This window comes from Propioniciclava soli, assembly GCF_014858005.1.
Taxonomy (GTDB): Bacteria; Actinomycetota; Actinomycetes; order Propionibacteriales; family Propionibacteriaceae; genus Propioniciclava; species Propioniciclava soli.
The window spans coordinates 57,255-172,597 of the sequence record NZ_JACYOT010000007.1 but is presented as its reverse complement, the minus strand read 5'-3'; the positions used below and the strand labels follow the sequence as shown (position 1 = coordinate 172,597).

Sequence of the window (115,343 nt, the reverse complement as noted above, 5' to 3'; positions counted from 1 at the left end):
CGCGAAGTACGGCAGCAGCTGGCGCACCACGGGCTCCACCGCGATGTCGCCAACGCGGGCCCCGACGAACAGCACCGTGCCCACCGGTGGGGTGATGGTGCCGAGGCACAGGTTGAACACCATCATCATGCCGAAGTGGACGGGGTGGATCCCGAGCTCGGAGACGATCGGCAGGAAGATGGGTCCGAAGATCAGGATCGCCGGGGTCGGATCCATGAACGTGCCGAGGATCAGCAGGATCACCATGATCAGGATCAGGATGACCGTCGGGTTGTCGGTCAGGCCCAGGATGCCGTTTGCGACCCCCTCGGGAATCTTCGAGTAGCTCATCACCCAGCTCATGATCGAGCTGACGCCGATGAGCAGCATGACGATGGTCGTGGTGCGGGTGGCGTCCAGGATGATGGCCGGCAGGTCAGCCAGCGTGATCTCGCGGTAGAGGAAGCCCAGCACCAGCGAGTACAGCACCGCGATCACGGCGGACTCCGTCGGGGTGAACACGCCCGTCAAAATGCCGCCGATCACGATCACGATCATCAGCAGCGACGGGACGGCCCGCCACAGCGCCCGCAGCGCGACCGCGAGGGTCAGCTTCTCGTGGCTCTTCGCGGCGCGCAGCTCCGGCTTGCGGAACACGTACCACCCCACCACCGCCAAGCAGGCGAACATCCAGACGATGCCCGGCCCGTAGCCGCCCATGAACAACGCGGCGATGGAGGTGGACGACACCAGCGAGTACACGATCAGCGTGTTCGACGGCGGGATCAGCATGCCCGACGGGGCGGACGCCACGGTGGTCGCGGTCGCGAACGGACGCGAGTAGCCGTCGGCCTCCATGCGGGGGATCATCACCTTGCCGACCGCCGCGCACGACGCGACCGCCGCCCCCGACACCGACCCGAACAACGCGTTCGACACGACGGTCGTGGCCGCGAGGCCGCCGGGCATCTTGCCCACCAGCACCTTCGCCGCGTCGATCAGGCGCCCGGCGATGCCGCCGGAGTTCATCAGCGATCCGGCCAGGATGAAGAAGGGGATCGCCAGCAACGTGAACGAGTTGATGCCGGTGAACATCTGCAGGCTGCCGACGAACACGGCGCTCTCGGCGCCCAGCACGGCGGCCAGCGCAAGGAAGCTCGACAGCCCGACCGACACCGAGATCGGGACGCCGAGGGCCAGGGTGACGACGATGCAGACGACGAGGATGATCCCCGCGAGCAGGGCGGCGGACATGTCAGTTCTCCTTCGGCGCTGCGGTGGCTCCGGACGCGTCGCGGGGCGTCCCACGTCCGCCTCGGCCGGGGCCGGTCACCGGCCCCGGATGGTGAGGGTCCTCCCGGGGTGGGGCGGGGGCGATCGACGGCTCGTCCAGATCCTCGATGCCGCGGACGCTGCCCTCCGGATCGACCGGCTCCGGCTCCAACTCGCGCCCGGAGAACAGCTCCACCAGGTAGTAGACCGCGTAGAACACGACCAGGACGCCGGCGGCCGGCAGCGCGATCAACATCTGGCCGACCGTGAAGGGCAGGCCCGAGACGTTCTGGTCCCACGTGATGCCGACGGCCCGCAGCCCACCCCAGACGAACACGAAGATCCCCAGGGCCAGCGTGCAGAGCTGGACGAAGATGTCGACGCCGCGGCGTCCGGAGCGGCCGAACCGGTTGATGATGAACGTGATCGCGATGTGGCCGCGCTCCCCGAACACGTAGGCGGAGCCGAACAGCGCCAGCCACACGAAGATGTACTGCGCGGCGACCGCCGACCAGGTCGAGGGCGAGGCGAGCACCTGGCGGGTGAACACCTGCCAGCTCACCACCGCCACGAGCGCGGTGAACAGGGCGATGCAGAACCACCCCAACACCGTGTCGAGCGCGCGCTTCACTGCTTCCATCTCAGGCCTCCTGCCGGATGCGTTCGTACAGACTGCGGGCGACGTCGCTGGTCAGGTAGCGCTCGGCCACGGGCTGCAGACGCTCGACGAACGGCGTGCGGTCGATCTCGTGGATCGTGACGCCCTCGGCGAGCATCTGCTCCGTCGCCGCCGCGGTCTCGTCCTTCCACAGCTGGGTGTGATTCGCGGACGCGCGCAGCCACGACGCCCGGAATGCCTCGGCGTCCGCCGGCCGCATGCCGGCCAGCAGACCGCTGTGCACGACGATGAAATCGAGGCCCACCTGGTGGGCGGTCAGCGTGTAGTGCCGCGCCACCTCCAGGTGACGTTGGGTGACGTAGGAGACCTCGTTGTTCTCGGCGCCGTCGAGGATGCCGGACTGCAGCGCCGTGTACACCTCGCCGTACGGCATGGGCGTCGCCGCGCCACCCATCGCGTTGATCATGTCGATCGCCACGTCGGACTCCTGCACGCGAATCCGCATGCCGGAAAGCTGCTCGGGCGTCTCGACGGGGGCAGTCGTGTACAGGTTGCGCGCGCCCTGGGTGAACATGCCGACCACCGTGATGCCGTGCGACTCCTCCAGGGAGGAGTACAGCTCGCCCATGATCGCGAGGTTGTTGGTGACGGCGACCTGGTGATCGATGCCGTCGAAGACGCCCGGCAGGTTCATCGTGCGGTAGTCGGGGTTCAGATTCTCCAGGGCGGTGCCGGAGATCACGGCCATGTCGACCGCGCCGTCGCCCACCAGCATCACCACCTCCTGCTGGCCGCCCAGGGTGGCGTTGGCGTACACGTCGATCCCCCACCGCTCACCCGTGACCGCCGCCAGGTCGTCGTTCCACGCGTTGAGCGCGGCGTATGACGGGTGGTCCGTGGTCTGGTTGAGGGAGAAGATCATCACCTTCCCCTCCTCCGGGGAGCCGATGAGGGGCGTGCACCCCGCCAGCCCCGCGGCGGCTCCGGCCCCGCCGGCGAGGGCCAGGAACGTGCGTCTGTCCACGTGAGACTCCTTCGTCTGGTCCCTCGGCCCCACCCGGGCGGACGCCCTCGGCGTCGCCCCTCGCGGTGCGGGGCGGGGGAGACGCGGAACGTCGATGTGCGGGCGGGTTCGCCGCGGGAACGGCCTTGTTGCCCCCCGATCCTAGGCGCATCGGCGCCACCGCGCGGGCGTTCGGTGTGGTTGGAGGCCCCTTCAGTCGGACGCCAGCCCCGACGGCCGGATCGACAGGGTGTCCACCGACGCGGACGCCTCGGACGCCAGCACGCCGGCGACAGCGTCGGCGACGGCCTGGGGGGTGAGATAGTCCTCGGCGCGGTACGTCTCGCCCTCGGCCTCGCGCAGCGCCACCTGCATGTCGGTCGCGACCCGGCCGGGGTGCACCGACGTCACCCGGATCCGGCCCCGCTCGTCGGCGCGCAGGGCGTCCGCGAACGCCCGCACCGCGAACTTGGACGCCGCATAGACCCCCGAGCCCGCCCCGGCGTTGAACCCCGAACCGGAGTTGATCACGACGACGTGGCCGCGCGCCGCCCGCAGCGCCCCGAGCAGTTCCCCGGTCAGGTGGGCGACGGCCACGACGTTGACCTCCAGGACGCGGCGCCACTCCTCCCGGGACGCCTCAGCCACCGGCCCGTACGCGAGCACCCCGGCGCTGTGGACGACGGCGTCCAGCCGGTCGATGCCCGCCGCGGCGGCGGCCGTGGCGTCGGCGTCCGCCAGATCGGCGACGAAACCGGCGGCGTCCGGGCACTCCGCGGCCACCTCGGCGACCACCCGGGCGACGGCGTCGGCGTCCGTGCCGCCGACCAGCACCCGCCAGCCCGGCGCCAGGGCGGCGACGATGGCGCGGCCGATGCCGCGCGTCCCACCGGTGACCAGGACGGTGCGCCGCCCCGCTGCCGGCGCCGTCACCGCCGTCGACCCGTGCCGAAGATCGACCGGGTGATCTCGCGCGCGGCCGTCCGGGCCATCTGGCGCACCATCGTGTTGGACGTGATCTGCTCGAACAGCGACTTCTCCTGCCGCCGCGAGCGCGGGGCGGCACGTTCGGCCGTCCGATCGGCTGCCCGCTCCGCGGCGTCCGCCCTTTCCTGCTCCTGCCGGCGGGTCCGCTCCTCCTCCTCGCGCCGCGCGGCCTGGGCGCCGGCGTCGAGCCGGGCCTTCAGCACCTCGTAGGCCGATTCGCGGTCGACCGCGGTGCCGTAGGTGGCCTGGAGCGGTGACGCGGCGACGGCGGCCGCCATGGTCGCGGCCTCCCACGGCTGCATGGACGCCTGGGGTGCGCGCATGCGCGTCCAGGCCACGGGCGTGGGCGCGCCGTCGGGGTTGAGCACGGTGATGATGGCCTCGCCGATGCCGAGAGCCTGAAGGCGCTCGGCGAGGTCGTACTCCGTCTTCGGGTAGGTGTTCACCGTGGCCCGCAGCGCCTTCGCGTCGTTGGGCGTGTGGGCCCGCAGCTGGTGCTGGACGCGACTGCCCAGCTGCGCGAGCACCGTCTCGGGCACGTCGCGCGGCGTCTGGGTGACGAAGAACACCCCGACGCCCTTGGAGCGGATGAGGCGCACCGTCTGCTCGACCGAGGCGCGGAACGCCTTGGACGCGTCGGCGAACAGCAGGTGCGCCTCGTCGAAGAAGAACACCAGCTTGGGCCGGTCGAGGTCGCCGGCCTCGGGCAGCTCCTGGTAGAGCTCCGCGAGCAGGTACATGAGAAACGTCGAGAACAGCGCGGGCCGGCTCGCCAGGTCGGGCAGCTCGAGCAGGGAGATGAGCCCGCGGCCGTCCGCGTCGACGCGCAGCAGGTCGGCGGTGTCGAACTCCGGCTCGCCGAAGAACGTGTCGCCGCCCTGGGCCGCGAGCGCGCTGAGCTGGCGCTGGATCACCCCGACCGTCGCCTTGCTCACCCCGCCCAGGCCCGAGAGCTCCTGCTTGCCCTCCGGGGAAGTGAGGAACGCCAGCAGCTCGCCGAGGTCCTTGAGGTCGAGCAGGAGGAGCCGCTGGGTGTCGGCGTAGTGGAACACCAGGCTGAGCGTGCTCTCCTGGGTGTCGTTGAGCCCCAGCACCTTGCTCAGCAACAAGGGGCCGAACGAGCTGACCGTGGCGCGCAGCGGGATGCCGACGCCCTCGCCACCGAGGGCGTAGAACTCGACCGGGCATGCCTGGGGGGTGAAGTCCTGCCCGATCGCCTGCGTCCGGGCGAGCAGCTTCTCCGAGGTCTCCCCCGGCGCCGCGAGGCCGGACAGGTCGCCCTTGATGTCGGCGGCGAACACCGGGACGCCGGCCGCGCTGATCTGCTCGGCCATCAGCTGCAGGGTCTTGGTCTTGCCCGTGCCGGTGGCGCCCGCCACCAGGCCGTGGCGGTTCAACATCGACAGTGACAACCGGATGGGCACGTCGGGCACCGGGGCGCCGTCGTCGACGAGCACCCCGAGCTCGACGGACGGGGTGTCGAACGTGTAACCGGCCCGGATGGCCTCGAGGGCGTCACTCATGGCCCAAGGGTAACGCCGCGCATGGGCCTAGACTGTCAGGCGTGATCTTCAAGCGCGTGGGTGAGGAGCGCCCCTACCCCGACCACGGGTACACCCACCGGCAGTGGGCCCAGATCGCGCCCCAACAGGTGCGGCTCGACCAGCTCGTCACCACCAAGCGGTGGCTCGACCTGGAGGCCCTCCTGGAGGAGGACTCGACCTTCTACGGCGACTTGTTCGCCCACGTGGTGGCCTGGCAGGGCGACCTCTATCTCGAGGATGGCCTCCACCGCACCCTGCGCGCCGCGCTGCAGCAGCGCCAGTCGGTGCACGCCCGCGTCCTCGAACTCGCCTAAGCTGGCCCGACGCGACGCCGAGGGGAGACCGAATGGACGCGCAGACCGTGGTGCGGGCACTGAAGACGCCCGTCACGCTGCTGCTGCTCGTCGCGTTCGTCGCGTGGGCGGCCAGCTGGGCGTGGGACGCCGTGCGCGAGCCCATCGAAGAACGTGCGCTGCCCGCCTGCGTGGCGACCAACGTCGGCCCCGAGCTGACGCCCGATCGCGTCTACGTGCAGGTGTTGAACGGGACGCCGACCAGCGGCCTGGCCCGCCGCCTCGCCGCCCTGCTGCGCGCCGACGGCTTCAACGTCTACCGCACCACGAACGCCCCCACCACCGACCATGAGGTCTCCGAGGTGGTCGGCAGCTCCGAGCAGGCCCCCGAGGTGGTGCTCGTGCGGCAGGCGTTCACCGACATCCCGTTCCGCGCCGATGGTCGCGACAACGCCACCGTGGACGTCATCATCGGCGCCCAACAGCCCGTGGCCGCGACGGGCGTCACGTTCAGCGCGCCGCTGCCCGACGAGCAGGCATGCCTCGCCCAGATCACGGTGGTGAACAGCGAGGGCTGACGTGGTGGGGTCAGTCCCCGTCGTCCCCCTCCTCCGCCCACCGGGCCAGCCGGCCGCCGCGTCCGATGGCGCCGAACAGGTGCTCGACGGCGTCCCGCTGCCGCGCCGGCACCACCACCATGAGTTCGTCCCCCTCGCAGATCCGGTCGAGCGGCACCGGGGAGATGGGGCGTCCGTCGCGCATGATCACGGCGACGACGGTGAACTTCGGCAGCCCCAGTTCCTTGATGGTGACGCCGTGCAGCCGCGAGGCCTCCGGCACACGGATCGTCATGAAATCGGCCTGCGCGCGGTCGAGCGGGGCGACCTCGACCTCGATGTCGGCGCCGGAGTCGTCCCCGGTGATGCCGAGCACGCGGGCGACCCACGGCAGGCTGGGCGCCTGGAGCAACGTGAAGACGACGACGAAGACCAGCACCTCCTCGAAGATCGTCTCGGCGCCGGGTGCGCCGGCGGCCAGCGGGACGGTGGCCATGATGATCGGCACCGCACCGCGCAGCCCGGCCCAGGCGATGAACGCCTGCTCGCGCCACGGCACCTTGAACCACGTCGCGCAGACGGCCACCGAGATCGGCCGCACCACGAAGGTGAGCACCGTGCCGATCAGCAGCCCCTCGCCCACCATCCGCCAGGTCAGCCGTTCGGGGCTGGCGAGCATGCCCAGCATGACGAACAGGCCGATCTGCGCGATCCAGCCCACACCCTCGGCGAACGACCGGGTGGCGTTGCGGTGTGGCAGGTGGCCGTTGCCGAGCAGCACGGCGGCGACGTAGACCGCCGCGAATCCCGACACGTGCGCCACCACGCCCAAGCCGTACGCGAGCACGACGACGGCCATGATCGTCAGGGGGTACAGCCCGGACGCCGGCAGCGCCACCGAGCGCAGCAGCCGGACGCCGAGGTAGCCGATCACCGCCCCGAACGCGATGCCCCCGGCCAGCTCCAGGATGATGGTGCCGGCGAGGGCCGCCGGGCCGGCCTCGGGCAATTCGCCGAGCGACCACGCGGTCGCCGCCGCCACGAGCAGGACGATGGGGGCGTCGTTGAGGCCCGACTCCCCCTCCAGCACCGCGCGCACCCGCGCCGGGAGGGGCAGCCCGCGCAGCACGGAGAACACCGCCGCCGAGTCGGTGGGCGCCGTGATGGCGCCGATCAGCACGGCGTTTGGCCAGTCGATCCCCAGGGCGCGGTGACAGAACAGGGCCACCAGCCCGATGGAGGTGCCGACCCCAACCGTGGCGAGCAGGCCTGCCACGGTCAGCGAGCCGCGGATGTCGACCCAGCGGGTCGTCAACCCGCCCTCGGCCAGGATGAACACCAGGGCGGCGAAGCCGAGGGCGTGGGCGAGGCCGGCGTCGGTCATGCGGACGCCGACCACCTCCAGGGCGATGCCGAGCCCGAGGAACAACAGCAGCGACGGCAACCCGAGGCGCGAGCCCAGCCGGGCGGCGAGCGCCGCGGCGACGACCACGGCGGCTCCGAAGAGCAACATGTCGTCCAGGCTCATCGCGACCCTCCTTGGGCGGAGGATATCGGTGCCGTGTGACAGTCCGGCGACGACGGGCGCCGGCGTCGGCCCGTCGAGGTCGAGGGGCAACGGGTCGGACGGTGAGAGGCGAAAGGCCCTGAAACCCGGTCTGACCTGCGGCTTCAGGGCCTTCACCCGTGGCGGTGGCGGTGGGATTTGAACCCACGGTGGGCAGAACCCACACGCGCTTTCGAGGCGCGCTCCTTCGGCCGCTCGGACACGCCACCGCGGAAAAGGCTAGCGCGCGATCCCCGGTGGGGGCCAATCGGGCAGGCGTGGGGGCCGGCGAGACCGACGCCGCCCACGTCTCCCGTCGCAGTCAGCGATGGCCGGCGAAGAAGTCCTGCAGGACCGCGGCGCAGGCGTCCGCCTCGACCCCGGCGACCACCTCGACGCGGTGGTTGAGCCGGGGGTCGCGGACGAGGTCGAACAGGGACGCCACGGCCCCCGCCTTGGGATCGAACGCGCCGAACACCAGCCGCCCCACCCGGGCGTTGACCAGCGCACCGGCGCACATGGCGCAGGGCTCGAGCGTGACCACGAGCGTGCAGTCGGCCAGGCGCCACCCGTCGCGCAGTGCCGGCGCGGCCCGGCGCAGCACGAGCATCTCGGCATGGGCGGTGGGGTCGCCGGTCTGTTCGCGCTCGTTGCCGGCCACGGCCAGCTCGACGCCGTCGGGGCCGACCAACACGGCGCCGATCGGCACGTCACCGGCCGCCCCGGCCGCGCGGGCGGCGTCCAACGCCCGCGCCATCGCCGGCTGCCAGCGGCGGCCGCCCGTCACAGGTCGAACTCGGCCGCCACCCGGTCGTAGGGCTGGGCGTAGCCGAGCTTCTCGGCGATCGCCTCCACGACCTCCAACGGCTCGGAGTCGAGATCCTCACACAAGGCCTCGACCTCCAGCTCGGAGACGCCCACGTCGGCGAACAGATCGAGGTCGCCGATGGGCTCGGAGTCGTCCTCGTCCTCGGGCAGGTCGAGGGCCAGGAAGTCCACCACGTCCCGCGCGATCGGCCAGTCGTGGGCCGCGAAGGAGTCGCTCAACAGCACCTGCACGACCTTGCCGCGCACGCGGACGAACACGAAGAACTCGTTCTCGATCGCCACGACGCCGACCGCGCCGGCATCACCGGGCACGCGGCGCAGCTCCTCGATCAGCCCGTCGAGATCGTTGGCCAGCTCCACCGGCAGCGCGAGCGCGCTCGGCACGCCCTCCTCGCGGTAGAGCGCTACGACCAGGTCGATCTCGTCCTCGGTGGCGTCGTCGGGGTAGTCGTCGTCTTCGTCCTCGTCGTCCACGTCGTCGTCGTCATCGTCCTCGTCGAGGTCGTCGGCGGCGTCGGTCAACGGATCGAGATCGACGTCGTCGAGCCCGGCGCGATCGTCACCGCGTTCGGCGAGCTCGGCGTCGTACTCGTCGTCACGATCTGGCATGGCGCCCCCTTCCGGCACAGCCCATCGTGTCAGACTCGGCCCCGCTTCGCACGGTGGTCATCTGCAAGAATGCACCTGTGGAACTCATCGTCGCCGATCACCCACTGGTCGCCCACAAGGTCCGACTCCTCCGGGACGTCGACACCGACTCGCCGACCTTCCGCGCCCTCGCGGAGGAGCTCGTCACGCTGCTCGCGTACGAGGCCACCCGCGAGGTGCGGGTCGACACCGTCGAGGTGACGACGCCCGTCACCACCACGCGGGGCATCCAGCTGTCGCACCCGGTGCCCCTGGTCGTGCCGATCCTGCGCGCGGGCCTCGGGATGCTCGAGGGCATGATGAAGCTCATGCCGACCGCCGAGGTCGGGTTCGTCGGCATGGTGCGCGACGAGGAGACGTTGGAGCCGTTCACGTACGCCGAGCGGCTGCCGAAGGATCTCTCGGGCCGCCAGTGCTACGTGCTCGACCCGATGCTCGCCACGGGCGGCTCGCTCGGCGGCACCGTGCAGTTCCTCGTCGATCGCGGCGCCGACCACATCACTTGCATCTGCCTGCTGGCCGCCCCGGAGGGCATCGACAACATGCGCCGCCTGGTTGACCCCGTCGGCGTCCCCTGCACCCTCGTGGTGGCGGCCGTCGACGAGCGCCTCAACGAGCACGGCTACATCGTGCCCGGCCTCGGCGACGCCGGCGACCGGCTCTACGGCCTGGCCGACTGATCCTGCCCGCCTGAGCGCCTCGGGACGGCCCACAGCGCCGCCGCGACCACCCCCAGGGCCAGCGCCGCCGCCAACCCGACCGGCGGCGCGACCAGCCGGTGGGCGTCCACCAGCACCAACATGAAGATGCCGGCCACCCCGTTGAACGCGCCGTGCACGATCGCGGCCGCCCAGACGAACCCCGACCGCTCCCGCACCCAGGTGAGGAGGAAGGCCAACGGCACCGTGATCGCGCAGAACAGCGGGACGCCCCACCCCCAGTCGGCACCGTAGTTGTGGCCGAGGGCGATCAGCGGCGCATGCCACAGCCCCCACAGGATGCCGGTGAGCAGCGTCGCCCGGACGCGGCCCAAGGGCGCGAGCTCCTCGGCCAGGACGCCGCGCCAGCCGTACTCCTCGCCGAACGCGAACACGGCGTTGACGGTGAGTCCGGCGAGGAGGCCCTGGCCGATCGCGAGGGCCACCAGGACGCCGACGGGCAGAGCAAGCTCGGGCGGGGTGGTGGAACCCACCGGGGCGAGGGCGGCGATGGCATCCCCCACCTCGGCCGGGGTGGCCCACCGGCCCATGCCGGGCACGGCGAGCGATGATCCCAGCGCCGCGACGCCGAACAGCGCGGCCACGACGGCGGCGTAGACCAGCGCGGCCCACCCGACGATGCGGGCGATCGCGATTCCGGGCCGCGTCTTGAACGCTGCCCACCCCCGGGTGAGGAGGTGGGGGCGTCCGGCCACACGCTCGGTGACCCAGCCCGCGAGGAGCGGGACCAGCATCGTGACCGCCCCGAGCAGCATCGTGACCGGCCCGGCGCCCCACTGCTGACCGGTCGCGAGCACCAGGAGCGCGATGGCAACGGGGCCCGCCAGGGCGATGCCGTAGAACAGGGCGACGCGGCGCCACACGACCCGCGTCACGCCGCGCCGCCCCGCCGGCCGAGGCCGCCTCGGCCGAGGTCGCGACGTTGCTCACCGGCGCGTCCGGCGCGGGCGAGGCCGACCAGGACGGCCGCCGGGGCTCCGAGGACCAGCGCGGCCAGGCCCGGCCCGATCCACCACCCACCGCGCAGGCTGCGTGCCACGGTGAGGCCGGCGGCCAGCGCAGCGGCCCCGGAGGTGGCGGCGAGCGTCCCGGCGCGCATCGGGCGGGGCCGGCGGCCCGCGACCCCTGCCACCGCCGCCCCGGCAGCGGTCACCGCGAGAGCCAGATCGGTGGTCGCGGCGCGGCGCTTCGGCGTCCAGCGGTCGGGCGTGCCGCAGAGGTTCCAGTGGGCGGGCAGCTCGGCCGGGAGCGACCGGCCGCGGACGGCGTAGTGCGCCACCACCGATGCCGCCAGGGCCAGCGGCACGGCGGCACCGGCGGTGAGCGCGGCGTCGGGGGTGTGGGTGAAGGGCTCATCCTCGGCATCGGGCTCGATCAGGCCCAGGCGGACGGCCAGTGCACCGGCGTTGAGATCCCACCCGGCGCCGAAGACCCGCGGGCTCCAGAGGCGGTCGCTGGCCGGGTTCCACCAGGCACGCTTGAGCCGATCGACCGTCGGGGGCCGGACGTCGTAGGGGATGCCGGCGAAGGTTCCGACCCCGGGGTGTGTGCCGGGCCGATCGTCACCCTCCTCGCCGCCGACCGGGCCGACGGCTGCGGCGAACGCGGCGACGTCCGCGGGGGTGGCCTCGGGGTTCAGTTCGGCGCACAGGGCCGCGGCCAACTCGTCACGGACGGCGTCCGCCAGCTCGGGGTCGAGGGGAGCGGTGGCGGCGTCGAGCCAGGCGAGCGCAGCGCCACGGGTGGCCGGGGTGAGATCGGTGAACGAGGTGATCATCGGGACTCCTTCAGGATGTGATCGACCGCATCGCGCACTTGGCGCCACGCGGCCGTCTGGGAGGCCAGGGAGGCCCGCCCGGACGCGGTGAGGCGGTAGTACTTGCGGGGCGGCCCGACCGGGGACTCCTGCCAGGTCGACGCGATCTCCCCCGCCTTGAGCAGGCGGGAGACCAGGGGGTACACCGTGCCGGCCGTGAGGGCCAGGCCCGGCAGGCCGGCGAGCTCGTCGACGATCTGCTGGCCGTACCGCGGCCCGTCGGCGAGCAGCCCCAGCACGGCGAGCTCGACGACACCGCGGCGGAGCTGGGTGGCGCGTGGATCGGGTCGGCTCATGGAACCACGGTACAACCGGGTACCTTGCACCACAAGTATCTTGGTCACACCCGGGACTGTGCCGGCATCGATCCGCTGACTAGGGTGGGCTGCGCCCGGATTCACCGATGCAGGAAGGACCTCCCATGAGCGATCAGGACGAGAAGAAGAAGGACGGCGGCGACATCTCCTCCGGCTTCGGCGAGACCCAGGTCGACGGACCGGTCTCCGACGAGAAGGCGCAGAAGATGCTGCACTCCGATGAGAGCGGCTCGGATGGCGGCTCCGACGATGAGGATTCGGACGATGACGACGACGAATCCGATGCCCCCAGCGACGAGTTGACCGACGGCGGGGCGACCGACCCGGACGGTGACGTCCCCTCTCCCGCCGAGAAGCGCATGATCGCCGAGGGCGGCCCCGTGGGCGAGCCCGAACAGCTGGACGCCGACGAGGTCCGCGCCGGGCGCGGCAACGGCGGCGGTGGCGGCGGGGGCTGGTGAGCCCCGCGCCGAGCGCGTCAGCCCGCGTCGCGGGCGAGATTCTCGACGCGCTCGGCGCCCGGCAGCGCGAGGAGATCCGTCGCGGTCAGGAAGAGTTTCGAGCCGCGGATCCCCGAGCCGATGCACAACCAGTTGGCCTCCGCGACGGCGGCATCGACCCAGACGGGCCAGTCCTGCGGGACCCCCACCGGGGTGATGCCGCCGTACTCCATTCCGGTGGCCTCGACCGCGACGTCCATGGGGGCAAAGCTCGCCTTGCGGGCGTCCAGCCGGCGGCGGACCACGCCGTTCACGTCCACACGGCGGTGGGCCAACGTCATGCAGACCGCGAACCGCTCGACCCCCGCCCGCGTGCCGCGCACGACGACGGCGTTGGCGCTGGCCTCGAGCGGGATGCCGTACTCGGCGCACAGCGCCTCGGTGTCGGCGAACTGCGGGTCGATCGGGGCGACCACGGCGCTGGGCGCCTGCCCGGCCAGCGCGCGGGCCACGGGCTCGGCGAGGAGTTCTGGATGCTCGCGGGCGGGCAGCGGGTCGAGGCGTCCGAAGATGTCGTTCATGCGGGTCCTCCTGGCGAGATCGAGCAGGCAGCCCGCAGCAGCGGGCTGAGCGGCACGACCATCCTGCCACGCAGCGCGGCCTTGCGACGTGGCGCGGGTTGTGGGACGTTCAGGCCATGAGCGACCCTCGCTTGGCCGAGATCTTCCCCCCGCTGGGGCTGCGCATCACGTGCGGCCCGCTGGAGCTGTGCGGGATCGGCGACGCCGAGGTGCTCGCCCTGCTCGGCGTGGTGCGGGGCGGCGTCCACCCCCGCCACTTCATGCCCTTCGCCTTCCCCTGGACGGATGCCCCGGAGGACGAGCTGCCGCTGAACTATCTCCAGTGGTGGTGGCGCGGCATGGCGACGTGGTCGCAGGACGCCTGGGCGTTGGACCTCTGCGTGCGGTGGGAGGGCGAGGTGGTCGGCGTCCAGGGCGTGGCGACGCAGGACTTCCTCACCCTGCGTTACGGGGAGACGGGCTCGTGGCTGGGCTCGCGCTTCCAGGGCCGGGGGATCGGCACGGCGATGCGGCAGGCCATGTGCGCATTCCTCTTCGACCACCTGGACTTCGAGTTCATCACGTCCGCGGCCTTCGCCGACAACGCGGCCTCGCTGCGGGTCAGCGAGAAACTGGGCTACAAGGACAACGGGGTGACGTGGCAGTCGCGGCGCGGTGACGCCGCGTCCAACCGACGCCTGTTGCTCCTGCGGGAGGACTTCGTCCGCGGCGAACCGATCTCCGTGGCCGGCGTGGAGCCCATGCGCCGGTTCATCGGGCTGGACCGCTGATCAGGCCGGGGCGCTCGCGGCACCATCACCCGATGATCGACCGTGCCAGATTGGGGTAGTTGGTGATCACGGCGTCAGCGCCCACCTTGGCCATCTTCTTGATGTCGTCGGGCTCGTTGACCGTCCAGACGTGAACCGGCATGCCGAGGTCGTGGCACGCGTCGATGAGCTTGCGTCGCGTCGCGCGCAGCGGCGGATGCAGGGCGGTGGCACCCAACCGGCGTGCGTACTTCCAGGGCTGGAAGAGAGGGTCGGAGTACAGCGCGCCCAACGGGAGTGGGGTGCCCAGGTGGAGCAGGTGACGCAGCGAGTAGTGATTGAACGACGAGACCACCACCCGGTCAGCGGCCCCCAGCTCCGCGACGATGGCGAGAACGCGCTCCTCCAGGCCGTGGTAGCGCATGCGGGTGTTCTTGAGCTCGACGTTGACGATCGCATCGCCGGCGAGGTCAAGCACCTCCTGCAGGGTGGGAACGCGGGTACCCCGGTACCGCTCGTCGCCGGCGGAGGCGTCGAGCGCACGCAGGGCCTCAAGGCTGTGGTCGGCCACCCAGCCGTTGCCCGAAGTGGTGCGCTCGAGCGTCTCGTCGTGGATCACAACCACCTCGTCGTCGCGGGTGAGCTGGACGTCGATCTCGATGGCGTCGGCGCCCTGTTCGAGGGCCATCTCGATCGCGGGCAGGGTGTTCTCGGGGGCGTAGCCACTCGCGCCGCGGTGGGCCCAGACCATGGTCATGGGGCCATCGTGGCAGGTGGCCACGGCAGGGGCCGCCGGGGGCGCGCGCCGTTCGGCGAGCGTTAACCTGCCGGGCGCGCGGTCTGAGACCCCCCGCGGAAGCGGCGCTTGATCCCGCGGCACCTGACGGTCTGGCGACGCTGGCCCACGACAGACCGTGCGGACCGATCCGGACAGTCGCCCGGCCGCGCCGGTGGGGGCCATCGAGGGGAGGCGCCGTGCCGATGACCCCGGTTGTCCACAGGAATCCAGCGCACGATGCTTCCCGCTACCCCTTGAAACGATCAACTGCGCCGGTTGTGCTGGCTTCCTGTGGACGGTGACAGATGGCGGGCCAGCGGGCCGAATGTGCCAGGTGTGAAGGAAGCTCTTGCGCAAGCCTTGGCCGACGGATCCGGCGTGGTGGTCGGGCGGAACCATCCCCAGCTGGCCTGGCACATCCGTGCCGCCAGACAGCGGGGCGAGCTGGTCGCCGTGCTGCGGGGCATCTACACCACACCCAGCCACGCCGCCGGCTTCGGCGTGAAGGTGCTCGCGCTCCTCATCGCCGACCCCGATGCGATCCTGCTGGAGCGGTCGGCCGCCGTGGCGCTGGGGTGGCGCGAGCCCGAGCCCGGTGAGGAGTTGGTGGCCGCCAGCCGCCGCATCCAGAGCAAGCCGCGCGGCTACCGCCTCACGCGCCGCCGCATCCACCCCGAGGACGTCCACACCGCCCTCGACCCCTTCGGCCCGGCTGCCACCGGAGCCGCCGGCCCCGCCGTGCGGTGCACCTCACCGGCGCTGACCGCTGTCGACCTGGCCCGCGGCGGCGACGGCGCCTCCCTCGACGACGCCCTGCGGCGCCGCGTTCCCCTGCGCGCCCTCTGGGCTGCCCTGCTCCGCCACCCCACCCGCGGCAACCACACGGTGCGCGCCTTGCTGCACGACTCGCGCGACGAGCCGTGGTCGCCGGCCGAGCGTGCCGGGCACGTCGCCCTGCGTGCGTGCGGCGTGACCGGCTGGTCGGCCAACCTTCCCGTTGAGCGCAGCCCGGGCGTGTTCGCCCAGCTGGACGTCGCCTTCGGCTCCCTCTCCCTCGGGATCGAGATCGACGGCTACGCCCACCACGGTTCGCGCAGCGCCTTCGAGGCCGATCGCGCCCGCGACGTGGACCTGGGCCGCCACGGCTGGCAGGTGGTGCGCGTCGCTGCGGCCTGGGTCCTCCACCATCCGGCAGAGTTCGCCGCCTTCGTGAGCACCATGGTGCGCCAACGCGCCCTGCTGCTCGGGGTGCCGGTGCCCACGGCTCGTCACCCGCGGGCCCCCCAGCCAGTGCGCAACCACCCCGAGCGTGCGAGGTGACCGGCCATCGCACTCCTGACAGGGGGCGTAGCGGTGAAGGGGCACAGCGGGGAAAGGGCACAGCGGGGGAAGGACGCGACCATGAACAGGGGTGGGTCACCCCGCCCCGGACGAGGTGTCAGGATGGACCATGATCACCGAAGCCCGGCTCGGCGCCTATGCCTGGATCGAACGCGACGGCATGGTGCTGCTCACCCTCTGGCAGGGTGCACCCGAACGCGGCATCGAACCCCACTGGGGTCTGCCCGGCGGCGGGGTCGAGTGGAACGAGCAGATCCACGAGGCCACCATCCGCGAGGTGCGCGAGGAGACCGGTTTCGACGTCGAGCCGGCTGAACTTCTCGGGGTGACGGTCATTCACCTCACTGCCGACGACCGCATCGCCCCCGGTGACGGCCCGCTGCGCCTGGTGCGCTTCCTCTCCCGCGCCACCATCACGGGCGGGCAGCTCACCGACGAGGTCGGTGGCTCCACGCTGCGCGCCGCGTGGTTCTCCCGAGGCGAGCTGGCGGCGTTGCCCACGGAGCAGGTGCTCGACTGGGCGCTTGGGCTCGTCGACACCGGCCCGACACCGGGTCTCCCCTCCCCGACGCGGTAGCGTGCATGGAGTGAGAGAACGCACCGCCATCGACCATCTGGCCGACGACCACACCGCGCGGCTGGTGGAGCTCAGCCCCATCCTCGCGACGCACCTGGGCGTGCCCGGCCACGACCATCTCCTCGACGACTGCTCCCCCGACGCCCATGACGCCCTGGCCAGACTCAACCGCGAGACCCTCGCCACGCTCGACCGGCTCACCCCCGCCGACGCCGTGGACGAGGTCACCGTCGCCGCCATGAGGGACCGCCTCGGCCTTGAGCTCGAGCGTCACGAGGCCGGTGACCACCTCGCCGACCTCAACAACATCGCCTCCCCGCTGCAGGACCTGCGCGACATCTTCGACCTCATGCCCACCGACACCTCCGACCAGTGGGCCGCCATCGCCGCGCGCCTGGCCGCCCTGCCCGACGCGCTCTCCGGTTACGCCGCCTGCCTGGCCGACGGCGTGCGGCGCGGGACGGTGCCCGCGATCCGTCAGGTCGAGCTCGGCATCGCCGAAGCCACCGGGCTCGCCGACCCCGACTCCTCTTTCTTCACGTCGTTCATCGCCAGCGCCCGGCCGGACGCCGCCGAGCCCGCCGACGCCCTCGTCGCAGATCTGACCCACGGCGCGGCCGCGGCGCGCGACGCCTACGGCACCCTGGCCACCTTCCTGCGCGAAGAGCTCGCCCCCCACGCGCGAGCCGACGACGCCGCCGGACGCGAGCGGTATTCCCGCGCCTCGCGCGACTTCGTCGGCGCCACGGTCGACCTCGACGAGACCTACGACTGGGGGGTCGAGGAGCTCGCCCGGATCACCGCCGAGCAGGAGTCCCTGGCCCGCGAGATCGCCGGCCCGGACGCTTCCGTCGCCGACGCCGTGGCGGCCCTGGACGCCGACCCCACCCGCACCCTGCACGGCACCGACGCCCTCCAGCGCTGGATGCAGACCACCGCCGACGAGGCCGTCGAGGCCCTCAACGGCGTCCACTTCGACATCCCCGAGCGCATGCGCACCATCGAGGCCCGCATCGCGCCCACCCAGAGCGGCGGCATCTACTACACCGGCCCCACGGACGACTGGTTGCGCCCGGGCCGCATGTGGTGGAGCGTCCCGGCCGGTGTCACCGCCTTCAACACTTGGCGCGAGAAGACGACCGTCTACCACGAGGGCGTTCCCGGCCATCACCTGCAGGTCGGCCAGGCCGTCCACAACGCCGACGAACTCAATCGCTGGCGCCGCCAGGTGTGCTGGCTCTCCGGCCACGGCGAGGGCTGGGCGCTCTACGCCGAGCGCCTCATGGAAGAATTCGGCTTCCTGGACGACCCGGGCGACCGGTTCGGCATGCTCGACGCCCAACGCCTCCGCGCGACGCGGGTGGTGATCGACCTCGGCGTGCACCTCGGCAAGCCCGCCTTCGCTCGCTACGGCGGCGGCACCTGGGACTACGACAAGGCCTGGCAGCTCCTCACCGACAACGTGAACATGGACGAGGCCTCCCTGCGCTTCGAGTTGAACCGCTACGTCGGCTGGCCCGGCCAGGCGCCGAGCTACAAGGTGGGTCAACGCCTCTGGGAACAGATCCGGGCGGACGCCACGGCCGCCGCCCAGGCCCGCGGTGAGGAGTTCTCCCTCAAGGAGTTCCACACCCGCGCGCTGAATCTCGGCTCGCTGCCCCTCGACGTGCTGCGCGACGCCCTGGTCTGAGCCCGTGGCGAGGCGGCCAACCGTCGGTGGACGGCCCCGCCCAGGCCCGGCCCACCGGCTCAGGAGCCGGGCACCCGCAGGGTGAACGCCAGCTGGATCGGCTGGCGCTGCCCGCCGACATGGATCACGTCGGCACCCTGCACCGTCACCTGGCTGGCGTGGTGGGCTAGCGCCTGCTGCACCCGCCCGAGCTGATCGGGCGTCCTCACGGTCCAGCCCGCCGCGCCCACCTCCGAGGCGACCTCCAGGAACGGCACTCCAACCTCGGCCGCAGCGGCCCGGCTGGGTGCCGCGAGGGCGACGTGGTCGGGGTGTCCGTACCCACCGCCGTCGTCGTAGGACACGACGAGATCGGCCAAGAAGTCGCGGGCGTAGGCCGCGATGTCGGCGGCGACCTCAGCAGGATCGGCGAGGCTGAGCGCGTCCGGCCCTGCGGAGGCACCCGGGCCGGCCACCGTCTCCGCCTGGCCCAGCCACACCATGCCCGAATCGGTGTAGCGACGCGGTTCGCGTCCGGCGGCCCGCGCCCCCGGGTCGCCGAGGAAGGCGTGACGCCGGACGCCGAGGGCGCGGCACGCCGCCGCCACCTCCGCTTCCCGGTGGGTCACGAGGTCCACCCCGGCGGGCACCGACCCCGGCACCAGCTCGCCCTGCTCGCCCCGGGAGGCGGTCAGCACGGCGATGGTGACGCCGCGCTCGGCCAGCGCCGCGATCAGCCCGCCCGTGGCGAGGGTCTCGTCGTCGGGGTGGGCGTGGACGAACAGGACCCGCCGGGCGGCGTCCAGCAGCGTGCGGGCGTCACTCATGGCACCGGAGCCTAGACCTCGTACTCCGGCGGGTACCGGTCGTAGTCGTGGTCGTCGAGCGGGTGCGGCTCGGCCGAGAGCGGTCGGACGATCAGGAAGACGGTGGAGAACACCAGGCCTCCCCAGATGATGACGATCGCGACGATCATCATGACGAGCGCGACGGGGGTCATGCGGACACCCCCCTTCCGACAGGGCGGGCCGGGTCATCGAGAGGCACCGGGGTGAACCGGTCCACCGGCGTGCGCCACGTCATCGCCGTGGCCACCGCGGCGACGGCGAGGATGAACACCACGGTGCCCCACCCAAACAGGGCGTTGAACGACGCGGGGTAGGACGCCGGGTCGTAGCCCACCGTCGCGTACCGGAAGACCGTGACGACCAGGACGTACAGCAGCACGATCGGGTTCAGGATGCCCACGGCCCAGCGCCACCAGTCCCCCAGCCGCAGGGTGGAGACCTGGTTCAGGTGCAGCTGCAGTTCGCGCAGCTTGCGGGCCAGGAACACGACGACGATGCATTCCAGCACCGCGCCGGTGAGAATGCCGATGTTGTTGGCAAAGGCGTCGACGATGTCGAGGGCGTTGAGACCGTTCGTGGTGGAGAACAGCACCACCGAACCGATGGCCCCCGCCCCGATCACGAGGCCCACGGCCGCCGGCCGACTGAGCGCGAACTTCTCGCGCACGGCCGCCACGATCACCTCGAGAATGCTCACCAGGGACGTGAATCCGGCGAGCAACAGCGATCCGAAGAACATGATGCCGAACAGCGGCCCACCGGGCATCGTGCCGATGACCTGCGGGAACGTGATGAACGACAAGGTGACGCCGGCGATGCTGTCGAGATCCGCCACGGCGACACCCTGGGTGTGCGCCATGTACCCGAGGGTCGCGAACACCCCGAACCCGGCCAGCAGCTCGAAAGAACTGTTGGCGAAGGCGGCCACCAGGCCGGTGGGCACCATGTTCGAGCGGGCCTTCAGGTAGCTCGAATAGGTGAGCATGATGCCGAACGCCACGGAGAGCGAGAAGAAGATCTGCGTGTACGCGGCCACCCACACGGCCGGGTTCGCCAGCGCCGCCCAGTCGGGGGTGAAGAAGGCGTTCAGCCCCTCCAGCGCACCGGGCAGGAACAGGGCGCGCACCACGAGAGTGAGGAACATCAGCAGCAGCGCCGGGATGGCGAACTTGTTGACGAGCTCCAGGCCGCGGCTGACGCGTCCGGCCATGACGGCGAAGACGAGCACCCACAACACCACCACGGGCCAGAACACGGCCCAGTCGAGTTGCAGGGTGAAGGCCGGATCGCTGACGTTCAGGTATTCGCCGGTGAAGAAGCCGGCCGGGTCGTCTCCCCACGCGACGGTGGTCGAGAATCCGACGTAGGACGCCGCCCAGGCCAGCACGACCACGTAGTAGCTCATGATGACGACGCACACGGCCACCTGCAGCCAGCCGACGAACTCGAACTTCTTGCCCAGCCGACGGAACACCGCCGGGGCCGAACCGCGATAGCGGTGGCCGAGCGCGTAGTCCAACATCAGGATCGGGATGCCGGCGGTGAGCAGGGCCACCAGGTACGGAATCAGGAAGGCGCCGCCCCCGTTGGTGTAGGCGACGCCGGGGAAGCGCCAGATGTTGCCCAGGCCGACGGCGGAGCCGATCGCGGACATCAGGAAGCCGTACTGCCCGGAGAACTGCTCCCGGGCCGGGGCGGCCGATTGGGTGGACATGGGGGTCCTTTCGGGACGACGTGCGGCGCACAAGCTACTCTCCCGTCCGGCCCCGCCACCGGGCGTCTCACGCACGCCGGACGCCGCCCCAGCCGGTTCGGGCCCGGCCGATCGGGTCAGTCGCTCCCGGACAGGTCGCGGGTGTAGACGCGCTCGGCGACGTCGGCGAGCTCGTCCGTCATCCGGTTCGCCACGATGAGGTCGGCCCGCCGCTTGAACTCCCCGAGATCGCGGACCACCTCGGAGCGGAAGAACTCCGCCTCCTCGATCAGCGGCTCGTACACGATGACCGGGATCCCCTTCGCCTTCAGCCGCTTCATGATGCCCTGCACCGAGGACTCGCGGATGTTGTCCGACCCCGCCTTCATCGCCAGCCGATGGATGCCCACCACGCCCGGATCGCGGGTCACGATGTCGTGGGCGATGACGTCCTTGCGGGTCGTGTTGGAATCCACGATGGCCCGGATGAGGTTCTGCGGCACGAACTGGTAGTTCGCCAACAACTGCTGGGTGTCTTTCGGCAGGCAATAGCCGCCGTACCCGAACGACGGGTTGCTGTAATGGACGCCGATGCGCGGGTCGAGCCCCACCCCGTCGATGATCGCCCGCGTGTCCAGCCCCCGCTGCAACGCATAGGTGTCGAGTTCGTTGAAGAACGCCACCCGCATGGCCAGGTAGGCGTTCGCGAACAGCTTGATCGCCTCGGCCTCGGACGCCCGCGTCACCAGCTCCGGCGGGTCGTTCAACGCCGCCTCGGCGAGCAGTCCTGCGAACCGTTCGGCCGCCGGCCCCGGGTCGGCCACGATGATCCGGCTCGGGTGGAGATTGTCCTCCAGCGCACGCCCTTCGCGGAGGAACTCCGGGCTGAACAAGATCTCCCGCCCCGGGTGGCGCCGGCGCATCCGCTCGGTGAACCCCACCGGCACCGTCGACTTCACCACCACCGCCGCCCCCGGGTTCACCCCGGACGCCTCCAGCACCGCCTCCACCGAGGTCGTGTCGAACGCGCCGATCTCGTCGTCGTAGTTGGTGGGGGTCGCGATGACCACGAACTCCGCATCCGCGTAGGCGGCCGCGGCGTCCGTGGTGGCGGTGAGCGCGAGGCCGCCCCCGGCCAGCGCGGCGCTGAGGTCGGCGTCGTCCAACGGGCTGACTCCGGCATTCACCTCAGCCACGCGGCCAGGATCGATGTCGAGGGCCGTCACGGCGTGACGCCGTGAGAGCAGCACGGCCACCGCCAGCCCGACGTACCCCAACCCGACGACCGTGATCCGCGTGCCCACGGGGCGAACCTGCCAGCCGCGGGCGTCCACCAGGTGACGCCGCGGCGCCCCCCAGATGGCCCGCCGGCAACGCCTCGGGGCCGTCCGGCGGCCACGTCACAGCACGACGATGAGCTGCACCAGCAGGATCTTCACGATGGTTCCGAGCGCAAAGAGCGCGCCGTAGGCCGAGTCGATGCGCTCGTCGTTGACCCGGCTGTTGGCGTAGGCGAGGATCGCCGGCTGCCCGATGAAACCGGTCAGGGCGCCGGCGGTGCGTTGGGCGGAGAGGCCGAGGAGGCGTCCGGCGCCGACGAGCACGGCCGCGCCGAGGACGAGCACCAGGCCCGCCAGCCCCACGACCTTCAGCCCGGTCAGGGTGAACGCGTCCTGCACGAACGAGGTGCCGGACGCCAACCCGACGCTGGCCAGGAACACCATGAACCCCACCTGCCGCGTGGTGGCGTTGACGGCGTGGGGCAGGTCCCAGCGGACGGGGCCGGTGCGGTGCAGGGCGCCCAGCACCATGCCGACGACGAGCGGCCCGGCCGCGGCCCCGAGCCCGAACTGCAGGCCGCCCGGCAGCGGCACGGTCACGTAGCCGACCAGCAGCCCCAGGCAGATGCCCACGCCGAGGGAGAGGGCGTCCAGCTGCGACACCCGCCGCTCGGAGTCGCCGAAGAACGTCGCCGCACCCTCGAGCTGGGCGCGCGGCACCACGGCGAGCACGCGGTCCCCGGGCTGGAGGATGAGGTCGTCGCGGGCGAGCATGTCGATGTCGCCGCGCCGCACGCGCGTGACGATGCCCTCGAGCGCGCCGGTGACGTTGAGGTCGGCCACGGTGCGCCCGAAGAGCGCCGGGTTGGAGACGACGAAGCGGCGGAAGTCGACGTCGCGGCGGTCGTGGGTCAGCTTCCGAGTGCTGGTGTGCCCGAGGACGGCGGCGGCACGCGCCACGTCGTCCGGCGCGCCGACGCACAGCACCCGATCACCCGGCCGCAGCGCCTGCCCTGGCGCGAGCACGCGGATGTCGCCGTCGCGCTCGTGGTAGCTGAGCTTGATCGCCTGCGCGGCGTAGCCGGGAATCTCGGTGAGTTCCGTCGCGCGCTCGACGCGGACGCTGCGCGCCACCAGGCCCGCCTCGGCGAGCGAGGGGGCGTCGCGGCGTCCGGGCCAACGGCGTCCCACCAACAGGGCCACCAGCACCATCCCGACCACCACGCCCGTCGGGTAGGCGAGCGCGTACCCGACGAGGGTGTCGGGGCTGGCGTCCGTCACCGCGATGGCGGTGTCGATGGCGGGCGAGGTGAGGACGCCGGCGTACAACCCGGCGACGTGGGCCGGCGTCAGCCCGAGAGCCGCCGCGAGCAGGGCGCCGCCGACGGCCATGACCACCAGCCCCGCCGTTCCCGCCACCATGAGGTGCCACTGGCGGCGCAGGTCGGAGCGGAACGTCGTGCCGGCGGCCAGGCCGACGGTGTAGCAGAACAACACGACGCCCAACGATTTCACCAGCTCGAGCCCTTGGCCGAAGCGCGGATCCAGCGCACCCACCACCAGCCCCATGAACAGCGCCCCGGCGGCGCCGAACCGCACCGGGCCGAACGGGATCTGACCGAACAGGCCACCGAGCGCGATCGTGATCATCAACACGAGCAGCGGGTGTGCCGCGAGGGCGTCCAACACGCCAACCTCCCAGAAGTGGAACCACCCCCAGTGTGCACAGGCAGCGTGCTGTCGTGCGCGTCCGAGCGCCCTCCTAGGCTGCTGGCCGTGCCACTTCACTCCCTCGCGTTGCTGCTCGACCACGTTCCCAGCGGTGGCTGCGGGAGGAGTGGCAGGCACTGGCGAACTCAGGACTCCCGTCGCAGGCGCGGCATCGCGGTGCCACCAACACCGCACGTGACCATTGCGTCGGCCCCCGGCAGCGATGACACCGGGAGGGTCAGCCTCCTCGCCGGAACCGACGCCTGAGCGACTCGGTCGGCGTCAGCCCGCTTCGCGCTCGGCCCAGCGTCGGCCGGCGTCGCCGCCCCACGCATCCCAGGCCACCCGCCCGGGCGAGGGGAAGCCCTCCTCGCCGCCACGGAAGCCCTCGGCGTCACGGTCGACGGCATGGCGGGCGAAGTACGCCTTCATCTTCGTCAGGTCCTCATCGCTCACGTCCTCGCCGTGGGCGAGTTGGTGCGCCCGGTCACGGCCGACGTCGGTGAAATTGCGGCCGGCTCGGCCCTCGTCAATCCAACGGACGGCCCGCGCCGCGGCCTCCTGCACGCCCTTGGGTGGTGTCGCCACGGCTCACTCCTTCTTCGACAGCGCGGATTCCTTGTGCGCCGCCTGCTTGCCGGAGGAGTCGGATTCAACGACGTAGGCCGGGTCGTCGTCGCTCGCGGTGAACTTCTGGCCCTCGAACTGGAAATCCGAGGTGCGCTTCTCGACCACCGTGCCGGAGGTCTTCCCCTGCGGGGTGTTCCAGGAGACATGGTCGCCCGTGCGAAAGGTCATGGCACGCGAATGGCGACCGACAACGGCTGGGTGTGGGGCCCTGCCGGCGTCATGCGCCGGCCTTCTCCAGGGCGACCGCGACGGCCTTCCGCGGGCTGACGAGCACCGGGAGGTCGTCGGGCAGGTACTGGGTGGCGCCCATGAGGCTGGCCTGGGCGAGCACGACGATGTCGGTGCGCTCCGCGAGTTCGATGGTGGCCTTGGCGACGTCGCGGGCGTACTCGTCCTCCTCGCCCTGCTCGAAGGAGATCCACGCGCCGGCGACGATGACCGGCACGATCTCGATCTCGACGCCGGCGGCCTTCGCCTCCTGCTGCAGCAGCTCGGTCGTGGGCACGAGGGCGGAGGCCAACGCTGCCACGACGCCGATCCGGCGACCGGCGCGGACGGCGTCGAAGGCCACCGGACGGTCGACACGCAGCACGGGGATGCCGACGTCCACCCGCTCGGCGACGCCAGCGATGGCGGGGCTCGTGACGACGATCACGTTGGCGCCCTGGGCCGCGAGCTCTTCGAGTTCGGCGGCGACCTCGTCGGCGACGGATTCGGCACCGGCCTGACGCACCAGGGTGAGCAGGTTGGCGGCGACGTGGTGGATCGTCTGGACGTCGGGGTTCGCCTCGTTGACCAAGGCGTCGAAGGTCTCGACGTGCTGTTGTGACGTGTGCAGGAAGCCAATGGTGGTCATGATGTGCCGAGCCTAGGCCCAAACGCGTCCTCGACGAAGCGGATCGCGTCCGAGGCGGTCAGCCCCAGCGCACGCAGGCGCGCCGCGTACGCTTCGGCGGCTGCCCGGGCCTCCTTCTCGGCGGATGCCCCGGTACCGAGCACGAACGACCCGTGGCGGCCGCGGGTCTCGATGACCCCGGCGGCCTCGAGCTCGCGGTAGGCGCGGGCCACGGTGTTGGGGGCGACCCCCAGTTGCGATGCGAGGTGGCGCACCGGGGGCAACCGCTGGCCCGCGGTCAACTCCCCGGAGGCGCGCTGCGCGGTGACCTGCGCCCTGATCTGCTCGAAGGGAGGCGTCGCCGACCCGGGGTCGATGCTGAGCACGGCTCAGCGCTCCCGGATCACCGTCGGCAGGCCGCCCTCCGGCGACAGCACGCCCGCCATCAGCCAGCGCGGCGGGTCCCCCACCACGACCGGCGCGAACCGGCGCGCGAGCACGGCGAGCAGCAGGTGGGACTCGAGCAGCGAGAAGTGGTTGCCGATGCACACCCGCTCGCCCGTGGCGAACGGGAAGTAGGCCTGGGGATGCCGCGTCGCCTCCGCCTCGGGGGTGAACCGGTCGGGGTCGAAACGCTCGGGATCGCCCCAGAAATCGGGGTGGCGGTGGGTCCAGTAGGGGGTGAGCATCACGGCGGTGCCGGGGGTCAGATCCCACCCACCGATCTCCACCGGCTCCACGGCGTCGCGCATGTAGAACGGTGCCGCGGGGTAGAGGCGCAGCACCTCCTTGGTGACCTGCAAGGTGTAGGGCAGCCGCTTGAGCGCCTCGAGGGTCACCGGGCCCTCCCCCAACTCGGCATCCAGCTCGGCGTGGAGCCGGTCGGCCACGTCGGGGTGGGCCGCCAGCGCCGCCCAGGCGGCGGCGAGGGTGCGGGCGGTGGTCTCGTGGCCGGCGAAGAACATCGTGATCGCCTCGTCGCGCAGCAGCGACTCCCCCATCGCGCCGCCGTCGGAATCACGGGCCGCCATGAGGTGGCCCAGGAGGTCGTCGGGCACCGGCTCTCCGGCGGCCTCGCGGGCTCGCCGCTGCGCGATCAGGTCGTCGATGTAGGCGTGCACCTCGTCGCGCGCCTCCCGGTAGCGTCGGTTGGCCGGGGTCGGCGCCCAGTCCGGAACGGGGAGGACGGCGCGCCGCGTCGTGTACCTGATCATGGTCTCGACGCGGCTCTTGAGCCGGACGATGTCCTCCTCAGCGGCCGTGCTGAACACGGCACGGAGGATGATGGAGGCCGTCAGTTCCATCATCTCCTCGCCCATGTCCACCGTCACCCCCGAGGCGGCCAACCCCCGCCAGCGGGACACGACCCGGTCGGCATCGGCGAGCATCAGGTCGGCGTACGTCTGCACCGCACGGGGTGTGAAGAACGGCGCCATCAGCTTCCGCTGCCGCTTCCACAACTCTCCGGTGCTCGCGATCAGACCGTCACCCGTCAGGTAGCGGCGCACCCCGTCGTAGGACTTGCGCTTGTCGAAGCTGCGGCGCCGGGTGAGGTGCACGTCACGCACGGCATCGGGGTGGACCACCAGCACCATCGACTGCGGCCCCAGGCGCACCGCGAACGTGTCGCCGTGGGTGCGCCACTGGTGACCCATCTCATCGAGAAAGCCGCGGCGCGACAGGCCGCGCAGCACCGAGAGCGGGGCCGGACCCGGAATCCGCGGCGTCGTCGTCATGCGCCGAGCCTACCCAGAGCCTCGTGGCCCGGCCGGGCCGAATCCACACGATTCCAGCACACGTTGGCGTTCACGCCACCTGCGCGCGCCTCCCGGGTGATCCCGTGCTGGAATCGTGTGGAATCGGTGCCGCCCACCCCCATCGCGGCGGCCTAGACTCCGCGGCGTGACCGACTTGAACGTGCTGCACGATGACGGCGACCCCGAGCAACGACGCCGCGAGTACGGCGACTCCGACGCCCCCGTCGAGGACGCCCTGGTCGCCGAGGCCCGCGACACCGCCCTGACCGGCGCCGAACGACTCAACCGCACGTGGCGGGCCCTGGTGGTCACCGGGCTGTTCGGCGGCATCGACATCGGGCTCGGAATCATGGCGATGGTGCTGGTCAAGGACGCCACCGGCTCCCAGCTGCTGGCGGGCATGGCCTTCGGGGTCGGCCTGATCGCGCTGAAGATGGCCCACAGCGAGCTCTTCACCGAGGAGTTCCTCATGCCGATCAACGCGATCGTCGCCGGCCAGGGCACGTTGCTCCAGCTCGCGCGCCTGTGGCTGGTGACCCTGCTCGCCAACCTCGCCGGCGGCTGGTTCTTCACCTGGCTGCTGGTGATCGCCTTTCCCCACTACCACGACGTCTTCATCTCCACGGCAGAGGCCTACGTCGTCGACCGGCCCTGGCCGGCGGCGGTGGCGCTCGCGGTGCTCGCCGGGTCGACCATCACTCTGATCACGCGGATGCAGCAGGGCACGGACAATGACGTGGCGGGCATGGTCATGGCCCTGATCAGCGGCATGCTCGTGGTGGGCATGGGGATGCTGCACGGCGCGCTCAACTCGATCATCATGTTCGCGGCGATGCACGCCGGTTGGGACTACAGCTACGCGGACTGGCTCGCCTGGTTCGCGTGGGTGATCCCGGCCAACATGGTCGGCGGCCTGCTGATCATCACCATTCCCCGCCTGGTGCGTGTGGGGGAACTGCTCCTCGCCATTCGCCGCGGCGAGCTGGCCCTGCAGCCCGACGACTCCAACGCCCAGGCACGCTGAAACCCAGCACGACGAGCACCAGCACGTCGGGCGGCACCGGGGTCAGCGCCGGCGACGCTCCCGAAGTTTCTCCAGCTCGGCCCGTTCGGACTTCGACAGCGCGTGGATGCCCTGGGCGCTGATCTTGCCCAGCAGCTCGTCCATCCGCTCGTCGTCCGACACCCGTCGTCGCGTCTGACGCTGCTGCGCGCGCGACGGCTTCGGCGCCGGCGCCGGCCGGGACGCGCGCGGACGCCCGCGCCCGGGGATCCAAGCGAGCTCCCCCAGCAGCCCCACCCGCCGGGCCACCACGGCGATGAGCACGAGGCTGAGCAGGAAGCTGAGCAGCGAGCCGAACTGGCCGGCCGCGAGCTGGGGCAAGACCTGCAGCGCCACCAGCACCGCCCCGAAGATCCACGCCGGAATGTTGAACAGGAAGCGACGCTGGGGGTACTCGGCGATCCACACCAGCAGCACGCTGAACTGGATCATCCGCAGCCCCGCCAGCATGCTGTCGGTGGCCAGGAGACCCAGCAGCGTCGTGGTCAGGGTCAGGGACCCCCAGATTCCGACCAGCAGCCACAGCATCGAGCGCCGCCCGACCATGCGTTCGAGGTCGTTGCCGAAGTACCAGAGCATGAAGAGGGAGAGCACGCCCCACAGGTCGAAGCCGTTCGCCAGCGGCCACGTGAACGGGCTCCACACCTGGCCCAGCAGCACCTGGGACGGCACGTACGCCAGCGCCGCGCCCAGCCCGGGCACGAACAAGGTGACCAGCATGCTGACGGCCCCCACGAGCACGGCCACGTTCGTCGTGGTCATCTCGATGCGGCCCAGGCGGAACCAGGCGTCCCCCGCGTGGTCACGGGTCGGGAAGAAGGAACTCACCCCCCAAGCCTGCCAGACCCGATGGCTGCCCAGGCGCCCCGCACCCGGAGCGCGGGCAGCGGTGATCGAGAAGGACGCCTTGTCAGCGGGGCGTCCGCGAACATATTGGGCCCACTGGTATCATCTGGGCCAGAATGCACGACTCCTACGACAGACCGGGACGACACATGGCTGAGCCCCGCACCGGCCCAACCTCGGGTCGGACGCCACCTGACACCGGGTGGACCGACGATGTCATCCTGGTCGAGGACGACGGCACCCCGCACGGCCGGGCGGACCGGACGATGGTTCACACCGCCGACACCCCCCTGCACCTGGCCTTCTCCACCTACCTGTTCAACACGCGCGGCGAGGTGCTGGTCACCCGCCGCGCCCTGGGCAAGAAGACGTGGCCCGGCGTGTGGACGAACTCCTGCTGCGGCCACCCCCGTCCCGGTGAGGGCCTCGAGGACGCCGCCCGCCGCCGCATCCGGGAGGAGCTGGGGCTCGCCGTCGGCCCGCTCACCCCGCTGTTGCCCGAGTTCCGCTACCGAGCCACCGACGCGTCCGGGATCGTCGAGAACGAGATCTGCCCCGTCTACGCCGGCTTCGTCATCGACGACATCCCCGCGCCGGACCCCGCCGAGGTGGCCGAGTGGGCGTGGATCGACTGGGACAAGTTCGCCGCCGCCGTCCTCGCCACCCCGCAGGTGTACAGCCCCTGGGCTGCGCTGCAGGTACCCGCCCTCGTGCCGCTGGTGCGCAACCGCGCCTGCCCGACGGCGGACGGGGCCGACGACCTGGCGGCCACCATCGCCGAGGTCGACCGGCTGCTGCGCACCGAGCTCGCCGACCTGTCCGCCGCCTGGGAGCACCACTTGGCGGGCATCGGGGTGGACGTCGTTCCCGGCGACCTGACCGCCTGGCTCGGGTCCCTCCTCGTCGGTCAGGGCAAGCGCATCCGCGTCGCGATGACGCACTGGGGGTTCGTGGCGGCGGGCGGGCGGCCGGAGAGCGCCGCGCACGCCACGATGGTGCGGGTGGCGGCCGCCCTGGAGACCCTGCACCTCTTCGCGCTCGTGCACGACGACGTGATGGACGACTCCGACGCCCGCCGCGGGCATGCGTCCGCGCACGTCCAGGCGGCGGCGTGGCACCGGGCTGCGGACGCCCGCGGTGACGCCGAGGCATTCGGGCGCAACCTGGCGATCCTGCTCGGCGACCTCGCCCATGCGCTCGCCGACCGGCTGGCCGACGGCCTGCCCGGGCCGGTGCGCGGCCTGTGGTACGACCTGTGCGTCGAGCTGATCGCCGGGCAGCGCGCCGACCTGACCGGCGCGGCCGCCGGGCGGCGCGACCGCGCCCACGCCGAGCAGGTGGCGCGCCTCAAGTCGGGCCGGTACACGATCGAGCGACCGCTCGCGTTCGGTGCGTTGGCTGCCGAGGCCGGCCCGGACGCCAGCGCGGCCCTGCAGCGCTACGGCCAACACATCGGCCGGGCGTTCGCGTTGCGCGACGACGCCCTCGGCGTGTGGGGGGATCCCGAACGCACGGGCAAGCCAGCCGGGGACGACCTCCGGGAGGGCAAGGCGACGGTGCTGGTGAGTCTCGCCGAGAGCCGGCTGACCGGCCCGGACGCCGCCCGCCTGGCGCGGCTGGGCACGCCGGAGTTCAGCGAGGCGGACGCCGCCGCGCTCGCCACCGCGCTGCGGACGTTCGGCGTGGCCGACGAGGTGGAGCGTCTGATCTCCGAGGCCCACGATGCGGCCCTGGCCGCCCTCGCCGAGGGCGCGCTGACCCGGGCCGGCGTGGCCGGGCTCACCGAGGCCGCCCGCACGATCGCCTGGCGGGACGCATGAGCGGCCCGGCGCATGTCGTGGTGGTCGGGGCCGGGCTGTCCGGGCTCGCCGCGGCCCTGCACCTGCTCGGCGACGGGCATCGGGTGACGGTGCTGGAGCGGGCCTCCGTGCCCGGCGGCCGCAACGGCACGTGGAGCCAGGACGGGTTCCGGTTCGACACCGGGCCGGTCGTGTTCACCATGGTGAATCTGTTGGAGGAGGCGTTCGCCGCGGTGGGGCGGACGGCGTCCGATCACGTCGAGCTGAAGCTGCTCGACCCCGGTTACCACACGTTCTACGCCGACGGGTCGCGGTTGCTGATCCGGCACGGTCACGCGGCCATGCGGGCGGAGATCGAGAGGGAGTGCGGCGCCAAGGACGCGGCCGCCTTCGACCGCTTCGTGGTGTGGCTGAAGGCGCTCCACGACGTCGAGCTGCCCCATTTCATCGATGCCAACTTCGACACGCCGCTCGACCTGCTGCGCCACCCCGTCGCCGCCCTCCAGCTGCTGGGCCTGCGCGGTTTCGGACGCCTCGGCCCGCAGATCGCCAGCTGGTTCGACGACGAGCGGTTGCACAAGGCCTTCAGCTTCCAGGCCATGTACGCCGGGCTCGCGCCGGCCCAGGCGCTGGCCCTGTACGCCGTGATCGCCCACATGGACTCCATCGAGGGCACCTATTTCCCCGTCGGCGGTATGCACTCCGTGCCCCGCGGCATGGCGGATGCCGTCGCCCAATCCGGTGGCACCGTGCGTTACGACGCGACCGTCGAACGGGTGGTCCGCAACGCCGACGGCTCCGCCGCCGGGGTGTCGCTGGCGTCCGGTGAGGTCGTGGCGGCGGACGCCGTGGTCGTCACCGCCGACCTGCCGACGGCCTACGCCGAGCTGCTGCCCGAGCTCAAGGCCCCCCGCGCCGCTCGGAAGGGGTCGTTCTCGCCATCGGCGATGGTGTGGCACCTCGGCGTCCGCGGCGCATTGCCCGAGCACGTGGGCCACCACAACATCCACTTCGGGGCCGCGTGGGACGAGGCGTTCGACGACCTGCTGGTGCGAGGGCGTCCGATGGCCGATCCGTCGCGGTTCGTCGCCGTCCCGTCGATCGACGATCCGGCAGCCGCGCCCGAGGGCTGCCACACGCTGTACGTGCTCGAGCCGGTGCCCAACCTGGCGGTCGGCCGGATCGACTGGGCAAAGGAGACCCCCGGTCTGCGCGAGCGGATGCTGCAGTTCCTCCGCGAGGCGGGCTACCCCACCGACATCGTCACCGAGAAGCTGGTGACGCCGCCGGATTGGGAGGCCCAGGGCATGGCGGCGGGCACGCCGTTCGCGCTGGCGCACACGTTCGGCCAGACGGGGCCGTTCCGGCCCAAGAACGTGGACGGCCGCGTGCCGGGGCTGGTGTTCGCCGGCTCGGGGACGACGCCGGGCGTCGGGATTCCGATGGTGCTGATCTCGGGCAAGCTCGCCGCCGAACGAGTGAGGGAGCTGCTGCGGTGAGCGCAGATCTCAACGCCGGTTACGCCGCCTGCGCCCGGCTGACCCGTGCCCACGGCACCACCTACTGGTGGGGGGCACGCCTGCTGCCGCCCGGCCAGCGGCGCGACGTGCACACCGTGTACGCCCTGTGCCGGCTGGCCGACGACATCGTGGACGAGCCGGAGAAGGTGGCGCTGCCGCTCGACCTGCCCGGCGATCCGGCAGAGCGGTTGTCGGCGTTCGCGTCCTACTTCTTCGCCTCGCTGACCGCGGGGGATGCCGACGAGCCGGTGATGGCGGCGATCGTCGACTCGATCCGGCGCCGCGGCACCGACCCGGAGTGCTTCGAGCGGTTTTTCGCCGCGATGGCGCTCGACCTGTCCCGCACGACCTGGGCCACGTGGCCGGAGCTGCGCGACGGCTACATGGAGGGCTCGGCCGCGGTCATCGGAGAGATGATGCTGCCGGTGCTCGAGCCGTACACCCCGGACGCCAAGGCCCCGGCCCGGGCGCTCGGCCTGGCCTTCCAGCTCACGAACTTCCTGCGCGATGTTGCCGAGGATCTCGACCGCGGCCGCGTCTACGTCCCCCAGGACGACCTCGCCCGGCACGGCGCCGACCCGTGGCGGCGGCGTCCGGATGCGGCCTGGCAGGCCATGATGGCCGAACAGGTGGCGCGCAACCGGGCCCTGTACACCGAGGCGGAACCCGGCCTGGGCATGCTGCCACCGGCGTCGCGGCGTTGCGTGGGCACGGCGCTGGTGCTCTACCGGCGCATCCTGGATCGGATCGAGGCGTCGGGCTACGACGTGTTCTCCGGACGCCACCGCGTGCCGACGGCGGAGAGACTGGGCGTGACCCTCCGCAGCCTCACCCTGGGGCCACCCACCGCAGGCGCCCGCGCCTGAGCACGCCGCCCGGCACAGCCCGCGACGGACCGATCAGCGGGCCAGCACGCCGGTGAGGGGGACGGTCCAGACGTCCTCACCCGCCACGCCCCAGCCGTCCAGCAGCGCGTTCGCGGCCTGGAAGCCCGTGGTCGCGGCGCGCTCCATGAGCGCCACCGGGAGGTCGCAGCGCACCCAGTCGCCCGCGAGCACCAGCCGCGGCGCGGGCGTCCGGACGCCGGGCCGCTCGGCCCACGGCTGGTCGGGGCCGATGACCACGCAGTCGTCGCGCACCAGCAGCTCGCGCTCCACCACGCTCATCGCTGCAGTCTCGGGGAACGCCCGGTGCAACTCGGCGAGCAGGGCGTCGGCGACTCGTTCGGCGGCCGCCGGCTCCAGGGCCACCTCGGCGTCGCACGCGTAGGCGTGCAGCTCCACCACCGAGCCGCCGTGTTCGGCCGACCACGTGGCGGCCCCCGCTTCGAACCGTTCCAGCACCGAAATGTTGTCGAGCGGCCCGAACCCGCTCGTGCCCAGGAAGGCGGGGCGCTCGGCGTCCACGCGCTGGCCCAGCCACAGCCGCAGCACGACGAACGGCGGGGCGTTGCGGGTGGCGGCCACCGCGTCCTGCCAGGCGCCGAGGTGCCCGTCGTCGGGCAGGCCGGCCACGAGGGCGCGGGCGGCGCGCGGATCGGTGGCCAGCACGACGGCGTCGGTGTCGACCTGCTCCTCGCCGACGCGGACGCCGGCGCGTCCCTCCTCCACGACCAGCGCGCTGACGGGCGCGGACGTCCGCACCGTCACCCCCAGCGCGGCCAGGTGCGTCCCGAGCGGACCCCACAGGGCGGTGTCGTAGTCGTCGTCGGGGACGTCGAACAGCAGCCCCTCCGCCGACCCCATGAAGTAGGTGTGGAACATGGCCACGAGCTCGCCGGCGGAGAAATCCTGCGGGTCGGCGAAGAACGAGCGGGCGAACACCTCCAGGGCCAGGTCACGCGCCGCGGGCGGGAACCGCAGGCGATCCAGGAACGCCCCGGCGGACTCCCCGTCGTAGCGCTCGTGGGTGCCCGGGAAGCGCACCTGGAGCAGCTCCAGCGCCGCCGGCACGTCGACCTTCGTCAGCGAGCGCAGCGTGAACGTGGGGCTGCGGAGCGCGAACGCCGCGACCGACAGCGGCGGCGTCAACGGCAGGCCGGCGAACGTGTCGGTGACGCCGTCCGGACGCCGCAGCGGGTAGTCCTCAACCGGCAGGAGGCGGCTCAACCCGGGATCGGCGCGTCGCAGCAGGGCGCGCAGGTTGTAGTACTGCCGGAAGAACGCGTGGAAGCCGCGGCTCATCGTGCGCCCGTCCCCGAGCTCCCACGCGGCCACGCGGCCACCGAGCCTCTCGGACGCCTCGAGCAACGTGACGCGCACCCCACGCTCGGCCAGCACCGTCGCGGCCGCGATGCCGGCGATGCCACCGCCGACCACGGCGACGTGCCGTTCCCCGGAGACGATCTGCGTGCCCCGGGGGCCGGGGATGCGCACCGCGCGCCGGTCGCGTCCGGGAACGTTCTGCTGCTGGCTCACGGGGTCCAACCTAGCGGCCGGGGGCACGCCCGGGCACACCGGAGAGGTCGTCATCGACGTCGCCGGGCGCGGAGGCGACCAACCCCGCCGCGACCATCACCACGGCGCTGCCGATGAGCAACCACAGGGGCAGGGTCCAGCTGCCCGTCCGACCGTGGATGACGCCGACCGCGAACGGGCCGAGGGCCGCGAGGGCGTACCCGATGCTCTGGCCGAAGGCGGACAACCGGGCGGTGACGTGCGGGTCGCGCGATCGGGCGGTGACGAGCGCCAGCGCCATGGGGAACGCCGCCCCGGACAGCCCGAGCGACACCGCCCACAGCCACGGCACCGTCGTGGGCGCGTAGAGGATGCCGAGGTACCCCACCACCAGCAGGACGCCGAGCGCGACCACCACGCCGCGCAGGTCACGCACCCGCTCCACCACCGTGGCCATGACCAGCCCGGTCACGATGCCGAACGACGCGATGAGCGACACCAGCAACCCGGCGTCCGCGGCGTCGACGCCCCCGTCGCGGTACATCTGCGCGGCCCACCCGAACTGGGTGTAGGCCTGCATGGACTGGACGCCGAAGAAGATGCCCAGGGCCACCGCGCGCCGCGACCGCACGAGCGAGGGGCCACGCTCGGGGCGCGGGCCACGGACGCGCGCCGAGCCCTCGGTGAGCGCCACCGCCAGCATGGGCACGACGGCGAGCGCGGCCACCCCACCCCACACGGCGAGCGACCCGCGCCACTGCCCCGGCAGCACGGACGCGAGGGGCACCGCCGCCGCGCTGGCCAGCGTCGCCCCCACGGCGAGCAGGCAGCTGTAGAGCGTCATCATCCCCGCAACGTGCCCCGGGAATCGGCGCTTGATGAACCCGGGCAGCAACACGTTGCCCACGGCGATCCCCGCGTAACCGAGCGCGGTGAACGCCAGAAAGGCGGCGGCGTCCGGCACGAACGCCCGCGCCAGCAGCCCGACGGCCGTCACCGCGGCGCCCAGCCACAGGGCGCGGTTGAGCCCGACGCGGACGGCCAGGCCGACGGCGAGCGCCCCGAACGCGGCGAAGCACAACCCCGGCATCGCGGTGAGCAGGCCACCCCACGTCGACCCCTGGCCCAGATCGGCCAGGATCTCGGCCATGAGCGGCCCCACCACCGTGGCACCGGGGCGCAGGTTGAGCGACACCGCCACCACCGCGACGACCGCCAGCCAGGCCCCGCGTGTCGTCTGCCGTGGTGTCACGCTCGCCCCCTTCGGGCACGTGGCCCTCTTCTGGCCACGTGGCCCCCGCAGACCCTAGCGCGCCAGCAGCAGCCCCAGGCGCCGGGCCAGCCGGACGGCCCGAGGGTCGGCACCACCGGGCCACGGCCCGCGGGCGATGGTGTAGCCGAACGCGACGCCGGTGTCGGGGTCGACGCAGCCGAGGCAGCCGAAGGCCCCGTCGTGGCCGAACGAGCGCGGGCCGCCCCACGCGAAGGTGGCCGACTGCTTCTGGAACACGATCGAGTGGGCCCGGTCCGGCAGCCCCAACACCTCGTCGTAGCCGCGGCACTGCAACTGGGCCATCTGCTCCACGGTGTCGGCCGACCACAGGGCGGGCCGCTCCCCCACGCCCGTCACCGCGGACGCCAGCAGCCCGGCGATGCCGCGCGCCGACACGGTCGCGGACACCGCGGCGTGCCCGAAGCGCCAGGAGCGCTCGTCCCGGACGATGTCGATGGGGTCCCCGACCGGGTCGACCCAGTACAACCGCCCGCGGTCCGGGCCGGGGCCGTCGGCGCCCCCGGCCGCCACCGGCGGAATCATGGGCAGGGGCGCCACCAGGCGCTCCTCGGCTCCCGCCGGCAGCCCGAGGAAGAACTCGGTGCCGAATGGCGTCCGCACCTCGGCCTCGTGGAACTCCTGCAACGTCTGGCCGGTCACGCGGTACACCAGCTCCCCGGCCAGGTCACCGATGGTGACCCCGTGGTAGCCGAACGCCTTGCCCGGCGCCCACTGTGGCCGCTGCGCCGCCAACACCCGGGCGGCGCGGTGGGGGTCCAGCAGGTCGTCCCAGGTCAGCGGCGGATCCGTCGCGAACGGCAGCCCGGCCTGGTGGGAGAGCAGCTGCCGCACGGTCACGGCCCCCTTGCCGCGGGCGGCGAACTCGGGCCAGTGGTCGGCCACCAGGTCGTCGAGCCCGAGCGCACCACGCTCCACCAACAGTCCGACGGCCACACCGATGGCGTTCTTCGACACCGAGGCCGGCACGATCAGGGAATCCTCACCCAGGTGCGGCCCGCCCCAGACGTCGAGCACCTTCTGCCCGTCGTGGAAGGCCGCGACCTGCACCGAGAGGTCTGGATCCGTGCCCAGGTGGGTGGCCACGGTGTCCGCGATCTCCACCACCCGCTCGTCCACCTCCCCCCGCAGGGCACCGTGCCGTGTCGTGTCGAGCTGCTGCAGAGCCATGACCACTCCTTCGTGTCGTTCTCGGCGTCCGTGCCGTCGCACACGACGCTATCGGGCGGGGCCGACGAAATCCGTTGCCATACGACGGATTGCCCGCATCCGCGCCCCATTCTTCCTAGACTCGTGCGGGAGGGACTCGGTCCGGGGGTCGCTCGGCCAGCACACCGCAACTCGAGGAGGTCGCGATGTCGGCGCCGAACCTGACCGCGCGCCCGCACCACCCGCTCCGCACCGCGTCCGAGGACCGGTTGCGCAACCTGCGCCTGCTCGGGATGGTCGCCCCCGTCGTCTTCATCGCCCTCGTGATCGCGGGCTACCCCTTCGTCGCTCAGACCGTGGGGCACGAGCACGGCTTCAACGTCGTCGGGCTGGTCATGGTGGTCGCCGCCGCCGGTTTCGGTTGGTTCATGTACCGGTTGATCGGACGCGCCCACGCGGAGGTGTTGCTCCGTGAGGAGGAGCTGGCCCAGGCCCAGGCCCAGCGCCGCGTGGACGCCGAACGCCACACGGCCGCCCTCACCGAGCGCGACCGCATCGCCCGCGAGCTCCACGACTCGCTGGCCCAGGTGCTGGGCGTCGCCCACCTCAAGCTGCAGGCGCTGGCCGCTCGCGCGGAGGTGCGCGGCTCCGACCGCCTCTCGCGTGACATCGGCGAGCTCGCCGAACTGTGCTCCGACGGCTACCACGACGTCCGCGAGGCCATCCTCGACCTCAAGGACTCCCACCAGCCCCGCCCGGCCCTGCTCGACCACCTCGAGAGCTACCTGCAGCGCTACACCCGCCTCTCCGGCGTCCCCACCGCACTGGACGCCGACGCCCCCGGCCTCGCCCTCACCCCCGACGCCGAGGTGCAGGTCATCCGGATCGTCCAGGAGGCACTCAGCAACGTCCGCAAACACGCGGACGCCACCCGCGCCACCCTCACCGTGCGCAGCACCGCCCCGCAGACGACGTTCACCGTGACCGATGACGGCTGCGGCTTCACCCCGCTGGCCGCGTGCCCGCAGGACGGCCACGGCTACGGGCTGGCGGCCATGCGCGAGCGGGCCGAGAGCTTCGGCGGACGCCTCACCGTCACCTCCGCGCCGGGCCGCGGCACCACCGTCGTCGTCACGGTGCCCGCCGCGCAGGTGCTGCCCGAGGTGCTGAGCGCATGACGGCCCCCGACCCCATTCGCGTGCTGTTGGCCGACGACCTCATCCTCTTCCGCCGCGCCATCGCCCAGCTCATCGAGGAGGAGGCCGACCTGGAGGTCGTCGGGCAGGCGAGCAACGGCCTGCTCGCGGTCGAGGCGGCGCTGGCGCTGAAGCCCGATGTGGCGGTGCTCGACGTGGAGATGCCGGTGATGGACGGCATCGAGGCGGCGCGCCGCATCCTGGCGGCGCTGCCGGAGACGCGCGTCGTCATACTGACCGTCAGCGAGGACGACGACCACCTGCTGGAGGCGGTCCGCCTCGGCGTCCACGGCTACCTGCTGAAGGATCTGGCCCCCGCCGAGCTGTTCGACCTGATCCGCGCCGCGATGCGCAACGAGAACCCGGTGTCCTCGGCCCTGGTCGGACGCCTGCTCGCCGCGGTGCGCGCGGGGACGCCGCCGCCGCGTCCGGAGCGGGCGGACGCCGAGGGTCCCGCCCTCTCCCAGCGCGAGCTGGACGTGCTGCGGTTGGTGGCCGACGGGTTGTCGAACAAGGAGATCGGCGTGCGCCTGTCGATCACGGAGGGCACCGTGAAGAACCACGTGCACAACGCGCTCGCCAAGCTCGACATGGACAACCGCATCCAGGCCGCCACCTACGTCGTCCGGCACGGGATCGGTCTGCCCCGCCGCCGCTGGCACCGCTGACACCGCTCGAACCGCTGGCGCCGCTGGCGCCGCTGGCACCGACCGCTGTATCTCCGTTGTGCCCCTTTTGTACCCCAGGCGGGATGGTTGACGCCCCGGGGGCGGGCAAGGATGGCCGGGAGGGGACATCTGTCGACGGGAGGAGGAGCCATGCGCAGGGCCGTCACAGCGACGCTGGGCTGGATCCGGGACGCCATCGGTGCGTCCTGGCGCTGGTTCCTGCCGCTGGTGGCCGGGCTCACGGGCATCCTCGTCGGCATCCTCATCTTCACGTTCGGCTACGCCGGAGGCCTGAACTACTTCGGCCACGAGGCCGAGACCTGCAACCAGTGCCACGCCATGAACGGCCAGTACGACCGCTGGAGCCGCGGCGTCCACGCCAATGCCGCGACGTGTCAGGACTGCCACTCCCCCCACGACAACGTCGTCTACTACTACGTGAACAAGGCCGACAACGGTTTTTGGCACGCCCTGAAGTTCACGACGGGCGACTACCCGATGAACATGCACATCCGCGACCACAACCGGCAGATCACCCAGGAAGCCTGCCTGACGTGCCACGACACGATGACGCACGACATCCGCGCCCTGCGCACCGATGACCAACAGATCGACTGCCTGTCCTGCCACGCGGGCGTCGGTCACGGAAGGGACTGATGACGATGGCCACCGCCGCCACTGATGAGAAGTCGACTCCGCGCAGCGGACGCCCGAAGTGGGGTCTGCTCGCCCTGGTCATCGTGCTGGGCGGCGTCATCGCCGTCGGCGTCCTGGCGCTGCTGGTGAACATCTTCACGCGCCAGACGGAGGCGCAGCAGCCCTATTTCCAGGTCGTCGAGCTGACCGACGAGACGTACGACCCGCAGGTCTGGGGCCAGAACTACCCGCTGCAGTACGAGGGCTGGCTGCGGACGCAGGAGATGGATCCGGCCAACACCGTCACCCGGGAGCCCACCGCCGAGGATCCGCGCACGGTCAAGACCCAGAGCAAGCTCGAGAACGACCCCCGCATGGTGACGATGTGGCAGGGCTACGCGTTCTCCGTCGAGTACAACCGGCCCCGCGGCCACGCGTACATGTTGGAGGACCAGCGTCTCGTGCAGCGCGTCACGCAGTTCAACCAGCCCGGCGCCTGCCTGAACTGCCACGCCTCCCTGCCCGAGATCGTGAACACCATGGGCGACGGTGACCCCGACGAGGGGTGGGCCATCATGAACCGGACGCCCTACAACGAGGCCACCCAGTTCGCCCAGCACCCCGTGGCCTGCATCGACTGCCACGACCCGAAGACGATGGAACTCCGCGTCACCCGCCCCGCGTTCGTGGCGGGCATCAAGGAGTACAAGGCGGGCCAGGGCATCCGCGACTACGACGTCAACACGCAGGCCACCGCCCAGGAGATGCGGGCGTACGTGTGCGCCCAGTGCCACGTGGAGTACTACTTCGCCGGCGAGGGGAAGACCCTCACCTTCCCGTGGGACCACGGCCTGACGGCCGACGACGCCCTGCAGTACTACGACGAGAACGAGTTCTCCGACTTCACCCACCGCCTCACCGGCGCCCCGGTCGTGAAGGCGCAGCACCCCGACTTCGAGACGTGGAGCCAGGGCGTCCACGCCCAGTCCGGCGTCACGTGTGTCGACTGCCACATGCCGTACCAGCGCGAGGGCGCGATGAAGATCACCGACCACCAGGTCGCCAGCCCGATGCGCTCGGACGCGTCCATCAACTCCAGCTGCCTGACCTGCCACGCGGTGACCGAGCAGGAGATGCGCGAGCGCGTCGGCGGCATCCAGGAGCGCTACGAACACGTCAAGGACACCGCCTTCGACGCCCTCGTCCAGCTGATCGGGGACATCGAGACGGCCCGCACCAACGGCACCGACCAGGCACGCATCGAGGAGGCCTGGGCCTACCAGCGCAAGGCGCAGTTCTTCGTCGACTACGTGGTCAGCGAGAACAGCCACGGCTTCCACGCCCCGGCGTACACCAACCGGTTGCTCGCCGACGCCACGGACGCCGCCCGCCGCGGCCAGCTGGCCCTGCTGGGCCAGACCTACCCGGCCGCCGGCGCTCCGACACCGGCCCCGGTGCCGCCCTACACCCCGCCGCCCGCCTCGCCGACGCCGACCCATCCGGCCGCCCCCGAGACGGCCTCGGCGACCCCCTAGAGCCGGAAGCCCGCCTCGGACCCGGGCTCCCGTCCGGACCCCATCCCTACCGTTGGGTAGGGGTGGGGTCCTCCTCGTTGTACCCCGCTGTGCCGGAATCATGCCGCCGGCGGGATGGTTCGCCCACACCCGCTCGCCGAGACTGGAGGGACATCCGGTACGGAGGGGAATGATGGTCCGAGAATCCTCGAACGAATCGGTCGCCGAAGGCCAGGCCATCCCTGTCGATGACCCCGCCGATTCCGCCGCAGACGGCGCGACGACGACCGATCCACCCACGCGCTCGAGCGTGCGGCGACGCCCGCGCAAGGCGCTGTTGATGCTGACCGGCCTCGCGTTCGCGGTGGGGCTGGGCTTCGCCGTCTGGACGATGGGTGACCCGGCACCGGCCGCGGCCGAGTTGCCCGACGGTCACCCCGACATCGCCCAGACGACGGCGATGCCGGCGGCAGCCCCGACCACCCCGGCGCTGGACGAGGCCCAGGTGGCGGCTCTCACCGCCAAGGTCGAGGCCGATCCGTCCGACGTGGTGAGCATGCGGACCCTGGCCGACGTCTACTTCCGCGGCGAGCAGTTCGCCGAGTCGGCCACCTGGCTGGAGCGCTTCGTGGAGCAGCAGCCGAACGACCTCGACTCCCGCCTGGTGCTCGGCGTGGCGTACTTCAACGTGAACCGCGTCGCGGACGCCGAGGCGCAGTGGCAGCGGGCCGCGGAGATCTCACCCATCAGCCCGCACCCGTGGTTCAACCTCGGTTTCGCGCGCATGGCGCAGGATCCGCCGGACGTCACGGGGGCTGTGGCGGCCTGGGAGAGGGTGAGTGAGCTGGCACCCGGATCGGACATCGCGGCGTCCGCCCAGGAGCACCGCGAGCGCCTGCTGGCGAGCGAGGCCGTCGGGTCGCCGACGCCCACGCCGCCGGCGTCCGAACCGACCCCGGCCACCACGCCGTGAGGGGGACGCGATGAGCATCGACACCTCCCCCCGACGCCAGCCGGTCGACCCGGACGACCCGGTCGACCGCGCGGTGGACGACACCGCCGACGATCTCGTCGTGCGCCGCCCCCACGGCAGGGAACCGGACATCTCGGTCGGCGAGGTCGCTCGCCGCATCTACCGGTTGTTCCACAACAAGCGGTTCGGCCTGTTCCTGATCCTCGCGATGATGGTGCTGACGCTGCTGGGCGTGCTGTTCCCGCAAGCGCCCGACGGTGTGCGCAGCGACCCGGAGCTCATGGCGTCCTGGCTGGAGACCGTGCGCCCCACGTTCCGCGGCTGGACGACTCCGCTGGCCGTGCTGGGCATCTTCTCGATGTTCAGCTCGCCGGCGTTCGTGACGGTCGTCTCGCTGCTCGTGCTTTCGATCATCGCCTGCACCACGCACCGCATGCCGCTGCTGTGGCAGCAGTCGATGAACCCGCGCGTCCACGTGCGCGACACGTTCTTCGACCGGGCGCGCCTCAGCGTGGCAGCCGTCCTGCCCGTCGGGCGCGACGAGGCGATCGAGCAGGTGCGTTCCCGGTTGCGCGGCAGGCGGTTCCGGGTGCTGGCCGACGAGACCACCCCGGGGCGGCTCTACGCCGACCAGAACCGTTTCGCCCCGGTCGGCACGATCATCGCGCACACCGCGTTCGTCGTGATCCTCGCCGGCGTCCTCATCACGGGCCAGTTCGGGCTGCAGTTGAACAACTTTCCGGTCACGATCGGCACCACGCGCGCCGTGGGCTACGACACGGGGCTGGCGGTCGAGGCGCGGGCGTTCTCCGACACCTACCACCCCGACGGCCGCCCGGCCGACTACGTCTCCGAGCTGGTGCTGTGGCACGACGGGGTGGAGGTGGCCCACCAGGACGTCCGGGTCAACACCCCCCTCCGGTGGGGCGGCTACTCGGTCAACCAGGCCTCGTTCGGCATCGCTGCCATGTTCGCGGTGACGGACGCCGCCGGCGCGGTCGTCCACGAGGGGGGCATCCCGCTCCAGTACGCCACGCCGGACGAGCTGTACAGCTACGGACGCGTCGAGCTGGCCGACCGCAACCTCGTGTTCTACGTCATCACCCCGGCATCGGGGCAGGTGACGCCGGACATCCGCCCCGGTGAGGCGCAGCTCGAGGTGTACGCCCTGGACGCCGACAACACCCCGATCGACACGCAGCTCCTCACCCCCGGTGCCACCGCGACGATCGCCGACCTGACCTTCACGTTCGAGCGCGAGGCGCAGTACACCGGCCTGATGGTGTCGCGCGATCCGGGGGCGCTGTGGGTGTGGATCGGCGCGGCCCTGATCATGATCGGCACCTGCTGGACGATGTTCCTGCGTCACCACCGCGTGTGGACCCGTGTCACCCCCAACGACGACGGCACCACCACCGTCACCTTCGCGTCCCCCGACCGGCACGACTCGGTCTTCCAGGATTCCATCCGCACCCTCGCCGCCCAGTTGGCCGACCCGGCCGACGCTCCCAGGAGGTAACCGCCATGCTCGAACTGTCCCGCATCTGCCTCGCCGCGGCCACGGTGCTGCTCACCCTGGCGCTGGTCAGCAACGTCGTCATCGTCCTCACCCGCAACACCGCGGCCCGAAAGGCAGCGGCCAAGGAGGCGGCGCTCGTGGGGGCGTCCGGGGCCGGTGGCGCGGCACCGGAGCGACTCGCGGCGTCCCCCGCCGTGGTGGAGTCGCCCAGCCGTGGGCTCGGGTGGTACACCGACCGGACCATCGAGATCTCGCTGGTGCTGCTCACCGTCGGGCTGGCGTCGCGGACCTTCGCGACGGGGCACGCGCCGTTCGCGAACCAGTACGAGTTCGCCTGCTCGTTCGCCTGGGGCATGACGCTGGCGTACGTGTTCTTCAACCACCGCTACCGGCTGCGCACGCTCTCGCTGGCGATCTTGCCGCTGCCGGTGCTGATGCTGCTGTACGCCGCCACGGTCGGCTCCGAGGCCGTGCCGCTCATGCCGGCGCTCGACAACCACCTGCTCCTCACGCTGCATGTCGCCACGGCCATCCTGGGGTACGGCGCGGCGGCGGTCGCGTTCGGCGCGGCGGTGTTCTACCTCATCCGCCCGTACCTGAAGCTGCGCGGGCTGCCCAGTGAGGAATTGTTGGATGAGATCGGCTACCGCGCCGTCGTCATCACGTTCCCGATGCTCACCATCATGATCATCCTGGGGGCCGTGTGGGCCGACATCGCGTGGGGCCGCTACTGGAGCTGGGACCCGAAGGAGACCGCCTCCCTGGTCACCTGGCTCATCTACGGTGCCTACCTGCACGCGCGGGTGTCCCGTGGCTGGCGCGGCAACCGCTCCGCCGGGCTGCTGATCCTCGGCTTCGTGGCCATCTTGTTCACCTACTACGGCAACCTGTTCTTCGGCGGGCTGCACGCCTACGCCTGATGCCGACTCGCAAGGGTGCGAACGCCGGATCGCGGGCCGGTGTGCCCCGGCCGCCGGGTGGTCGCGGTGTGACCGATGCGGGCCCGGCCGATGGAGGGGTGAGAAATGCCGGTGTGACCGATGCCGATGTGGCCGGTGCAAGCGTGACCGGTGCCGGGCGAGGTGCCGCAGGGGGGAGCGGCACCGCGCGCGGCGGCGTCCCTGGGCTGCTCTACCTGGCCGCGTTCGTGGCGGTGGTGGTGCTCGGGGTGTGGCTGCTGCTGCCACCCGCCCCGTCCTCGGCCAGCGTCGACCCCGGTGCCAACGCCCGGCCCGCCCCGACGGTGGGCCAAGAGGCGCCGGACTTCACGGCGACCACGCTGGACGGCCGCACCGTGTCGTTGGCCTCCCTGCGCGGCACCCCGGTGTGGCTGACCTTCGGCGCCACGTGGTGCGCGCCCTGCCGCGTCGAGGCGCCCGACATCGAGGCCGCCCACGACGGGCGTGCGGAGATCCTCGCCGTGTACATGGGCGAACCGGGCGCCACCGTCGCCCCCTACGCCCAGCGCATGGGCCTGACGTTCGGCCAGATCCCGGACGCCGACGGCCAGCTCTCCGCGCTGTACGGCGTCCGCGGCATCCCCGTGCACTACTTCGTGGACGCCGAGGGCGTGGTGCGCTCGACCCGCGTCGGCATCCTCGGCCCGGAGACCATCGACGCCGAGCTGGCGGCGATCCAGCCGGGAGCCTGACCCGCGCCGATCCCGCTCGGGGGCCAGGCGGCTCCGATCACGCTGGCCCGATCTCAGCTCTGTGGCCCCGCCGCGGCCCCGCATCCGGGACCACTTCGCTAACCTGCCGTAGCGGGGCTCCCCGTGCCGGAAGAGCACCGCTACGGCGGACGGGGGAAGTGCCCCACGCCGGAGAGCCACGCTTCGCCAGGGCGCCACGCCCCTGTCGTTCAGCTCGCCTCCCTGCCGTTGTCGACGGCACCCTGCTCGAAGCCCTCCTCCCCAGCGCTGCAACGGCAGGGCCGTGCGTTTCGCACAGGGAGGCGGTCCGAAGGACAGGGAGGCGGTCCGAAGGGCAGGGAGGCGCCCCCACCGCAGGGTGGACACACGGTCACGGCCGTGGGACGCCGCGGGCCTCAGGCGCCGACGTACTGCGCCAAGTGCTGGCCCGTCAGCGTCGAGGCGGACGCCACGAGCTCGGCCGGGGTGCCGGTGAACACCACGTGCCCGCCGTCGTGGCCGGCGCCGGGGCCGAGGTCGATGATCCAGTCGGCGTGGGCCATGACGGCCTGGTGGTGCTCGATGACGATCACCGACGTGCCGGCGTCGACGAGTTGGTCCAGCAACCCGAGCAGCTGCGCCACGTCCGCGAGGTGCAGGCCGGTGGTCGGCTCGTCCAGCACGTACACGTCGGCCGATTCCCCCATCCGCGCCGCCAGCTTGAGCCGCTGGCGCTCGCCGCCGGACAGCGTCGTGAGCGGCTGCCCCAGCGTCAGGTAACCCAGCCCCACGTCGCACAGCCGCTGCAGCACCTTGGTGGCGGCCGGCGTCCGGGCCTCACCGTCGGCGAAGAACGTCAGCGCCTCGGCCACCGGCATGGTCAGCACGTCGTGGATCGAGCGGCCGGCCACGGTGTACTCCAGCACCGACGCCTGGAACCCCGTCCCCTCGCATGCCTCGCAGGTGGAGGTGACGGTCTCCATGAACCCCAGCTCGGTGAAGATCAGCCCCGCCCCGTTGCACACACCGCAGCCGCCCTCGGAGTTGGCGCTGAACAGCGCGGGCTTCACCCCGTTGGCCTTGGCGAACGCCTTGCGGATCGGCTCGAGCACGCCCGTCCACGTGGCCGGGTTCGAGCGCCGCGAGCCCTTGATCGGCGCCTGGTCGATCACCACCACGCCCTCCCGCTTCGCCACCGAACCGGCGATCAGCGACGACTTGCCCGACCCGGCCACCCCCGTCAGCACCACGAGCACCCCCAGCGGGATGTCCACGTCCACGTCGGCCAGGTTGTGGGTGCTGGCACCCCGGATCTCGAGGGCGCCCGTCGGCGTCCGCACCTGCTCCCGCAGCGACACGCGGTCGTCCAGGTGGCGACCGGTCAGCGTGTCGGACGCCCGCAGCCCGGCCACCGTGCCCTCGAACACCACCTCGCCGCCGCCGCTGCCCGCACCGGGCCCCAGATCGACCACATGGTCGGCGATCGCGATCGCCTCGGGCTTGTGCTCCACCACCAGCACCGTGTTGCCCTTGTCACGCAACCGCAGCAGCAGGTCGTTCATGCGGGCGATGTCGTGGGGGTGCAGGCCGATCGTCGGCTCGTCGAAGACGTAGGTGACGTCGGTGAGCGCGCTGCCCAGGTGGCGGATCATCTTGATCCGCTGCGCCTCGCCCCCCGACAGGCTGCCCGAGGCCCGGTCGAGGCTGAGGTAACCCAACCCGATCTCGACGAACGAATCCAGCAGGTCCCGTAGCCCCGAGAGCAGCGGGGCCACCGCCGGTGCGGACAGCGACGCGACCCACGCAGCCAGGTCGGAGACCTGCATCGCGCAGGCGTCCGCGATCGACAGCCCCTCGATGCGGGACGACCGGGCCCCCTCGGTCAGGCGCGTGCCGTCGCACTCGGGGCAGGTCTTGAACACCGCAGCCCGCTGCACGAACGCCCGGATGTGCGGCTGGAGCTCGTCGGGGTCGCGGTTGAACATGGACTTGCCGATCTTCACCAGGACGCCCTCGTAGGTGACGTTGATGCCCTCGGCCTTGATCTTGGTGGCCTCCTTGTACAGCAGGTCGTGCATCTCGCGCTTGCCGAATTGGCCGACCGGCTTGTCCATGTCGAAGAAGCCCGAGCCGGCGAAGATGCGGCCGTACCACCCGTCCATCGAGTAGCCCGGCACCAGCAGGGCCCCGTCGGCCAGCGACTTCTCGGGGTCGAAGATCGCAGCCAGGTCGACGTCGGAGATGTGCCCGATGCCCTCGCACTTCGGGCACATGCCCCCGACCACCGTGTAGGACGCCTTCTGCGCGATCGTCTTCTCACCGCGCTGGACGGTGATCGCTCCCCCGCCGGTGGCCGACGGCACGTTGAAGGCGTACGCCTGGGGCGGGCCGATGTGCGGCTCACCGAGGCGGCTGAACAGGACGCGGAGCAGCGCGTTGGCGTCCGTCGCCGTGCCGACGGTCGATCGCACGTTGGCGCCGAGCCGATCCTGGCTGACGATGATCGCGGTGGTGAGGCCGTCGAGGGAGTCCACGTCGGGCCGATCCAACGTCGGCATGAAGCCCTGCACGAACGCCGGGTAGGTCTCGTTGATCATCCGCTGGCTCTCGGCGGCGATGGTGTCGAACACCAGCGAGCTCTTGCCGGAGCCCGACACCCCGGTGAACACCGTCAGCCGCCGCTTCGGCAGCTCCAGGCTCACGTCCTTGAGGTTGTTCGCCCGCGCCCCGCTGATGCGGATCAGGTCATGGGAATCAGCAGCGTGCGCGGGCGTCGGCATGGCGGCAGCGTAGCGGCCGGACGCCCCCGCCCGCGGCCAGCCCCCCAGGCCGGCTCAGCCCCGGTGCCCCTCGATGGTCGCGATGATCGCGGGCCGCAACTCGGCCGGGGTGATCACGCGATCCACCGACCCCACCTCCACGGCGCGGTGAATGTTGTGCACCCGGTCGAACTCGGCGGCGATCTCGCTGATCTTCTCCGCCCGGACGACCTTGCGCGCGTCGGCCAGCTCGACCTGCAGCGCCGCCTTGTCCTCCGCGCGCGCCGTCCGTAGCCGCGCCTCCAGATCGGCAACGCGCGGATCCGCGGCGGTGCGCGTCCGGACGTCGCCGGCGAACACCACCGCCGCCGCGGGCGCCCCGCCGATCACCGAGGCGTAGGACCCCTCGATCGCCAGCACCGTCATCGACGGGTTCAGCTGCTTGCTGAACACCACGAAGGCGCCGCCGTGGTAGCGCGAGATCACGCAGAACACGATGGGCCCGTCGAAGTTCACGATCGCCCGGCCGATCTCGGCGCCGTACTCCAACTGCAGGTTGCGCATCGACTCCGGGGAGCCGTCGAAGCCCGAGAGGTTGGCCAGCACGACCAGTGGTCGGTTGCCCGAGGCCGCGTTGATCGCCCGCGCCACCTTCTTGCTGGAGCGCGGGAACAGCGTGCCCGCGGTGTAGGTGTCGGGGCCGTCGGTGGGAGGGAATCCCGCGCGCGGCACGGGCTTGGACTCGATGCCCAGCACGCACACCGCGTGGCCGCCGACGCGGGCGTCCATCACCACCGCGGTGTCGGCGTCCGCCATACCCGCCCAGCGCTCCAGGCGGGGGTGGTCGGCGTCGCACACCGCGGCGATCACGGTGCGGATGTCGAAGGCCTTCTTGCGCTCCGGGTTGTGCTCAGCGGAGAAAATCTGGCCCACGGTGGTAAAATCCGAGCCCGCCAGGTGGTGCGGGTGGTCGGACACGTCGCGGTCGGCCGGGTCGGACGTCGGCGCCCGCCGGGGCCCCGACTCACCGGGCGCCACCCACGTGTGCTCGTAGTGCTGGATCAAGATGGCGAACGCCGCCCCGAGATCCGGCGCCCAGTACTGCGCCTGCCCGTTCGGCCCCATCACCCGGTCGTACCCGCCGATGCCGAAGTTGTCCTCCGCCGAGACGCCGCCGGAGAAGTCGAGTGACTGCTTGCCCGTCAGCACCATCGCCGAGTCCGGCGTCATCACCAGGATGCCCTTGGTGTGCATGAGCATCGTCGCCTCGGCGTTCCAGTACGGCTGGGCGCCGACGTTGATGCCGGCCACCACGACGTTGATCTCCCCGCCCCCTTGGGTGAATTCCACGATGCGGCGCAGCGCCGCGCCCACCCAGTCCATGTTCTCCGTGCCGGAGTCCATCGAGATGCGGGCGCCCGAGCTCAGCGTGAACCACTCCAGCGGGACGCCCTCGGCCTCGGCCAGGTCGAGCGCGGCGATGATCCGGCGGCACTCCGGCTCGGCGACCGCGCCCAGCCCGCGCGTCGGGTCGCCCGACAGCACGATCCGCGTGATGCCCTCGGGGTGCAGCGGGGTGACGGTCCTGACGCGGGCGACGATGATGCCGGCCCTGTTGCGACCCGGGCTCCGCTCGGCCGGCACCAGCCGGTCGGGCTCGCCGGGCGCGACGGACGCGTCGAGGTCCAGCTCCTCCAACGACCCGCCCGGCCCCGCCAGGGTCTGGGAGAGCTCGTAGGGGTACACCAGCCCCCGCCGGCGCGCCCGGAGCACCTTGGCCGCGTAGTCGTCGAGCGGACGCAACGGCTCGCTGGGCGGCGGCTCGACGGACGCCGTGACGCCGCCGCCGGCCCGGGCGTGGAACCGCACCGCGACCGGCACGGCCGCCTCCCCCGGGCGGGCGAGCGTGCCCTGCGCGACGACCTCCTCGATGCCCGCGCCGTCCGACAGCGGGGTGATCTTGTGCTGCAGAGCCGCGATGTCGCTCAGTTCGAGGTCGATCTCGGGCCACACGGTGACCCAGACGTGGTTCATGTCGAGGGTGCTGCCGGCGGGGCCGCGGGCGGCCCGCGTCCGGCGGATGGCCTCCAGGCAGTTCTCCACCGCCCGCTCGGCGTGCGGCAGGCCGATCAGGCGCCCGTCGGCGTCCCGCACCGCGGCCAGCTGGCTCACCTCAGCCATCGCGACGAGCCGCCGGTCGGACGGGTTCGCCTGCGCGACGCAGTCGAACAGCAGGACGCCGCGCGGCGCCGGCAGCCGGGTCACGTCGAACTCCCGCAGCCGCCACAGGTTGAGCCGGCGGAAGATCATGGGGTGGACGCCGCGGATCCGGACGTCCTCGGCCAGGCCGCCTCCCTGGGCGGGGCGGAACGTGAAGTAGTCCACGTCACCGTTGGAGGCGCAGGTGGCGATCACGCAGCGCCGCAGCCCGCCGGGCCACGCCCAGGCCGACAACACCGGCTGCAGCTGGGCCGAGAGCTCCGCATGGTCGGGTCGCTGCGGCCACGCGACGTAGATCTCCACGACGGCGTCCTCCCCGCCAGCGCGGGCGGCGAGCTGCTCGGCCACCAAGCGCGCGACGGGCCCGTCGGGGCCCAGTTCGTCGGCGCCACAGGCGGTCGTGACCACTTGGCAGGCCTGACCCTCCAGCAGGTACGCCCCGGTGACGAGCGGCCGACCCGCGCCGTGACCGGGGCCGGTGACGACGGTGGCGTTGACGTCGGTCAACTCGTGTTCGCCGTAGTGCTTGCGCAGGAGCACCTCGAGCAGCGGCTCGTGCGGGTGGAGGCCCGCGGTCAGCCGCTCCGCGAGGTGCGGCACCAGCCGCTCGGGGATCGCGGCGAGCGCGGTGAGGCGCTCCACGCGGTCGGCGGCGACCGGGTGGGCGGCCAGGTCGGCCACCTCGGCGTCCACCCCGGCAAGGACGGCCTCGCGCTCGGCGTCCACCTGCGGCTGGTCGAACCACCGGAACCGCACCGAGCGGGCCAGGTCACCCACCGCCGGGAAGCGCCGCTGCGTCGCCCGCACCAGCCGCTCCAGTTGGGCGCGGGCCGACGTGGCGACCGCGGCCTCGGGGGCGGGCTCGGCGATCCACCGGTCGAGGATGGCCAGCACCACCTGGACGTCCTCGGCCACGCGCTGCTGGGCGAGGAAGACGCGGAACACGGCGTCCGCCAGCGCCGGCGTCCGGTCCAGCTCGCTCACGCCGTAGTGGGCCAGCGCCCGCTGCAGACGGTCCACGAACTGCTGCGGCAGGTCGGCGCGCGCGGCGTCCAGACTCTGCAGGTAGCCGTGGAAGTGCTCGCGGTCGGAGTGGATGCGGAGCTCGGTGTTGGCCTGCTCCGAGGCGGGCCGGTTGCGGCTCAGCTCGGCGAGATCGGCGAAGAGGGCGAACAGCTCGATCTCCCCGGCGACCACGTCGGCGGCCACGCCGGCACCCTCGGCGAGCGCCCGCTCACGGGCGGCGAGGTAGGCCGCGAGGGTGCCCACGGTGGGGTCGGCGTCGTAACCCATGAGGTGCGCGGCGAGTTCCTCCCGCAGCTGCGTGGGGCGGGCGGCCACGCTCGGGTCGGACGCCGCGGCCGGCAGCTCCACCCGGGCGGCGGGCGTGGCGGCCTCCTCCTCGCCCTCCCCGACCGGCTCCAGCCGCACCAGCGGCGCCATGGACTCGACCTGGCTGCCCGTCATCACGAGCAACTCCCGGACGCGGGCGGCGAACGGAGCCGCGATGACGGTCTCCATCTTCATGGACTCCAGCACCACCACGGGTGCACCGGCAGCCACCTCGGCACCGACGGGGGCGGGCGTGGCGACGACGAGCGCCGGGGCGGGTGAGCGCAGGACGCCCCCCTCGTCGCGGGAGACGCGGTGGGTCACCCCGTTCACCTCGATGAGGTGCACCGGGCCGTGCGTCTGCGTGACGATCCGGAACCGCTGCGCGCCCACGGTGAGGCGGCCGTGGACGTCGTCGAGGCGCTCCACCTCGGCGTCGGTCGTCACGTCGCCGACGCGCACCCGGTACCGGTGCGGCCCCGTCCGGTAGACGGTCAGGGTGTGGGACTCCCCCCGGAGCTTCAGGTCCACCGACAGCCCGGACGCGTGCGCGGCCTGGGGGCGTCCGCCGTGGGCCGTCTCGAGCAGGCGGGCCACCTCGAGCTGCTCGGCCTCGTCGTAGGCCTCGATCGCCGCGGCCACCAGCGCGACGCCGGAATGGGCGTCCGCGACGAGCTCACCGGCCGCGCGGGCCCGGTCGATCCACCCGGTGTCGGCCCAGCCGACCGCGCCGTCCTGCTCGCCGTCGCGCGGGCCGACGACCTCGGGGCGTCCCAGCAACTCGAGGATGAAGCTCTTGTTCGTGGCGCCGCCCTCGATGAGGACGGTCGTCTCCGCGAGGGCGCGGCGCAGGCGTCCGAGCGCCTCGGTGCGGGTGCGGCCCACGGCGATCACCTTGGCGATCATGGAGTCGAAGTCGGCGGGAATCGTGTCGCCCTCGGCGACACCCGTGTCGACGCGGATGCCGGGGCCGACGGGCAGGTCGAGGCGGGTGATGAGGCCGGGGGCCGGCGCGAAGTCGCGGTCGGGGTCCTCGGCGTTGAGGCGGGCCTCGATGGCATGGCCGGTCTCGTCGGGCCGCTCGGTGAGGCGCTCACCGGCGGCGACGCGGATCTGGGCCTTCACGAGGTCGAAGTCGTTGGTGATCTCGGTGATGGGGTGCTCCACCTGCAGGCGGGTGTTGACCTCCAGGAAGGCGAACAGCTGCTCGCCGGGGTGGTACAGGAACTCGACGGTGCCGGCGCCGGCGTAGTCCACGGCCAGGGCGAGCCGCTCGGCGGACGCCTTGAGCTCGTCGGTCTGGGCGGGGGTGAGCAGCGGCGAGGCCGACTCCTCGATCACCTTCTGGTTGCGGCGCTGCACGGTGCAGTCGCGGACGCCCAACGCCCAGGCGGTGCCCTGGCCGTCGGCGATGAGCTGCACCTCGACGTGGCGGGCGCCGGTCACGAGCTTCTCCAGGAACACCACGCCGGAGCCGAACGCGCGCTCGGCCTCGTCGCGGGTGCGCTGGTAGGCGTCGGAGAGGTCGTCGGCCGAGTCGACCCGGCGGATGCCGCGGCCGCCGCCGCCCGCGGTGGCCTTGAGCATGAGCGGGTAGCCGATCCGGTCGGCCGCGGCGAGGGCGTCCTCGAGGGAGTCGACGCCGCCGCGGCTCCAGGGCGCCACCGGGACGCCGACCTCCTCGGCGATGAGCTTGCTGCCGATCTTGTCGCCCAGCTTGCGCATGGCGTCGCCGGAGGGGCCGATGAACGTGATGCCGAGTTCGGCGACGCGATCGGCGAACGCGGCGTCCTCGGCGACGAAGCCCCAGCCGACCCACACGGCGTCCGCCCCCGCCCGGGTGAGGACGTCGGCGAGGAGGTCGTGGTTCAGGTAGGGCCGCTCGGAGGCCGGCCCCAGGGCGTACGCCTCGTCGGCCTCGCGCGCGAACATCGCGGTGCGCTCGGCGTCGGTGTACAGCGCGATCGTGGTGATCGGCGGGGCGTCCGGACGCTCGGCGTTGAGGTCGCGGACGGCGTGGATGAGCCGCATGGCGGCCTCCCCGCGGTTGACGATCGCGATGCGCTGGAACACGGAACCTCCCTGAGGGCACGGTCGGCGGACCCCGCCGTTCCGGGGCCGTATCGCAATCTCCCACGCGCGGGGGCGCCGTGCGACACGAACGGCCGCGTTTCGAGGAAGTCACCAAAGTCCACCGGGCGAAACCCAACGATGGGCCGCGTCCACTTGTGGGAACCGCACAAGGCGGGAGCGGTGGCGTCCGGGCCCCGTCTCGACCGTTTGGACCCGAGGAAAGGGTGCCATGGCGCCATTTTCTCGGGTCCAATTCACAATCCGCCGGGGCGGGGAGCGGGTTGTCCACAGGCCAGCAAGAAATTTCGGGGCAGGTCGGCTCGACGGCACTAGCGTCCTGCCTGACGGTCCGCCCGGGCCGGTGGAGGGGGGAGTACATGACCGTCATGGTCGGCGCCGACGTGGAGTCGCTGCGCCACCTCGCCGGTGACGCCCGGGCGGCCGCGCGGTCGCTCGAGGGCGTGGCCCGCACCCTCGGCCCGGTGATCGCCCGCGGGGCCTGGCAGGGGCCGGACGCCGACCGCTTCCGCCACCAGTGGGCGGGCCAGCACGCGCCGAGCCTGGCGGAGACGTCACGCGTGCTGGCCGAGGCGGCCGACGCGCTGGGCCACCACGCCGACGAGCAGGCGCAGGCCTCCGACCACGGCGGCATCGCCAGCGGTGCCCTCGCGCTGGCCACCTTGGCCTCGGCGGCGGAGTGGGTCTCGGCGGTGAAGAAGCCGGTCCTGGGTGCCCTGACCCTGAAGAAGGTCACCGACCTCATGCGGATCCACACTGCCGCGGATGCCCTCGCCGAGGTCAACACCGCGGCGGCATCGGCGCGGGTGTTCGTGATGGGGGACATGGTCGACACGGCACTCGGCCGCAACGGCTTCCTCGCCAACCAGCTCGCCCGGCTGGGTGGGCCACTGGGAGCGGTCGGCCGCTGGCTGGGGCCGATCGGCGGCCTGTTCGCCATCGCCGGCGGCACGAAGGAACTGATCGACCCCACGCACGACGGCTGGCGCGGCACCGGAGACCGGATCGCCGGGGCGCTCTCCATCGCCGGCGGGGCCGCGACCATCGCGCTGGCGTTCGGAGCCGGCGCGGCATTGGCCCCCGTCGCGGCGACGGCCCTCGTCGCGGTGGCCGTGGGCGCGGGGGTGGTGGCGGGGGCGTGGTCGCTCGGCAACCTGGTGTACGACCACCGCCAGGACATCGGCGCCTTCCTGCACGACGCGGGGCGCCGGGCTGGGGACGCCGCCGCCGCGGTGGGGTCGGGGGTGTCGGACGCCGCCACCCGGGTGGCTGCCTGGGCCAAGGGACTCTTCTCGTGACCCGCCTGCTCACCGCCACCACCGCGCCGGACGCGCTGCCGCCGCCCGGCTTCACCTGGAGCCGGGCCGACGCGGACGCCGCCCTGGCCGTCCTGGCCGATCCGCCCGACGTGCCGCGCGACGTCGTGGTGTTGACCGATGAGGAGATCGTCGCGCTCGACGGACTCCAGAACGAGCAACCGTCCCCCACCCCGTGGCTGGACGCGCAGGACCTCACCGCGGCCCAGCTCGGCGGCATCGCGCTGCGCGGGCTCATCGCCCGTTCGATGGTCGCGCTCGGACCCGCCGAGGCCGCGGACGGCTCCCCCACCGGGGAGCTGCGCCTCACCGCGTGCCGGGAGATCACCGGGGTGCTCATGCTGCGGCGCACCGCCCAGACGGTGCTGCACCTGTCTCGTGAGGGCGACGCCGGGGCGCGGTGGGTGTTCGCCTACGCCCACCACGGCCGGGGTGTCCTGATCGAGGACGTCGACCCGAACGGGCTGCACGCCTTCGGCGCCACCACCGCCGCGGGCGCCGCCGAGTACCTGCGAGCACTGGCCAATCCCGAGGACGCCCCGGGGGCGGAGCACGCGCCCGTCGTGTGGGGCGCGGACGCGTTTGCCTCGCTGACGGCGTGGCCGGCCCCGTTCGACGAGGACGGCGGCGTCGCCTCCCTCGCGCTGCGCCATCACGGCCGCACCGGGGTGGCGACGGCGGTGGTCCACGCCGGCCGCGCCCACGTGGGGCTCCTCCGCTCCCTGCCCGACGGTCGGCTGGAGGGCTCCGGCCTCACCGACGCCGGCCTGCGCGACCTGCTGCACGCCGCGCTGCGCGGCGAGGATCCCTTCTAGTGGCGGCCCCGCGGCGGCGGGCCGACTTACACCGGTGTCATTCATCCCCAGCTGAGGACAACCCTGTGGACAACGGCGCGGCCACCTCCGGCCCGCGGTGCGGACACCGGGGGCGCCTCGGGCCTAGGCTGGCGCCATGTCCGACCTGACCATCCCGCCCGGGCCCGGGGTGCCGGAGGGTCTCGTCGTCCCCGCCGCAGATCTCAGCGAGCGTTTCGCGCGCTCCTCGGGGCCGGGTGGCCAAGGCGTGAACACGACGGATTCCCGGGTGCAGCTCTCGATCGACCTGGCCACCGCGCGCCCGTTCACCGACGCGCAACGCGTCCGGCTGCTCCGGCGCCTCACCTCGCGGCTGACGGGCACGGTGCTCACGGTGGACGCCTCCGAGCATCGGTCGCAGCGGCTCAACCGGACTGCCGCCCGCGGCCGTCTCGCCACCCTGCTGCGGGACGCCCTCGCGCCACCCCCGCCGGCCCGCCGGGCGACGCGTCCCGGCCGCGGGGCGGTGGAACGTCGGCTCACCGCCAAACGCCACCGGGCACAGACCAAGGCGAACCGGTCGCGTCCCTCGCCGTCCGACGGGGGCGGCTGAGCGCCTACTCGGCGACGGCCACCATGCCCGCGGCGCTGCGCCGACCGGCCCAGCCGACCGCCAGCGTGCCGCCCGTCACCACGACCGCGGCGAGGATGGCGCCCCCCGCGACGAACGGCGACTCCAGTGGCCCGGCGAGGCGGCCCCAGGCGATGGCGACGAACCCCCACACGAACCCGAACAGGATCGTCAGGGAGGCCTTGGTGTGGAGTGCGAGCCGGACGCCGACGCCCGCCCCGATGAGGAGCACGATGACGGCCACGAGCGGATCGAGGTTGCCGTAGGTGATGTAGACGCTCTTGAGGGTCGCCGTCACCATCGCGATGGTGGCGATGCTGGCCCACCCGAGGTAGACGCCGAACGTGGCGTCCACGGCGAGCCAACTGCCGGCCCGGCGCCGTTCGACCGCCCCGGAGGCGAGCGTCAGGTTGACCAGGGCGAGCACGAACACGATGGCGAAGAGGAAGAGCACACCGATCCAGAGCCAGCCGCGCTGGGTCACCAACACCCACGCCCCGGCGAGGATCATCGACCAGCCCGCCTGCCAGCCGATCTCGCGGTGGAGGGGGCGCGTCCGCTGGCCGGGCAGCCATTGCAGGACGGCGTAGGCGAGCATGCCGAGGTAGATGGGACGCCACAGCAGGAACGCCCACTGGGCGGGCGCGACGAGCGTCGCGTCCGAGGCCAGCGCCCCGCTCGCGACGACGTCGACGGGGCTGCCGAGCAGGCCGAGGCCGACCATGGCCGAGACGAGAGCGAAGACGGTCGAGAGGGTCACGAAGATCTGCCGCTCGCGGTCGGAGTCCGGCGGCACCTGCTCGTCCTGCATCTGGATCAACAGCCCTCCTCCGAGAAGGATATCGGCGCGCGAGGACGCCCCAGAACCGTTCCCCCCGGCGGCTCCCACCCATCTCCCCCTGAAGTTTGCGGCGGGGCACCCCCCGGGACCGTCCGCGGTGGGGTAGAAACGGCACCATGAAGTCGCTGGCCGGGGAGACGATCCTCGCCAGCTTCGTGAACGCGACGGACGCCGAGCGCGAACGCCTGCACCTGCCGTGGTGGTACGACGCGACGCTGTGGGACTCGCTGGACTACCTGGGCTGGACCGACCCGCAGACGCCCGAACGCGGCTACTTCGTCGCCGAGACCTCGTTCGGATTGGTGGGCGCCGTGCTCCGCCTGCCCAAGAACCGTCCGCACGGCCGTCGCGCCCTGTGCAACCTCTGCTGGACGCAACACCAGACGCAGGGCGCGGTGCTCATGGTGGCGCGCCGAGCGGGCCGGGCCGGCGTCAACCACAACACCGTGGGCACCTACATCTGCGCCGATCTCGCCTGTTCGCTCTACGTGCGGGGGCTGCGTCGCTCGGTGGGCGGGGGCACGATGCCCGAGACCGTGTCCACCGAGCACCGCATCGCCCGCCTGCGTGAGAACGTCGAGGACTTCCTCGCCCGCATCTGCGTCGAGTGACCCACGCCCCACCGCGGAGCGTGGGGCGGCGGGTGGCACGGCCCCCGCTGCGGGACGCGAGTGACACCGGCATCGGTGAAACCTACTATGGTCACCACGGTGTTGAACTGAAATCGCACCGCGTGAATCCGGAGGGGGACCCACCATGAAGAGAACACTCGCCGCCGCAGTCGCGTTCGGGCTGTTGAACGCCGGTCTGGTGTCGTCGGTCCAGGAGACCATGGATCTGCCGCCGTGGATGTGCAACCTGATCCCGGTGCTCTGCGCGCGCTGAACACACCGGGCGCAGCAGGACGCGGCGGGCGCAGGACGCCGCGCGCGGACTGACGTTCGGCGGAGCACGGGCTCAGCGCGGGCGGGCGGTGTGATCAGCCTCGGTCGCGGGCCGGGCGGGAGAACGTGGTGCGGAGCCGTGCGCGGGGTACCTGCGCTCGCGAGGATGGTGGCGGCCGGGGGTCGCGGGGCGTCCCCTGTTCTGGGGCGACAGGACAGGCAACGCCAATCCCGCGACCAACCCGGCCAGTGCGCCCACCGCCCCCAAGGTCCGGGCATCACCGACCCAGAGGCCGATGAGGGCGCCTCCCACGATCCCGGTCACGACCGCTATGACCACGATGAGATCGGGGGCGCTCTTCACCGACTGCTTTGCGCCAGTGCGGGGGGTGGACACGCAGACCACGCTAGGCCATCGTCCGCCGGCGCGCATCGGCAGAAAGTACCCCGCCGGCCGGCACCTAAGTACCACCCACCGCGCGGAAACCACACCCTTCGGGACGGCCCCATCACCACCGGTTGACCACGAGTCCGTTCGCCACAAGTCGGTTCCCGTCAGCGCCGTGAGAGACTGCCGCCATGTCGCAGGAGGCGGGGGGCCGGCGCCGCCTGCCCACGTGGGTGGGGACGCTGGGGTCGGCCGGGGTGCCGGAGTCGCTGGTGGCCCTGGTGCTGCTCAGCCTGTCACTGTTCAGCGCGGGCGCGACGCCGACCGGGCAGCACATCGTCGTCGAGGTGGTGCTGGCCCTGTTCGCCGGGGCGTCCGGCCGCTGGCCTGTCATCGGCGCGCTGGGAACCGGGGCGGCGCTCGTCGTGCTGGTCCTCCTCCACGGCGAGAGCCTGCCCGTGTCCGCCCTCAGCGTCTACATCCCGGTCGTGTCCACGGGGGTGCGCGGGCTGCGGCGTCTGCGCGACCTGTGCGCGATCTGGTACACCGTGTTGCTGGCCGCCCTGTCGTTCCAGATCTCCTTGACCATCGACGATGCCGTGCAGTCCATTCTCGTGCTGGGCGCGCTCATGCTGGGCGCCTGGGGCGCCGGCCGCTCCATCGGCCGGTTGCGGCTGCAGGGCGCCGACGCGGAGGAGCGCCGCCTCGCCTCCCTGCAGGCGCAGCGCCGCAGCATCGCCCGCGACCTCCACGACACGGTCGCCTACGCCACCAGCACGATGATCATGCGCGCGGAGCAGATCAAGCTGCGCTCGGCCGGCGACGCCGAACTCGTCGCCGACCTCGACTTCATCATCGCCACCGGACGCCGCTCCGTCCGCGACCTGCGGGGCATGCTCGAGACCCTGCGCCGCACCGATCCTGCGTTCGACGCCGACACCCACGCCTCGCCGTGGCGGACCATGCCGGTGACGGAGGTGATCGAGTCACGCCGGCGGGAGCTGGCCGGCCACGGTCTGATTCTGTCGACCAGCCTGGAGGCCGACCTGGACGGCCTGCCCGAATCGGTCCGTGAAACCCTGGCGAAGCTCGTCGTGGAGGCCACCTCGAACATGGTCAAGCACGCCGCGCCCGGCCCATGCCGCCTCATCATCGAAACCCACGACGATCTCGTCGAGGCCGTGTTCACCAACCGGCAGCGGACACCCCACGGCGACGGCGCCGAGCGCGGGCTCGGGCTCCTCGGCGCCGCCGAACGCGTGGAGGCTCTCGGCGGCGAACTCGAGGTGACTCCGGTGTCCGGCACGTGGATCCTGCGCGCACAACTGCCGATCGGGGGAGAATGAGGGCCATGACCACCGTCCCCGACGGCATCACGGTGGCGATCGTCGACGATGACGCGATCGTCCGTTCCGCCCTGTCGTCCTACCTGCGGGCCGGTGGGTTCGACATCGTCCACGAACTCACCAATGGTGCCGACGCGGTGTCCGCGATCACTGCGGAACCGGTCGATGTCGTGATCATGGACGTCCGCATGCCCCGCCTCGACGGCATCGGCGCCACCGCCGAACTGCGCCGCCGCCTCCCCGGCACCAAGATCCTCGTCATCACCTCCTTCGACGAGGACGAAGCCGTCCAGGAGGCGCTCCGCGCCGGTGCGAACGGGTTCTTGCTGAAGGACACCTCCCCCGGCGGGCTCGCCGAGGCGGTCCGCGCCGTGATGCGCGGGTCCTCCGTCGTCTCGCCGGGGCCGATGACCCGCCTGGTGCAGCGCCAGCCGAACGGGCGGCGTCCGCAACGCACGGCCGAGGAGGTGGGGCTGAGCCCGCGCGAGCTGCAGATCCTGCGTCTGCTGTGCGACGCCTACTCCAACGGCGAGATCGCCGAGGAGCTACGGGTTTCAGGATCAACGGTGAAATCGCACGTCTCGGCCATCATGCTGAAACTGCAGGTGACCTCGCGGCTCAAGGCCGTCGTCCGCGCCTATGAGTGGGGGCTGGTCGAGCGGCTCTGATCGCGCCGAGTGACGGCAACTTCATCTCGCGTGGAGCGGCAGCACGCGTCACAATGAGGGGGTGAATGCCGAAAATCGCCCCGGGTCGTCGTTCGCGGAGGTGTTGACCGCAGCCGTCCAGTCGCGCGGCCTCTCGCTGGAGCGCTTGCGCTCCCGCCTCGATGAGATGGGCGTGCCCGTGAGCATCGCCACGCTGAGTTATTGGCAGTCGGGGCGCTCACTCCCGACGCGGGCCCGCTCCTACCACACGCTGGTGGCGCTCGAAGACATCCTGGAGCTGCCGTCCGGTCACCTGACGCGCCACACCCACACCGCCGACGGGCGGACCCGTCGGGAGCTGTTCCCCTGGCAGTCGGTGATGCCCGTCGGCGAGCTGGTGACCCAGATCATCGCGGATCTCGGCATCGACATGCAGGGCCAGCTGGCGCGCGTCTCGATGGTGGACCGGCTCACGATCAACGCCGACCGCACCGAGGCCATGCAGGAGGGCCGGATCCTGTGGCGCGCCGACCGCAACGGCCTGCACCGCTGGCCCCTGGTGTTCGAGCAGGACGCCGACGGCGACAGCGGGGTGCCCACCCTGGAGGCCACGTTCGGCTGCCGCGTCGGCGAGGTCGTCGAGGTGCCCGAGCGCCATCTCATCGTCGCCGAGATGCTGGCCCCGCGCGTCGTGCAGCGCGGCGAGCACGTCCTGAGCGAGTACCGCGTGCTCTTCGCCCCCACGTCGGCCCCGTCGTTCCGGCTGACCCGTTCGTCGATGGATCCCGTGCGAACGGTCGCCCTGTGCACCCGGTTCGACCCGCACGAGCTGCCCCGCCGCGTGCGGGGGGGCTACTCGGCGACGATGGGCGCCGAACCGACCGAGTTCACCGACCTCGAGCTCACCGACAACGAGGCGCAGTTCGTGCGCGCCGACACCTCCCCGGGCGTGCACGCCATGACCTGGGAGTGGGACTGACACCGGACGCGGCGGGCGCGCGCGACCCAGCCGCCCAGACCGCGCAGCTCGCCCACGCCGCCCGGCTCATCGAGCTCGCCGACGGCCTGTACGCGGGTGATCCCGCCGACTTCACCGCGGCGCGGGATGCGGCCGCCCGGGCGGCGCGGAGTGCCGGCGACCGTGAGCTGGCCACGGCCCTCCGCGCGCTGCGGCGTCCCACGCTGTCGGCCTGGTACGTCAACGTGGCGGCCCGGGCGTCCCTGGTGTCGCTGCGCGAGTGGCTGACCCTCGGCGAGGAGTTGCGCGGGGCCCAGTCGGCGCTGGACGCCGCACGCGTCCGCGAGCTGTCCGGCCGCCGCTCGGCGCTGGAGGCGCGGGTGATCGCCGACCTCGTGGCCCACCTGGCCGCGCTGGGCCTCACCGCGGCCGCCCCGGCCCTGGACGAGGTGCGCGCCACCCTGCGCGCCGCCCTCGCCGATCCCGACGCCGCCCGAGCGGTCGCCGAGGGCCGCCTGGCCCGGCCGCTGACCTACGGTGGGTTCGGCGAGATCGATCTCTCCGCCGCCCTGGGTGCCCTGGCCGCCGCCGGTGAGACCCCCCGCGCCGAGGACGCTGCGGCGCTGCAGCAGTCGGGACCGCCCGAGCCACTCCCACCCGCTCCCCCGCCCCGGCCCGCTCCCCCGCCACCGGAGCTGGTGCAGGCGCGCGACGACGCCCGAGCAGCGCTCGATCGCGCGACGGCGGGCCTGACCGAGGCCGAGGCCGACGTGCAGCAGACCGAGGCCGACCTCGCCGAGGCCCAGCGGCAGGTGCGGTTGGCGCTGGCCCGCCGGGAGCGGGCCGCCCGCGCCGCCGAGCGGGCCACGCAGGCGCTGGCGTCCGCCGAGGACGCCCTCGCGGCGACGCAGCGCCCGGGCTAGGCCGACCGGGCGGCCGTTCAGGCGTCCGCGACCGGCAGGGCACCCCTGGCCGCGGCGCGCACCAGGGCGGCGTGGTCGGCGACCACCAGGTCGGCGTAGCGGCCGGCGAAGCGGGCGAAGACGCGGTCGAGCCCCTTGCCGCCGCGGGCGCAGACCTCCGCGATGGCGTCCAAACCGGCCGACTGGGCGTGGGCCCGGGCCACGAGCGCGGCGCAGACCCGCGCCGTCGCGGCGATCCCCTCGGCGTCGAGGCGCGACAGGTCGGCCGAGCCCTTGAGTTCGCGGACGTGGCGCCAGTAGTGCTCCCCCGTCGTGTCGGCGACCCAGCCCAGGAAGGGGTCCGGGTGGGCCTGGAGGACGCGTTGGGCGGCGACGACGCGGGCGCCGTCGCCGGTGGGGCATCCCAGGGCGCCCAGGCGCTGCTCCACACCGCCCCACGGGGCGAGCACCGTGGGCGTCGCCCGCCGCAGCTGCAGCAGCAGGGGGTCGCCGTGGTCGTCCTCGAGCAGAACGATGAAACAGCGCTCCCCCACCGACCCGACCCCGACGAGGCGCAGCACGTGGTCGACCACGCGGTGGCCGCTCAGGAGTTGCCGGACGTCCTCCCGCGTGGTGGCGAGGTAGGACTTCCAGAGACGCTCGACATCGGCGAGGGCCAGGTGGTCGGTGTGGCGCGCGAGCGGTCGTTGGTCGACGAGCCGGTGCCGCCCTCCGCTCACCGAGACGGTGAACTTCTCCAGGGTCTGGGCCGACGCCGGCGCCCCGGCCCGCGCGGCGGGGCTGGTGAGGCGGCGGCGCTGGTCCCGGGTGGACGCCAGCCGCTCCAGGTCGCGCTCAGAGATGCGCTGGTGGAACCGGTCGATCGGCGCCATCTGGTGCAGCCGCCGGATCGTCTTGCGGTACGCCCGGGCGGTGACGCGGGCGGCGTCGAGGGCCACCTCCTCGCAGCCGCCGCTGCCCCGCACGGCCAGCACCACGCTCGCCACGAGGCGCTTCACGTCCCACTCCCACGGCGCGAGCCCGCCCTCGTCGAAGTCCTTCAGGTCGAACAGCCACGCCTGCCCGGGGGCAGCGTGGAACCCGAAGTTCGACAGGTGGGCGTCCCCCGAGCTGATCACCGCGGTGCCGCTGGAGGGCGTCCGGGCCAGGTCGGACGCCATCTGGGCCGCGCTGCCCCGGAAGCACGCGAACGGCGATTCGAGCATGCGGGCGGTGCGCAGGCCGGCGAATTCGGGCAGCAGGGTGGCGTGGTGCTCGGCGGCGACCTCGACCGGGTCGAGGCGCCGGCGCGGCAGGGCACCGAGGGCGTCGAGATCGTCGGTCGTGGCCATGACAAGGGATCGTAGACGTGATCAGCCACCCGCCCGTCTGATGTGATGGAGTGAGACCAACGACCGTCCGCGGGCGTCCGCCGCCAGCACCGAGGAGACACTGTTATGGACCTTGAGGCCCTCGCCCTCCCGGGACGCCGGGTGCCGGTGTTCGCTCGCCACGGCGCGGTGTGCACCAGCCAGCCACTCGCCGCGCAAGTGGGGCTGCGGGTGCTGCAGGAGGGCGGCAACGCGGTGGACGCCGCGATCGCCACCGCGGCCGCGCTCACCGTGGTCGAGCCGTGCAGCAACGGGATCGGGTCGGACGCCTTCGCCCTCGTCTGGGACGGCGGGACGCTGCACGGCCTCAACGGCTCGGGCCGGGCACCGGCGGCCGCGGACGCCGGCCGCTTGCGGGACGCGGGCCTCACCGCGATGCCGCGGTTAGGTTGGCCCAGCGTGACCGTGCCGGGTGCGGTGCGGGCGTGGGCCGACCTGCACGGCCGGTTCGGACGCCTCGACTTCGCCGCCCTGCTGGAACCCGCGGCCCGGCTGGCTGAGGAGGGTTTCCCGCTGTCGCCGGTGGTGGCCTGGGCCTGGGGGCGCACCGTCGCCGCCGTGCGGGGGCGGCTGCGCGACGCCGCGGACGCCTCGGCGTCCGGCTTCCTGCCCCATTTCGCCCCGGACGGTTGGGAGCCGCGGGTGGGCGCGCTCTGGCGTTCGGACGCCACCGCCGCCACCCTGCGCGCCATCGGCGCCTCCGGGGGCGAGGCGTTCTACGACGGCGAGCTGGCCGAACGCATCGTGGCGTTCGCGGCCGCCAGCGGCGGCGACCTCGCGGCCACCGACCTGTCCGCCCATCGCTCGGAGTGGGTCACGCCCATCTCGGCGGCCTACCGCGACCACGAGGTGTGGGAGATCCCGCCCAACGGCCAGGGCATCGCAGCCCTGATCGCGCTGCGCGTACTTGAGGGCTTCGACGCCGACGACGTCCTCCCCTTCGCCCCCGGACCCGACGGCGCCCCGCGCCCCGCCGCCTGGCACCGGGCGGTGGAGGCCGTCAAGCTCGCCCTGGCCGACACCCACGCCCTGGTGGCGGACCCCCAGCACGCCGACGTGCCGGTGGCCGAGCTCCTCGGCGACGCCCACGTGAACCGGCGGCGGGCCCTGATCGGCGAGCGGGCGGTGCCGCCGGTCGCGGTCGACCCGCGGGGCTCCGACACGGTCTACCTGTCGGTCGCGGACGGCGAGGGGCAGCTGGTGAGCTTCATCCAGTCCAACTTCGCGGGCTTCGGCTCCCACGTGGTGGTGCCGGGCACCGGCATCTCGCTGCAGAACCGGGGCTGGGGCTTCTCGCTCGAGCCCGGGCACCCCAATGAGCTGGCGCCGGGCAAGCGTCCGTTCCACACGATCATCCCGGGGTTCCTGACCCGCGGCGGCCAGCCCGTGGGCCCGTTCGGCGTCATGGGCGGGCACATGCAGGCCCAGGGGCACGTGCAGGTGGTGCTCGCGACGGTGGACGGCGGCGACGACCCCCAGACCGCGCTCGGCCGGCCCCGCTGGTTCTTCGACGCCGAGACCGGCCGCCTGGAGGTCGAGGCGGCCGCGGGCGAGGCGGTCGTGGCCGACCTCGCGGCGCGCGGTCACGCGGCCCGGGTCGCAGCGAGCGCCGCCACCTTCGGCCGCGGCCAGGCGATCTGGCGGCGCGAGGACGGCACGCTCGTCGCGGCGTCCGAACCGCGGGCCGACGGCTACCCGGCCGCGTGGTGAGCCACTCGTCGCCCGTTGACACCGCCGGATGACCGCGACTAACGTGACACTCGTCGGACTTATACGTCACAGCGTGGTCACAGCAATCGGAGCCGTGACCGGACGTGGTCTTCGAGGATCGTCGTGAGCTCACCTGTTCCTTCCCCCCGTGGGGTCGAATCCCCCGCGGACAACCCCAGCACCTATCTTGAGGGGCCCGCCCGGCAGAAACTGGTGTGGTCGATCCTCATCTCGTCCACGGCGTTGTTCGCGTGCTACTTGGCCGCCGGCTCGGTGCTCCTGCCGATCCAGGTCGAGAACCTCGACCCGGCGAACCGCGAGACGAACCTTGCGATCGTCACCTCGCTCTCCAGCTTCGCCACGCTCTTCGTCCAGCCGATCGTCGGGGCGTTGTCGGACCGGACGCGCAGCAGGCTCGGACGCCGCGCGCCCTGGATGCTCGGCGGTGCCGTGCTGGGCGGCATCATGCTCACCCTCATCCCACACATCGGCGTCAACGTCGCCCTGGTGGCGGTCATGTGGGTGCTCGCCCAGGTTTCGCTGAACTCGGTCCAGGGCCCGATGAGCGCCCTGGTGGCCGACCGCTTGGCGCCCACCTACCGCGGCACGGCGTCGGCCTTCTTCGGTGTCGGCATGACGCTGGGCACCATGGTTGGCGTCGTCGGCGCCGGCTTCATGGTCACCCAGCTCGGCCTGGGCTACGCCGTCTTCGGCATCGCCGTCATCGTCCTCGTCGGCCTGCTCGTGTTCCTGAATCAGGATCAGTCGTCGAAGGGCATGGCGCTGCCCGCCTTCAGCTGGCTCGAGTTCGCCAAGGGCTTCGGACGCCCCTTCCGCAGCGCCGACTTCCGCTGGGCCTTCGCGCAGCGCTTCGTCATGTTCCTCTCTTACATGGGCATCGTCGGGTACATGCTGTACATCCTCACCGGGTACGTGGGCCTCACGACGGAGGAGGCCGGCCCCATCATGGCGCTGCAGCAGATGGTGAACAGTGGCTTCGCCATCGCCGCCACGTTCCTGGCCGGGCCGCTGTCGGACAAGCTCGGCCGCCGCAAGATCTTCGTGTTCGTCGCGCCGTTCTTCGTCGCCGTCGGCTGTGTCTTCCCCATCCTGATGCCGAACGTCATGGGCATCCTGTTCTTGGCCGCCTTCGCCGGCATTGGCTTCGGCGCCTACATGGCCGTGGACGTGGCGCTGGTCGTCGACATCCTCCCCAACCCCGAGGAGGCCGCGAAGGATCTCGGTGTCATCAACATCGCCAACAACGTGCCCCAGATGTTCGCCCCCATCGTCAACGCGGTCCTGATCGCCAACATCGGCTACGTCGCGCTGTTCCCGTGGGCCATCGTGCTCGCGATCTTCGCCGCCTTCCTCGTGTTCCCGATCAAGGGCGTGCGCTGAGCCATCCGACCGTCCCCGCCGCCCACCCGGACCGCGGTGACCCGATCCCGCAAAGGACGTGACCATGGACATCCGCAACCCGATCATCACCGGCTTCCACCCGGACCCCAGCGTCGTGCAGGTGGGTGAGGACTACTACCTCGCCAACTCCACCTTCGAGTACTACCCCGGCATTCCGATCTTCCACTCCACCGACCTGACTCAGTGGGAGCTGATCGGTCACGTCGCGGTGCGCGAGGGCCAGCTCGGCTCGCACGAGGCGCGCACCGGCGGCGGGGCGTGGGCCCCAACCATCCGCCACCACGATGGCCGCTTCTGGCTCGTGATCCCCGACATGATGGGCGGACGCGGCAACGTGCTGTTCACCGCCGAGCGGCCCGAGGGGCCGTGGAGCGACGGCGTCGTCATGGACGTGCTCGGCATCGACCCCGACATCGCGTGGGATGAGGACGGCGTCTGCCACGTCACCATGTCGGGCTTCACCCTGGCCGACGACGGCACGCTGACCCACCAAGGCATTACGCAGGTGCAGCTCGACACGCAGACGGGCGCGGCGCTGTCCGAGCCCAAGCACCTCTGGTCGGGCACCGGGGGGATGTTCCCCGAGGCACCGCACGTCTACCACATCGGCGACTGGTGGTACCTGATGATCGCCGAGGGCGGCACCGAGCGCGGGCACAGCGTCACCATCGCCCGCGGCCCGGCGATCGACGGCCCGTTCGAGCCCTGCCCGCACAACCCGATCGTCACCGCCCGCGGCTCCGACCGCCCCGCGCAGAACACCGGCCACGGTGACCTCGTCCGCACCCCCGACGGCGGCTGGGCCATGGTGCTGCTCGGCACGCGGCCGCGCTCGATGACCCGGGCGTTCGCGCCCATGGGCCGCGAGACGTTCCTCACCCCGGTCACCTGGCAGGACGACTGGCCGCACGCCGAGCCCGTGCACCTCGGGGAACGGCACGATGCGGTGGAGCGGTCGTTCACGTTCCCCAGCGACGCGCCCGCGGCTCTCGACGGTTTCGACCCCGAGATCATCGCCGTGCGACAGTTCCCCCGCGAGGTGGCCGACCTGGCGACCCGGCCGGGCTGGGCGCGGCTGCTGGGCGCCGGGGAGGGCATGGAGGCGTTCCGCCCGGTGTTCCTGGGAGTGCGGCAGTGCACTGAGGGCATGACGGTGGAGGTCACCCTGGACGTCTCCGACGGGGTCGGTGGGCTCAGCATGCGCTTTGATGAGAACTTCCACCTCGACGTGGAGGTCGACGGCTCCGAGGTGACCGCGACGATGGCGGCCAACCTGCTGCGGCAGTCCTGGACGCACACGCGCGCGGACGCCGACCCGGTCGTCCGGCTGCGGATCGTGGCCAAGCCCGCGGCGTCCGGCCAGCTGGGCGTGACCGTGGGCTGCGACCTGCTCCGCGCCGAGGTGTTCGACGGCGGGGAGTGGGTGGGCGTGGGCCGGACCGACGGCCGGTACCTCTCCAGCGATGTCGCCGAGTCCTTCACCGGGCGCGTCGTCGGGCCCTATGCCCGCAGCGGCACCGTCTACGTCGAGCGCATCGACTACGCCGGGCGCGACATCGAGCGCGGCGCCCTGCAGGAGCACTGACCGGTTCGGTCGGTGAGGGGCTCAGGGCCGGGCTGCCGCGAGAAAGCCCTCCTGGGTGAGCGCCGCGACGCCGTCGGGCGCGTGCAGCAGCACGGCGAACACCCGTCGGCGGGCCAACAGACACGCGCCGGTCGCCGCGGCGAACTGGTCGAGTGCGGACGCCACCACCTCCGGTGGCGACTGGAGCCGCGACGCGAGCGCCGCACCGAAACCCGGCAGGCTCGGCGCGAACACCGACGCTGGCGCGCCGCCGACCACCACGAGGCTGGGGTCGACGAGGCCGACGGCGTAGGCGATCTGCGGCGTGATGCCGGCCAGGAAGGCGCGGGCTGTCTCGGGAGCCGCGGCGTGGTCGCTGCTCGTGGCGGGCAGCAGCTCGTTGAGCGACAATTCGCCCGCGCTGCCGTGGGCACCGACGTACAGCTGCCCGTCCAGCAGGAGGGCGATCGACGGGCGGCGGCCCAGGCTGACGAGCATCACGTCGCGGACGCCCCGGGCAGCGCCCGACTCGTGCTCGGCCCACAGGGCCGACCGGGTGTCGTGGCAGGTGAGGACGTCGCCGGGCAGCACGTCGGCGAAAACCTCCGCCGGCCGGCTGTTCGCCAGATGGCCGAGCGCCAGGGATCGCACCAGCGTGCCGTCCGCCCCCAGGGCGCCGGAGACGGCCAGGCCGGTCGTCCACACGCGCTCCACCGGGACGCCGACCAGCAGCTCGGCGATCACCGCGCGCGTGCCGTCGACGTCACCCGGCGGCACGGCGGCCTCCCCCACCACCTGCACCTGCCCCGCGAGATCGGCGCTCACCACGCGCACCGCGTGGCCGCCGAGGTCCACCCCGAGCACGACCGCGTCGGGGGTCGCGAGCTGATAGGTGCGGGCCGGACGCCCCAGGCCGGCCGGGGCGGGGTCGCGCGCGGCGATCCACCCCTTCGCGCCGAGGGTGCCCAGCACGGCGCGTACCGACGCGGGCGTGAGGCCCGTGGCGGCAGCCGTGTCGGAGACGCGGTGCGGTTGACCGTCGGTGAACGTGGCGACGACGACCCGCTCGTTCCACTGGCGCACCGAGGAGGGATCGGCGCTGGCCGGCGGGTGGTCGCTCACCGGGGCATCATGCCACGGTCCAACCCGCCACCGGCCGGGCCCGAGCGGAGGGCTCCGTGACCAGCACGCTGGCCCCGTCCGCGTGCTGCGGGAAGGCCGCGAGGTAACGCTCGAACCACGTGGCGGCGAAGGCGTCCGCGTCCTCGGCGTCGACCAGGGCCCAGACGCTGCCCCCGTACCCGGCGCCGAAGGCGGACGCGGCGTGCGCGCCGAGCTCGCGCGCGGACCCGGCCAATCGACGCGTCTCGGGGATCTGGTTGCCCAGGCCGGCGTCGGCGCCCTGTTGGGAGGCGTCCACGAGCTCACCGAAGCGCGTCAGGTCGCCCCGGGCCAGGGCCTCGGCGGCCGCCGGAATGAGGTCCTCCGACTCGGTGAGGAACTGCTGCAGCCGGCGGGTCAGCTCAGCGTCGTCGCGCACCAGGGCGGTGAGGCGGGCGCGGGCGTCCGGCACCGCGTGCAGCGCCGAGCCGAGGTTGGCGTCCTCGCGTCCGGTCGCGCCGTTCCAGGCCTGCGTGAGCGCCCGTGCCAGCTCCGAGGAGCGGTTGTAGTGCTCCAGCGCCGAGCCGGTCTTCTCCGCGAGGACGCCGCTCATGACGACGACGAAGCGCAGCGACGGGTCGAGCGGGATGCTCCGCTCCCGCACGGGCACCAGCCCGGCAAAGTCGAACAGGCCGAGCGTGCCGGGCTGCGAACAGATCATGGCCGTGTGGTCCTCCGAACCGCCCCGGGTGCCCACGCCGCGCAGGCCGGTGAGCGGGCCGAAACCCGAGCCGTTCTCCACGCAGGCGAGGTAGGTGGCGAGGGCCTCGTCAGAGGTCAGGGTGGCGGCCCAGGCGTCCGTGGCCGGGAAGCCGTTGTGGTGGGCGAGCGCGAGCGCGGTGGCCACGATCATCGCCGACGAGCTGCTCATGCCGCTGGCGAGCGGCAACGTGGCGTCAATGGCCACGTGCCCGCCCCGGACCGGGCCGAAATTGTGCTCCAGGCGTCCCACGACGGTGCGCAGGTAGTGGCCCCAGTGCCCGGCGGGCAGTGAGGCGCCGTCGCGCAGGTCGACCTCGCCGGGCAGGGAGCCGCTCGTGGCCGTCAGGGCCCGACCCGGCCCGTCGGTCACGGTGGCCGTCACGCCCCGATCGAGCGCCATGACCAGGCAACGCCCGCCGGCGTAGTCGGTGTGCTTGCCCAGCACCTCGATGCGGCCGGGGGAGAACCAGGCCGTCACAGCACCGGCTCCCGGCCGGCCAGCGCCGCCGCCACGGCGGCGACATCCCCCCGCTGGGAGAGGTCGAGGACGCCGGCATCGCTCTCGATGACGGCGAAGGGTTCGCCGGCGGCGAGTGCCCCGCGGACGGCGTCGGTGAGCTCGTACTCCCCGCGCGAGGAGGGCTGGACGGCCGCCGCGTGATCGAAGATCGACGGCGCGAACGCGTAGCAGTTCATGCTGACGCGTGCATCGCCGAGGCGGGCCAGCGTCGCGTCATCGGGTTTCTCGACGATGTCGACGAGCTGACCGTCGCGCGCCTCGATGAGCGCAAACGCGCGCACCCGCTGGGCGGGGATGTTGCCGCGTTCGGTCAGACCCCGGGGGTCGAAGCCGACCAGGCCGTGGCCCGGCGTCCGCCGCAGGGCGGCCAGCGCCTCGGTCGGGTAGTGATTGTCGGAGTTCAACAACAGGAACTGCCGGTCACCCACCGCCTCGCGGGCGGCGAGGAGGGCGTCCGCCGTGCCGAGGGGACGCTCCTGGACGGCGAAACGGATCTCGGTGCGGTGGCGCGGGAGTTCGCCGTAGTAGCGCCGGATCTCCTCGTGCTCGGGGCCGATGACGAGGACGACGTCGCTGATCCCGGCGTCGGCGGCGGCGCCGATGACGTGGTCGAGGAAGGGGCGTCCGACGTCGATCATGCTCTTCAGGCCGCGGTCGGCCATGCCGGACTGGGCTGAGCTGAGCTCGACGCCGGCGGCCTCCTTGCGCATCCGGGTGCCGAGGCCGCGCGCCATGAACACCGCGGTCGTGAGGTCAGTCTGTGCGTTCTCCACCCCCCCATCGTAGGGCGCCTGACCCATTTTGGATAGACTCTTTCCAAAGTGGCGCGCCGCCGTTAGGCTGGGGCCATGACCGACTCAGGCACGATCCACTTCGGCACCGGCGGGTGGCGCGAGATCATCGGCGACGGCTTCACCCGGGCCAACGTCCGACGCATCACCCAGGCCCTGTGCGATCGCATGGCGGCCGAGGGGGTGGACGAATCGGGCGTGGTGGTCGGCCACGACCGGCGGTTCCTGTCACTCGAGGCGTCCCGCTGGGTCGTGGAGGTGCTGCTCGGCAACGGCATCCCCGTCACCCTGATCGAACGCCCGGCCCCCACGCCCATGTTCATGTGGACGGTCCGCAACCTCGGCTGCGCCTACGGCCTGGCGGTGACGGCGAGCCACAACCCGGCGCTCTACAACGGCATCAAGGTGTTCACCGAAGGCGGCCGCGACGCCGAGGTGGCCGTCACCGACGCGATCGCCGCCCGGGCCAACGCGCTCGGCGAGGCCGACATCGTCGCCGTGGCCCCGGAGGCCGTGGCCGACCATCCGCTGCTCACCGTGCAGATGTCCCTCAACTGGTACCTGGACGCCATCATCGAGAAGCTGGACATGGAGACCATCCGGCACCGGCACCTCCACATCGTGCTGGACCCGATGTTCGGCGTCGCCCAGACCAGCCTGCAGACCGTCCTGATGACCGCCCGCTGCCAGGTGGACGTCATCAACGACCGCCACGACGCCCTGTTCGGCGGACGCATGCCCTCCCCCACCGCCGCCACGCTGGAGCCGCTCAAGCAGGCCGTGCTGGAGCGCAAGGCCGATCTCGGCATCGCCACCGACGGGGACGCAGACCGCCTCGGCATCATCGACGACACGGGGGCGTTCCTGCACCCCAACCAGATCCTGGTGCTGCTGTACCACTACCTGCTCACCACCAAGGGCTGGCACGGGCCGGCGGTGCGCAACATGTCGACCACCCACCTGCTCGACCGGGTCGCGCAGGCCCACGGCGAGGTGTGCCACGAAGTGCCGGTGGGCTTCAAGTGGATCTCCGCGAAGATGGACGAGACGGACGCGGTGATCGGCGGCGAGTCCTCCGGCGGCCTGACCGTCCGCGGTCACATCGCCGGCAAGGACGGCGTCTACGCCGGGAGCCTCTTGGTGGAGATGGTGGCGGCGTCCGGCAAGAAGCTGTCGGAACTCTACGCCGACATCCTGGCCACCTACGGCCGGCTCGAGATGGTCGAGGCGGCCTACTCCTTCGCCGGGGAGCGCAAGGCCGAGCTCGAGCACCGCCTCTTCACCGACCACGATCTGCCCGACTTCGGCCATGCGATCAGCCGCGTGCGCTGGGACGACGGGTGCAAGGTCTACTTCGCCAATGACGGCTGGGTAACGATCCGCTTCTCGGGCACCGAGCCCGTGCTGCGGGTCTTCTGCGAGATGCCGACCCTGGCCGAGGCCGAGCAGGTCAGCGCGCTGGTGGCGGGTCGTCTCGGGCTCACGTGATGCACGCCACCGCGTGGATTCCGCGCGGCGGGGTCACCGTCCGCCCCCGTTTGCTTGCGGGGCCTCGCGGGAGTCGGTAGCGTGCTGACACGTCACAGCGGGCATGTCACAGCACGCATGTGTTTCACGGTGTGACGCAGGCTCCCCTCCAACGTAGGACGGCTCCCGATGCGTATCCCCTTCAACGACGGCTGGGCCGTCCGGACGCCGCAGGGCCCGTTCGCCGCCTTCGACGCCGCAGCGGTCGAGCCGACGCCGGTCACCCTGCCCCACGACGCCTTGCGCGACGCGCAGCGGACGCCGGACGCCCCCGCGGCCGGCGCGAACGCCTACTACCCGCCGGGCAACCACACCTACCTGAAGACCTTCGACGTGCCGGCGGCCTGGGAGGGCCGCGTGGTGCGCCTGGAGTTCGGCGGGGCCATGCGGCACGCACAGGTGTTCATCAATGAGGAGTTCGCCGGCAACTGGGCCGACGGCTATGCCCGCTTCTTCGTCGATGCCACCCCGTTCCTGCGGTACGGCGAGCCCAACAAGGTGCGGGTCGAGACCCGCACGGGTCAGGATTCGCGCTGGTATTCGGGCGCCGGCCTGCACCGCGGCGTGTTCTGCCACGTGGACGCCCCCGCGCACGTGCTACCCGACGGCGTCCGGGTGACGACACTGCGCCTCGAGAACCTCCCGGCCGGGGCGGGGGACGCCCCGCCGCGCGCGACCGTGGAGGTCGCCACGGAGCTGACCAACGCCGGGCTGACCACGGCATCCACCACGCTCACGACGGTGCTCGTCGACCCCCACGGCGTCGAGGTCGACCGGGACGCCACGCCCGTGACCCTGCCGCCGGGCCGTCCGCAACGGGTCCGGCAGCGGTTCGTCGTGACCGACCCGGCGCTGTGGGGGCCGGAATCACCGCAGCTCTACACCGCCGACACGACCCTGACGCCGGCGTCCGGCGGTGAGGGGGCGACCCGGACGACGACGTTCGGCATCCGCACCGTGACGGCCGACCCAGGGCTCGGGCTGCGCATCAACGGCGAGCCGGTGCTGCTGCGGGGCGCCTGCATCCACCACGACAACGGCCCCCTGGGCGGCGCCGCGATTCCCCGCGCCGAGGAGCGGCGCATCGAACTCTTGCGCGCGGCCGGCTTCAACGCCGTCCGGGCCGCGCACAACCCCTTGTCGGCGGCCATGCTGGACGCCTGCGACCGGCTCGGCATGCTCGTCATGGACGAGGCGTTCGACATGTGGGTGCGGTTCAAGACGCCCTACGACCACGCCATGGAGTTCCCGCAGTGGTGGCGCGCCGACCTCGCGTCGATGGTGGCCAAGGACCTCAACCACCCCAGCGTCATCATGTACTCCCTCGGCAACGAGATCGCCGAGGTCGGCATGCCGCACGGCGCCGTCCTCGCCCGCGAGATGGCCGAGCACGTGCGCGCGCTCGACCCGACGCGGCTGGTGACCAACGGCGTGAACGCCGCCCTGACGGTGCTCGACGAGCTGGCCGAGCAGGCGAAGAACACCCCCGGCGGGCTCAACGAGCTGATGGCCGGGGCGGCGTCCGACCCCGGGGACGGGATGAACGCGCTCGGCTCGGGCGAGAACGTCACCCGCCGCACCGCGGAGTCGAGCGCGGCCCTCGACGTGCTGGGGCTCAACTACGCCGAGGGCCGCTACGCGCTGGACGCCGAGAAATTCCCGCACCACGTCCTCGTGGGCTCGGAGACGTTCCCGCAGCGCATCGGCGACCTGTGGCCGATGGTGCTGGAGCACCCCCACGTCATCGGCGACTTCACCTGGACCGGCTGGGACTACCTCGGCGAGGTCGGCATCGGCGCGACGGCCTATGCCGATGACCCCGACGCCACGCCCGCCCTGGAGCGGGAGTACCCGTTCCTGACGGCCTGGTGCGGTGACCTCGACATCACGGGCTGGCGGCGCCCGGTGAGCTTCTACCGCGAGATCGTGTTCGGCCTGCGCACCGAGCCCTCCATCGCTGTGCTCCGCCCCGAGCACCACGGCCGGGAGATCGCCATGGCCTCGCCCTGGTCGTGGTCGGACTCGGTGTCGTCGTGGACGTGGCCGGGCTTCGAGGGGCGTCCCGTCGTGGTCGAGGTGTACGCCGACGCCGACGAGGTCGCGCTGCTGTGCAACGGGGCGGAGGTGGCCCGCGGCCCCGTCGGCGAGGTCCGGCCGATGCAGGCCACCCTCGAGACCACCTACACCCCGGGGACGCTCACCGCCGTGGCATACCGCGGGGGCGAAGAGGTGGGCCGCACCGAGCTGGTCACCGCCGGCGAAGCCGTGCTGACGGCGTCCGCCGACCGCACCACGCTGCGCGCCGACGGCACCGATCTCGCCTACGTCGCCCTGGAGTGGCGCGACGCCGACGGCATCCTCGCCACCGCGGCGGACGCCGAGGTGACGGTGGAGGTGAGCGGCGCCGGCGTCCTGGCGGGGATGTGCAGTGCCAACCCGAAGACGGCCGAGCGCTTCGACGCCGACACGTGGCGCACCTTCGACGGCCGGGCGCTGGCCGTCGTGCGCCCCACCGGACCGGGCCCGATCACCGTGACGGTGCGCACCGGATCCGCCGAACCCCTGACCCTCGACCTGGAGGCCACCGATGACTGACCACCCGACCCCTGCCGACCTCGACGCCCCGGTGGTGAGGACGACCCACGGCGCCGTCCGGGGGGTGTGGCGCGGGGCCGGGCGGGAGCGTTCGGCGGCCTTCCTCGGCATCCCGTTCGCGGCGCCGCCGGTGGGCGAGCTGCGGTTCGCGGCCCCGGTGCCGCCCGAGCCGTGGGAGGGCGTCCGCGACGCCGTCGAGCCCGGCCCGACCCCGCAGCGGCGCCCGTTCGCGGAGGTGACGTCGATCCCCGAGCCCTCGTACCCGGGTGACGCGACGCTCAACGTCAACGTGTTCACGTCCGCGCCGGGCGGCGAGGACGCCCTGCCGGTGCTCGTCTGGATCCACGGCGGCGGCTACAAGGCCGGCTCCCCCAGCAGCCCCTGGTACGACGGCGCGGCGTTCAACCGGGACGGCGTGGTGACGGTGAGCGTGAGCTACCGGCTGGGGTTCGACGGGTTCGGCTTCATCGAGGGCGCGCCGGCCAACCGGGGGTTGCTCGACCAGGCGGCCGCCCTGGCCTGGGTGCGGGACAACATCGCGGCCTTCGGCGGTGACCCCGGGCGCGTGACGATCGCGGGCCAGTCCGCCGGTGGCGGCTCGGTGCTGGCGATGTTCGCCTGCCCGCCGGCGTCCGGCCTGTTCAGCGGCGCGATCAGCCACTCCGGCGCGCTCGACCCACTGCCCGCCGACGAGGCGCGCGAGCGCTCGGAGCGGCTGGCCGCGGCGCTCAGCGTCGAACCCACCCTCGCGGGGTTCCGCAGCGTGAGCGAGGACGCGATCCTCGACGCGACCGACGCGATGGCCGCGCCGCCCGCCGGGGCCGGCCTGCCGCCGGGAGAGGTCGTGGACGCCATGCTCACCGGCCCGGCGTTCGGCGGCATCACGTTCATCCCGTACCTCGACGACGCGACCCTCACCGATCCGGTGGCCGCGGTCGCGGCGTCCGACGTGCCGCTCGTCATGGGCACGGTGGCGCACGAGTTCACCTTCATCGGCCAGATGATGGCGCCGCTGTTCGGGGACGCCGACGTGCCCGACCTGCTGCGCGGCAGCGTCGTGGGGCCGGTGGCGGACGCCCACGTGGCGGCCCACCCGGACCTGTCGGGCCCGCTGCTCGTGGGCCAGCTGATGACGGACAAGATGTTCCGCGGCCCGCTCGTGCGGTTCCTGGCGGCGCGGGCGTCCGGTGGGGCGGCGTCCAGCTGGGCCTACGACTTCCGCTGGCCCAACGCCAGCAACGGCTTGGTGGCGCACTGCGCGGAGATCCCGTTCGCGTTCGACCTGCTGGACGCCCCGCAGGTCGAGACCTCCTCGGGCCCGGACGCGCCGCAGGAGCTGGCCGACGAGATGCACGCCGACTGGGTGGGGTTCATCAGCACCGGCGCGATGCCGTGGCAGCAATGGACGCCCGCGGAGTCGCTCGCGAAGGTGTACGACACCCCCACCCGGGTCGAGGAACGCTACCGGCTCGAGGGCGAGATCGACGCACTGCTGGGGGGTCACCATGGCTGAGGGCCGGCTGCGCATCGTCTCCGACAACGACTACTCGGGCGACCCCGACGGCTTGTTCCAGCTGGTGCACCACGCGCTGAGCCCCTCGGCGGAGCTGGTGACCGTGATCGGCTCGCACCTGCGTGAGGGAGACGCCTTCGACCCCTCGGAGACCACCGCCGACAACGCCGCGGCGCTGGCGTCTGACTACCTCGGCCGCGTCGGGCGCGGGGACGTGCCCGTCGTGGCGGGCTCGAACGTCGCGCTCACCGATCGGCGGACGCCGCACGACTCGGCCGGCGCCCGGGCCATCATCGCGGCCGCCCACGCCGACGACCCCCGGCCGCTGTACGTGACGCTGGGCGCCGGGCTGACGGAGCTGGCGTCCGCCTGGCTGCTCGACCCGACGATCGCGGGCAAGCTCACCGCGGTGTGGATCGGCGGCGCGGAGCACCCCGGCGTCGAGTCGCCGCCCGGCGCACCGGCCGCGGAGTACAACACCGCCATCGACCCGATCGCCGCGCAGGTGGTGCTCAACGACTCCGACCTCCAGGTGTGGCAGGTGCCGCGGACGTCCTACCGGCAGACGCTGGCGTCCTTCACCGAGATGAAGGCGCACCTGACCGGGCCGGTCGGGCGCGACCTCGTGGGCGTGCTGGAATCGTTGCAGGAGCGCATCCGTTCCTTCGGGCTCGACATCGGCGAGACCTACATCCTCGGCGACTCGCCGCTGGTGCTGCTCACCGCGCTGCAGTCGAGCTTCGAGGCGTGGCCGAGCTCGTCGGAGTCGGCGGTGCTACCGATGCCGGCGATCAACGACGACGGCTCGTACTCCGACGCGCCGGTGCCCGGCCGGACGGTGCGGGTGTGGCACCGCCTCGACTGCGCGCTGATGATGCGCGACCTGTACGCCAAGCTGGCCGGGGTCTGAGGGCGCGGACGTTCGTGCCGGTGCCGCCGTCGCGTCACCCCGGGGGCCCCGGAATGTCACACCGGGCGGTTAGCGTCGACGCGGCATTGATCCGCCGTCGTCGAAGGAGCCCCCCATGCCCCGTTCCCCCCGTCGCCTCGCCGCCGGCGCGCTCGCCGCGCTGCTCGGGGCGTCCACCCTCGGTCTCGGCCTCGCCGCGCCCACCGCGCAGGCGGCGCCGGGCGACGTCGTGATCAGTGAGAACTTCGACGACGGCCAGGTGCCGGCGGGCTGGCGGGCGGTGGCCGGGCCTTGGTCGGTCGTCGACGGCCGGCTGGTGGTGAGCGGCGGCCAGATCTCGCGCATGACCTTCGGGGAGAACCTCACCAACTACCGCCTGGACGCCGACGTCCGGTTCGAGCAGGTCGCCAACGCGACCCGCTGGGCGGGCGTGCTGGTGGACGCCCCCGCCGATGGCGCGGTGCCCTGGTGGCAGGCCGTGATGCGCACGACGTCCACCGCGGCCAACGGCATCGAGATCGCCCAGCGGACGCCGTCGAACGGGTGGAACGTCCCCTTCACCGCGTCCGCGCCCACCGACGCCGGGGTCGGTCGTGACGTGGCCGTGTCGATCGAGGTGCGCGGCACGCAGGTGCGCTGGTTCTTCGACGGCGCACCGGTGTTGGAGGGGCGGGTGCAACGTACGGCGGACGGCGTCCAAGGGCTGGTCGCCGACGGATCGACCGTCAGCTTCGACAATGTGGTCGTCACCGAGATCGAGCCCGCCACGTTGAACCAGGGCGACGGGGAGCTCCCGGCGATCGCCGCCCACCGCGGCTACAGCGCCGTGAACCCCGAGAACACGCTCGCCGCCCTGGTGGCCGGGGCGCGCGCGGGTGCCGCCTGGGTCGAGACCGACGTGCACACCTCCGCCGATGGCGTCCCGGTGATCATGCACGACGACACGGTGGACCGCACGACGCCGGGCAGCGGGCGTGTGAGCGGGCTGACCGGGCCGGCCCTCACCGGCCTCGACGCCGGCTCGTGGTTCGACGCGGCGTTCGCCGCGCAGCGTGTGCCGACCCTCGACGAGGCGCTGGAGGTCACCGCACGTTCCACCAGCGACCTGCTGCTCGAGATCAAGGGCCCCGAGACGCCCGCCGAGGTGGCCCGCATCCTCGACGCGGTGCGCGCGGCCGGCATGGCCGACCGCACGCTGGTGCAGAGCTTTGACGAGGCCGTCCTGCGGGCAGCACGCGCGCACGACCCGTCGATCCGCCTAAGCCTGCTGCGCGGCCAGCTCGACGCCGATCCGGTCGCCGTCAGCCGCGACCTCGGCGTGGTGGCGTACAACCCCTCCTTCGGCGCGCTGCGCAACCGACCGTCGCTGGTGGGCGAGCTGAACGCCGCCGGGGTCGCCGTGTTCGCCTGGACCGCCGACGCCGCCACCGACTGGGCGTGGCTCACCGACGCCGGCGTCGACGGCATCATCACGAACCGGCCGGGCGCGCTCGGCGGGTGGTTGACGGCCCGGGAGCAGGCCCCGGCCCCCGCCCCGGCTCCGGCCCCGACGGTGACCGTCGTGGCGCCGGCCGACGGCAGCACGGTGGAGCGCGGGGAGCGGTTCGCGGTGGCGGCGAGCACGACCGACGCCACGGACGTGACCGTCACCCTGGACGGCGCGGCGGTGACGTCCGGGTCGATCGAGGCGTCCGCCCTCACGCTCGGCCGGCACACGGTGACGGCCACGGCGAGCGGGGCGGGTGGCACCGCGACGGCGTCCAGCACGTTCGAGGTGGTCGTGACCGCCGAGGGGCTGCGCGGACGCCTGATCGCGGCGGACGTCAGCCTCGGCCAGCTCCAGCAGATGCTCACCGCGCTCCAGAAGGAGGACTGGGGGCGCCTTCGCAACGCGGTCGTGCGCCACGTGGCGGACGCCGCCACCCGGGCCCGCCTGCTGGAGGAGATCGACGCGCTGGCCGGATGAGGCTGGGCCCGAGGGGTCCGGGCCTGAACGGTCCGGGCCTGATGGCGTCGGGCCTGATGGCGTCGGGCCGGATGAGTCTAGGCTGGGGCGCGCCCGCCGATCCGATGAAGGAACCGCCATGACCCAGCCCGTCCCCGACGACCAGATCTGGCCCGCCATCCGCGCCGAGGCGGCGCGGGACGCGGAGCGGGAACCGTGCCTGGCCGGCTTCCTCAACGAGGCGATCCTGCGGCACAACAGCTTGATGGGGGCGCTCGGCAGCTTGCTCGCGCACAAGCTGTCGGGCGCCACCATGTCGGCCCTCACGGTGCTCGACCTGGCCCACCAGGCCTTCGACGGCGACCCATGGATCGAGGAGTCGGTGCTGGCCGACCTGCAGGCCGTCGTGACCCGCGACCCCGCGACGCGCGGCTACAGCCAGCCCCTGCTGTACTACAAGGGCTTCCACGCCGTGCAGTCGTTCCGGATGGCGCACCACTTCTGGGTGAGCGACCGCCAGGCGCTCGCCCTGTTCCTGCAGAGTCGCATCTCGGAGGTGTTCGCGGTCGACATCCACCCCGGTGCCCGCATCGGGCGCGGCGTGATGTTCGACCACGCCACGTCCGTGGTGATCGGCGAGACGGCGGTCATCGAGGACGACTTCTCGATGCTGCACGAGGTGACCCTGGGCGGCACCGGCAAGGTGGGGGGCGACCGCCACCCCAAGATCGCCCGCGGCGTGATGATCGGCGCCGGCGCGAAGGTGCTGGGCAACATCCGCGTCGGCGAGGGCGCCAAGATCGGGGCGGGCAGCGTCGTGTTGGAGGACGTCCCGGCGCACTCGACCGTCGCGGGGGTGCCCGCCAAGCTGATCGCGTTCCCCAAGGAGTCGTTCCCGGCCCTCGAGATGGACCAGCGCTTCGAGTGCGACGCCTGAGAGTGCCGCGTCAGCTGTTCGGGTTCTGACCCAGCGTGACCTGGCCCGACATCGGCTGGGAGCCGCGCACGAACGACACCATCACCTGCTGACCGACCGGGAGCGCCCGGACGTGGCCGATGAGGGACCAGGTGCCGGTCACCGGCGCGCCATCGATCGCGGTCACGATGTCACCGGGCTGGAGCACTGACGCGGCGGGGCCGTTGCCGACCACCTGCTCGATGCCCGCGCCGGTCACGGAGGCACCGTCGGTCGTGGCCACCGCGTCCCGGCTGCCCACGCCGAGGTAGGCGTGCTGCGCCGTGCCGGTGCTGATGAGCTGCGGCACGATCAGGTCGACCTCGGCGGTGGGAATCGCGAAGCCGATGCCGATGTTGCCCGCCTGCCCCGAGCCCTGGGTGAGGCTCGCGATCGAGCTGTTGATGCCCACCAGGGTGCCGGCGTCGTTCACGAGCGCGCCGCCGGAGTTGCCCGGGTTGATGGCCGCGGAAGTCTGGATCGCGTTGGTCACCACCGGCTGGCTGCTGCCCACCTCGGACGCCGACGTGGCGACGGGGCGGTCGATGGCGCTCACGATGCCGGTCGTCACCGTGCCCGCCAGCCCCAGCGGGTTGCCGATGGCCATGACCGCGTCCCCCACCCCGACCTGGGTGGCGGAGTGGTCGATCGGGGTGAGCCCGTCGGGGGCGTTGCGGAGCTGGAGCACGGCCAGATCGGTGGTCGGGTCGGTTCCCACCACGTCGGCGTCGTAACGGTGACCGTCGGAGAGGGTGACCGTGATGGTGGCGCCGGTGCCGGCACCGGCCACCACGTGCGCGTTGGTGACGACGTGCCCGGCGGCGTCCCAGACGACGCCCGAGCCGGCGCCCGCACCCTGGGCGGTGGTGACACCGATCGAGACGACGCTCGGCGCCACCGCACTGGCCACGGCCGCCCAGCCGGTGGTCGACGCGCTGCCCGAGACGGCGGCGGGGGCCGCCGCGGTCGGCGCGGTGGTGGCCACCGGCGCGAGTGTCTGCATGCCGCCGATGGTCAGCAGGGAGCTGAGCGCCCCCGCCGCCAGCCCGATTGCCGCCGGCCGCGCCCATCCGCCGCGGGAGGCCCCGGAGCCGGTGGGGGCCGGAGCCGGAGATGGGATAGGCGCCTGGAACGCGGTCGGCCCGGCGTACTGGCCTTGCTGGGGGTACTGGCCCTGCTCGGGGTACTGGCCCTGCTGGGGGTACTGGTCCTGCCGGGGGTACTGGTCTTGCTGGGGGTACGGGTGCTGCGTGGGGTAGGGGGTCTGGGTGCTCACGGGAGTTCCTTTCGGGACGATCAACACAGAGAGGGTGCCTCGCGCCGGCTGAGAGAACGCGAAGGACGGGCGCCGCTCTCAGCGCGCGCTCAGGCGCGCGCCGGGCCCTGACCCGGCAGGATGGGGGCAGCGTTGCTGAGGAGGGAACCATGCGGGTGCTCGTCGTGGAGGACGACCCGGCCATCGCGGAGGTCGTGCGCCGCGGGCTGACGGGTGAGGGCCACGTGGTGGACGTGGAGCGCGACGGCGCCCAGGGCCTGGTGGCCGCCACGCAGGGCTCCTACGACGTCATCGTCCTCGACATCATGCTGCCGCGACTCAACGGCTACGACGTGCTGAAGCACCTCCGCAGCCGCCGAGTGTGGACCCCCGTGCTCATGCTCACCGCCAAGGACGGCGAGTACGACCAGGAGGACGCCTTCGACCTCGGCGCCGACGACTACCTGACCAAGCCGTTCAGCCTCGTCGTGTTGAAGGCCCGGCTGCGTGCGCTCCAGCGCCGCGGCACGCCGGAGCGTCCGGTGACGGTCAGCGCGGCGGGGATCGAGCTCGACCCGGGCGCCCACACCGTGACCCGGGACGGCACCCCGGTGAGCCTCACCCCGAGGGAGTTCGCGCTGCTCGAATACCTGCTGCGGCACCCGAACGCCGCGCTGAGCAAGACGCAGATCCTGCAGAACGTGTGGGACAGCGCCTACGACGGGGACCCCAACGTCGTCGAGGTCTACATCGGCTACCTCCGCAGGAAGGTGGACGCACCCTTCGGCGCAACCTCGATCGAAACGGTGCGGGGCGTGGGCTACCGGCTGCGCGACGACGGCTGACCCTCCGCGCCGCTGCCCACCGCTGGGGTGCCCGTGATCGGGCCCGAGCGAGGAAAACGTGACACTCGATCGCGCACCCGCGCCTTGTCCCGCCTCAGCGCGCGAGTGAGCGCGCACTCACTGTCACGAAACCGTCACGGTGAACCGGGCACCCCCCAGGCTTGGCGAGTCGTCGACCCGCACCGTGCCCCCGTGGGAGCGGGCGATCTCGGCGACGATCGCGAGCCCGAGGCCCGCGCCGCCCGCGTCGCGGGAGCGCGCCGCGTCGAGCCGGACGAAGCGCTCGAAGATCCGGCCCCGCTCGGCGGGCGGAACGCCGGCCCCGTCGTCCTCGACCGTGAGGGTGGCGACGGCGTCGGCGGCACCCACGCCGACCACCACGCGGCTCGCGGCGTGCCGCACCGCGTTGTCGCCGAGGTTGCGCAGCAGGTGCGTGAGCGCCTCCGGATCCCCCACCACCCGGACGGGCGCGATGTGGCCGCGCACCTCGATGCCCGCTCCCGCCCCGGACCGGGGCCCGGAACCCGCCCGCAGCCGGGTCACCTCGGCCAGCGCGAGGTCGTCGAGGTCGACGTCGACCCGGGTCGGCGCCGGCTGGGCGTCGGCCCGGGCGAGGTAGAGCAGGCCGGCGACGAGCGTCCCCAGGCGCTCGGTCTCGGAGCGCATGAGCGGCACGAGGTCGCCGACGACCTGGCCGTCCGACCCGTCCCCGATGAGCTCCAGCGCCCCGCTCAGCGCGGTCACCGGCGAGCGCAACTCGTGGCTGGCGTCGGCGACGAAGAGCAGCTGGGCCTCGCGGGCGGCCGCGAGGCGGGCCAGCATGGCGTTCATGGTGACGGCCAGCGCGGCAATCTCGTCGCGCGAGTCGGGCACCGGCACGCGCTCGCCCAGCCGGGTCGCGCCGATCGCCTCGACCTGGGCGCGGAGATCCTCCACCGGCCGCAGCGCGCGGCCCACCACCCACCACGCGACGACGGCCACCAGCGCCAGCACGAGCGGCAGGGACGCCAGCAGCACACCCACGGTGATCGAGACCGTCTCGTGCGGCCGGCCCAGGGGCGTGGCCACCAGAACGGCCCACGGCGCCCCGTCGTACTCGACCCCTTGCGCCGCGACGATGGGGGCCTCCTCCGCCACGAACGGCCACCACCAGCCCCCGCCGCCCTCGGCGAGCACCCCACCCGGCAGCGGTCGCAGCGCGGCCAGCGGCGTGCTGTCGCTGGTGGTGTAGGCGACGTTGCCGTACGGGTCGACCACCTGGACGTCGAAGGCCGATGTCACGTCGGTGCCGCGGACGGAAGCCGGCCCGCGATCGGCGACGGCCCGGGCCACGAGGCCGGCCTGGGAGATGGCCGACGCCTGCAGCTGGTTGGCGAGCACCCGGAACAGGACGTTGGCGAACACCCCGATGCCGAGGAGCAGGGCCACCCCGACGAGCAGGGTCGCCACCGTGGTGATGCGCCCGCGGATCCCCCACCGCAGCGGGGCACGACGTTCGTCCATGGCTGCATCATGCCGCAGGGCGCCGCCGCGGCTAGGCTCGGCCCGTGACCGAGCAGACCACCCCGCCCGAACCCACGACCCCGGACGCCAAGGACTGGACGTGGGTGCTCGACCGCCCCTGCCCCGAGTGCGGTTTCGACGCCGGCGCGTTGGCCCCCGAGCAGATCCCCGCCGTCATCGCCGACGTCACCGAGCGGTTCACCGTCACGGTCGAGCGGCCAGACGCCGCCCTGCGCCCCGCGCCGCGCACCTGGTCCACCATCGAGTACGCCCAGCACGTGGCCGACCTGATGGAGGTGATGGGCGACCGTCTGCGCCTCATCCTCGACAGTGTCGGGGCCGGCGCCCGCTTCGACGACTTCGACGCCGACGCGGCCGCCGCAGAGAAGGAGTACTGGCAGGCCAACGGGCACGTGACCGCGATTCTCGTGAAGGAGCGCGGTGCCGCGGCCCAGAAGGCCTGGTCGGAGCCGGTCGGCGACCAGTGGAACTGGCAGGGCGTCCGCTCGAACGGCTCGGTGTTCACCGCCGCCACGCTCGGGCAGTACTTCGCGCACGACCTCGTGCACCACACCCACGACGTCGGCGCCTGAGCCCCACGCGCCATGCAGATCGAGCTGACCGCCGAGGCGATCACGGCGTCCAACACCGGCTTCCGGGTGCCCGAGTCGGTCATCGCCGAACTCGGCGGCGGCAAGCGCCCCAAGGTGGTGGTCACCGTGGGCGACGCGACGTTGCACACCTCCATCGCCCCCATGGGTGGGTGCTTCCTCATCGGGCTGAGCAAGGCCAACAAGGCCCTGACCGGGGTCGAGGCCGGCCGGACCTACACCCTCGACCTCACCCTCGACACGGCCGAACGGACGGTCGAGGTGCCCGCCGAGCTGGCCGAGGCGTTCGCCGCGGAGCCCGCCCTGCAGCGCACCTGGGAGGCGTGGAGCTACACGAAGCGGCGCGAGGCCGCCGAGGCCATCGAGGGCGCGAAGCGGCCCGAGACCCGCGCCCGGCGCGTCGAGGCGACGCTCACCGGGCTGCGGGCCTGAGCCGTTCACCTGACCCTGGACGGGTCGAACCTCAGCCGAGGTCCTCGCCGTTGGACGCCGCGACCCGGCCGAGCCACGCCAGCGAGGGCTTGGGCGTCCGCTCGAAGTCCCCGGCCCGGTTCACCGCGATGAGCCCGAAGGTCGGGGTGTAGCTGCCCCACTCGTAGTTGTCGAGCAGCGACCAGTGGGTGTAGCCGAGCACCTCGGCGCCGTCGGCGACGGCGTCCTTCATGCCCTGCAGGGCACCGGTGGTGTAGGCGATGCGGCGGGTGTCGTCGTCGGTGGCGATGCCGTTCTCGGTGACGAAGATCGGCAGGCCGTACTTCTCCCACACCCGGGCGACGTTGATGCCCAGGGCGTCCGGGCGGTAGGCCCAACCGGCGAGGGAGTTCTCCGGGCTCGGCGGGTGGGGCACGGGGCCGTTCGCGTCCACTGGTTGGCTCGTGTACGCCTGGATCCCGACGAAGTCGTCGCCCGCGCTGGCCTCGTAGTAGGCCCCCTCCCACGCATGGAAGACCTTCTCGAACACCGCCTCGTTGCCCTCGGTGGGCGTGAACGCCTGCGCGGCGACCGCCCAGCCGACCTTCGCGGCCGTCTGGTCGCGGAGGATCCGGACGGCCGCCCGGTGCACCTCGCCGATCCGGGCGGCGAACTCCAGCGACGGCATCGGGAGCTGCGCCATCGCCACGGTCGCGGTCTGGTCCGACCCGGCCTCCCCTGCCCCGTTCGCTTCGGACGCCGCCCCCTCGGACGCCGCCCCCTCCGGCGTGGCCGTCATGCGGCTGAACAGCGCGAGGATGTTCGGCTCGTTGACGGTCACCACCCAGTTCACGTCGTGCAAGATCGGGCACACGGCCGCGACGTAGGCACTGAACCGCTCCACGGCGTCCGGGGCCATGAAGCCCCCGGCCGACGCGAACCAGCGCGGGCTGGTGAAGTGGTGCAGCGTGATGATCGGCTCCACCCCGAACGCGTGGCAGGTGTCGATCATGTCCCGGTAGTGCAGCAGCTCGGCCCGGCTGACGTGGCCGCGCTCGGGCTCGATGCGCGCCCACTCGATGCTGAACCGGTACGCCTTCAGCCCCGCCTCGGCGAGCAGCCGGATGTCCTCGCCGAAGCGGTGGTAGGAATCGCAGGCGTCCCCGCTGGGCTCCTTCAGGTGCGGCAGCCCGGCGTGCTCCGCCGCCCAGAAGTCGGCGTTGACGTTGTTGCCCTCGATCTGGTGCGCGGCCGTGGCCGCGCCCCAGAGGAAGTCGTCGCGCAGCACGCCCCGAACGGTGGGGGGCACGTCAGCGATCCGCGCCCGACGCGCGGCTGGCGTTCACCTCGTCGAGCATCGCCTGCAGCTCCTCGGGCTCGCGCCCGGTGAAGCCGGCCATGCCCCGGATCGGGAAGTCCTGCATCATCCGCATGGCGTCGCTGCCGAGCCCTTCGCCGTCCTGGTCCCCCGTACCGAACAGGTCGGCCATCATGGCCTGCAGCCGATCGGCGAAGCCGGGCACGGACAGCGCCTCGCCCATGGTCGACTGCATCGTCAGCGGACGCACGGGGGCGTCGCCCTCGAGCTCCACCCCGGCGCGGCCCCGCAGGTCGCGGCTCGACGCGCCGACCTCGACGACGTACGTACCGCCCTCGATGACGTGCGCGGCGTCGCGCACCTCCCAGTAGCCGAGCTCCTCGGCCGGGATCTCGATGGTGAGCGTCTCGGACGCCCCGGGCTCGAGCGTCACGTCGGCGAAGCCCTTGAGCTCGCGCGGCACGCGCACGACCTCGGAGTCGGGCTTCGACACGTACACCTGGACGACCTCGCGGCCGGCCCGCTCGCCGGTGTTCGTCACGGTCACCTGCACGGTGATGGCGTTGCCGGACGCCGTCGCCGACACGTCCGCGTAGGCGAACGAGGTGTAGCTCAGGCCGTGGCCGAACGGGTAGGCGACGTCGAGATTCGCCTTGTCATAGCCGCGGTAGCCGACGAACAGGCCCTCGCCGTAGCGGACGCCGTTCACGTCACCGGGGAAGTTGTAGAAGCTGGGCACGTCCTCGAGGCGCTCCGGAATCGTCTCGGTGAGCTTGCCGGACGGGTTGACCTCGCCGTACAGCACATCGGCGAGCGCCGGGCCGCCGGCCTGGCCGAGCAGCCAGCCCTCGACGATGGCGCGCACCTTGGCCCGGAACGGCAGCAGCACCGAGGAGCCGTTGCTCAGCACCACGACGACGTTCTCGTTGACGGCCAGGATGTCGTCCAGCAACGCGAGCTGCTCGGCGGGCAGGTCGATGTCGTCACGGTCGTAGCCCTCGGACTCGTGGGCCTCGCCGAGCCCCAGGAACAGCAGCACCGTCCCCGCGCCGCGCGCCAGCTCGACGGCCTCGGCGTGCGCGTTCTGCGGCGCCGGCTTGTTCGGCTGGGTCGAGAAACCGGGCGCGAACGGCACCTGCGAACCGGCCAGCTCGTTGATCCGGTCGAGCGTGTTGTCCACCTTCGTCGGGTTGACCCGCGACGAGCCGGCGCCCTGGTAGCGCGGCGTCCGAGCGAACTCGCCGATGACGACCACGTCGGCGTCCTTGGCCAGCGGCAGGACGCCGTCATTGGCCAGCAGCACGATCGCCTGCTCGGCGGCGCGGCGTCCGAGGGCGTGGTGGCCCTCGACGTCGAAGCTGTCGGGGGCGTCAGCCAGGGAGTCGACGGCCTTGCGGACGATGCGCGCCACGCGCTGGTAGGCACCGTCGATGGTGGCCTCGTCGAGGTCACCGGCCTCGTAGGCGGCCACGGTGGCGCGCTCGGCGGCCGCATTGGCGGGCATCTCGAGGTCGAGGCCGGCCTTCAGCGCGGCCACGCGATCGACCACCGCACCCCAGTCGGAGACCACGAGGCCCTCGAAGCCCCACTCGTTCTTCAGCACATCGGTGAGGAGCCAGCGGTGGTTGCTCACCTGCGTGCCGTTGAGCTTGTTGTACGAGCACATGATCGTCCACGGCTGCGCCTGCGTCACCACCTTGCGGAAGGCGTTGAGGTAGATGTCGCGCAGCGGGCGCTCGTCGATCTGGGAGTCGCGGCGCAGGCGGTCGGTCTCCTGGTTGTTGGCGGCGAAGTGCTTCGGGCTCGTGCCGACGCCCCCGCCCTGCACGCCCTGGACGAACGCGGTCGCCAGCTCGCCGGTGACGTAGGGATCCTCGCTGAAGTACTCGAAGTTGCGCCCGCAGCGGGGGTCGCGCTTGATGTTCATGCCCGGCCCGAGCAGGACGCCGACGTTCAGCGCCTTCGCCTCCTCGGCCAGCGCGGCGCCGACCTCGCCGGCCAGCTCACGGTTCCAGGTGGACGCGAGCCCCACCGCCGGCGGGAAGCAGGTGGCCGGGGCCGACCCGCCCATGCCGACGTGGTCCCCCGACACCTCCGTGTCCTGCATGCGCAGGCCGTGCGGGCCGTCCGACACCTGGATCTTCGGCAGGTCCGCCTCGGGGATCGGCTGGGTGTTCCAGAAGTTCAGGCCACCGGTGAGGGCGATCTTGCGGGTCACGGGGACGTCGTTCATCTGTTCTCTCCTTGTGCTGGAACGGGTCAGGGGTGGACGCCCGCGGCGGGGGTGCCGCGGGCACGGGCTCGGTGGGTGGGCTGTGGTGGGGTGGGCTGTGGTGGGGTGGGCTGTGGTGGTCGGACGGCGCGTGGGGTTACTTGGCGCGTTTGACGGGCAGGATGGCGAAGGCGGCCACGAGCACGATGGCCACGGCGGCGATCCACACCATCTGGTAACCGGACCAGGCGACGATCCAGCCGCCCACGATCGGGCCGAGGGCCTGACCGAGGTTGCCGCCGAGAGCACCCATGCCGAGGTCACGGCCGGCGGTGCGCTTGTCGGGGATGACGTCGATGAACAGCGCCTGGTCGACCACGAGGAAGGTACCCATCGCCGCGCCGCCGATGATGGCCTGGATGAACAGGGCCGGCAGCGCGGGCCAGAAGATCGGCACCAGGTAGGAGGCCGCGGCGATGATCGAGGCCCAGAACACGAAGGGCTTCCGCCGCATAAGGCGGTCCGACCACCGGCCCGCGATGACCATGGCGACCAGCATGAACGGGAAGCCCGCCAGCGACAGCAGTGGGGCCGTCGCCGTCGCCTCCGCCGGCGAGAGCGCCGGCTGGATGTAGCCCTGCAGCATGAAGAAACCGAAAGTCGTGCCGACGGTGTAGCCGAACATCATGACGATCTTGGCAATCCAAACCCAGCGATAGTCGGCGTCGAACAGCGGGATGAAGAACGACAGGATGAACCGCCAGAGGTTGAGCGGTTCGACGTCGAGCTCTTGGGAGGACCGGTCGCGGCAGACGAGCACGAACAGGATGCCGCCCGCCGCCAGCGCGATGGCGAAGGGGTAGTAGGCGTCCAGCCCCATGACGCCGAACAGCATGCCGGCGGCCACGGAACCCAGCACGGCACCGGCCATGAGGCCCAGGCCGGAGATGGCCGAGGCGGAGCCGATCTTCTCCGGCACGACACGGTCGGCGACCGTGGCCGTCAGCGGGCCCTGGGCCACGTTGATGATCAGCTGCGCCAGTGACCAGAAGATGGCCATGAGCACGATCGTGGTGGAGTAGCGCAGGGCGATGAGCAGCAGCGCGCCCAGGACCGTGCCCGCAGCGACGTAGGGCGCGCGACGCCCCCACGGAGAGCGGGTGCGATCCGACAGCACACCCACGATGGGCTGGATGAACATCGTCACGAACACGCCGACGGCGGTGACGGTGGCCAGACCCTGGGCGCGGGCGGCGTCGAAGCCGGCGAGCAGGCCGAGCAGGCGCTGCTCCTCGGCGATGGGGGTGGCCGTGCCTGCCTCGACCGCGGCCTTGAGGTTCTGCAGGGCGGCGAGATCAACGCCGGCGTCCGCGCCGGTGAAGAAGTTGCCGAACTCGATCAACTGCACGTGGTTGGGCAGGATGATGCCGCCCATCGAGCCCCAGATCGCGAAGATGCCGAGGCTGGCGAGGGCGTACATGAACAGGTAGGTGCGGTACTTCGAGCCGCCGGAGTACTTGGCGGACGTGCCGGGCTCGTCGGGCTCGACCATGTCGACCACGGTGCCGGGCTGGGCGGCCACCGCACCGGGCACGCCCACGGCGGCGACGTGGGGGGCCGGGTCGACCGGCTGCTCCCATGGATTCGTCGAGCGATCCCAAGCGTCGCCGGACTTTTTCCAGGGATCGGTGGACCCCTTCGAGGGATCGTTGCTGTCGGTCATGTTTCTCCTCGTCGAGAACCGCGTTTAAAGGTTTCAGTGCCCGCGTTCATTAGACCCGCCCGCGGCCCGGTCTGTCAACAGTCGTCCCACAGATGCCAGGGGTTTCGACGTCACCCCCGGCGCCCCCGGCGCCCCCGGCGCCCCCGGCGCCCCCGGCGGCCGTAGGCTGGCATCCACCCGGGCCGCCACGAGGCGTCCCCAGTGCTCGAAGAGAGGATGGCGACCGTGACGACCCAGCAGGAGATCATCGAACTGTCGGCCCGGACGTGGCGCCAGATGTCCGAGCGCGACGCGGACGCCCTGGCCGAAGGCGTCCATGACGACGCGGTCTTCGTCCACATGGGCGCGACCATGACCAAGGATCAGGAGCTGGAGGTCATCCGTCGCGGCGACATCCAGTACAAGACTGTCGACGTGGAGTCGGTGACCGTCCCCCTCCTCAGCGATCACACTGCCGTCCTCCTCACCACCCTGCGGCTCGTGGCCGTCGTGGGCGGTGAGGAGGTGACGAACCCGTTCGTGACGACGGAGGTCTACGTGCGCACCGACGAGCGGTGGCAGCTGGCGTCGCTGTCCTTCACCCGGCTGCTCACCCCGTGATCTCGAGGGTGGTCGCCAGCTCCGCCGCCGACGAGCCGCCCGCCCACACATCCAGCACGGTGGCGTCCTGCACCCAGTCGCGGGTGACGGCGCTCCAGTAGCGGAGCTGGTCGGGGCCGAGCTCGAACTCGACCGTGACCGTCTCCCCCGCCGGCACGTGCACCCGCCGGAAGCCCTTCAGCTCCCGGATCGGGCGGGTCGAGGTGCCGTGGCGCTGGTGCACGTAGAGCTGCACGACGTCCTCGGCGTCCACCGAGGAGTCGTTCGTGACCGCCACCGACACCGTGGCCGTCTCCCCCACCGCAACCGTCTCGGGGGCCCGCAGGTCGGCATAGCTGAACGCGGCGTACGACAGGCCGTGGCCGAAGGGGTACAGCGGCGTCGACTCCTCGTCCCAGTAGCGCTGCCCCTGCGCCTCGGGCTGGAAGGTGCGGTAGTGGTTGTGGTACATCGGCACCTGGCCGACGTGACGCGGCCAGGTGATGGGCAGGCGTCCGGCGGGGCTGACGTCGCCGAACAGCGCGGACGCCACCGCCTCGCCGCCGCGGGTGCCGGGGTACCAGACCTGCAGGATCGCCGGCACGTGCTCGTTGGCCCAGCGCAGGTCGAGCGGACGCCCGGACATCACGAGCGCGACCACCGGCGTCCCGGTGGCGACCAGCGCCTGCAGCTGTTCGAGCTGGCGTCCGGGCAGCTCCAGGGTGCCCGCCGAGGCGTTCTCACCGATCTGGTTCTGGCGCTGGCCGATCACGACGACCGCCACGTCCGAGCGTTTGGCGAGCTCGATGGCGCGGGCGAGCTCGGCGTCGTCGTCATGGTCCTCGGGCGTCTGCGGGGTGGTCGGATCCATGCGGTCGAACATGGACGGGAAGTGCCGCGGCTCCACCTTCACGCCGGGGACGTGCTCGACGGTGACGCCGTCGCCGGTGCGCTCCTTGATGCCGGCGAGAATGCTGACCGCCTCGTCGGTGTCGTGATCGAACACCCACGGGCCCAGGGTGTCGCGCGGGGAGTCGGCCAGTTCGCCGATCACCGCGATCGAGCCAAGGGCGTCGGCGTCCAGCGGCAGGGTGGCGCCCTCGTTGCGCAGCAGCACGAACGTCTTCTCGGCGGAGGCGCGGGCGGCGTCGCGGTGCTCGGCGGCGTCCAGCACGGCGGCCACCGCGTCCTCGTCGGCGTAGGGGTGCTCGAAGAGGCCGAGCTCGACCTTGGCGGTGAGCACGCGGCGCACCGAGACGTCGAGTTCCTCCTCGCTGACCAGGCCGGCGGCGACGGCGTCCGGCAGGCGGTTGAACGCCGGGTCGAACATGCACATCTCCATGTCGTTGCCCGCGTGCAGGCCGCGGGCGCCGGCGTCCGTGAGGTCCTTGGCGTGGTGCTGGGTCTCGAGCGAGCGGATGGCGTTGGCGTCGGAGACGACCCAGCCGGTGAAGCCCCACTCGTCGCGCAGCACGTCGTTGAGCAGCCAGCAGTTGGCCGACGCGGGGACGCCGTTGAGGTCCATGTAGGCGCTCATCAGGTTCGCGGCGCCGGCGTCCACGGCCGCCTTGAAGGGCGGGAGGTAGACGTTGCGGAGCTCCGAGTCGGAGATGTCGGCGTCGTCGTAATCGCGGCCGCCGACGGCGGCGCCATAACCGGCGAAGTGCTTGGGGCCGGCCAGGATGCTCTCGTCGCCGATGGCGTTGCCTTTGACGCCGCCCTGGAAGCCGCGCACCTGGGCGGCGGCGATGGCCGAGCCGAGGCAAGGATCCTCGCCGGCACCCTCGATGATGCGGCCCCAGCGGGGGTCGCGCGCGATGTCGACCATCGGGGCGAACGCCCAGTGGATGCCCACCGCGCGGGCCTCGCGGGCGGCGACGCGCTGGCCGGCCTCGACGGCCTCGGGATCCCAGGACGCCGCCTGCGCGATCGGCACCGGGAAGATGGTGCGGAAGCCGTGGATGACGTCGTAGCCGAAGATGAGCGGGATGCCGTGCGGGCTCTCCTCGACCGCCTTGCGCTGCAGGATGTTGGCGGTGGCCGCGTCCTTGACGAACAGGGCCGAGCCGGCCTTGCCCGCGGCGATCGCGTCCTTCACCATGAGCGGCTGCTTGGCGAACGACTGCGCCTCGGGCGGCAGGGCCTCGAAGTCGAAATCGACGGGCAGCTCGCCGAAGCTGGCCATGTAGAAGTACTGGGTGAGCTGGCCGGCCTTGTCCTCCACCGAGAGGCGGGACATCAGGTCGTCGACCCGCTCGGCCGTGCTGAGGCTGGGGTCGCGGTAGGGCAGATCGGTCATCGGGTTCTCCTTCGGCGGGCACCGCTGCGTGCCGCGTGTCGTGGACTCACTTAAACGTATCATCCCGATCGGTGGCTGACCAGCCCCTGCGGCAGATCCGCTGGCTGCTCACCGACCCGGCGTGCTGCTTGCCCAACGGCCCGGCCTTCTGCCTGCTCACCGGCCAAGGGTGGCGTGGATGAGCTCGCGGCGCCCCGCGGGCGGCATCCGGGTGAACATGCCCCACATGGCTCGGGCGAGGTCGAGCGCGGCGGCGTCCCGGGAGAGGAACGCGGCCTGGCTGGCGCGGGACAGGCGGCCGAAGGCGTCGAACAGGTGCAGGGTGCCGGCGACGTCGAGGCGCAGCAGGGCGCGCAGCCCGGCTTCGCGGAACAGGTCGGCGGGCCCGGGTGGGTCGACGGGGCGGGGCGGGCGCCCGGTGGCGACGGCGCGGGCAACGGCGTCGGCCAGCGGTGCTGCGGTGCGCAGGCTGTGCGCAACGGAGTAGCCGGTGACGAGGTGTCCCCCGCGGCCGGCGGTGCCGAGGGCCAAGACGCCTGGGGCGGGGCGGACGCCGCGGCCGCGCATCGGGATGCGGACCAGCTCGCGCGCCCGGGGCTCGGTCAGGGCTGCGGGGGCGACCCCGCGGCGGGTGAGGCGGCGGGCCAAGCGCTCCTTGAGTTCGGCGGTGGGCAGGCCGGGGGCGGCGGCGAGGCAGGTCTCCTCCAGCAGCACCCCGCCGTCCCCGACAGGGATCGCATACAGGAATGTGGCCGGGCCACGGGGGTGCTGAGCATCCTCGGCCCAGTCGGTGCGGAAATCCATGAGTAGGGCCTCGGCTCCTGCCAGCGCGGGGGCCGCGGCGTCGGCGTCCAGCACCAGGCCCCAGGCGGTCTGGGCGGGCGCGGGGTCGTCGGCGGGGTATCCGTCGGGGCGGGCGCCGCGGGCGTCGATGACGGTGCGTGCCTCGCGGCGCAGGGCCGCCACGCCGGCGTCGTCGAGGCGGGCTGGGCGCACGTCCACGCCGTTGAGGGGCAGGGCGTCGCGGAGGGCCTGGTTGTCGAGCACGACGTAGGGCCGCCGCAGCGGGTGGGACCCGTGGGCGCGCAGCTCGGGGTTCTCCACCCGGGCGTGCACCACCGAGGCGGGCAAGTCGCCGACCTCGTCGGCCCAGACCCCGTAGGTGGGGGTCCACGGGGCGTCGGGTCGGGGGGCGACAGCGAGCACGGACAGACCCCGGGCGGCGCAGGCGGAGGCCAGCGACCACCCGGCGGGGCCGAGCCCTGCGATCGCGACGTCGAACATGCCGCTCACCCTAGCCAGCGGTGAAGGCTCAACAGACCTCGGCCGGGGGCGGAGCACCCTCGACGACCTGGAGACGGACAGGCGCGACGAAAAGGTGACACTCGATTTCGCCCACGTCGCGTTGTGAACGTGCTTGCCGGAGTGAGCGCGCACTCACTGTCGCGTTTTCATCGGAGCCGCCCGTACCCCTGGGCTGCTGGCTCCTCTCCGTGGTGGCCGCGGGATGGCCGGCCGGGCCCCGGGCCCTGGGGATCACGTGGCGCAGTGTGTGGTCACTTGGCGCACCTCACCAGCACGTGGCGCAGTGGAACTCACGTGGAGGGTCTTGCACGGGCCGCCACGTGAACGGCGCTGCGCCACGTGGGTTCGGGATGCGCCACGTGGGTTCGCGGTGCGCCACATGGGTTCGCGGTGCGCCACGTGAGCTCAGGGTGCGCCACGTGAGCTCGGGGTGCGCCACGTGAGAGGGGTCAGCCCGAGAGGGCCCGCACCAGCAGCGCTACGGCGGCGATGCTCGACACGGCCAGCACGGCGCCCCGGAACCGGGCGCCGGTCACGTGGCGGCGCACCCCCAGGGCCACGACGAAGCCGAGCACGGACGCCGGCAGCATCGCCAGCCCGGCCGCGAGCGGCACCCCCGACACCCGGCCGACGCTGGCCAGCGCGCCCAGGGTCAGCAGCGAGCCGATCATGAAGTAGGCGGCCATGGTCGCGCGGGCCACGGCGGGCTCGTCGTTGCGCAGCACGATGGCGATGGGCGGGCCGCCGATGCCGGTGGTCGTGCCGGTGATGCCCGACAGCACGCCGGCCCCGGCCAGCGTGACGCCGGTGCGCGGCACCTCGACCCGGAACAGCGTCAGCCCCACCATGAGCAGCACCGACGCGGCCACCAGGATCTGCAGCCCGGCCACGGGAACGACGGCGACGATGAACACCCCCACCAGCGTGGCGGGCAGGCGTCCGACCAACGCCCAGCCCAACGCCCGCCAGTCCGTGGCGCGCCACTCGCCCCCCAGCGTCAGCAAGGGCAGCGGCAACGAGGCCAGGACGAGGGCGGCGGGTAGCACCTCGGGCGCGAGCCACGCCACGAAGGGCGCGGCCACGACGCCCAGGCCGAAGCCGAGCACCCCCTGCACCACCGCCCCGATGAAGGCGAGCGCGAGCACCGCCGCGACGACCTCCACCGGGTGGGCGGTCCAGAAGGCCAGGGTCAGACCCCCAGCCGGGAGCGGCGCAGGATCTCACCCTCGGTCTGGTTGGAGGTCGGCGTGTAGCCCTTCAGGGGCAGCATGCGCTCGTGGATGGCGTCGATGATCCAGCTCGGCTGGGGGAAGAACAGGTCCTCCAGCTCGGGCGCCGGCGTCACGTGGTTGCGGGCGCCGACGATGGTGACCGGGGCGTCCAGCGCGTCGAACGCAACCGTCTGCACCTGGTTGGCGATCATCTGCAGCACCGAGCCGCGCTCCACGGCGTCGGACGCCAGCACCAGCCGGCCGGTCTTGCGCACCGAGGCCACCACCGGCTCGAGGTTGAGCGGGGCGACGAACCGCAGGTCGATGACCTCGGCCGACACGCCGTGCTTCTCCTCCAGCTCCTGGGCCGCCTCCATGGCGCGGTAGAGCGTGGCGCCCAGGGTCGCGATGGTGACGTCCGAACCCTCGCGGCGCACGATCGGCTCGCCCTCCGGGGTCTCGTAGTAGCCCTCGGGGACGCCGTCCGCCTCGAACTCCTCGCCCTTGTCGTAGAGCAGCTGCGACTCGAGGAACACCACCGGGTCGGTGCCGCGCAGGGCGAGGTTCAGCATGCCCTTCGCGTCGGTCGGGGTGGCCGGGAAGTAGACCTTCAGGCCGGGCATGTGGGCGGCGAGCGCCGACCAGTCCTGGCTGTGCTGGGCGCCGTACTTGTTGCCGACGCTGACGCGCAGCACCAGCGGCATGGTGAGGATGCCGGCCGACATCGACTGCCACTTGGCCATCTGGTTGAACACCTCGTCGCCGGCGCGGCCGAGGAAGTCGCAGTACATCAGCTCGACGACGGCCCGGCCGCCGCTCAGGGCATAGCCGACGCCGGCGCCCACGATGGCCGCCTCGGAGATCGGCGAGTTGAACAGCCGCCGGTACGGCAGCAGCTCGGTGAGGCCACGGTAGACGGCGAAGGCGCCACCCCAGTCGCGGTTCTCCTCGCCCCAGGCCGCCATGGTCGGGTCGGTGGCGAAGCCGTGGGCCATCGCCTCGAACAGGCCGTCGCGGAACTGGTACATCTTCACCTTCGAGACGGGCTTGCCGTTCTCGTCGGTGGCGGTGCGCACCTTCTTCGCGATGGCCTGGACGCGCGGGTTCTCCTCCAGCGGCGTCAACAACTCGGGCTCGCGGTCGGCGTCCATGGTGGGCTCGTTGCCGTTGCTGAGCATGACCGACTCGATGAACTGGGCGTCCACGCGCGGGCAGGCGTCGTCGTCGATGGCGAGCTTCAGCACGTGGCCGAGCTTGTCGGCGACGGAGGCGAACATGTCGTCCACGTCGCCCTTCTTGACGACGCGCTTGGAGACCAGCAGGTCGGCGAAGGTGGTGATCGAGTCGACCTCCTCCCACAGCGCCACCTCGTCCTTGGTGCGGTAGCTCGAGGCGTCCGAGGGCGAGTGACCCGAGAAGCGGTAGGTGATCGTGTCGAGCAGGACGGGGCCGCGTCCGGACTCGAGGATCTCCTTCTTGCGGCGGATCGCGTCCGCCACGGCGAGGGGGTTGTAGCCGTCGACACGCTCGGCGTGCATGGCCTCGGGGTTGACGCCGGCGCCGACGCGGGCGAGCAGGTCGTAACCCATCGTCTCGCCGTCGGTCTGGCCACCCATGCCGTAGAAGTTGTTGAAGAAGTTGAACAGGATCGGCGGGTTGCCACCGTCGGATTCGCGCCAGAGCTGACGGAACTGGTCCATCGCGGAGAACATCATGGCCTCCCAGACGGGGCCACACCCCATGGAGGCGTCGCCGATGTTGGCGATCACGATGCCGGGCTTGTCGTTGATCCGCTTGAACAGCGCCGAACCCTGCGCGATCGGCGCGGAGCCGCCGACGATGGCGTTGTTGGGCATCGAACCGAACGGGGTGAAGAAGGCGTGCATCGAGCCGCCCATGCCCCGGTTGAAGCCGTCGCGGCGGGCGAAGATCTCGGCCAGCGTGCCGAACAGGATGAAGTTCTCGGCGAGGTCGGCCGCGTCGGTGTGGTCCACCTTCTCGGCGTGCCGCAGGGTGTCGCCGTCCAGGAAGCCCGCCATGATGCCGGAGAGGCGGTCGGCGTCCATCGTGCGGGCGGCCGACAGGCTCTTGGCGAGGATCTCGCCGTGGCTGCGGTGGCTGCCGAACACGAAGTCGTCGGCCGTCAGCTCGGCGGCCTGCCCGACGGCGGACGCCTCCTGGCCCATCGACAGGTGGGCCGGCCCCTTGTGGTTGTACTCGATCCCCTGCCACCCACCGGTGGTCTTGATGGAGTTGAGCATCGACTCGAAGGTCCGGATGACGATCATGTCGTGCAGCATGTTCGTCAGCCCGTCGGCGCCGTGACGCCGCTTCTCGGCCGCGAAGTCCATCTCGTAGGCGTTGACGGGGATGTCCGGCGTCCTGATCACGGACGCCGCGCGCACGTCGGCCGGGTTGACGACGAGTGACTTGGTCATGGTTTCTCTTCCTCTACAAGTGGTTCGGTCAGCCCCGCACGGCCCAGACGGCCTCGCGGATGCCTTCGGAGACGGTCGGGTGCGGGAAGACGACCTGGCGCAGGTCGTCGATGCTCAGTTCGGTCTCGAGCGCGGTGACCGCGCCCCAGATGGTCTCGGGCGCGTAGGTGCCGAGCATGTGGACGCCGCGAACCGTGCGGGTGGCGGCGTCCCCCACCACCTTCACCAGGCCGGGCGCCTTGACGCCGTTCTCGGCGACGAAGCGGCCGCTGAGCGCGAGCGGAACCGTCGCGGTCACGACCTCGCCGTAGCGCTCGGACGCCTGCGCCTGCGTCAGGCCGACGCCGGCCGCCTCGGGCAGCGAGTACACCGCCCAGGGGATGGTGTGCCAGCGCATCACCTGACCCGCCTTGGTGGCCGCGGCGGTGTCGATGATGTGGGCCGAGGCGATCTCGCCCATGCGGTAGGCGGCGTGGGCGAGCAGGCTGCGTCCGGTGACGTCGCCGACGGCCCAGACGTTGGGCAGGTTGGTGCGCATCTGGTCGTCCACCACGACGCCGAAGCGCGAGACGTCCAGGCCGGCCTCCTCGGCACCCCAGCCGGTGACGAGCGGGCGGCGTCCGACGGCCATGAGGACGAGGTCGGCCTCGACGCGCTGCTCCTCGCCGTTGCGAGCGGTGAAGACGACGGTGGCGTCGTCGACGGCCGTGACGGTCGAGCCGAGGTGGAACGTGACGTCGCCCTCAATGCCCTTGCGCAGCGCGGCGGCCACGTCGGCGTCCATGAAGGGGCAGATCTCGTCCATCATCTCGATGACGGTGACCTGCGAGCCGAGCGCGGCGAACAGCGACGCGAATTCGACACCGATGACGCCGCCGCCGATGACGGCGAGGCGCTGCGGCACGGTCTCGACGGCGAGCATGCCGGTGGAGTCGATGACCTTCGCGTTGCCCTGCGTGCCCGGGAAGGCCGGCATGACGGGCTCCGAACCGGTGGCGATGATGACGTGCTCGCTGGTGTGGCGGGTGCCGTCCACCTCGACCTCACCAGGCCCGATGAGCGTGGCGTGGCCGGTCACGACCTCGCACTTGAGCCGCTTGAGCATGGCCCCGACGCCGCCGACGAGGGTGTCGACCGTCTTGGTCTTCCAGACCTGCATGGCCTCCCAGTCGTAGGAGACGCCCGTGGCGGTGACGCCGAACTTCTCGCCGTGGAGCGCGTGGGCGTAGAGCTTGGCGCCGTTCAGCAGCGACTTGGTCGGGATGCAGCCGACGTTGAGGCAGGTGCCGCCCAGGGACTTCGCCTCCGCGACGAGCACCGTCAGGCCGGCGTGGGCCAGCCGCTCCCCGGCGATGTAGCCGCCGGGGCCGCCGCCCATGACGATGACGTCATAGGAACCCACCGCGCTCACCCCAGCACCGTCAGGTCGATGTGCTCGATGGCGCGGACGAGGTCGGCCAGGAACCGGCCCGCGTCCGCCCCGTCGACCACCTGGTGGTCGGCCGTCAGCGAGAAACTGATCCGCTGCTGGACGCCCACGGTGCCGTCGTCGCTGAGCACGGCGTGGTGGGTGATCGTGTTGACGCCGAGGATGCCGGTCTGCGGCACGTTGACGATCGGGGTGAAGCTCTCGATGCCGAAGCTGCCGAGGTTGCTCACCGTGAAGGTGGCGCCGCTGAGCAGAGCGGGGTCGATCTTGCCCTCGCGGGCCTGGCCGGCGAGCTCCTTGGTGGTGTCGGACAGCGTGCGGACGCTGAGGGCGTCCGCGTTGCGGATCGTCGGCACGAGCAGGCCGCGGGGCGTGTCGACCGCGAGGCCGAGGTGCACCGGCGTGAACGTGCGCAGCGCGCCGTCGACCAGGTGGGCGTTGAGGTTCGCGTGGTTGCGCAGCACCTGCACCGTCGCGAAGCACACCAGGTCGCCCAGCGTGATGCCGTTGTAGCCGAGCTTCGGCGGGGACGCCTTGAACTTCTTCCGCAGCGCCAGCAACCCGGCGGCGTCCGCGGAGGCGTCGTAGCTGAGCTGGGCCGAGGTGGCGAGCGCGTTGATCATGCGCTCGGCGATGATCTTGCGGACGCCCTTGAGCGGAGTCTCGGTGTACTCACCGGCCGCGGGTGCAGCCTGGGCGGCCGACTGCGGGGCGGCCGGCTGCTGTTTGGCGGGCTGCGGGGCGGCAGGCTGCGTCGGCGCGGTGGACGCGGCCAGATCGGCCTGGCCGACTCGGCCGCCAATCGCGGTGCCCTGGGCGACGCCGGAGAGGTCCTCGCCCTTGGTGCCGGCGGTGGGCCGGGGGCCGGCGGCCAGGGCTGCTTCGACGTCGCGCTCGATGATGCGGCCGTGCGGGCCCGTGCCTTCGCCGACATTCTCGAGGCGGACGCCCTCGGCCTCGGCCCGGTGACGGGCCCGCGGAGAGGCGGCGCCGCTGGGAGCGCCTGCGGCGGAGCCCGAGGAGCCTTGAGTGGAGCCGGAGCCCTGGGTGGCGTCGGCATCGACCGAGGGCGCGAGGGGATCCTCACCGTCCTCGTCCACCTCGCCCCCCTCGCCGGTGACCTCGGGCACGCCGGCGGCGAGTTCCTCGTCGCTGGCCTCGGCGGGGGCGCCGTGGGCGTCGGTCCTGGTCTCCGAGCCGCCGGGGCGGTTGCTGTCGCGGCCGGACGCGGCGGACCGGGCGGCGGTGGAGTTGGAGCTGCTGGAGTCGGAGCTGCCGGAAGTGGCGGAGCCGGAGCCAGATTCGTCGGCGGACGGGGTGAGGTCGTCCTCACCACCCTCATCGACCTCGCCGCCCTCACCGGTGGCCTGCGGGGCGAGGCCGTGCTCGGCCAGCACCGCCTCGGCGTTCTCGTCGGCGCCACCGACGACGGCGATCGGGCTCTTGACGGGGACGTCGTCGCCCTCCTCGACCAGCAGCGCCAACACCGTCCCGGACACGCCGGCGGGGACGTCCATCGTGGACTTGTCGGTCTCGATCTCGCACAGGTTGGTGTCCTCGTCGACGGTGTCGCCCACGGAGACCGACCACACGGACATGAGGCACGACTCAACGGTGTTGCCCAGGGCGGGCATCACGATGATCTGGGCCATCGTTGGCTCCTTCTTCTCGTCGTGCGGGACGATGCCCCGCATCCACGACGCTTTCGATTCACTTACGATTGATCGTCAAGTGCAATCCTAAGGCACCAACGCGGTGGGCGGCCAGAGTTGCTGACCAATCGACGTGCTCCGCGACCGCCCGCCGGGGGCCACCGACACCGAGCGGACAGACCGGTCTCCTGACCCGGGCTGACGCCCGGTCAGCATGGGATGGCGCCCGGGTCAGACGACGCGCAGGTCGCGCACGACGTCGCCGACGGCGCTGCGGGCGTCCCCCGTGAGGGCGTTGTCGGTGACGATGCCTGCCAGGTCGGCGAGATCCAGCACGCGCACGAACCCGGCGGCGCCGTACTTGGAGGAGTCGGCGAGCAGCCAGGTCTCATCCGCCTGCGCACCCATGGCGGCGATGACCTCAGCCCCCTCCGCGAACTGCGTCGTGAGGCCTCGGCGGGGCGTGAAGCCATCGGTGCCGACGAAGGCCAGCCGCACGTGGAAGTCCCGGATGGCCCGCAGCGCCACGGGCCCCACGAGGGACTCGCTCGGGCGGTGGAACGTGCCACCGGTGAGGATCACCGTGAGCGCGGTGTTGTGGCGGGCGTGGGCGAAGACGAGGGTCGAGTTGGTGACGATCTGGACGCCGCGGCGCTGGCCCAGGTGCGCCACCAGGCGCGACGTCGTGGTGCCCGCCTCCACCATGATGCGGTCGCCGTCACGGACGAGCTCAGCCGCCGCCCGGGCGATGCGGTCCTTCTCGGCCTCGCGGAGGCGCTGGCGCTCCAGGACGTTGTGCACCGAGGTGGACTGGGCGCCACCGTGGGTGCGGGTGAGCAGCCCGCGCGACTCGAGATCCCGCAACTGCGTACGGATCGTGACCTCGGAAACCTCGAGTTCCCGGGCGAGCTGGGCCACCGAGAGGACGCCGTCGCGCGTCAGGACGTCCAGGATGTGCGCCTCGCGCCCCCGGCGATCCACCACAGGCATCCCGCCCACCTTTCGTTTGGCTTGCGATCGTAGGGCTTGCGGCCCGGAGGCGCAACGGAGTCGACATCCAGGCCCACCGGTCGCAAGCCGCCCCGCCGGGTCCCGCTCGTCCCACCCACCGCGGCAACGCGCGGGAGGACGCGGTACATCTCGGGACGCCCGAGCGCACTCCCCGGACGACCTGGCGCACCTCGGGACGACCTGGCGCACCTCGGAACAACGTGGCGCAGCGGACGCCACGCGGCGGCCCGTGCGCGGCCCGCCACGTGAGCTGCACTGCGCCACGTCGCTCTGGAGCGCGCCACGTCGCTCAGCAGCGCGCCACGTCGCTCAGGGGTGCGCCACGTCCTTCCGGATTGCGCCACGTGCTGCTCCGTCCGCCAAGATCGTCCGCGGGGTGTATCCACCGGGCACCCCCGCCACCGGGCCCGTGGCCCGGTCGAGGCGCGCCGGCGTCCGGCAGCGTCACGGCGTGTGTTGCCCCGGCCTTGCCGGCCGAGGCTCTGTCATGTTACTTTCGTAACGCTGACACTCACAAACTTTTCGAAAGTAGCTCATGCCCCACCAGCCAGTCACCCTCGACAACCCGCATGCCATCCGGCTCTACATCGATTCCGCCGATCGGGCGGCCGCCGAACCGTGGCTGCGCACCGGCATGTTCTCCGGGGTGACCACCAATCCGCAGTTGCTGCGCGAGGCGGGTCAGCGGGTCGCCGACATCCCGACCATCTACGACTGGGCGCGCGACAACGGCGCCCGCGAGATCTGCTTCCAGACGTGGGGTGCCACGGTCGAGGAGCAGTACCGCAGCGCCATGCAGATCCGCGAGGCGGCTCCGGGATCGACGATCAAGGTGCCCGTCACGCCCGTCGGGGCCGAGGTCATCTCGCGGCTGCGCGACCAGGACATCCCGGTGCTCATGACGGCGGTCTACTCCGCCAAGCAGGCTCTGATCGGATCGGCCCTGGGCGTCAAGTACATCGCTCCCTACTTCAACCGCATGTTCCGGGCCGGACGCAATGCGCCGGACGAGATCGCGCACATGACCCGCGCCATCCCCCAGGACGGCTCGGGCCCGATGATCATGGCCGCGTCGATCAAGTCGGCGCAGCACCTCGTCACCCTCACCGACATCGGTGTGCGCGTCTTCACGATCTCCCCCGACATCATCGCCGACCTCTTCGCCGACGACCTCACCGCGAACGCGGTGCGCGACTTCGAGGCATTCATGGAGGACGTGATCTGACGCCGCCCGCGTCGGCGCCCGACTGAGCCGGTGCCCGACTGAGCCGGTGCCGGGTCGGCGATGGATCACCTCGACGGCACCCCGCGCATCGGTGCACCCAGCGGGACAGTGCGCCCAGCGGGAAAGCGCACCGAGCGGGTCAGCGCACCCAACCGAAAGGTGCGACCAGCGGGACCGCGACCGGGACGGTGCGCCCAGCGGGACGCTCAGCGCGGCGCCTCGCCCCGGCGACGCTGTTCCTCTTCGAACTGCCGCGCCTCGGCGGGGTGGGCGCGGAGGGCGTCATCCAGCAGCTGCCACTTGTGGCGCCTGATGAGGATCCCCGGCAACCCCGTCGCCACCAGAAGCGCTAGGATGACCAGACCCAGCAGGGCGGTCGCCAGAAGCGCCGACGGCGGCAGCTGCGGCCCCATCAGAGCCAGCAGGCCGCCGAAGATGAGCGTCACGGCCGCCCAGGAGGTCCGCGTGGCCCGGTCCGACCCCATGCCCCAGGTGTCACTCGGACGCACGCGGCTGGGCACCGGGTCTGCGGCGGCCCGCCGCCCCAGGCGCCAGGCCACCACGGCGACGGCTGCCAGCAACACCAGGCCCACGACCACGCCCGCGGCGGTCTCGCGGACACCCGCCGCAACGCCGATGCCGGACGCCAAGACGACCACCACCAGCGCTCCGCAGACGACCCACGCGGCGACGCGCGCCGCCAACCGGGCGGCGAGGGCGTCCGCCACCGCTTCGGCGTGGCTGGGAGGCGCCGGCGACACACCGGCGCCACCGTGCCGTGCCCGATGCCCGGATGCTGCTCGGCGTCTCACCCCCACAGGATAGGGAGCACCCTCAGCCGAGCGGCTCGAAGCGAGCCTGGAAGAAGCGGAGGTACTTCGGCTCATAGGTCATGCGCAGACCGCGGGCAGCCTCCCGGTCGTCGTAGCAGGCCTTGACAGACTCAGCCACCACATCCATGTGCGCCTGGGTGTAGACGCGCCGCGGGATGGTGAGGCGCACCAGCTCCAGGCTCGGGTGGTGGTTCTCGCCGGTGGCGGCGTCCCGGCCGGCCGAGACGATGCCGCGTTCCATGGCCCGGACGCCGGCCTCCAGGTAGAGCTGGGCGGCGAGGGTCTGGGCCGGGAACTGCTCCTGGTCCAGGTGCGGATAGAACCCGCGGGCGTCCAGGAAGATGCCGTGCCCGCCGACCGGGCGGACGAACGGGATCCCCCACTGGTCGAGCAGCTCGCCGAGGTAGCGCACCTGCCCGACGCGCGACTTCATGTAGGCGAGCTCGACCGACTCGGTGATACCGATGGCCATGGCCTCCATGTCGCGGCCCGCCATGCCGCCGTAGGTGTGCAGCCCCTCGTAGACCACGACGAGGTTGCGGGCCTCCTCGAACAGGGCCTCGTCGTTGGTGGCGAGCCAGCCGCCGATGTTGGTGAGCGGATCCTTCTTGCCGCTCATGGTGCAGCCGTCGGAGTAGGAGCAGAACTCCAGCAGGATGTCGGCCAGCGAGGTGGAGCCGTAGCCCTCCTCGCGCTCGCGGATGAACAGGGCGTTCTCGACGGCGCGGGTCGCGTCCAGGTAGATCGCGATGCCGTGGCGCTGCGTCAGCTCGCGCACCGCGCGCATGTTCGCCATCGAGATCGGCTGCCCGCCGGCCATGTTCACCGTGGCGGCGACGCACACGTACGGGATGCGCTCGGCGCCCACCTCGTCGATCAGCGCGGCAAGCTTGGCGAGGTCGACGTTGCCCTTGAACGGGGCGTCGAGAGTCGGGTCGTGGGCCTCGTCGACGATGATGTCGTGGAAGGTCGCGCCCGCCTTCTCCTGGTGGAAGCGCGTGGTGGTGAAGTACATGTTGCCGGGGACGTGGTGGCCGGGCGAGATCAGCGACTGGCTCAGCAGGTTCTCCGCGCCCCGGCCCTGGTGGGTGGGCACCACGTGGCGGTAGCCGTAGAAGCGCCGGATCGTGTCCTCGAGCCGGTAGTAGTTGCCGGAGCCCGCGTAGGCCTCGTCGCCCAGCATCATGCCGGCCCACTGCCGGTCGCTCATCGCGTTGGTGCCCGAGTCGGTCAGCAGGTCGATGTAGACGTCCTTGCTGGGGAGCAGGAAGGTGTTGTACCCGGCGTCCGCGATGGCCGCCTCACGCTCCTCGCGGGTGGTGGTGCGCAGCGGTTCGACGACCTTGATCTTGTACGGCTCGGCCCAGCTGCGGCGGTCCTGCTGCTGCCCCATGGTGTGCAGGGAGCTCATGACATCCTCCTCGACGTCCCGGTGAGGACGCCGAGCGGGTGGGCCTGCGTCCTGCAGTTGCTGTCTTTGTGGCGTGGGGATCACCCACAGGAGGTGATGTTAGCGCCCCTCATGACGAGCGAGGGGAAAAAGCCTGTTCACAGCAGTTTGGGCCGCAAATTCTCATGGTCGGCGGCGCAGCGCGCGCCCTGCAGCCGGCGCACCGCTCTCCCCGGCCGCCGCGGTGCCCTTCGTGCAGGAAGAGCGGCGCGGAGGCCGGGGAGCGAGGTGGCGTGGACCGAGGTGGCGTGGACCAGGGGTGGCCCGGCCGGTGTTCAGCGGCCCAGCAGCGCCTTCTCGGCCTCGACGGTCCAGCGGCCGTCGGCCAGCTTGTCGGCGACGTCGGGCCGGATTCCGGCGAGATCGACCAGCCGGGTGAACGGCAGGTCGTGCAGCTGCGGGAAGACCATGATCTTGCCGCCCGAGGTGCGGTTCATCACCGCGTTGATGGCGTCGTCGAAGCCGGCGATGCCGCAGACCGCGTCCAGCGAGATCGTGGTGTCGACGATGCCGGCCTCGATCTTGCGCAGCACGGTGGCCATGTCCTTCACGTCCGACCCGGAGGTGCCGAACAGGAACACCCGGTTCTCGATGAGGTGCTGCAGATTGACCTCGCCGAAGGTGCCAGCCGGGATGCCGGCGAAGGCGTTCACGACGCCGCCGGGGCCGGCCAGCTCGACGGCTTGGGCCACGAGCGCCGGCACGGGCACCATGCAGGCGAGGTAGTCGAACCCCGGCTGGAGCTGCTCCTCGCCGGTGTTGACGTAGCTGACCTTCACGCCGCGCTCGGCCGCGACCGGATCGATCTCGGACGCCAGGTGCGCCAGCCGGTCGTCGTTGAGGTCGGTCGCGACGACGGAGGCCACGTCGATCCCCTCCGATCCCAGCGTCACGGCCCGCATGGTGTGCATGAGCCCCATCGGACCCGCGGCGCCGACGACGGCGACGGCGTCCCCGGCCCGGATCTCGCCGGTGGCCGGGAGCCAGGTGTAGCCCTCGGCCGGGTCGGAGCCGGTGGTGCCGCAGTAGCGGATGTAGTCGTAGTGGACGCGGCCGACGTCGACCTGCACGGGCCCGTCGATCCTCGCCCCGTCGAGCACCACGTTCAGGATGGCGCGCAGGCCCAGCAGCTGGCCGAGCTCGCCCAGGGTGGCGGCGTCCGAGCCGTAGTAGATGATGTCGTCGAAGGTCTGGCCGGCGACCAGGTCGAGCCCGTCGGCCGTCGCCAGCGTCACCTCGCATCCGGCGGCCTCGCTGAGCGCGTGGGCACCGGCGGTGTCGGTGTCGGCGTCGGCCACGAGGAGCAGGCGACCGCCGGGCTGCAGGCCCTGGCGCTCGGACGCGGCGTAGGCGGCCTCCACCGTGGCCCAGGGCTCGATGAGCCCCACGGCGGCGGCCGAGGGCTCCTCGGCCACGTGGAGCAGGAACTCCTCGCCGTCGGGTGAGACCACACAGCGCTCGTCGATGACGACGTACTCCTGCAGGGCGCCCTCGAAGTTGTAGCCGAAGGCCCCGTTGGAGCGGGCGGTCTTGAGGTGCTTCCAGTCGGCCTGCACGAGGACGCGGTCGCCGACCGAGAAGTGCTCGACGGCGTCCCCGATGGCCACGATGCGGCCCACGGGCTCGTGCCCGGGCACCGTCGGCGCCGAACCGGGGTGGTAGGAGGGGATCTCGGCGAGCTGTGCGGGCGTGAGGCCGGACACGACGTCGACCTTGCGCGGGTGGGTCTCGAAGGCGTGCAGCAGCTTGGTGTCGGAGAAGCAGATGCCGCAGGCCTCGACCTGGAGCAGCAGCTGCGTCGGCCCGACCGGGTCGACCGGCTTGGCGGTGTTGACGACGATCTCGTCGACGCCGACGATCTGCACGGCGTGCTGGGTGGCGGGAATCGGCTGGGCGGGCGTGCCCGTAGGGGTCTGGTTCATGACGATCTCCTCAGTTGAGCATGTTCTGGCCGCCGGTGACGGGCACGGCCTGGCCGGTCTCGTAGGTTTGTTCGACGATGTAGACGATGGCGCGGGCCACGTCGGCGGGGGTGCAGCCGCGGCCCATGGGGACCTTTGCCTCGTAGAAGCGCCGCACGTCCTCGACCGTCGTGGCGCCGGGCACCTTGCCTGCGGCGAGGTACTGGACGAACAGCCCCCGCTCGGGATCGGACCACAGCGGCCCGTCCAGGAAGTTGCCGGGGCACACGGCGTTGACCTTGATGCCGTACTCGACCAGCTCGAGCGCGAAACTCTGGGTGAGGCCGATGCCGCCGAACTTGCTGCCGGCATAGGCGAAGTTGCGCTTCGAACCCTCCAGGCCCGACTTGCTGTTGACCTCGACGATGTCGAGCCAGCGCGACGGATCGGCCCCGCGCTGGGCCGCCATGACGGGCGCCACGGCCCGCACGCACAGGAAGTAACCGCGGTAGTTGACGTTGGTGACCAGATCGAAGTCGGCCACCGGCTGGCTCATGACGCCCTCGGAGCGCACGATGCCGGCGTTCGACACGAGCAGGTCGATGCCGCCGTAGATCTGGACGGCCTTGGCGACCGCCGCCTCGCAGGAGTCGGCGTCGGCCACGTTCATCGCGACCGCGCGGGCCCGCCCCGCGCCGTGCTCGGACGCCAATCGCTCGGCGTTGGCGGTCGCCAGCTCGATGTTGAGGTCGGCGAGCAGGACGGACGCCCCCTCGGCCAGCAGCGCCTCGGTGATGCCGAGGCCGAAGCCCTGGGCGGCGCCGGTGACCAGGGCGACCCGGCCCGCGAGGCGTCCGACCGCGCCCTGGGCGGCCTGGGCCTGACGGTAGGCCTCGGCCTCCCAGGTCTCGATGAAGCGGCGCTCGCGGGCGTCCATGGCCCGGACGCGGCCGATGCGGTCGGCGTCGCGGGCGACGACCGCGTGGTCGAGGTACACGCGCAGGGCGTTGTCAGCCTTGGCCAGGTCGGTTCCGGCGCCGAGCACGCCGATGCCCGGCAGCACCGTGACGACGGGGTCGCGGCCGTGTTCGGCGCGATGGGCCGCCAGGGCGGTCGCGAGGGTGTCGGCCGCAGCCTCGGGGTCCGGCAGGTCGACGACGAGCGGGAACGAGCCGGCGTAGACGATCTGGTCGGGGATCATCGGACCCCCGGTCACGATCGCGTCCTCGGCCGTGATCGAGCGGGCGAGGTCGGACGTGTCGGCGGTGACCACGGCCGGGCCGGCGTCCGAGCCGAGCAGGCCGCGCAGGCGCGGGGCCACGGCGTTGATGACGGACGCCGTCCGGGCCGCGTCCTGCTCGGGCGCCGCGGGCACGGGGTCGGCGGCGTCGATGGCACCGGCGATGAGCGCGGTGACGCGCTTGGTCTCGGCCGTGATGTCCGCGGCGCTGGCGCCCGCGACGATGATGCCGTGGTTGCCCAGCAGGGTCACCTTCGGCGGCTTGTTGCCCATGCGTTGTGTGTAGGCCGCGCGCGCCTCCTGGACCCCAACGGCCAGCGGCACCCCGGGATCGATGTAGGGCACCCAGACGGCATCGTCACCCAACAGCTCCGCGGCCAGCGACTCCCCGTCCTCGTTGCAGGTGAGGGCGTTGGCCGTGACCGGGTGGAGGTGCAGCACCAGCGGATCGTCGATGAGGGCGTGGAACAGGATCTCCACCGAGGGGCGCCGCGTCGGGTTGCCGACCTGGGCCTTCTGGGCGGCGGCGCGGACGGGGTCGCCCTCCACCTCCTCGTCCGAGGCGAGCGCCTGGAGCAGGACGTCGTTGCGCAGCGGCACCAGGTCGTCGGCTGTCAGGGTGGCGAGCGGGGTGCCGGAGGGCTTGATGTGGAGGATGCCGTCGATCTTCACCGAGCTGTTGCCCCCACCGGCCCGCACGTAGGCCGGGTCGGCGCCGAAGCGGTTCGAGAGCTCGATGAGCTCGGCGGTCAGCCGGTGATCACGGTGGGCGCGGGTGATGTCGGGGTGAGTGGTGTCAGTGGGAGTGGTGTCGGTGGTCTGCGTCATGGCGGATTCCCTTCAGCGTCCGATGAGCTGGGCACCCAGCTCGGCGAGTTCGGCGCGGCGTGCTGCGGCGTCGGCGGCCGTGCCGGTGGCGATGCCGCCGGTGGCGTCCACGTAGCCGGGTTCCCCCTGCGCCACCAAGTGCTGGTGGGCGGCGACGACGCAGGTCGCCTCGAAGAAGGCGGCGCGGGCGGCGTCCGGCAGGGGTCCGTCGGCGCAGGCCGGGTCGAGCGAAATGCGGTCGAGCGTGTTGTGCTCGGTGCCGCCCATGACGATGATGCCGTGGGCGGTCAGCTCCTCGACGTAGGCGGTGACCACCTCGCTGCGGTTGCGGGCCGGGATGAGTTCGGCGGCGTAGACGCCGCGCTCGACGAGGTGGGACGCCAGCGTGGCCGGCGGCCACTCGAAGGGGCTCAGCTCGGGGGCACCGTCGGCCAGGATCGGGTAGGTGGGGATGCCGTCCATGGCCAGGACGTAGGCGTAGGCGTCCTCGAACGACAGCGGCACCTCGGGCACGAAGCCCGGCGTGCCGGCCTTGATGAGGCGGCTGCGGATCTCGCCCTGCGTGGCGACGGCGTCACCGGGGTGGGCCTTGGCGGGTGCGCCGTAGACGCGGGCCACCGCGTCGGCCTGCTCGGCCTCGGGCAGATCGGCGATGACCTCCTGGTAGGCGCGCGCGACGTGACGCTCCTGCAGGGAGACCCACTCCGGGGGCACGTCGCCACGTTCGGCGACAGCCGCCGCGACGGTGGCGGCGTCCAGCTCGGTGGGGACGCCGTGCTGGGTGAAGTGCTCGGTGAGCTGGCTGACCATGGCCTCGGCGCGGGCGTCGTTGCCGGAGCGGATCTCGGTGGCGGTGGCCTCAGCGGCGTCCGACTTGTCCTTGAAGGGGCTGATGCCCTTGCCGCAGAAGTAGATGCGACCCGGGTTGGCCGGGTCGTTCACGCGGACGCCGTCGGCCTCCAACGCCGGGTCGAGGGTGATGAACTCGAGACCGAACAGGGGCACGATGCCGGCCTCGCGGGCCTCGGCGTCGAAGCGGGCGTAGACCTGCTGGTCGTAGAAGTTCGAGATGCCCAGCGCCCGGACGCCCTGGGCGACGGCGGCCTCGATCACCTCCGTCGGCGTGCCGAACGCGGAGAAGTTGGGCGGGACGTGGACATGGGTGTTGACGACGGGGAGGTCGCTCATGGCTCCTTCTTCGGTGACTGATTCGTTGAGTGACTGTTCGTTGAGTGATTGCTCGGTGAGTGGCAGTTCTTTGGCCGGGGTCACAGCAGGTCCAGATGGGCGCGGTAGGGGTCGAGGACCGGGTCGGCCGGGTCGAGGTCGGTGACGAGGACGTCGATCTCGGCCAGCGTCAGGGCGAGGGCGGCGGCGGGTTGGCCGAGCTTGGAGGCGTCCGCGGCCAGCACGACAGTGGCGCTGGAGCGGCGCAGGGCGCGCTTGACCTCGGCGTTCTCCAGAGTGGACTCAAGCGCGCCGCGCTCGGGATCGAGGCCCGAGGCGGACAGGAACGTGACGTCCGCGTGCAGGGCGTCGACCGCGCGCACGGCAAGCGGGCCGATGAACGACCCGGTGGCCTCCTCCCACTCCCCGCCGGTGAGCAACGCGCGTCCCACCCGTCCGCGCAGAGCCTGGAACGTCTCGATCCCGGGGGTGAGGACGGTGATCTCGGGGGCGGCGATCTCGAGGGCGAAGCGGTGGACGGTGGAGGAGGAGTCCATCGCGACCACGCCTTGGGCCGGCAGCAGGGTGCGCAGCTTCGTGGCGATCCGCAGCTTGGCCGTGTGGTGTTGGGCGGCGCGGCGTTCGAACAGTTCCGGCGCCACGGCCACGGCTCCCCCGCGGACGCGGCGCGCCAGCCCTTGACGCTCCAACTCCAGCAGGTCACGCCGGATGGTCATCTCGCTGACGCCGAGCTCATCGGCGGCCCAGCTCAGATCGAGCGAGCCCCCGGACGCAAGCAGGTCGCGGATGCGCCCGCGACGCACCTGCGCTCCCAGCGATCCGACGGACATGCCACCCTCTCCCCACCAGCGCGTGTGAGATGTTGTTCTTGTCACAAAATCTATCACAGCTTCCCGGCCCGGTCGAGACCCTCCTCTGCATCGCTTGTCGCCGAACCCTCCCCCGGCGAGGATGGCCCCATGGATCACCGCGTCGCGTTCTGCGTCCTCGTCCGCGACGACACCGCCCTGCTGGTTCACCGCCACCCCGACCGGCGCTGGTACCCCGACGTGTGGGACCTCCCCGGCGGCCACCTCGAGGAGGGTGAGGACCCCTCCGACGCCGCCCGCCGGGAGCTGACCGAGGAGGTGGGCGTGGTGGCCACCCAGCTGGAACTTCTCCGCGTGCCGGTCGACGTGCCCGGCACCGAGACGCACGCCTTCGTGGCGCGCGCCTGGTCGGGCGAGCCGATGAACATGGCCCCCCACGAGCACGACCAGATCGGCTGGTTTACCTTGGCGGAGGTCGAGCACCTGGACCTCGCCGTACCCGAACTCGTGCCCCTCGTGCGGCGAGCCCTGGCCCTCGACACCTGAAACGCCCAGGCCAAGCTGTCCCTCACCCACACCCGTGCGGCACGCTGGGGTGCCCCTCACGTCCGCAGCGGGGTGAGGAACCGGGCGTGCCGTCGCGGGCGGCCGGTGGGGTCGACGCGTCGCGGGGGAATCACCTCGGCCGGGCCGTGTTCGGGCAGGCGCACCTGCCACCGGTCTGCGTCGGGATCATGGCTCGGCTCGACGGTGGCGTGGTGATGGGGGCACACGAGGACGAGGTTCGACAGGTCGGTCGGACCCCCGGCCCACCAGGGCACGATGTGGTGCGCGTGACACGCCTGCGGCGCAGCCGGACAACCGGGGAAGACACAGCCACCGTCGCGCACCGCCAGCGCCACCCGCTGCTCGTCGGTCACGAGCCGCTTGGCGCGGCCCTGGTCGAGCACCTCCGAGCGGCCGCCGAGCACGACGGGGAGCACCTCACAGTCGCACAACCAGCGCCGCAGGGTGCCGGCGTCGATGGGCACGCCCGAGCCCACCAGCCTCCCCCGCAGCGGGCGGACGCCGCATGCCGCAACCTGCCCCGGCAGTGGTCCGCCATCCGTCGCCATGCCGGCGGCGCGGCGCAGATCCTCCCAGGTCAGGGTGACGACCACCCGCGGCCTGTCTCCGCCGTGCTTAGGTGACAGCTGCGTCCGCGCGAGGGCGTCCACCATCGCGATCAGACCGTCCGCCCGGCGCATGGCCGGCGACACCGGCGTCGCGGCCGGATCGAGCGCCTCCAGCCCGCGGCGTTGCGCCTCGGCCCAGGCGTCCACCATCGCCACCAGCGGCTCTGCCTGCCCCACCGGCAGCGAACCCTTGATCAGCACCGACCCCCGATGGTCGTCGGTGAAGGTCAGGTGCCGGGCACGCATCGCCATCGCGTGCTCGCGTTCGAGCCTGGCAGCCTCCCGCTCCTCACAGATCTCCGGTGCCAGCAGCTCCAGCAAGCGCCCGGACAGCCGGCGCAGCTCGGTCGCGTTGTGGGTCGCCGCGAAGCCGATCATCATCTCCTGCGCCTCATCCACCAGCGCGCACGGCATGTCCTCCGGCAGCGCCTCCAACACGGCGGTGATGGCCTCGGCTTGACCGGGCGACACCGTGCCCGACCCCACGGCTGCCCCGACCTCGACGAACCGCGCCAGCCGCTGCCCGCTGCCGATGAGTCGCGCCGCCTCGGCGCGCGTCAGCCGAGCGGCGTCCATCAACCACGTCGACGCAGACGTGCCGTGCTCGCGCCAGGCGACCGAATCCTCCTCCACCTGGGCCGCCAACCTGGCGATCCAGCCCTGCAACCGCCCGGCCAGACGCAACCCGTCCAGCAGCAGGACCAGCTGCTCGGCGTCCGAACGAAGGCGCAGCCGGTCCGCGGTCAGCGCGTCCACCGCACCCCCGATCAGCGACACCAGCTCGGCGTCGCCCAACCCCGCGCACTCCTCCTGTTCCATACCGAGAACGCTACAAGCAGCCGCCGACACTTTTCCTTCCATCACAGGGAGATCACTAGGATCTGTGGACAACTTTTCGATCACCCGTCCCCATTCCCCACTAAACAGGGCGCGTCTCGCGGGGACGGCGGGGGTTCCCCCCGCGCCTCACCCGCAGCGAACACAAGGCCGCCCCGGCGTCCGGCCCCCAGGGATCCGGCATGATGGACGCGTGGTCGCCCGGTACCCCGTTCCCGCCCGCCCACCGTCCTACGGCGAGGTGGCGCCGCAGAAGGTGAGCGGAGCGTCGCGTGTCCGTGCACCGGGTGGTCGACTCGTTCTTCATTGCCGTCGCCATGGTGCTCACCCTGTGGTTCGCAGCGGTCCTGCTCGTGCAGGGCATCTCGCTGTCGTGGTCGCGGCTGCTCTACCTCGTCGTGTTCTGGGCATTGTTGACCTATCTCGCCCTGCCCCGCCTGCACCAGTTCTTCACCCTGCTGTACGTCCCCGAGTACTTCATCGGCCGCACCCGCACTGGCGACGGCCTGCTCGGCGACCCCATCAACCTCGCCCTCAACGGCGACGAGCGCGACATCCACGCGGCCCTGCAGGGCGCCGGCTGGGTGCTGGCCGACGAGATCACCGTCCGGTCCGCGGGGGGCATGATCGCGTCCGCCCTGCTGCGGCGCTCCTATCCCGAAGCGCCGGTGTCGAGCCTGTTCTTGTTCGGCGAGCGCCATGCCTTCGCCTACCAGCAGGAGGTGGACAACACCGTTTCCCAGCGCCACCACGTCCGGTTCTGGCGGACGCCGCCGGGCTGGCTCCTGCCGGGCGGGCGGGGCGTCGAGTGGCTCGCGGCCGGCACCTTCGACCGGTCGGTCGGGCTGTCGATGTTCACCGGCCAGTTCACGCACAAGATCGACGAGAACATCGACCTGGAGCGCGACTACATCGTCAATTCAGTGCGCTACGCCGACCCGGAGGTGGGAATCGACGTCATCCAAGACTTCTCGACCTCCTACCACGCCCGCAACGGCGGCGGCGACCGCATCCGCACCGACGG

The 115,343-nt window shown here is 72.2% G+C and carries 98 protein-coding genes and 1 tRNA gene (2 of these 99 cut by a window edge); 45 read left to right on the top strand and 54 right to left on the bottom strand.

Annotated features, from left to right (window positions below):
* From IFY26_RS09640 to IFY26_RS09620, 5 genes are all read right to left on the bottom strand, one after another.
* Positions 1-1,233: the 5' portion of a TRAP transporter large permease gene (locus tag IFY26_RS09640; protein WP_232548793.1), read on the bottom strand. It extends 81 nt beyond the left edge of the window; only the first 1,233 of its 1,314 coding nucleotides appear in the window; it begins with the start codon at positions 1,231-1,233; the stop codon falls past the left edge of the window.
* Position 1,234: 1 nt separating this feature from the next.
* Positions 1,235-1,891: a TRAP transporter small permease gene (locus IFY26_RS09635; protein WP_232548792.1), complete on the bottom strand. Its 657-nt coding sequence runs from the start codon at positions 1,889-1,891 to the stop codon at positions 1,235-1,237.
* Between the two features lies 1 nt (position 1,892).
* A complete protein-coding gene (locus IFY26_RS09630) occupies positions 1,893-2,894 on the bottom strand; it encodes a TRAP transporter substrate-binding protein (protein WP_232548791.1) in 1,002 nt (333 codons plus the stop codon).
* 192 nt (positions 2,895-3,086) lie between these two features.
* Positions 3,087-3,806 carry an SDR family oxidoreductase gene (locus IFY26_RS09625; protein ID WP_232548790.1) on the bottom strand — a complete coding sequence of 240 codons (720 nt, stop codon included), beginning with the start codon at positions 3,804-3,806 and terminating at the stop codon, positions 3,087-3,089.
* Complete coding sequence (locus tag IFY26_RS09620) at positions 3,803-5,383, bottom strand: helicase HerA-like domain-containing protein (protein WP_232548789.1); 1,581 nt, start codon at positions 5,381-5,383, stop codon at positions 3,803-3,805. The genes IFY26_RS09625 and IFY26_RS09620 overlap by 4 nt, the downstream gene beginning before the upstream one ends.
* Positions 5,384-5,424: 41 nt before the next feature.
* Here IFY26_RS09620 and IFY26_RS09615 point away from each other — a divergent pair, with 41 nt between their 5' ends.
* A complete protein-coding gene (locus IFY26_RS09615; RefSeq protein WP_232548788.1) occupies positions 5,425-5,718 on the top strand; it encodes a type II toxin-antitoxin system VapB family antitoxin in 294 nt (97 codons plus the stop codon).
* Positions 5,719-5,750: 32 nt separating this feature from the next.
* Positions 5,751-6,275, top strand: a complete 525-nt coding sequence (locus IFY26_RS09610; protein ID WP_232548787.1) for a LytR C-terminal domain-containing protein — start codon at positions 5,751-5,753, stop codon at positions 6,273-6,275.
* Positions 6,276-6,285: 10 nt separating this feature from the next.
* On the opposite strand, the gene IFY26_RS09605 is transcribed toward IFY26_RS09610, so the two are convergent.
* The 4 genes from IFY26_RS09605 to IFY26_RS09590 all read right to left on the bottom strand — a co-directional run bounded on the left by IFY26_RS09605 (position 6,286) and on the right by IFY26_RS09590 (position 9,237).
* On the bottom strand, positions 6,286-7,782 hold the full coding sequence (locus tag IFY26_RS09605; RefSeq protein WP_232548786.1) for a potassium/proton antiporter: 1,497 nt from the start codon (positions 7,780-7,782) through the stop codon (positions 6,286-6,288).
* Positions 7,783-7,941: 159 nt separating this feature from the next.
* A tRNA-Ser gene (locus IFY26_RS09600) sits at positions 7,942-8,030 on the bottom strand.
* A 92-nt stretch (positions 8,031-8,122) separates the two neighbouring features.
* A complete protein-coding gene (locus tag IFY26_RS09595) occupies positions 8,123-8,557 on the bottom strand; it encodes a nucleoside deaminase (protein WP_232548846.1) in 435 nt (144 codons plus the stop codon).
* A 26-nt stretch (positions 8,558-8,583) separates the two neighbouring features.
* Positions 8,584-9,237: a tRNA adenosine deaminase-associated protein gene (locus tag IFY26_RS09590; RefSeq protein WP_232548785.1), complete on the bottom strand. Its 654-nt coding sequence runs from the start codon at positions 9,235-9,237 to the stop codon at positions 8,584-8,586.
* A gap of 77 nt (positions 9,238-9,314) precedes the next feature.
* Here IFY26_RS09590 and upp point away from each other — a divergent pair, with 77 nt between their 5' ends.
* A complete protein-coding gene (upp, locus tag IFY26_RS09585) occupies positions 9,315-9,956 on the top strand; it encodes a uracil phosphoribosyltransferase (RefSeq protein WP_232548784.1) in 642 nt (213 codons plus the stop codon).
* Here upp and IFY26_RS18195 read toward each other — a convergent pair.
* The 3 genes from IFY26_RS18195 to IFY26_RS09570 are packed head-to-tail and all read right to left on the bottom strand — an operon-like array spanning position 9,938 to position 12,107.
* Complete coding sequence (locus tag IFY26_RS18195) at positions 9,938-10,870, bottom strand: CPBP family intramembrane glutamic endopeptidase (protein ID WP_232548783.1); 933 nt, start codon at positions 10,868-10,870, stop codon at positions 9,938-9,940. The two genes, upp and IFY26_RS18195, sit on opposite strands and share 19 nt — an antisense overlap.
* Positions 10,867-11,772, bottom strand: coding sequence for a DUF1648 domain-containing protein (locus IFY26_RS09575; RefSeq protein ID WP_232548782.1), 906 nt, complete (start codon positions 11,770-11,772; stop codon positions 10,867-10,869). The genes IFY26_RS18195 and IFY26_RS09575 overlap by 4 nt, the downstream gene beginning before the upstream one ends.
* On the bottom strand, positions 11,769-12,107 hold the full coding sequence (locus IFY26_RS09570) for a PadR family transcriptional regulator (RefSeq protein WP_232548781.1): 339 nt from the start codon (positions 12,105-12,107) through the stop codon (positions 11,769-11,771). The genes IFY26_RS09575 and IFY26_RS09570 overlap by 4 nt, the downstream gene beginning before the upstream one ends.
* 125 nt (positions 12,108-12,232) lie before the next feature.
* Between IFY26_RS09570 and IFY26_RS09565 the strand changes: the two genes are divergently transcribed.
* Complete coding sequence (locus IFY26_RS09565) at positions 12,233-12,589, top strand: hypothetical protein (RefSeq protein WP_232548780.1); 357 nt, start codon at positions 12,233-12,235, stop codon at positions 12,587-12,589.
* 17 nt (positions 12,590-12,606) lie between these two features.
* On the opposite strand, the gene IFY26_RS09560 is transcribed toward IFY26_RS09565, so the two are convergent.
* Positions 12,607-13,149 (bottom strand): YbaK/EbsC family protein, encoded by a 543-nt coding sequence (locus IFY26_RS09560; RefSeq protein WP_232548779.1) that lies wholly within the window; start codon positions 13,147-13,149, stop codon positions 12,607-12,609.
* 116 nt (positions 13,150-13,265) lie between these two features.
* On the opposite strand from IFY26_RS09560, the gene IFY26_RS09555 reads away from it, so the two are divergent.
* A complete protein-coding gene (locus IFY26_RS09555; protein WP_232548778.1) occupies positions 13,266-13,919 on the top strand; it encodes a GNAT family N-acetyltransferase in 654 nt (217 codons plus the stop codon).
* Between the two features lie 25 nt (positions 13,920-13,944).
* Here the strand turns inward: IFY26_RS09555 and IFY26_RS09550 are convergent, their stop codons facing one another.
* Positions 13,945-14,655: a glycerophosphodiester phosphodiesterase gene (locus IFY26_RS09550; RefSeq protein ID WP_232548777.1), complete on the bottom strand. Its 711-nt coding sequence runs from the start codon at positions 14,653-14,655 to the stop codon at positions 13,945-13,947.
* A 357-nt stretch (positions 14,656-15,012) separates the two neighbouring features.
* Between IFY26_RS09550 and IFY26_RS09545 the strand changes: the two genes are divergently transcribed.
* The 3 genes from IFY26_RS09545 to IFY26_RS09535 all read left to right on the top strand — a co-directional run bounded on the left by IFY26_RS09545 (position 15,013) and on the right by IFY26_RS09535 (position 18,284).
* Positions 15,013-15,996 carry a hypothetical protein gene (locus IFY26_RS09545; RefSeq protein WP_232548776.1) on the top strand — a complete coding sequence of 328 codons (984 nt, stop codon included), beginning with the start codon at positions 15,013-15,015 and terminating at the stop codon, positions 15,994-15,996.
* A gap of 130 nt (positions 15,997-16,126) precedes the next feature.
* A complete protein-coding gene (locus IFY26_RS09540) occupies positions 16,127-16,594 on the top strand; it encodes an NUDIX hydrolase (protein WP_232548775.1) in 468 nt (155 codons plus the stop codon).
* A 10-nt stretch (positions 16,595-16,604) separates the two neighbouring features.
* The gene (locus IFY26_RS09535) at positions 16,605-18,284 is read left to right on the top strand and encodes a DUF885 domain-containing protein (RefSeq protein WP_232548774.1); all 1,680 of its coding nucleotides are present in this window, start codon (positions 16,605-16,607) and stop codon (positions 18,282-18,284) included.
* A gap of 59 nt (positions 18,285-18,343) precedes the next feature.
* On the opposite strand, the gene IFY26_RS09530 is transcribed toward IFY26_RS09535, so the two are convergent.
* The 10 genes from IFY26_RS09530 to IFY26_RS09485 form a co-directional block, all read right to left on the bottom strand.
* Positions 18,344-19,090 (bottom strand): PIG-L family deacetylase, encoded by a 747-nt coding sequence (locus IFY26_RS09530; protein ID WP_232548773.1) that lies wholly within the window; start codon positions 19,088-19,090, stop codon positions 18,344-18,346.
* Between the two features lie 11 nt (positions 19,091-19,101).
* Positions 19,102-19,263, bottom strand: a complete 162-nt coding sequence (locus IFY26_RS09525) for a methionine/alanine import family NSS transporter small subunit (protein ID WP_232548772.1) — start codon at positions 19,261-19,263, stop codon at positions 19,102-19,104.
* Complete coding sequence (locus tag IFY26_RS09520) at positions 19,260-20,825, bottom strand: sodium-dependent transporter (protein ID WP_232548771.1); 1,566 nt, start codon at positions 20,823-20,825, stop codon at positions 19,260-19,262. The genes IFY26_RS09525 and IFY26_RS09520 overlap by 4 nt, the downstream gene beginning before the upstream one ends.
* Before the next feature lie 116 nt (positions 20,826-20,941).
* Positions 20,942-22,108: a nucleotide sugar dehydrogenase gene (locus IFY26_RS09515; protein WP_332836177.1), complete on the bottom strand. Its 1,167-nt coding sequence runs from the start codon at positions 22,106-22,108 to the stop codon at positions 20,942-20,944.
* A 96-nt stretch (positions 22,109-22,204) separates the two neighbouring features.
* Entirely contained in the window at positions 22,205-23,734 is a 1,530-nt protein-coding gene (locus IFY26_RS09510) for an aspartate:alanine exchanger family transporter (RefSeq protein ID WP_232548844.1), read from the bottom strand.
* 342 nt (positions 23,735-24,076) lie between these two features.
* Entirely contained in the window at positions 24,077-24,382 is a 306-nt protein-coding gene (locus IFY26_RS09505; protein WP_232548770.1) for a hypothetical protein, read from the bottom strand.
* Positions 24,383-24,385: 3 nt separating this feature from the next.
* Positions 24,386-24,592 carry a hypervirulence associated TUDOR domain-containing protein gene (locus IFY26_RS09500; protein ID WP_232548769.1) on the bottom strand — a complete coding sequence of 69 codons (207 nt, stop codon included), beginning with the start codon at positions 24,590-24,592 and terminating at the stop codon, positions 24,386-24,388.
* Positions 24,593-24,641: 49 nt separating this feature from the next.
* Positions 24,642-25,280, bottom strand: coding sequence for an aspartate/glutamate racemase family protein (locus IFY26_RS09495; RefSeq protein ID WP_232548768.1), 639 nt, complete (start codon positions 25,278-25,280; stop codon positions 24,642-24,644).
* Positions 25,277-25,645, bottom strand: a complete 369-nt coding sequence (locus IFY26_RS09490) for a GntR family transcriptional regulator (protein WP_232548767.1) — start codon at positions 25,643-25,645, stop codon at positions 25,277-25,279. Before IFY26_RS09490 ends, IFY26_RS09495 begins: the two co-directional genes overlap by 4 nt.
* A 3-nt stretch (positions 25,646-25,648) precedes the next feature.
* Positions 25,649-26,995, bottom strand: coding sequence for a cytochrome P450 (locus IFY26_RS09485; RefSeq protein ID WP_232548766.1), 1,347 nt, complete (start codon positions 26,993-26,995; stop codon positions 25,649-25,651).
* Between the two features lie 166 nt (positions 26,996-27,161).
* Here IFY26_RS09485 and IFY26_RS09480 point away from each other — a divergent pair, with 166 nt between their 5' ends.
* The gene (locus IFY26_RS09480) at positions 27,162-28,040 is read left to right on the top strand and encodes a formate/nitrite transporter family protein (protein ID WP_232548765.1); all 879 of its coding nucleotides are present in this window, start codon (positions 27,162-27,164) and stop codon (positions 28,038-28,040) included.
* Between the two features lie 42 nt (positions 28,041-28,082).
* Here IFY26_RS09480 and IFY26_RS09475 read toward each other — a convergent pair whose 3' ends face one another.
* Positions 28,083-28,907 carry a hypothetical protein gene (locus tag IFY26_RS09475; protein ID WP_232548764.1) on the bottom strand — a complete coding sequence of 275 codons (825 nt, stop codon included), beginning with the start codon at positions 28,905-28,907 and terminating at the stop codon, positions 28,083-28,085.
* A 167-nt stretch (positions 28,908-29,074) separates the two neighbouring features.
* Between IFY26_RS09475 and idi the strand changes: the two genes are divergently transcribed.
* Genes idi through IFY26_RS09460 form a run of 3 tightly spaced genes read left to right on the top strand, consistent with a single transcriptional unit; the run spans position 29,075 to position 33,110 of the window.
* Complete coding sequence (gene idi, locus IFY26_RS09470; RefSeq protein ID WP_232548763.1) at positions 29,075-30,745, top strand: isopentenyl-diphosphate Delta-isomerase; 1,671 nt, start codon at positions 29,075-29,077, stop codon at positions 30,743-30,745.
* Positions 30,742-32,223, top strand: coding sequence for a phytoene desaturase family protein (gene crtI, locus IFY26_RS09465; RefSeq protein ID WP_232548762.1), 1,482 nt, complete (start codon positions 30,742-30,744; stop codon positions 32,221-32,223). The genes idi and crtI overlap by 4 nt, the downstream gene beginning before the upstream one ends.
* Positions 32,220-33,110 (top strand): phytoene/squalene synthase family protein, encoded by an 891-nt coding sequence (locus IFY26_RS09460; protein ID WP_232548761.1) that lies wholly within the window; start codon positions 32,220-32,222, stop codon positions 33,108-33,110. Before crtI ends, IFY26_RS09460 begins: the two co-directional genes overlap by 4 nt.
* A 33-nt stretch (positions 33,111-33,143) precedes the next feature.
* On the opposite strand, the gene IFY26_RS09455 is transcribed toward IFY26_RS09460, so the two are convergent.
* From IFY26_RS09455 to IFY26_RS09445, 3 genes are read right to left on the bottom strand one after another with little or no spacing between them, the layout of a single operon-like run.
* Complete coding sequence (locus IFY26_RS09455; protein WP_332836176.1) at positions 33,144-34,661, bottom strand: FAD-dependent oxidoreductase; 1,518 nt, start codon at positions 34,659-34,661, stop codon at positions 33,144-33,146.
* Between the two features lie 10 nt (positions 34,662-34,671).
* Complete coding sequence (locus IFY26_RS09450; RefSeq protein ID WP_232548759.1) at positions 34,672-35,892, bottom strand: MFS transporter; 1,221 nt, start codon at positions 35,890-35,892, stop codon at positions 34,672-34,674.
* Positions 35,893-35,946: 54 nt separating this feature from the next.
* Positions 35,947-37,101 carry a serine hydrolase domain-containing protein gene (locus IFY26_RS09445; protein ID WP_232548758.1) on the bottom strand — a complete coding sequence of 385 codons (1,155 nt, stop codon included), beginning with the start codon at positions 37,099-37,101 and terminating at the stop codon, positions 35,947-35,949.
* A gap of 185 nt (positions 37,102-37,286) precedes the next feature.
* On the opposite strand from IFY26_RS09445, the gene IFY26_RS09440 reads away from it, so the two are divergent.
* The 8 genes from IFY26_RS09440 (at position 37,287) to IFY26_RS09405 (ending at position 45,237) form a co-directional block, all read left to right on the top strand.
* Positions 37,287-38,258 (top strand): sensor histidine kinase, encoded by a 972-nt coding sequence (locus IFY26_RS09440; protein ID WP_232548757.1) that lies wholly within the window; start codon positions 37,287-37,289, stop codon positions 38,256-38,258.
* Positions 38,255-38,944 (top strand): response regulator, encoded by a 690-nt coding sequence (locus tag IFY26_RS09435; protein WP_232548756.1) that lies wholly within the window; start codon positions 38,255-38,257, stop codon positions 38,942-38,944. The genes IFY26_RS09440 and IFY26_RS09435 overlap by 4 nt, the downstream gene beginning before the upstream one ends.
* 150 nt (positions 38,945-39,094) lie before the next feature.
* Entirely contained in the window at positions 39,095-39,601 is a 507-nt protein-coding gene (gene nrfH / locus IFY26_RS09430) for a cytochrome c nitrite reductase small subunit (RefSeq protein ID WP_232548755.1), read from the top strand.
* The gene (locus IFY26_RS09425) at positions 39,601-41,115 is read left to right on the top strand and encodes an ammonia-forming cytochrome c nitrite reductase subunit c552 (RefSeq protein ID WP_232548754.1); all 1,515 of its coding nucleotides are present in this window, start codon (positions 39,601-39,603) and stop codon (positions 41,113-41,115) included. The genes nrfH and IFY26_RS09425 overlap by 1 nt, the downstream gene beginning before the upstream one ends.
* A gap of 172 nt (positions 41,116-41,287) precedes the next feature.
* Positions 41,288-42,067, top strand: coding sequence for a tetratricopeptide repeat protein (locus IFY26_RS09420; RefSeq protein ID WP_232548753.1), 780 nt, complete (start codon positions 41,288-41,290; stop codon positions 42,065-42,067).
* Positions 42,068-42,077: 10 nt separating this feature from the next.
* Positions 42,078-43,586 (top strand): cytochrome c biogenesis ResB family protein, encoded by a 1,509-nt coding sequence (locus IFY26_RS09415; RefSeq protein WP_232548752.1) that lies wholly within the window; start codon positions 42,078-42,080, stop codon positions 43,584-43,586.
* A gap of 5 nt (positions 43,587-43,591) precedes the next feature.
* On the top strand, positions 43,592-44,506 hold the full coding sequence (gene ccsB, locus IFY26_RS09410; protein WP_232548751.1) for a c-type cytochrome biogenesis protein CcsB: 915 nt from the start codon (positions 43,592-43,594) through the stop codon (positions 44,504-44,506).
* A 113-nt stretch (positions 44,507-44,619) separates the two neighbouring features.
* Complete coding sequence (locus IFY26_RS09405; protein WP_232548750.1) at positions 44,620-45,237, top strand: TlpA family protein disulfide reductase; 618 nt, start codon at positions 44,620-44,622, stop codon at positions 45,235-45,237.
* 395 nt (positions 45,238-45,632) lie between these two features.
* Here the strand turns inward: IFY26_RS09405 and IFY26_RS09400 are convergent, their stop codons facing one another.
* Both IFY26_RS09400 and IFY26_RS18185 read right to left on the bottom strand, forming a co-directional pair.
* Complete coding sequence (locus IFY26_RS09400; RefSeq protein WP_232548749.1) at positions 45,633-47,996, bottom strand: ATP-binding cassette domain-containing protein; 2,364 nt, start codon at positions 47,994-47,996, stop codon at positions 45,633-45,635.
* A gap of 54 nt (positions 47,997-48,050) precedes the next feature.
* A complete protein-coding gene (locus IFY26_RS18185; protein WP_232548748.1) occupies positions 48,051-53,600 on the bottom strand; it encodes an ATP-binding protein in 5,550 nt (1,849 codons plus the stop codon).
* A gap of 377 nt (positions 53,601-53,977) precedes the next feature.
* On the opposite strand from IFY26_RS18185, the gene IFY26_RS09390 reads away from it, so the two are divergent.
* The 3 genes from IFY26_RS09390 to arfB all read left to right on the top strand — a co-directional run bounded on the left by IFY26_RS09390 (position 53,978) and on the right by arfB (position 56,341).
* Complete coding sequence (locus IFY26_RS09390; RefSeq protein WP_232548747.1) at positions 53,978-54,916, top strand: WXG100 family type VII secretion target; 939 nt, start codon at positions 53,978-53,980, stop codon at positions 54,914-54,916.
* On the top strand, positions 54,913-55,749 hold the full coding sequence (locus IFY26_RS09385; protein WP_232548746.1) for a hypothetical protein: 837 nt from the start codon (positions 54,913-54,915) through the stop codon (positions 55,747-55,749). Before IFY26_RS09390 ends, IFY26_RS09385 begins: the two co-directional genes overlap by 4 nt.
* Positions 55,750-55,885: 136 nt before the next feature.
* Positions 55,886-56,341, top strand: coding sequence for an alternative ribosome rescue aminoacyl-tRNA hydrolase ArfB (gene arfB / locus IFY26_RS09380; RefSeq protein WP_232548745.1), 456 nt, complete (start codon positions 55,886-55,888; stop codon positions 56,339-56,341).
* A gap of 4 nt (positions 56,342-56,345) precedes the next feature.
* Here arfB and IFY26_RS09375 read toward each other — a convergent pair whose 3' ends face one another.
* A complete protein-coding gene (locus IFY26_RS09375; RefSeq protein ID WP_232548744.1) occupies positions 56,346-57,179 on the bottom strand; it encodes a hypothetical protein in 834 nt (277 codons plus the stop codon).
* A 137-nt stretch (positions 57,180-57,316) separates the two neighbouring features.
* On the opposite strand from IFY26_RS09375, the gene IFY26_RS09370 reads away from it, so the two are divergent.
* From IFY26_RS09370 to IFY26_RS09350, 6 genes are all read left to right on the top strand, one after another.
* Complete coding sequence (locus tag IFY26_RS09370) at positions 57,317-57,811, top strand: FBP domain-containing protein (protein WP_232548743.1); 495 nt, start codon at positions 57,317-57,319, stop codon at positions 57,809-57,811.
* A 145-nt stretch (positions 57,812-57,956) separates the two neighbouring features.
* Positions 57,957-58,085, top strand: a complete 129-nt coding sequence (locus IFY26_RS17835; protein ID WP_269779329.1) for a hypothetical protein — start codon at positions 57,957-57,959, stop codon at positions 58,083-58,085.
* Positions 58,086-58,663: 578 nt separating this feature from the next.
* Positions 58,664-59,818 (top strand): sensor histidine kinase, encoded by a 1,155-nt coding sequence (locus tag IFY26_RS09365; RefSeq protein ID WP_232548742.1) that lies wholly within the window; start codon positions 58,664-58,666, stop codon positions 59,816-59,818.
* A 5-nt stretch (positions 59,819-59,823) separates the two neighbouring features.
* Positions 59,824-60,486 carry a response regulator transcription factor gene (locus IFY26_RS09360; protein ID WP_232548741.1) on the top strand — a complete coding sequence of 221 codons (663 nt, stop codon included), beginning with the start codon at positions 59,824-59,826 and terminating at the stop codon, positions 60,484-60,486.
* A gap of 61 nt (positions 60,487-60,547) precedes the next feature.
* On the top strand, positions 60,548-61,444 hold the full coding sequence (locus IFY26_RS09355; protein WP_232548740.1) for a hypothetical protein: 897 nt from the start codon (positions 60,548-60,550) through the stop codon (positions 61,442-61,444).
* A complete protein-coding gene (locus IFY26_RS09350; protein ID WP_232548739.1) occupies positions 61,435-62,346 on the top strand; it encodes a hypothetical protein in 912 nt (303 codons plus the stop codon). Before IFY26_RS09355 ends, IFY26_RS09350 begins: the two co-directional genes overlap by 10 nt.
* A 17-nt stretch (positions 62,347-62,363) precedes the next feature.
* On the opposite strand, the gene IFY26_RS09345 is transcribed toward IFY26_RS09350, so the two are convergent.
* Positions 62,364-63,677, bottom strand: coding sequence for a DUF2252 domain-containing protein (locus IFY26_RS09345; RefSeq protein WP_232548738.1), 1,314 nt, complete (start codon positions 63,675-63,677; stop codon positions 62,364-62,366).
* Positions 63,678-63,782: 105 nt separating this feature from the next.
* Between IFY26_RS09345 and IFY26_RS09340 the strand changes: the two genes are divergently transcribed.
* The 3 genes from IFY26_RS09340 (at position 63,783) to IFY26_RS09330 (ending at position 68,433) form a co-directional block, all read left to right on the top strand.
* The gene (locus tag IFY26_RS09340; RefSeq protein ID WP_232548737.1) at positions 63,783-65,426 is read left to right on the top strand and encodes a gamma-glutamyltransferase family protein; all 1,644 of its coding nucleotides are present in this window, start codon (positions 63,783-63,785) and stop codon (positions 65,424-65,426) included.
* A gap of 123 nt (positions 65,427-65,549) precedes the next feature.
* A complete protein-coding gene (locus tag IFY26_RS09335) occupies positions 65,550-66,827 on the top strand; it encodes an MFS transporter (protein WP_232548736.1) in 1,278 nt (425 codons plus the stop codon).
* A 64-nt stretch (positions 66,828-66,891) separates the two neighbouring features.
* Positions 66,892-68,433 (top strand): glycoside hydrolase family 43 protein, encoded by a 1,542-nt coding sequence (locus tag IFY26_RS09330; protein WP_232548735.1) that lies wholly within the window; start codon positions 66,892-66,894, stop codon positions 68,431-68,433.
* Between the two features lie 21 nt (positions 68,434-68,454).
* Here the strand turns inward: IFY26_RS09330 and IFY26_RS09325 are convergent, their stop codons facing one another.
* The 3 genes from IFY26_RS09325 to IFY26_RS09315 are packed head-to-tail and all read right to left on the bottom strand — an operon-like array spanning position 68,455 to position 71,529.
* Positions 68,455-69,534: an ROK family transcriptional regulator gene (locus tag IFY26_RS09325; protein ID WP_232548734.1), complete on the bottom strand. Its 1,080-nt coding sequence runs from the start codon at positions 69,532-69,534 to the stop codon at positions 68,455-68,457.
* A gap of 7 nt (positions 69,535-69,541) precedes the next feature.
* Complete coding sequence (locus IFY26_RS18180) at positions 69,542-70,753, bottom strand: galactokinase family protein (protein WP_232548733.1); 1,212 nt, start codon at positions 70,751-70,753, stop codon at positions 69,542-69,544.
* Positions 70,750-71,529, bottom strand: a complete 780-nt coding sequence (locus IFY26_RS09315; protein ID WP_269779348.1) for a nucleotidyltransferase family protein — start codon at positions 71,527-71,529, stop codon at positions 70,750-70,752. The genes IFY26_RS18180 and IFY26_RS09315 overlap by 4 nt, the downstream gene beginning before the upstream one ends.
* A 114-nt stretch (positions 71,530-71,643) precedes the next feature.
* On the opposite strand from IFY26_RS09315, the gene IFY26_RS09310 reads away from it, so the two are divergent.
* From IFY26_RS09310 to cysE, 6 genes are all read left to right on the top strand, one after another.
* Complete coding sequence (locus tag IFY26_RS09310) at positions 71,644-73,074, top strand: phosphoglucomutase/phosphomannomutase family protein (RefSeq protein WP_232548731.1); 1,431 nt, start codon at positions 71,644-71,646, stop codon at positions 73,072-73,074.
* Between the two features lie 168 nt (positions 73,075-73,242).
* On the top strand, positions 73,243-75,708 hold the full coding sequence (locus IFY26_RS09305) for a glycoside hydrolase family 2 TIM barrel-domain containing protein (protein WP_232548730.1): 2,466 nt from the start codon (positions 73,243-73,245) through the stop codon (positions 75,706-75,708).
* Positions 75,701-77,221: a carboxylesterase/lipase family protein gene (locus IFY26_RS09300; RefSeq protein WP_232548729.1), complete on the top strand. Its 1,521-nt coding sequence runs from the start codon at positions 75,701-75,703 to the stop codon at positions 77,219-77,221. The genes IFY26_RS09305 and IFY26_RS09300 overlap by 8 nt, the downstream gene beginning before the upstream one ends.
* Positions 77,214-78,131 carry a nucleoside hydrolase gene (locus IFY26_RS09295; RefSeq protein ID WP_232548728.1) on the top strand — a complete coding sequence of 306 codons (918 nt, stop codon included), beginning with the start codon at positions 77,214-77,216 and terminating at the stop codon, positions 78,129-78,131. The genes IFY26_RS09300 and IFY26_RS09295 overlap by 8 nt, the downstream gene beginning before the upstream one ends.
* A 115-nt stretch (positions 78,132-78,246) precedes the next feature.
* Positions 78,247-80,097 (top strand): glycerophosphodiester phosphodiesterase, encoded by a 1,851-nt coding sequence (locus IFY26_RS09290; RefSeq protein WP_232548727.1) that lies wholly within the window; start codon positions 78,247-78,249, stop codon positions 80,095-80,097.
* Between the two features lie 118 nt (positions 80,098-80,215).
* A complete protein-coding gene (gene cysE / locus IFY26_RS09285) occupies positions 80,216-81,013 on the top strand; it encodes a serine O-acetyltransferase (RefSeq protein WP_232548726.1) in 798 nt (265 codons plus the stop codon).
* 10 nt (positions 81,014-81,023) lie between these two features.
* On the opposite strand, the gene IFY26_RS09280 is transcribed toward cysE, so the two are convergent.
* Positions 81,024-82,307: a S1C family serine protease gene (locus IFY26_RS09280; RefSeq protein WP_232548725.1), complete on the bottom strand. Its 1,284-nt coding sequence runs from the start codon at positions 82,305-82,307 to the stop codon at positions 81,024-81,026.
* A gap of 149 nt (positions 82,308-82,456) precedes the next feature.
* Between IFY26_RS09280 and IFY26_RS09275 the strand changes: the two genes are divergently transcribed.
* Positions 82,457-83,131, top strand: a complete 675-nt coding sequence (locus IFY26_RS09275; RefSeq protein ID WP_232548724.1) for a response regulator transcription factor — start codon at positions 82,457-82,459, stop codon at positions 83,129-83,131.
* Between the two features lie 123 nt (positions 83,132-83,254).
* Here the strand turns inward: IFY26_RS09275 and IFY26_RS09270 are convergent, their stop codons facing one another.
* A complete protein-coding gene (locus IFY26_RS09270) occupies positions 83,255-84,634 on the bottom strand; it encodes a HAMP domain-containing sensor histidine kinase (RefSeq protein WP_232548723.1) in 1,380 nt (459 codons plus the stop codon).
* Positions 84,635-84,678: 44 nt separating this feature from the next.
* On the opposite strand from IFY26_RS09270, the gene IFY26_RS09265 reads away from it, so the two are divergent.
* Both IFY26_RS09265 and IFY26_RS09260 read left to right on the top strand, forming a co-directional pair.
* A complete protein-coding gene (locus tag IFY26_RS09265) occupies positions 84,679-85,227 on the top strand; it encodes a DinB family protein (RefSeq protein WP_232548722.1) in 549 nt (182 codons plus the stop codon).
* 12 nt (positions 85,228-85,239) lie between these two features.
* On the top strand, positions 85,240-85,677 hold the full coding sequence (locus IFY26_RS09260) for a YdeI/OmpD-associated family protein (RefSeq protein WP_232548721.1): 438 nt from the start codon (positions 85,240-85,242) through the stop codon (positions 85,675-85,677).
* Positions 85,678-85,708: 31 nt separating this feature from the next.
* Here the strand turns inward: IFY26_RS09260 and IFY26_RS09255 are convergent, their stop codons facing one another.
* The 3 genes from IFY26_RS09255 to IFY26_RS09245 form a co-directional block, all read right to left on the bottom strand.
* Complete coding sequence (locus IFY26_RS09255) at positions 85,709-86,965, bottom strand: glycoside hydrolase family 1 protein (protein WP_232548720.1); 1,257 nt, start codon at positions 86,963-86,965, stop codon at positions 85,709-85,711.
* Position 86,966: 1 nt separating this feature from the next.
* Positions 86,967-89,207, bottom strand: a complete 2,241-nt coding sequence (locus IFY26_RS09250; RefSeq protein WP_232548719.1) for a glycoside hydrolase family 3 C-terminal domain-containing protein — start codon at positions 89,205-89,207, stop codon at positions 86,967-86,969.
* A gap of 136 nt (positions 89,208-89,343) precedes the next feature.
* Positions 89,344-90,909, bottom strand: coding sequence for an MFS transporter (locus IFY26_RS09245; protein ID WP_232548718.1), 1,566 nt, complete (start codon positions 90,907-90,909; stop codon positions 89,344-89,346).
* A 225-nt stretch (positions 90,910-91,134) separates the two neighbouring features.
* Between IFY26_RS09245 and IFY26_RS09240 the strand changes: the two genes are divergently transcribed.
* The gene (locus tag IFY26_RS09240) at positions 91,135-91,509 is read left to right on the top strand and encodes a nuclear transport factor 2 family protein (protein ID WP_232548717.1); all 375 of its coding nucleotides are present in this window, start codon (positions 91,135-91,137) and stop codon (positions 91,507-91,509) included.
* Here IFY26_RS09240 and IFY26_RS09235 read toward each other — a convergent pair.
* From IFY26_RS09235 to IFY26_RS09205, 7 genes are all read right to left on the bottom strand, one after another.
* Positions 91,499-93,787, bottom strand: a complete 2,289-nt coding sequence (locus IFY26_RS09235; protein WP_232548716.1) for a glycoside hydrolase family 3 N-terminal domain-containing protein — start codon at positions 93,785-93,787, stop codon at positions 91,499-91,501. The genes IFY26_RS09240 and IFY26_RS09235 overlap by 11 nt on opposite strands.
* 156 nt (positions 93,788-93,943) lie before the next feature.
* A complete protein-coding gene (locus IFY26_RS09230) occupies positions 93,944-95,071 on the bottom strand; it encodes a lycopene cyclase family protein (RefSeq protein ID WP_232548715.1) in 1,128 nt (375 codons plus the stop codon).
* 470 nt (positions 95,072-95,541) lie between these two features.
* Positions 95,542-96,255, bottom strand: coding sequence for a sulfite exporter TauE/SafE family protein (locus tag IFY26_RS09225; RefSeq protein ID WP_232548714.1), 714 nt, complete (start codon positions 96,253-96,255; stop codon positions 95,542-95,544).
* A 26-nt stretch (positions 96,256-96,281) separates the two neighbouring features.
* Positions 96,282-98,741, bottom strand: a complete 2,460-nt coding sequence (locus IFY26_RS09220; protein WP_232548713.1) for an alpha-ketoacid dehydrogenase subunit alpha/beta — start codon at positions 98,739-98,741, stop codon at positions 96,282-96,284.
* Positions 98,742-98,769: 28 nt separating this feature from the next.
* Positions 98,770-100,152: a dihydrolipoyl dehydrogenase gene (gene lpdA / locus IFY26_RS09215; protein WP_232548712.1), complete on the bottom strand. Its 1,383-nt coding sequence runs from the start codon at positions 100,150-100,152 to the stop codon at positions 98,770-98,772.
* Positions 100,149-101,822 carry a dihydrolipoamide acetyltransferase family protein gene (locus tag IFY26_RS09210; RefSeq protein WP_232548711.1) on the bottom strand — a complete coding sequence of 558 codons (1,674 nt, stop codon included), beginning with the start codon at positions 101,820-101,822 and terminating at the stop codon, positions 100,149-100,151. The genes lpdA and IFY26_RS09210 overlap by 4 nt, the downstream gene beginning before the upstream one ends.
* 231 nt (positions 101,823-102,053) lie before the next feature.
* Positions 102,054-102,812, bottom strand: a complete 759-nt coding sequence (locus tag IFY26_RS09205; protein WP_232548710.1) for a DeoR/GlpR family DNA-binding transcription regulator — start codon at positions 102,810-102,812, stop codon at positions 102,054-102,056.
* Between the two features lie 556 nt (positions 102,813-103,368).
* Here IFY26_RS09205 and IFY26_RS09200 point away from each other — a divergent pair.
* On the top strand, positions 103,369-104,058 hold the full coding sequence (locus IFY26_RS09200; protein ID WP_232548709.1) for a transaldolase family protein: 690 nt from the start codon (positions 103,369-103,371) through the stop codon (positions 104,056-104,058).
* Between the two features lie 206 nt (positions 104,059-104,264).
* Here IFY26_RS09200 and IFY26_RS09195 read toward each other — a convergent pair whose 3' ends face one another.
* The 6 genes from IFY26_RS09195 to IFY26_RS09170 all read right to left on the bottom strand — a co-directional run bounded on the left by IFY26_RS09195 (position 104,265) and on the right by IFY26_RS09170 (position 112,328).
* The gene (locus IFY26_RS09195) at positions 104,265-104,786 is read right to left on the bottom strand and encodes a hypothetical protein (RefSeq protein ID WP_232548708.1); all 522 of its coding nucleotides are present in this window, start codon (positions 104,784-104,786) and stop codon (positions 104,265-104,267) included.
* Positions 104,787-104,892: 106 nt separating this feature from the next.
* Positions 104,893-106,302, bottom strand: coding sequence for a tyrosine phenol-lyase (locus tag IFY26_RS09190; protein WP_232548707.1), 1,410 nt, complete (start codon positions 106,300-106,302; stop codon positions 104,893-104,895).
* Positions 106,303-106,616: 314 nt separating this feature from the next.
* Positions 106,617-108,263, bottom strand: a complete 1,647-nt coding sequence (locus IFY26_RS09185) for an alcohol dehydrogenase catalytic domain-containing protein (protein ID WP_232548706.1) — start codon at positions 108,261-108,263, stop codon at positions 106,617-106,619.
* 10 nt (positions 108,264-108,273) lie between these two features.
* Entirely contained in the window at positions 108,274-110,310 is a 2,037-nt protein-coding gene (locus IFY26_RS09180) for an SDR family NAD(P)-dependent oxidoreductase (RefSeq protein WP_232548705.1), read from the bottom strand.
* Between the two features lie 12 nt (positions 110,311-110,322).
* A complete protein-coding gene (locus IFY26_RS09175; protein ID WP_232548704.1) occupies positions 110,323-111,498 on the bottom strand; it encodes a hypothetical protein in 1,176 nt (391 codons plus the stop codon).
* Positions 111,499-111,578: 80 nt separating this feature from the next.
* Entirely contained in the window at positions 111,579-112,328 is a 750-nt protein-coding gene (locus tag IFY26_RS09170) for a DeoR/GlpR family DNA-binding transcription regulator (protein WP_232548703.1), read from the bottom strand.
* A gap of 129 nt (positions 112,329-112,457) precedes the next feature.
* On the opposite strand from IFY26_RS09170, the gene IFY26_RS09165 reads away from it, so the two are divergent.
* Positions 112,458-112,853 carry an NUDIX hydrolase gene (locus IFY26_RS09165; RefSeq protein ID WP_232548702.1) on the top strand — a complete coding sequence of 132 codons (396 nt, stop codon included), beginning with the start codon at positions 112,458-112,460 and terminating at the stop codon, positions 112,851-112,853.
* A 56-nt stretch (positions 112,854-112,909) separates the two neighbouring features.
* Here IFY26_RS09165 and IFY26_RS09160 read toward each other — a convergent pair whose 3' ends face one another.
* Positions 112,910-114,301: an HNH endonuclease signature motif containing protein gene (locus tag IFY26_RS09160; RefSeq protein WP_232548701.1), complete on the bottom strand. Its 1,392-nt coding sequence runs from the start codon at positions 114,299-114,301 to the stop codon at positions 112,910-112,912.
* Between the two features lie 290 nt (positions 114,302-114,591).
* Between IFY26_RS09160 and IFY26_RS09155 the strand changes: the two genes are divergently transcribed.
* Positions 114,592-115,343 carry the 5' portion of an LssY C-terminal domain-containing protein gene (locus tag IFY26_RS09155; protein ID WP_232548700.1) on the top strand. 511 nt of this gene lie beyond the right edge of the window, so only the first 752 of its 1,263 coding nucleotides appear in the window; the start codon lies at positions 114,592-114,594; the stop codon falls past the right edge of the window.

What these genes read in the sequence shown, in the direction of transcription:
- IFY26_RS09605 (WP_232548786.1), bottom strand. Translation starts at nt 7,782, where the DNA reads ATGAGCCTGGACGACATGTTGCTCTTCGGAGCCGCCGTGGTCGTCGCC.
- IFY26_RS09340 (WP_232548737.1), top strand. Translation starts at nt 63,783, where the DNA reads ATGGACCTTGAGGCCCTCGCCCTCCCGGGACGCCGGGTGCCGGTGTTC.
- IFY26_RS09415 (WP_232548752.1), top strand. Translation starts at nt 42,078, where the DNA reads ATGAGCATCGACACCTCCCCCCGACGCCAGCCGGTCGACCCGGACGAC.
- IFY26_RS09275 (WP_232548724.1), top strand. Translation starts at nt 82,457, where the DNA reads ATGCGGGTGCTCGTCGTGGAGGACGACCCGGCCATCGCGGAGGTCGTG.
- IFY26_RS09520 (WP_232548771.1), bottom strand. Translation starts at nt 20,825, where the DNA reads ATGTCCACCCAATCGGCCGCCCCGGCCCGGGAGCAGTTCTCCGGGCAG.
- IFY26_RS09210 (WP_232548711.1), bottom strand. Translation starts at nt 101,822, where the DNA reads ATGGCCCAGATCATCGTGATGCCCGCCCTGGGCAACACCGTTGAGTCG.
- IFY26_RS09330 (WP_232548735.1), top strand. Translation starts at nt 66,892, where the DNA reads ATGGACATCCGCAACCCGATCATCACCGGCTTCCACCCGGACCCCAGC.
- IFY26_RS09635 (WP_232548792.1), bottom strand. Translation starts at nt 1,891, where the DNA reads ATGGAAGCAGTGAAGCGCGCGCTCGACACGGTGTTGGGGTGGTTCTGC.
- IFY26_RS09180 (WP_232548705.1), bottom strand. Translation starts at nt 110,310, where the DNA reads ATGACGCAGACCACCGACACCACTCCCACTGACACCACTCACCCCGAC.
- cysE (WP_232548726.1), top strand. Translation starts at nt 80,216, where the DNA reads ATGACCCAGCCCGTCCCCGACGACCAGATCTGGCCCGCCATCCGCGCC.
- crtI (WP_232548762.1), top strand. Translation starts at nt 30,742, where the DNA reads ATGAGCGGCCCGGCGCATGTCGTGGTGGTCGGGGCCGGGCTGTCCGGG.
- IFY26_RS09365 (WP_232548742.1), top strand. Translation starts at nt 58,664, where the DNA reads ATGTCGCAGGAGGCGGGGGGCCGGCGCCGCCTGCCCACGTGGGTGGGG.
- IFY26_RS09170 (WP_232548703.1), bottom strand. Translation starts at nt 112,328, where the DNA reads ATGTCCGTCGGATCGCTGGGAGCGCAGGTGCGTCGCGGGCGCATCCGC.
- IFY26_RS09550 (WP_232548777.1), bottom strand. Translation starts at nt 14,655, where the DNA reads ATGACCATGGTCTGGGCCCACCGCGGCGCGAGTGGCTACGCCCCCGAG.
- IFY26_RS09185 (WP_232548706.1), bottom strand. Translation starts at nt 108,263, where the DNA reads ATGAACCAGACCCCTACGGGCACGCCCGCCCAGCCGATTCCCGCCACC.
- IFY26_RS09315 (WP_269779348.1), bottom strand. Translation starts at nt 71,529, where the DNA reads ATGGCGCGCGGCCTCGGCACCCGGATGCGCAAGGAGGCCGCCGGCGTC.
- IFY26_RS09300 (WP_232548729.1), top strand. Translation starts at nt 75,701, where the DNA reads ATGACTGACCACCCGACCCCTGCCGACCTCGACGCCCCGGTGGTGAGG.
- IFY26_RS17835 (WP_269779329.1), top strand. Translation starts at nt 57,957, where the DNA reads ATGAAGAGAACACTCGCCGCCGCAGTCGCGTTCGGGCTGTTGAACGCC.
- IFY26_RS09175 (WP_232548704.1), bottom strand. Translation starts at nt 111,498, where the DNA reads ATGAGCGACCTCCCCGTCGTCAACACCCATGTCCACGTCCCGCCCAAC.
- IFY26_RS09510 (WP_232548844.1), bottom strand. Translation starts at nt 23,734, where the DNA reads ATGATCACGATCGCGCTCGGTGGCCTGTTCGGTCAGATCCCGTTCGGC.
- arfB (WP_232548745.1), top strand. Translation starts at nt 55,886, where the DNA reads ATGTCCGACCTGACCATCCCGCCCGGGCCCGGGGTGCCGGAGGGTCTC.
- IFY26_RS09590 (WP_232548785.1), bottom strand. Translation starts at nt 9,237, where the DNA reads ATGCCAGATCGTGACGACGAGTACGACGCCGAGCTCGCCGAACGCGGT.
- IFY26_RS09595 (WP_232548846.1), bottom strand. Translation starts at nt 8,557, where the DNA reads ATGGCGCGGGCGTTGGACGCCGCCCGCGCGGCCGGGGCGGCCGGTGAC.
- IFY26_RS09200 (WP_232548709.1), top strand. Translation starts at nt 103,369, where the DNA reads ATGCCCCACCAGCCAGTCACCCTCGACAACCCGCATGCCATCCGGCTC.
- IFY26_RS09425 (WP_232548754.1), top strand. Translation starts at nt 39,601, where the DNA reads ATGACGATGGCCACCGCCGCCACTGATGAGAAGTCGACTCCGCGCAGC.
- nrfH (WP_232548755.1), top strand. Translation starts at nt 39,095, where the DNA reads ATGCGCAGGGCCGTCACAGCGACGCTGGGCTGGATCCGGGACGCCATC.
- IFY26_RS09435 (WP_232548756.1), top strand. Translation starts at nt 38,255, where the DNA reads ATGACGGCCCCCGACCCCATTCGCGTGCTGTTGGCCGACGACCTCATC.
- IFY26_RS09250 (WP_232548719.1), bottom strand. Translation starts at nt 89,207, where the DNA reads ATGAACGACGTCCCCGTGACCCGCAAGATCGCCCTCACCGGTGGCCTG.
- IFY26_RS09445 (WP_232548758.1), bottom strand. Translation starts at nt 37,101, where the DNA reads ATGGCTCTGCAGCAGCTCGACACGACACGGCACGGTGCCCTGCGGGGG.
- ccsB (WP_232548751.1), top strand. Translation starts at nt 43,592, where the DNA reads ATGCTCGAACTGTCCCGCATCTGCCTCGCCGCGGCCACGGTGCTGCTC.
- IFY26_RS09390 (WP_232548747.1), top strand. Translation starts at nt 53,978, where the DNA reads ATGACCGTCATGGTCGGCGCCGACGTGGAGTCGCTGCGCCACCTCGCC.
- IFY26_RS09610 (WP_232548787.1), top strand. Translation starts at nt 5,751, where the DNA reads ATGGACGCGCAGACCGTGGTGCGGGCACTGAAGACGCCCGTCACGCTG.
- IFY26_RS09495 (WP_232548768.1), bottom strand. Translation starts at nt 25,280, where the DNA reads ATGACCACCATTGGCTTCCTGCACACGTCACAACAGCACGTCGAGACC.
- IFY26_RS09540 (WP_232548775.1), top strand. Translation starts at nt 16,127, where the DNA reads ATGATCACCGAAGCCCGGCTCGGCGCCTATGCCTGGATCGAACGCGAC.
- IFY26_RS09485 (WP_232548766.1), bottom strand. Translation starts at nt 26,995, where the DNA reads ATGACGACGACGCCGCGGATTCCGGGTCCGGCCCCGCTCTCGGTGCTG.
- IFY26_RS09570 (WP_232548781.1), bottom strand. Translation starts at nt 12,107, where the DNA reads ATGAGCCGACCCGATCCACGCGCCACCCAGCTCCGCCGCGGTGTCGTC.
- IFY26_RS09360 (WP_232548741.1), top strand. Translation starts at nt 59,824, where the DNA reads ATGACCACCGTCCCCGACGGCATCACGGTGGCGATCGTCGACGATGAC.
- IFY26_RS09420 (WP_232548753.1), top strand. Translation starts at nt 41,288, where the DNA reads ATGGTCCGAGAATCCTCGAACGAATCGGTCGCCGAAGGCCAGGCCATC.
- IFY26_RS09245 (WP_232548718.1), bottom strand. Translation starts at nt 90,909, where the DNA reads ATGACCGACAGCAACGATCCCTCGAAGGGGTCCACCGATCCCTGGAAA.
- IFY26_RS09560 (WP_232548779.1), bottom strand. Translation starts at nt 13,149, where the DNA reads ATGAACGACATCTTCGGACGCCTCGACCCGCTGCCCGCCCGCGAGCAT.
- IFY26_RS09620 (WP_232548789.1), bottom strand. Translation starts at nt 5,383, where the DNA reads ATGAGTGACGCCCTCGAGGCCATCCGGGCCGGTTACACGTTCGACACC.
- IFY26_RS09400 (WP_232548749.1), bottom strand. Translation starts at nt 47,996, where the DNA reads ATGCCGACGCCCGCGCACGCTGCTGATTCCCATGACCTGATCCGCATC.
- IFY26_RS09525 (WP_232548772.1), bottom strand. Translation starts at nt 19,263, where the DNA reads ATGACCCCCGTCGCGCTCGTCATGATGATCGTCGCGATCGTCATCATC.
- IFY26_RS09260 (WP_232548721.1), top strand. Translation starts at nt 85,240, where the DNA reads ATGCAGATCGAGCTGACCGCCGAGGCGATCACGGCGTCCAACACCGGC.
- IFY26_RS09235 (WP_232548716.1), bottom strand. Translation starts at nt 93,787, where the DNA reads ATGACCGATCTGCCCTACCGCGACCCCAGCCTCAGCACGGCCGAGCGG.
- IFY26_RS09220 (WP_232548713.1), bottom strand. Translation starts at nt 98,741, where the DNA reads ATGACCAAGTCACTCGTCGTCAACCCGGCCGACGTGCGCGCGGCGTCC.
- IFY26_RS09565 (WP_232548780.1), top strand. Translation starts at nt 12,233, where the DNA reads ATGAGCGATCAGGACGAGAAGAAGAAGGACGGCGGCGACATCTCCTCC.
- IFY26_RS09440 (WP_232548757.1), top strand. Translation starts at nt 37,287, where the DNA reads ATGTCGGCGCCGAACCTGACCGCGCGCCCGCACCACCCGCTCCGCACC.
- IFY26_RS09230 (WP_232548715.1), bottom strand. Translation starts at nt 95,071, where the DNA reads ATGTTCGACGTCGCGATCGCAGGGCTCGGCCCCGCCGGGTGGTCGCTG.
- IFY26_RS09575 (WP_232548782.1), bottom strand. Translation starts at nt 11,772, where the DNA reads ATGATCACCTCGTTCACCGATCTCACCCCGGCCACCCGTGGCGCTGCG.
- IFY26_RS09160 (WP_232548701.1), bottom strand. Translation starts at nt 114,301, where the DNA reads ATGGAACAGGAGGAGTGCGCGGGGTTGGGCGACGCCGAGCTGGTGTCG.
- IFY26_RS09310 (WP_232548731.1), top strand. Translation starts at nt 71,644, where the DNA reads ATGACCGACTCAGGCACGATCCACTTCGGCACCGGCGGGTGGCGCGAG.
- IFY26_RS09190 (WP_232548707.1), bottom strand. Translation starts at nt 106,302, where the DNA reads ATGAGCTCCCTGCACACCATGGGGCAGCAGCAGGACCGCCGCAGCTGG.
- IFY26_RS09165 (WP_232548702.1), top strand. Translation starts at nt 112,458, where the DNA reads ATGGATCACCGCGTCGCGTTCTGCGTCCTCGTCCGCGACGACACCGCC.
- IFY26_RS09270 (WP_232548723.1), bottom strand. Translation starts at nt 84,634, where the DNA reads ATGGACGAACGTCGTGCCCCGCTGCGGTGGGGGATCCGCGGGCGCATC.
- IFY26_RS09290 (WP_232548727.1), top strand. Translation starts at nt 78,247, where the DNA reads ATGCCCCGTTCCCCCCGTCGCCTCGCCGCCGGCGCGCTCGCCGCGCTG.
- IFY26_RS09205 (WP_232548710.1), bottom strand. Translation starts at nt 102,812, where the DNA reads ATGCCTGTGGTGGATCGCCGGGGGCGCGAGGCGCACATCCTGGACGTC.
- IFY26_RS09345 (WP_232548738.1), bottom strand. Translation starts at nt 63,677, where the DNA reads ATGGCCACGACCGACGATCTCGACGCCCTCGGTGCCCTGCCGCGCCGG.
- IFY26_RS09530 (WP_232548773.1), bottom strand. Translation starts at nt 19,090, where the DNA reads ATGAGTGACGCCCGCACGCTGCTGGACGCCGCCCGGCGGGTCCTGTTC.
- IFY26_RS09555 (WP_232548778.1), top strand. Translation starts at nt 13,266, where the DNA reads ATGAGCGACCCTCGCTTGGCCGAGATCTTCCCCCCGCTGGGGCTGCGC.
- IFY26_RS09295 (WP_232548728.1), top strand. Translation starts at nt 77,214, where the DNA reads ATGGCTGAGGGCCGGCTGCGCATCGTCTCCGACAACGACTACTCGGGC.
- IFY26_RS09500 (WP_232548769.1), bottom strand. Translation starts at nt 24,592, where the DNA reads ATGACCTTTCGCACGGGCGACCATGTCTCCTGGAACACCCCGCAGGGG.
- idi (WP_232548763.1), top strand. Translation starts at nt 29,075, where the DNA reads ATGGCTGAGCCCCGCACCGGCCCAACCTCGGGTCGGACGCCACCTGAC.
- IFY26_RS09305 (WP_232548730.1), top strand. Translation starts at nt 73,243, where the DNA reads ATGCGTATCCCCTTCAACGACGGCTGGGCCGTCCGGACGCCGCAGGGC.
- IFY26_RS09370 (WP_232548743.1), top strand. Translation starts at nt 57,317, where the DNA reads ATGAAGTCGCTGGCCGGGGAGACGATCCTCGCCAGCTTCGTGAACGCG.